This is a genomic window from Brucella sp. NBRC 12953 (assembly GCF_040369775.1).
GTDB classification, from domain to species: domain Bacteria; phylum Pseudomonadota; class Alphaproteobacteria; order Rhizobiales; family Rhizobiaceae; genus Brucella; species Brucella pseudogrignonensis.
Map to the genome: position 1 here is coordinate 286,390 of NZ_BAABSV010000005.1, position 115,343 is coordinate 401,732.

Below are 115,343 nucleotides of genomic sequence, written 5' to 3' on the forward strand. Positions count from 1 at the left end.
CACATTGAATAGGCTGTCGGCTCTAACATTTCTAACAATGAATAAGCCGCAAACAAGGCATTGGTGGCAGGAGGGCGATCACCGCCCTTCTGCCGGTTAAACCAACTCAATCACGACTTAGCGCGAATTGATGGTCCAGAAATCCTGCCAATCCTGAAGCTTTGAATAGTCGCTTTCAGCGGTCTCGGAATGTGGCACATAGAGCTGATCGATGACTTTCACGATGCCAGACACTTCGCTTTCTGGAATCTTCGCGCCCTTGTTCGACGAAATTTTTCCGTCTGCCAACTGCGGAGCCATACCCTCTTCCGTCATCATGTAATGCACGAAGAGCTTCGATGCATTCGGGCTTTTCGTACCGGATGCGATAACGGCAACGCGTGGCGTCAGCTGTCCGGCCCAAGGCTTCATGCCTGCACAAATGCCCATCGTGTAGCCATTCTTCTTGGCATCACGGAAAATCGAGGTGCTGAGGAAGCCCATGAATGGCTTTTCCTGTCCCTTTGCACCAATGATCGGACCGACCTCCGTATCGCTCCGCGTAACGCTCGGGCGGTTCTTGGCGAAGCGCTTGACCCACTCAGCAGTCGCGCTTGCTTCATCGGTTTTCAGTGGCTCACCGAAGAACTCTTCATAGGCCTTGCGCATGGCTTCATCATCATGCTCGGCAATCTGATTGAACCAGAACATGGTTTCGTTGCGCAGGAGCGGATCAGGAATAGCAATGCGGCCCTTCCATTCTTCCGTGGTCAATGCCCAGATATTGTCGATTGGGCACTTATCTCCATGGACATCCGAGTTATATGCCCACACCCATGGGTTAAGGCTGGTAATGGCCGGGTTCTGATATTCCGCAGGCACCTGATCTTTGAGATCGACGGGAAGCCAGCTGAGACCTGCGCCCTGAACGATGATTTCCGATGTAACTGATGGCAGATTGCTCATGTTGAAGACATCAGTGCGAACATTGTTCGCAGCCGCTTCACGCAGAATGACCTGTTCCTGGTTCTGGCCGTTCATTTTCACGCCTGTAGCCTTCACACCGTATTTTGCGGTGAAGGCTTCAGCCATGGTGACGATCTTGCCAGTTGCGTCCACAACGGTAATGCCCGGCTCTTTCTTGGCCGCTTCAATCAGCGCTTCGAGCGAGTAATCCGCATCCTTGATGCCGATTTCAGCAACAGGCTCTGCGAAGGCAGCCGTGCTTGCCAGAAGTGTGGCACTCAATGAAAGGGCCGCATATTTGCGAAGGGTTGAACTCATTATTTCCTCCAAAGTTGATAATTATTGTTTGAAAGCGAAAGCATCGACGCGCATTTGATGCGCCGCTTTTCAGTCGCTGATGCGCTTGCCTTCTCTGTCGAACACATGGACGTGACTGCGTTCGACATGGAACCAGATTTCATCGCCAGCCTTCTGGGCTGGAGCATCTGCAGCGATTGCAAAAAACTGCTCGCCATGAACTGACATTTCGACGATCCAGCTACCGCCGGTGGGCACGATATCGACCACTTTGGCCACACACCCCTGCTCAACAGGCGTATCGCTGAGACGCACGGATTCCGGCCGGATACCGACGGATCCGACATTGCTTGCCGCGATGCTCTGCGCCTTGAGGTAATCGCGTGCCCATGTCGCCAACGCGCCGTTATTGCTGTCATTAAGCTCGATGATATTGATCGGCAGATTGCCGATGAATTCAGCCACAAAGCGATTGGCCGGCCGCTCGTAAATGTCGTCAGGCGTGCCAAGCTGCTGCAACTCGCCTTCGCTCATCACCGCAATCGTGGTTGCCAATGTCATGGCCTCCCACTGGTCGTGGGTTACGAATACGACCGTCGACCCCATTTCCTGATGAATACGCTTGAGTTCCGCGCGCATTTCGAGACGCAGTTTCGCATCGAGATTGGAAAGTGGTTCATCGAGCAGAATAATATCGGGCTTAAGCGCCAGCATACGCGCAAGCGCTACGCGCTGCTGCTGACCGCCAGACATCTGTGCTGGCAAACGGTCGCGATAACGCTCGATGCCAAGCTTCTGCAGAACGTCATCTATAATACGCTGACGCTCAGCCTTGGCGACCTTATGCAACTTCAAGCCGAACTCGACATTCTGTTCGACCGTCATATGTGGCCAAAGGGCATAGTTCTGGAACACCAGCCCCATGCCACGCTTTTCTGGTGGTACATAAATGCCGTCATCAACCGACACGATCTTCTGACCATCGACGAGGATCTGACCTTCGGTTGGATATTCAAGACCCGCAATCATGCGGAGCGTCGTCGTCTTGCCGCAGCCCGAAGGTCCAAGCAGGCAGAGAAACTCCGACTTTGGAATTTCGAGTGAAAGCTTTTCAACTGCGGCGCGGGCGGCTTTGCCGTAGCTCTTTCTGACATCGCGAATAGTAATGCTCGACATTATTTGCCTCCCAATCCGTCAGACAATTTGCTGTTGGTGAGTTTTTGAACAATGACCGTGCCGCCAAAGGCGATGACGCAGATCATCAAAACGACTGCATTTGCGGCCTGGCTATAGCTGTAATCGACGAGGCGCAATGCATAGGTGGTGAGAACATCCATGCCCGGCACAGCCAGCACGACGACGAGGCTCAAGCCTTTGATGCCAGAGATAAACGGCAGCAGAATACCTGAAACCAGAGAGCCTTTCTGGATCGGCGCGACAATCGAAACCAGACGACGCCAGAAACCGGCACCGACGATTTGGGCCGCTTCTTCAGGCGCTTTGCCAAGTTGCATCATTGCAGAGATACCCGCGCGCGATGCGAACGGCATCTGATCAGCAAGGATCGCGAGAACCAGCAGGATCGGCGTTCCGTAAAGGGCCGGAAGCGGACCACGCTGCACTGCAAACATCGTGAGATAGGCCGCAGCAAAGGCAATGCCCGGAACCAGATAAGGCAGGAATGTCACCTGACGCAGAAACGTGCCAACAAGCGAAACAGGCGTACGAGCCACGACATAGCCGACCAGAAGACCAAGCAGACCTGCACCCAATGCAGCCGAGCCGACGATCCACAACGTGTTCCAGGTCGCTTTCCAGAACTCGCCTGTCAGGAGGATGCCATTGCTCATTGCAGTGGTGTTAAGATCGGTGCCGATCCAGAAATCCAGCGTGAAATTATCCAGCGTGAAAACGCCCGGCACGCGCATAACCGTCGTCAGCAGAAGCGCCATCAGCGGAATGAACGCGCTGACAACGAACATGAGTGCGGCGAAGCTGAATGCAGGCACACGGAAACGACCGAGGTCTGTCTCGCGGTTCATAGAACCCTTATTGCCAATAGTGACGAAACGGCGCGCTTCCTTGAGCAGATACATATCGAGGAAGATTGATATGCTACCAAGCACGACAATGGTCGCCGCAAGAACGGCACTCATGCCTGCCTGGCTGGTCGAAATCGCGCGGAAAAGAGACGTCGCCAGAACGTCAAAACCAACCGGCACGCCAAGAATATAGGCGACACCAAAGTCGCCGAGGCATTTGGCGAAGATCAGCGTTGAAGCCGACACAAGCGAGGGCAGCATCAATGGAAGAATGATACGGCGCGCGATCAGCAATTTGCCTGCGCCCATGACACGGGCTGAATCTTCAAGCGTGGAATCAAACTGCCGCAACGCATTGCCGAAAAGCAGTATCACGAATGGCGTATAGTGCATGGCCAGAATGAGCGTGATTGGCAACATGCCGTAAGCAAGCCAATCAGGTGGCGAGAAGCCCAAAGCTTCCATCCAGCTTGGCTGACCACCGGTGGTGCGGTTTTTAAACAGGGTCAGCCAAGCCAGTGCGAAGGTCCACGAAGGCAGCATGTAAGGAACGATCAATGCTGTCGAGAACCACTTCTTGCCCGGCAAATTTGTGCGGCTTAAAAGCCATGCCAGCGGAATGCCCGTGACAAGCGCAAAGGCAATCGAACCAAGTGCGATGATTGCTGTGTTCCAAAGCGGACGCCAGAACACATCTGTCGAAATCGCCGAGAAGAACGCACGGTTGAGATAATAAAAGGTCAATTCTCCAATCTGCTGGCCCGAGCGTGCCCGATCAGCAAATTGGACAATCACTGCATCTGACAAAAGCAGCACGATTGGCGCTGCAATCAGATAGGCAAAGACGATTGCCAGCATAACCCCGATCAGTGTCGTGGGGTCTGCATTATAGACCTTATATTTGTAGGTTAGTTGCTTGTAAAAACTCATTATTTTATCCACTTTGAGCCGAAGAGACTCCGACCGAAACCCAATCGGGTTGCAGTTGACTGTGTTCTGGCTTGCTGCGGGAGCTGGCACTCAGAGAAATGCCATGCGAATTGATCGCTTGCTATGAAGCGAATTATGGAGGCGGTGCGCCAGCCTTCTCGCTCACCTCGCGCACCACGGACCACGCGGCTGCGTAATCTATGGGAATGAAGTGATCGTCGCCCTGAAACTCGGCTCTCATTTCAGGCGTGAATGTGAAATTGAAGAAGCAGCGCTTCATCTCCGCCACGAGCGACGGCGCAAGATTGTGAGCATAAGCAAATGAAGAGGTCGGAAACAGATCGCTCTGATAGATCAGACGAACGGCATCACGCTTCACAAGCCCCCGCTCAATCATGCGTTCAAGCACATCGGAGGCAACCGCCGCCATATCGTAATCACCGGCGACAACACCGAGGATCGATTTATCGTGTCCGCCCGACATGATAGGCGCATAGTCCTGCCCCGGCGTGAGGCCTTCTTTTGGAAAGAGAGCGCGTGGCGCGACATTGCCAGAATTTGAGAACAATGACGCATGGGCGACGCGATGCCCTTTAAGATCACCCAATTTTTCATAGGGCGATTCCGCGCGCACGACCGCCACCAGCCGATAGCCGCGCATCTGATCGCCAGTGCCTTTGGCGGCAAAAGGAACAGCACCTGCGCGATTGACCGCCTCAATTGTCGGCCCTGTCGAGAAGCCCGCAAAATGCAGACGTCCTGAACGCATCGCCTCAACTTCATCGGCACTGGACTGAATCGGATAATAAACGATCTGCCGTCCAAGGCAGGCCTCAAGATGCTGGGTGAACGGCTTGAAAAGCCGCGCATAAACCGCCGGATCTTCGATGGGCGAATAAGCCCATACGAGTGTTTGCGGATCACGCCACTGGGAAGCGTCTTTGGGAGTATCTGCGACAAGGTCGCGGTTCTCGTCGCAATAACGCTCATCCAGCGCACCGCGATAAGCGCAAGCCGCATCAGCGGCATTCGCATAAGCGATGCACAGCTGAAGCCCAAACAAGGTCATGCCGATACGACATGCCAACCCGCGCCAGAACATTTTTTCCTCCCTGGACACTTGCTATGATACAAGCGCCGCAGCCTCATCCAGTATTGTCCCAGATACTAGCAATTCTAACTGTCAGAATCCTGTCGTCCCGAAAACCTTGAGTAGAATCGTCGAACACAACATGCGTATCCTTCTTGTAGAAGACACAATCGATATTGCGTTTGCTATTGCTTCAAAGCTTGAAAAGGAAGGCCACTCTGTCACGACTGTCTATGATGGCGTGCAGGGGGAAGATCTGGCTGTAAATGGCTCCTTTGATCTGGTCGTACTCGACATCAACCTTCCGGGACGTGACGGTTTTGCCATCCTGCGCAGTATGCGCGAACAATCCTTGTCGTGTCCGGTATTGGTAATCACCGCTCGCAATCAGATTGCCGACAAGATCGACCTTCTCGAGCTTGGCGCTGATGACTATCTAGTCAAACCCTTCGATCTCAGGGAGCTTGTTGCCCGTATCAGAGCTGTCGCAAGACGGCATATGGGCGTGGCGCAGCCGGTTTTGCGGATCGGCGAACTATCGATCAACCTGACACAAAGATCAGTGATGCAGGGTGACGAGCCACTGGATTTCGGGCGGCGCGAATTCGACGTTCTGGAAATGCTTGCCACCCGTTTCAATGTCACGGTCCCAAAAGATATGCTGGTTCTGAAACTGTTTGGGCATGAAGATACCGGCACACCCAATGCTATCGAACTGCTGGTTTCACGCGTGCGGAAGAAGCTCGAGAACAGCACAGTTGAGATCGTTACACAACGCGGCGTGGGCTATCTGCTCAGGCTTAAAGCGCCGCAACTCTGATGGTCAAAGGAGCCGCAAACAGGGAATATTCAATCCAGCGCCGCATTCTGGTGGGCAGTGGATTGACGCTGCTTGCTGTCACCGTTCTGCTCTTCTTTCTTGGCCGCTGGTATGCGCATCGTGCAGCTGATGAAGCGTTTGATCGTGTTCTTGGTGCTGCCGCCCTATCCATCGCAGACACGATAACTCTGCAGGATGGATCGCTCAGCGTCGATCTCCCACACTCGGCCTTTTCCATTCTGGGCACCTCACGGCTCAATCGCATTTTCTATCGTGTCGTCGCACCTGATGGCAGCCTCCTGACTGGTTCGCCCATTCTCGGGCTAGAAATTCCGCATGGCAATAATAGCCGTGTTCGCCTCAGCGACAGCATTTATCGTGGGGAAAAAGTACGAATTGCTGCTGTCGCACGCTATCACAGCGACGCAAAAGGCGGCGGCTGGGTCGATGTCCTGGTTGGGGAAACGCGCGAAGCACGGAGACAGCTGACCTTGCAACTAAGCCTCAACACTCTCTTGCCTGCGCTTGGAGTGGCTTTGCTCGCACTGGTGCTTATCTGGGTCGCAATCAGATTTGCATTCAGACCGCTGCGGACGGTTGAATCTGATCTGCGCCAGCGTTCCTCATCCGATCTCAATCCGCTGGCCGGTCCAATCCCTAAGGAAGTCAGCGCGCTTGTCGCAGCACTCAATGACTTCATGGGACGTCTGAACAATGTGCTTGCCGGATTGAAGCTGGTCACTGCCGATGCAGCGCATCAGATGCGCACGCCACTCACGGCCTTGCGTGCGCTGACCGAACTGTCGCTCGAAGAAACTGATCCAAACCGGCAAAAGGAAATCCTTGCCCGTGTCCATGCCAATTCCATAAGCGCAAGCCTTCTCGCAAATCAGCTTCTGTCTGAAGCGACGACACTGCACAGTATTCAGTCGCGAAAGCTCGAAACGCTCGATCTGCGGCAGATTACACAGGAAGCAGTCCGGAGACTGCGCGCTGAAGGCAGTTATTCTGATCTACAACAAACCATCAGCTTTGATGTGCCTGATGAGCCGCTCTATGTGAGTGGCGAAACCATCAGCCTCAGAGAAATGATCCGCAATATCGTCGAAAACGCACTCGTTCATGCACCCGGCCCTGTTACAATCAGCCTTAGCCAGAATGGAGCTACGATCACGCTTGGCGTTCATGACAGAGGCGCTGGGCTTGCGACCGACATGAAAGACCGTGTTTTCGAGCGCTTTGTCCGAGTGGACCAGTCAAAGCCCGGTTCCGGCCTTGGTTTGTCGATAGCAAAAATGGTTGCGGAGGCATTAGGCGGCCAGATCGAACTGCGTGACCGCGAAGGTGGTGGAACAAGCGTGCTGGTGAAATTGCCCGCAACGACACCAGAGCAGCGCACATGAAACGCATCATCCTGCAATTCTGTGCCGTTCTGATATTGATTGTTCCTTCATGGCATAACACGCATGCGCAAGATGACCCGGCATCAAAGCCCGAGTTTCAGATTGTCGGTGACATCGCACCCGAAACCATAGCCCCCGTACAAGCTGGTCTGTCCCGTCAGTTGCCTAGCGTCAATATCGCTTATCGACAGATCAGACCGGGCGAATGGACCTCGCGGCTTCTAGCTGGTGCCGAAGAAGCGAGTGCCGCCGATCTCGTTATCCTCTCGACACCCGATCTTGCAGTACTCATAGCCAACGAAGGCGGCGCGCAGCCAAGAAATGGAATTGTCCGCAATGCCGGATTAGCACCACAAGCTCACTGGCGCAGCGAATTGTTCAGCATCGGTTTCGATCCAGCGGTGAGTGTTGTCAAACGCCGTGCGCTCGACAATGAACTACCAACGACACGCATCGAACTCGCACGATTGCTGGAGCAAAACGCAACGCGGTTTCAACGGCGTGTCGGGGTCGTCAATATTGGCATTGATAATGTCAGTTACACACTGGCGGCTCAGGATTCGATCCGATCGCCGCTGTTCTGGCGTATCGTCCGCGCTTTCGGCGCGTCACAAGCGCGTATTTTTGATACAAGTGAGGAGCTGTTACAGGCGTTATCGGCTGGCAAAATCGATCTTGCTTATAACGTGCCGTTGTCAGACGTAAGCAAATGGCAATATGACGCCCGGGATTTTGCAGTCATCGTACCACAGGATTACGTTGTCGCCCTGCCCTGGACCGCACTCATCCCGGATCGAAGCAAACACGCAAACATCGCCGAGCAGGCGATCACATTTCTTCTGTCTTCTAACGGTCAGGCGATCCTTCAAGAAACTGGTCTTGTATCAGAAACGAGTCCCTCGGACGTTGCATCACTGCAACCTGTCGAGCTTGGACCGGAGCTTCTGGTTTATCTCGACGGATTAAAACGCAGTCGTTTTCTCGACACCTGGTTCCAGCTTATCGTGCATGAATGATATTTCATATCACGATATGCGATCACCTAATTTGGTGAATGTGCTGGGCGATTTCTCGCCCAGCATCACAGTTTTCGGAGTATGTTTAAAGGTATCGCGCAGCTGGCTTTGAATTGCCAAACAACGTGGAGAGTTCACCGCGCGCAGCTTCAAAACCTGTCCATTTCTCAACATCATGCAGCCCTGGAATGGTAACGCGCTCACCATTTTTGAGACCAGCAAGTGCGGCATCGACCATATCATCCGTTGACATCACAATGCTTTGCGGCAGCTCTTCCACTGGTTTACCAGCAATGCTCCAGAAGTCGGTGGCCGTCGCGCCCGGTAGAACTGCTTGAACACGAATACCCTTGTCTGCCAGCTCATGGTTGAGGGAGTGGCTGAAGCTCAGAACATACGATTTCGAGCTACCATAGACGCCATTCAATAGCTCTGGTGCTATCGCAACAACTGACGCGATGTTGATGATTGTCCCACGCCCCCGCGCGATAAACCCAGGTACGGCGGCATAAGTCAGCCGTGTCAGTGCGGTGATATTGAGCGTAATCATCTTCTCCATATCGTCCACATCGCTATCGAGCAGCGGCTTCACGCCACCCGCGCCAGCATTGTTGATCAAAAGACTGATATTCTCGTCAGATTTAAGTACATCTTCCACGGCGCGGACATCATGAGCGTTCGTCAGATCCGCTGGAAGCGCTTCAACTGATCGCCCTGTCGCAGCGATGAGTTTATTCGAAAGAGCTTCGAGTTTATCCGCACTTCGCGCCACGAGGATGAGGTCGTAGCCTTGTTTGGCAAGACGATCGGCATAGACAGCACCGATGCCAGTTGAGGCACCAGTTATGAGGGCTTTACCTAATGAATTCGCAGACATTCTAGTTCTCCAGATGGTCGGAACGACCCGATATCTGAAAAATAAGCCAGATGCCTCACGTCTCAAATGACGTATATATTACGTAATTAGGACATCTTCTGTTCTGCAAAGAGTGCGACTAGATCGCCCCTTGCCGCGCATTACGACGGATGACCTGAGGTGGCTGGCCGAAGCCACGAAGAAAAGCTTCACGCATCCGCCGCCGGTCAAGGAAACCGGTTTGCCCGGCGATCTCATCAATGCTGTGTCGGCTTTGCTCCATCATAAGACGCGCGGCTTCAAGGCGAAGATTTTCAACTGCCTTCGCGGGAGAATGTCCGGTTTCCGCTTTGAAGGCGCGGCTGAACTGACGCGGACTAAGCCTTGCAACCTCAGCCAAATCTTCAACCGTTAAAGCCCGCGAGAGATTTGCGCGTGCATATGTAAGGGCTGTTTGGATACGATCCGACTTTGCGCCCATATCAAGCAGAGCAGAATGCTGCGACTGACCGCCAGCACGCCTGTGGTACATCACAAGAGCCTGCGCAACGCGGCGGGCAACATCTGGGCCATGATCTTCCTCTACCATTGCAAGTGCCAGATCGATGCCGGCAGTCATACCCGCTGATGTCCAGACTTTGTCGTCTTTCACAAAGATGCGGTCTTCATCCAGAATGACGGTTGGGAAACGTTCTTTCAGGCTGCGCGCACAAGCCCAATGGGTCGTCACCTTTCGGCCATCTAAAAGTCCTGCCTGTGCCAGAACAAAAGCGCCAGTGCAGATGGAAGCGACACGACGCGACGATTCAAAACTGCTGCGCACAAAGCGGATCAGCCCTTCGGAAGCGTCCTCAAAAGCCGTCGTACCACCAGCGATGATCACCGTATCAAACTTATTGTCTTCCAAAGGAGCGGTCATGATCGAAAGACCACCAGACGAGCTGACAAGGCCGCCATGCTCTGAGAAGACAGCCGCGTGATACTTTTCCTCACCCAAAATCGAGTTGGCTGCCTCGAAAACCGGCTGCGCGGCCAGAGCCATTGATGAAAATCCGTCGAAGACCACAAAAGCTATTGTTTGCATTCAGTATGCCTCAATGAGATGAAATGTCTCTTTTATGTAATATAGGCTTATTATAGGACACATTAAACTATCCCGATAAAAGTGGGAACAGGTGTCGCTTTAAACATACGCAGACAGACAGCTAGAGCCGCCAAATGTTAGTCGCAGCCGCTTATCGAGCCGCGATTGGAAAGCAATATGGGGTTTCATAGAGCGGGTGTGGCACGACCAGCGCCTCAATCCCAAACACGTCCTTCACCAGTTTCGGTGTCAAAAGCTGCGCTGGTGAACCCGAAGCATAAACGCGGCCCTCGCTGATCGCGATCAGATGATGCGCATATAGAGCGGCGTGATTAAGATCGTGCACAACCATGACGATGGTACGTCCACGCTCCTGATTAAGCTTTTTTAAAAGCTCAAGAACTTCAAGCTGGTGAGCAATATCAAGATAGGTCGTCGGCTCATCCAGCAACAGTAGTGGCGTTTCCTGAACCAACGCCATGGCAATCCATGCTCGCTGCCGCTGACCGCCTGAAAGCTGATCAAGCTGGCGCTCCGCAAAATCGATCAATCCCGTTGCTGCCAGTGCCTGCTCAACCAGCTTGTCATCGTCTTTCGTGAGAGGCGATAGAAAGCCTTTATGCGGATGGCGCCCAAACCGGCACAGTTGCCGCACGGTCAAGCCATCAGGCGAAACAGGGTTTTGTGGCAGAAAAGCGAGTTGTTGTGCTACAGATTTGCTCGTCATCGACGCAATAGGTTTTCCACCTAGATGAATGGTACCTTCTGTCGGCTGAATAAGGCGCGCGAGTGCACGTAATAAGGTGGATTTTCCGCAACCATTAGCACCGACAACAGCCGTGATCTGGCCGTTAGGAATAGTTACATCAACATCCTTCAGAACTTCGGCTTGTGCATAGCCAACCGTGATGTTGCGGGCATATAGGCGAGAAGGATGGATATCAGCCATTTCAACCTGCTTCCTTGAAAAGGAGAAAAACGAGATACGGCCCGCCGACAACTGCAGCAATGATGCCTGCGGGTATCTCATTGGGTAGTGCAATCACGCGCCCGATCAAATCCGCAAGACAAAGCGCCAAGGCTCCCACCAAAGCGCTTGCCGGAACCAAATAGCGACTGCGAGAACCAACCATCAAGCGGCTAATATGCGGCGCCAACAGACCGAGAAATCCCATACTGCCGACAGCCGCAACCGCACCGGCGGAAAGCAATACGGATGTGAGAACGAGCCCGCCCCGTAAAATGGCAGGCGGCAATCCGATGCTGTTCAACGTGTCGTCGCCAAAGCCGCTGGCGTCAAGCTTGCTCGAAGCAAGGACCACCAATGGCAGGCAGGCAAAAAGCCAGACCGCCAGGATGACGACATCATTCAGCGTTCGTCCATAGACACTACCTGCAAGCCAGATCATGGACTGATCAGCGCGTGTCGGAAACAAGACCATCATATATTGCATTAATGCGTGCGCCATCATGCCTGCCGCAACACCTGTCAGAACCAGTGCTGTAATGCTTCCACCGAACTGTCGTGCAATCAGAAACAGTGTCGCGGCACCCAGCAAGGCACCTAAAACAACACCGAGCGGAATGGCCCAAACACTCCAGGCAGCTGGCGCCAACATCGCAGCACAAAATGCGCCAAGACCGGCCCATTTCGTAATGCCAACGACATCGGGCGAAGCGAGTGGATTACGCAATGCACCCTGCAGGAAAGCCCCTGCCAATCCGAATGCACCTCCGGCCAATATACTGACGCCGAGGCGCGGCAGGCGGTATTGCATGACGATGAAAGCGTTTTTGCCGCCGCTGATTGCGGTTATGATGTCGGACAGGCTCAAACGCACCGCGCCAACCATGATACTAAGAATGGAAATCGCGACAAGCAGCGCAAAAATAAAGCTGCATGCTACAAATGCGCTTCGGTTAGCCTGATGTTCGGCAGACGTCTTCATTTAAGCCGCCTGCCATAAAGAATGAACAGAAAAGCAGGGGCGCCAATCAGTGCCGTCACAATACCAACCGGCACTTCGGCTGGAAAAGCGAGAACACGCCCTAGCAAATCAGAAGCATTCAACAACAACGGTCCAGCAATGGCTGAAAGGGCAATGACACTCGTCTGATCTGCGCCGACCAAACGCCGCATAGCATGAGGTACAAGCAATCCGACGAAACCGATTGGTCCACTGACGGCCACTGCGGAACCGGCCAGAATGACGATAAGTAGCGCAGCAACACCACCTACACGCTGAGCATTTTGCCCAAGTGAAGCACCCGTATTCTGATCGAGCGCCAGAATGGCAAAATGCCGTGAACCAAGAAGCGCAATGCATCCGCCCAATAGCGAGAATGGCAGAATAATCCAAACCTTTGCCCATTGGGCCGCGTTGAGCGAACCGGCAAGCCAATAGATGATGTCCTGCGCGGAGTTGTTGGCAATCAAAATCGCCTGAACCAGCGCAGAGAGGACGAGCTGGATCGAAATACCGGCAAGAGCCAGTTTTATATCGCTCATGCGTCCGGAGATCGCCAGCATCCACATCGCAAAACCGACGATTGCCGCGCCAAAAAAAGCAGGCCAGACAGTTCCAACACCACGAAATGACGGAAAAGCGATAAGGCAGATCACGATTGCAAGTGATGCGCCGGCATTGATGCCGAATGTTTGTGGTGAGGCCAGCGGATTACGGGTCAGCGTCTGGATCAGCACACCCGCAACCGCGAGGTTAGCGCCGACCAGCGTTGCGAGCACGGCACGCGGCAAACGTATATCCCACACAAGCGCGCTTTGTGCCGAGCCATCTGGTTGAAACAGGAGTTGTAACGCACGACCGATAGAAAGATCAGACACGCCAAAGGCAATGCTTGCCAGAAGCACCACACAAAAGACAGCCAGCAGGATCGCGCCCAAAAGAACAGGGTTGATCAAACCTGACGTCTGCTTATGCCCGGCCTCCACTGTCACAGCTACTTACTTTCCGCCATAGACTTTTGAAAGCACTTCCTGAGCGAGCAATTCTGCGATTTTCAGCCCGCGGAAACGTACAAACTGCGTACGGTCTATTTCAAACGCCATATGGTTTTGAACGGCAGGAATATTGTTCCATGCAGTGTTATCTTTCCACTGATCGACAATCGTGCCGCCGGAATCGACACCAATGAGTAGAATCTCTGTGCTTACGGCAATCAGGCGCTCAAGATTTGCACCACTCTCTACAGGCTTACCCGACTGTATGGCAGGCGTTAGTCCCATCGCTTTGAAAACGGAACCCGTGAACGAAGAAGATGTGTGTAGACTAAGCGAATCCGGTGTCGCCACTGCAAGCAGGATACGTCGCTGTTCAGTGGCCGGAATCCGAGCAATAATTTTCGACATAACTTCTGAATGTCGTGCAATAGCTTCATCACCTTTCGCGCGCTCACCGAGCGCTTCGGCAATTGTAATAACCGAAGACTTGATGGTGTCGTAGTCACCTTCCCAACTATTGAGTACAATGGTCGGCGCAATGGAACTCAACTGCTGATAAACGGCAGAATGTCTAGTCACATCGGCGATGATCAAATCGGGCGAGAGCGTGCTGATCAGCTCAAGATTGGGCTCCAGACGTGTACCGACAGACGCATAATCAATCTTCTTGCCAAGCAGTTGCTCGACGCGTGCTGATTGATTGTCGTCCGATATACCAACCGGAACAACGCCCAATACATCAAGGGTCTGCAAAAACGAAAATTCAAGCGCAACGACACGCGTTGGCTTGCCCGTAATCTCAGTTGTTCCAAGTTCATGTTTTATTGAGCGAATGTCGTCACTTGCCAATGCCGGTACAGACGCCGCACAGGCCTGCGCTACGATCATGCTCATGAACGCTAAATTGAATTCGCGTCGGTTGATGCCTGCCATGTACTCATCCGAAGTTTTGAGCCATTACCCGGCGCGCCCGAGAAAAGCTCTCACAGTAGCTGGCTACGCCGGGGGAAATCCCAGCGTAGCAATGTATGCTCTTAAAACGTGACCGATGCATTCACAAAGAACGTCCGTGGCTGGCCAACAAATTTGCCGCCATTGTTATCGGTCGCTCTCGTGAAATACTCTTTGTCAAACAGGTTTTTAACACCGAAGGCAAATTTAGGGGCGTACTTCATGTCTTCAGGCTGATAAGCAACCCGAAGATTAACGAGCCCATAACCGGGAATGTCACCCAGACGGCCGGTCGCGTCCTCTTCTGTCACATAGGTCGCGCCATCGGTGGCATTACCCGGCGAACGCTGCTTGGACTGTGCTGTAACATCGGCATTGAACAACCAATCAGCATAACGATAGCTCGCACCGATCATTCCCGTGTGGCGTGAGTAGAACGGCAAATCCTTCCCCTTGAACGCTCCAGCGCTGTAGGTCGCCTGCGTATAGGTATAATTGCCATAGATGGACAAGCCTTCCAGCGCTTGTGATACCCCACCAAGATCGTACCGAGCGGCCGCTTTCAATGCCCTTATGTTCAGTTGCGCCGAGATTGGTCCAGATGCCTTCACCGACAATCGTGCGCCCCAGATAAAGCTCCTTGTCGAAATCGATATAGAAAGCCGTGAACTCAGCACTCAGGCTGTCGCCCTCATAGTGCGTGCCAACTTCATAGGTCTTCGCTTTCTCAGGCTGAAGACCTTCGGTCGTCGAAGCGAGGTGGCTATATTGTTGCGGGCCAAACGATACACCCGCATTGGCAAAAACACTCCAGACATCATTGACCTGATAAGCAACAGAAATGGTCGGCAGGGCTTCTTTTGCATCCAGTTCCGGTGATTTCTGCCCAGTCACTGCACCATTACTGAAATCGGTTACTGTGTTGTTGGTGTTGATTATTTCATAACGAACACCCGGTGTAATCGTCCAGTTTCCATACTGAATCTTGTCATCGATATAGACGGCATGAGCAGTCGTTCCGCCATCGCTCGTCTGATAGGTGTTCATCGGAAGCGCATAAGGATTAACGCCCGAGGCACGGTTATAGAATGCCGTTCTCGCCGCAACCTCCGAACTTTCTTCCGAAAGATACCGATAGCCTACAGTGACTTCATGGGTGGTTTGTCCCATCTCAATCACACGCGAATAGCGCGGCTCGATACCGTAATAGGAATAATCACGCGGTGCCGATGTCAGACGATAGCGTCCTGCATTCGCCCCGGTGCCCTGCTGTTCGACATGGCTGCCTCGGAATGAGCTGACGTAATAGCCAAGAATTTCCAGATTGTTGACACCGTCATTGTGCTGATAACGCAGCGAAATATCGTTACGTCGCCCAGTGAATTCGTCGTAGCGGCGCGTGGACTGGAACGGATCCTCTGCAAATTCAGCGGTTGTAAGCCCACCCGGCATTTTACCTTTGCCGGTATAGTGATGGTACTGAACGCTTAATGTATCCGTATCCGAGAGTTCGTACTTGCCCTTCAGGATAAGGTCATCAATATCAGTCCGATCATTGCTGTCGCGATAACCAGTGCCATGAATGCCTGAATACAGAAGCGCTGCGCCAAAACCGTCAGCATTCGTGCCACCGATAAGCGCACTAGGCGTTGCTTTGGTGCCGCCATTCATTTCAACACCCGCCGAGAAACGTGCTGTGAAATCTTCAGGAATTGGGTGGGTAGCAAAATTGATGATGCCGCCCACATTTTGCGGACCATACCGCACCGACCCTGCGCCACGAACCACGTCGATGGTTTCCACATTGCCTAAAGTCAGCGGAAACAGAGACAACTGCGGCTGCCCGTAGGGTGCGTAAGACAGAGGAATACCGTCCATCAGTACCGTCGAACGTGGCGACAGGCGGGATGTCAGACCGCGAACACCGAGGTTCAAAGAAACATCGCTGCCGCCGGTGCCATTGCTTTCCTGCACTTGTACGCCTGGAATTTGATTAAGCGCGTCGCGAATATCCTGCGCGCCGCGTTCCTCGAACTCCTTGCGATCCACGATTGTTCGTGCGCCGGGATGCTTGAGCATCTTTTCCTTATTGGGCGCATCAAGCCAGTTGCCCACAACGGTAATCGCGTCCAGGACAATTCCACGATCAGCATCAATTTTCTGGCTGCTCTCAGCATCCTGAGCGAAAGCATGAAAAGGCAGGATGGCGACGGAAGCCAGCAGAGCGGACGTGGCGATAATGCGATGGCGAACCATGGAAGTTCCTCAGGGCGGAAAAAAGTTGCACTGAGCCGCTGCGAAAATGTCATTTCGCATTTTGGCATTGTGCTCGGAAAGGAAGACAGAAAGCGGTGCAGGTCAGATGAAGGCGACCCTGCCGTCATGACCTATTGTCAGAACAATATCTCAGGAATGGATTTCATCTGCTGCGCCTCAAAAACAGAAATTGGGTCACCGCCGATTGCGGCAATGTTGTGACTACTACATTACTGAAGTGAGAATTTCAATAAACATTACCATAACCCTCATCTTTTTTCGATCAGGATCGAATTTCTATTTTTGAAGAAAGAGATACGGAGAGCATGGCCATTATAATTATATGATACTAAAAGGTTTTTTAGTCATCAAGCACAACGAGTCCGATCAACTACGCTAGGCGGTTTCTGAAATCAGCGAGCTTCTTTTTTGTATCGAGGGCGCGTTGCTGATTTTTTGTTGCGATGCTGTAAGCCAGAGTCTCAGAAACGACAATGGCACCGACCGTCCAGCTGGCAAGTCCTGTCGCAGAGCCGACACAGCACAAAACTACCGCCACTTTATCCTGATAGGCATCCCTAAGCTGCGCGCCGCATACGAGTATAACGTGGCAGCCAATGGCCGCAAACTGATCAAGAATGAGTTTAAATTCTTTGGTCTCGCGCGCTGCATGAAAAAGCACAATGACATCGCCCGAGCGCAGATCAATGAGCTCGTTGGCGAGCGAAAAACCAGCTTCACCGCTAAACCTTGTTCGCAGCCCGACGCGGCTCAACGCGATGGAACAGTGTTTCGCTTCAACTTCGGAGCGGCCAATGCCGATGCACCAAATGGTGTCAGCCTGTTCGAGCACTTGCATAGCTTGCGCAAGGGCATCCGCTTCGAGCTTTTCTTCAGTGGAGGTTACAATTTCGCGGGCTGTTTCAAAAACCCGCTTTTTGACGACCGAGAGGTCATCGCCAGTTGCGCGAAACCGTTGGGAAAGCCTTTCAGTCGTTGGCTGTGCCTTTGCTATGGGACGGCTGCAAAGCCGCTTGAGCTCCGGCAGACCGCTGAAACCCAGCCGACGTGCCGCACGAATTACCGTCGCGTCACTGGTTCCGCTCTTTGCAGCTATGTCCTCAGCATTCTGAAAGATCATTTCTTCAACGGGCATCGACAAAAGATACTCGATGACCGCGAGCTCGGAGCGTGTCAGCTCCGAACGGTGCTTTTCAAAGCGCTGTCTCAATACCGAATCTTGAGAAGATGTGGTTAGCATTTCGGTCTCCAGTGATGCCCGTCGATACATCAAACTTTCACAACCGAAAAGCATTCCTCTTTAAATATCAACTCGAAAGCAGATCAGAGATCGCAACACTCAACCAGGTTGTACTGCCCGTGCTCGTGCCGTGCTCTTCTCCCAGGCAACCAAAACAAGGCTCGAACAAACAATCAGCACAGCACCGAAAGCGACATTTGAAGCCGGGATTTCCGCCCATATCGCGTAACCATAGAGGAACGCCCAAATGAGGCCAGTAAATTCTGTCGGCGCGAGCGCAGAGGCGGGTGCGTGACGAAAACCTTCATAAAGAAGATATTGTCCAATCGTTGCAACAAGGCCAAGGCCAATCATCAATACCCATGCCGATGCGTCAGGCGTCTTCCACACCCAAGGGAAGGACACAGCGCAGGCAATACCAAAAAGAAGGCTTGTGGCCCACATCTGGGTCAAAGTCGTTTCGGTCCGACTAACGAGGCGGATCAAAATCGTGCTCAGAGCCCAGCAAAAGCCTGCAATCACGCACATAATAGCGGGTATCAGGTTTGGAGTATGGGTTGGGTTGGCCGCAATCAACACACCGACGAAGCCGCCCATACACGCGACCCAGCGCCCTGCCCCGATCTTCTCCTTGAGAATAAAGATCGACAGAAACATCACCATGATCGGCGCTGAGAAGTAAAGTGTTGTGAGCTCGGCAAGGCCAAGATGGCGGGCGGCATTATAGAACAGAAGCCAAGCCAAGAGCATCAGACCAGCGCGCAGTACGAGTGTGCCGCGATACTTGCTCTTGAAAATTGAGGGATGGCGAAGCCGCCACGCAAGCCCACCGGTAATGACTACAATCACGAGGCTTCGCATGAATAGAATTTGCGGAACCGCATAATCTGCAACCAGCCATTTAACAATGGCATCTTGCAAGGCGAAGCAGGCATAACCTGCAGAGGCAAGCGCGATCCCGAAAATCGGTTTCGACTCAGCGTTTCCAGAATCCATGATGACCTCACAGTGAAGCGAAGCCGCTATAGCTCAGGACGAGTGACTTGAGAAGGCTTGTTCTGATGTACGTAGGCCACCGAGCATCTTGCAAAGGCATGAAGCGAGGAGTAAGCAGATTCTATTCAAACATGCAGCGAGATTATCCGGCAAACTTCAGCAATGGATTTGCGCACGAGAACGCGTTGAACCAGTGGTCGGGGCACCCAGAAATTATGAATAAGAAAGCGGCACTTGCCGTGGGCGGCAACGCTGTATTGGCCGGCATCCTTCTGATGCTGCTTGGCGATTTCATGTTCGCGTTAAACGACGCCATGGGCAAATGGCTTGTAGCCAGTTTCTCAGTTGGTCAAGTTTTGTTGATCCGCTCGTTTGGTGCCTTCTTTGTGCTCGGCCCGATGTTATCGCGCCAGCCGGCAAGCGCCCTATTTCAGGTTGAAAAGCCTTCGCTTCAATTGGCGCGCGTGGTTCTGGCAACTGCAGATACAGGCCTTTTCTATGCGGCGGTTACTTTCCTTCCGCTAGCAGACGTGATGACCTTCTACATGGCAGGCCCAATCTACGTCGCAGCTCTCTCGCACTTCCTGCTTGGTGAACGCATCGGCTGGCGGCGCTGGCTTGCTGTCTTCATTGGTTTTATCGGCGTTATCATCGCGCTGCGTCCATCTTCTGCGATGCTGTCATGGCCTTCCGTTTTCGGCCTTCTGGGCAGTGTTTCCTTCGCGATGACACTGGTACTAGGACGTGTTCTGCGCTCCACACCAGACGCGACGCTCGTAACCTGGCAGACGTTGGGCTGTCTTGTTGTTGGTGGTGTTCTGAGTATCGGACATTGGACGCCGTTTACCACAGGCGAATTGCTGGCTTTGCTTCTGCTTGGTATCGTTGCCTGCCTTGCACATCTGCTGATTACCCGGGCACTCAAGCTCGCACCGGCATCGGTATTGGCGCCACTACAATATACGCTATTGCTGTGGGCGATCGTGTTCGGTTGGATGTTCTTCAACGATCTACCGGATCGCCAAACCCTCTTTGGGGCTGCAATCATTGTTCTGGCTGGTCTGTTCATCTTCCACCGTGACAAGGTGAAAAAGACAGAGCCCCTCGTTCCGAATGATGCCAGCCATGGTTGATCTTTAAAGCCCGCTAATTCGCAGCCGTATCAACCCGAACCACAACAGACATGCCGGGTGCAAGCAAATCAGCATCCGGCTGCCCCTCATCGATGGCGATGCGGACTGATAAACGTTGTGTGATCTTGGTGAAGTTGCCAGTTGCATTATCGGATTTGATAACACTGAACTCAGAACCCGCAGCTGGTGAAAACGCCTCGATATGGCCTTTCAACTCAGCGTGGCGAAGTGCATCAACAGTGAACGTCACCGGCTGACCAACCTTCATGCCGTAAAGCTGGGTTTCCTTGAAATTCGCAACAACCCATTTGGTGTTGGGAACAAGCGAGACAAGCTGAGTGCCTGCCGTCACATATTGCCCGAGCCGCACGCCAACCTCGCCGAGTTTGCCATCACGCGGAGCCAAGATCCTGGTGTTTTGTAAGTCGATCTTTGCCAGTTCTACTGTTGCCTCCGCATTGGCTATATCCGCATTCAAGCTGTCTCGATTGACGATAATGGATTGGAGATCCTGCTTTGCAACCGCAAGAGCTGCCTGCGCCTCTTCAACGGAAGCCTGCGCCTGCAACAACGTACCATGCGCTGTGTCAGCCGAGCTTTGCGTTGTAACACCGCGCGGCAGCAAAGCCTCTACGCGCTTCGCATTGGCCTGCGCCACTTCCAGCGCTGCATTAGCACCTGAAATCTGTGCCTGCCGCGACTGGATCGTTGCTTCCGCAGAACGCTGGCTCTGCTCGGAATTGGCCAGTGCTGCCTTTTTGCTGGCAAGCGAAGCCTCTGCCTGATCCAGCTTCTGTTGATAGCTGCGACTATCGATTTCAAACAGAAGCTGTCCCTGTTTGACCGTTTGATAGTCGGTTACATCGACCTTGGTAACATAGCCCGCAACCTGCGGGCTTATGACCGTGACCTGCCCCCGGACATAAGCATTGTCGGTCGTCTCGATGCTGTGCTTGAAGGGCGGCAATTGCCACGCCCAGAGAACCATCAGAACGCCTGCAAGGCCGATGATAAGGGCTAAGCCGCCGCGAATATATTGCTTTCCAACAGACATTTTCAAACACTCATTGATTAACGAACAGTCGTCACTTGTGGATGACGACGGATTTGCATACTTTCATAAATGCGATAGGCGATCAGACAGCCAAGCGAGACGACAGCGATTACCGAGATTGCCAGAAAGGCATCATTGTAAGCCATCACTGTTGCCTCACGCGTAACCTGTTGCCCGAGCAGAGCCAGCCCTTCAGCCTTGGTTAGCCCCTGATCGGCCAGCACCTTCGAGTAAGTACCCGAAAGCGCCTGAACGCGTTGTGCTACCAACGGATTGGACATCACGAGCTGTTCGACCAGATGAGCCGAATGATATTTCTCGCGGATCGCAATGAAGGTGCTGAACACTGCCGAGCCGATCAGCCCACCAATATTCTGCGTAAACAGGAAGATGACGATGAAGCTCGTCATATAGGTCGGCCCCTGTTTGAGCGCCTTCGTGATGCCCGTCAACATGGCAGGTGGCAGGAACAACGCGCCACCAAAGGCAATCAGCGCCTGACTAAGATAAGCATTGTGCGGACGCGTGAGATTGGTGGCGTGACTATCCATATAGGCACCCATCGCGATGAAAATCAGCGCCAGTCCGAAGATGGTCGAGACGCGTTCGAGGCTCATCCACATGCCACAAACAAGGCCACCCGCCAATGATGCGGCGAGGATGATGAGATATAGCCCCTGACTTTGCCCATCCTGCAAACCGAAGGCCTGAAACAACCCCACAGCACCTGTTGTTTGTTCGGCAAGCACGATGCGGAATACAAAGAGGATCAGTGTGAAACGCAGGATTTCCGGCGAAAACAGCCAATGCAAATTCATCAGCGGTTGTTCGCGGTTTAGTTCTATCGCTGCAGCGCACGCCAAAGCCGCGATTGATATCGCAAGGCACACGCCAATCCATGGCGCTTCAAACCACCAATAGTTTTTACCCTGAACCAGAATGACAGCCAGAAGACCAAAGCCGATAGCGATCAGCCCATAGGCCACAAAATCGAGCCAATGCAGAACTTTGGCACGCGGAACCTGTGTCATTGGCAGTACATAAACAACGGCAAAAGCCGCCAGCGACAGGCCAATCTCGACCATATAGAGCTGCTGCCATTGTCCGATATCAAACAACATTGGCGAGATCACACGCGCAAATGGACCAGCGGCCGCAGAACAGGTGAGCGCGAGGCTAAGCCCCCAGGTCATCTTCTTTGCTGGCGGAAAAGCTTCCAGCATATAGAGAAAGCCGATGGTCGAAACAGGCGCGGCGGCGGCACCGGCGATGAAGCGGATGGGGATCGCTGACCAGATGTCATAGACCAACAGATGCAGCAGCGAAGAAACCAGAAAGATTGCAATCGCGATTTCTGCAAAGCGGCGTAGACCAAACTGCGTTCGGATTTTGACCAGAAGAATGGTGAGGCTCGCATAGGGCGCCATGTAGGCGGCAATCACCCATGAGGTTTCGGTCAAGGTCGCGCCGAGCGAGCCTTGAATCTGCTGCGTGTTTGCCGAGATGAAATACATGCTGAGGCCGCGCGTCGACCACATGAGAACAGACGCTGCTATGTAGATTGCAGACATGTAAACCGGCATATGCGGAGCGGCAGGCGTTGCAACCTGTGTCGGAGCGGCAGGCTCTTTTTCTGCTATCGGTTTATCATCGCCTCTCTCGGACATAGCGCATCACCTGTCTTTATCAGCCAGCGTTGCTTCAACGGTCTGATTGATTTCCTGAAGGACGGTAAGCGCTGTTTCGAGTGACTTCTGATCAATCTTTTGCAGAAGCTCCGCGCGGATGGCTTGTGTGATTTCCTGAAGTTGCTTGACCTGAGCCTGTGCCTCTTCAGTCAGTTCAATGCGCTTGGCACGACGGTCGCCCTCCACAGCCGCGCGATAGATAAGCTGCTGCTTTTCAAGACCATCAAGGAGACGCACAACAGACGGATGCTCAATCTCAAGAGCATCGGCAAGTTCGCGCTGGTTCCAGTCTCGCTGCTCGGCAAGCAGCAGCAATACGCGAGCACGCGCAAGCGTTAGCCCGCGTTCGCGAACACGAGAGTCAAAAAGATTGCGCATTTTTCGAGCGGCGGTTGAAAGGCCCATCGTGAATGCGGCTTCTAATTCTAGTTTGGACTGAGACATTGTATAGCTATCTATAATATGAGTAGCTACATATATAGTGCACAATCGGGCAGCAATCAATAATGTTCTAATGTTGTGCCAGCTAATGAAAACGTTACCCAGTCAAATGAATATTTTTTCCGAACTGCGGGAATAAAATGAGTGTCGCGATTGTCTTACGTCATATCGCATGTCGCGATTGGAACCCATGTGAGGCAAACCATGAGAACCGCAACGTTTATGTCTGTTTTGGCTATTGCAGCAGTATCGGTAACTTCAGTGCTCGCAGCGCCCATGGTCAAAACGATGGAAACATCCAAAGGTCAGGTTTTGGCTGGTGCCAAAGATATGACGCTCTACACTTTTGACAAGGATAGCAAAGGCATGTCCAATTGCTATGATACTTGTGCCACGAACTGGCCGCCTTTTATGGCAGCAAAGGGTGACAAGGCTTCTGGCGCCTATACACTGGTAAAGCGCAAGGATGGCAGCGAGCAATGGGCAAAAGACGGAATGCCGCTTTATTACTGGATGAAGGACAAAAAAGCCGGCGACGTGACTGGAGACGGCGTTAATGGAGTCTGGCACGTCGCAAAGCCATGAGGCCGATGTGAGCCGTCCTGCTCCCGACAGTTTCGAGGGCCAGCTTCTGGCCCTTCTGCCGATCATGCGGCGCTATTCGCGCAGTCTTGCAAAATCCGATGCCGAAGGCGAAGATCTTTTGCAGGATTGCGTGACCAAAGCGCTGTCCCGCCGCGGCCAGTGGCGAGGCCTCAATCTGCGTGGGTGGATACTCACGATGATGACCAACCTTTATCGCAACAGCTATAAAAGCAAAATACGCACCCGGCACGAAACGCTGGATGCTGCTGAAAACATCAGCTCTCCTTCAACGGAAAGCGATCCTTTTCAGTTGCAACAGCTTGAAGAAGCCATCAACAGTCTGCCGGAAGATAATCGCTCGGTCCTGATGCTGATCGTCGTTGAAGGATATAGTTATGGCGAAGCGGCAACCATGCTTGATATTCCCGTAGGGACTGTAATGTCGCGCCTCTCACGCGCGCGGCAACGGCTCGCAGACCACATGAACGGCTCAAATATCGTAATGCTTCGGAGAAACCCATGACAAAACGCAATTCTCCGATAACAGAAGCGGAACTGCATGGCTTTGTGGACGGTCAACTTTCCAGTGAGGAAAACGCGCGCATTGCAGCGATCCTCGAAAATGACCCTGAACAGGCAGCAATCGTCGATGAATGGCGCAAGCAGAATGAGGGCATCAGACAGCTCTTCTCCGGCTATGCGATTGAGAAGAATAGCGATGCGAGCCTGATCCGTGCGAGAACCAGACAACATGAACGCCGCTATCGCTGGGCTGTTGCGGCGTCCATTCTCGCCGCACTGGCGATTGGCGGCATCGGCGGCTTTGCCGGTTCCCGCATTTATGACCAGCCTCAGCAGATAGCCAGCATCGAAGCATTACCTCAGCAGGCACAGGCGGCCTATCTGGTCTATGCAAGCGAAGTGCGCCACCCGGTTGAAGTCTTCTCGGAAGAAGAAGCTCATTTGGCGACGTGGCTTGGAAAGCGGCTTAATATACCTGACCTTAAAATCCCCGACCTAAGCACGTTTGGCTTTCAGTTGGTTGGTGGTCGTCTGTTGCCAGTCGACAGCAAACCGGGTGCCTTTTTCATGTATGAAGATGCAGCTGGAAAGCGTCTTTCAGTCATAGTCTGTCGGAACCCTGAAAACCGGGACACAAGCTTCCGCTTCGCCTCAAATGACGGCGTTGAAACCTTCTACTGGATCGATGGCGAGCTTGGCTACGCGGTAAGTGGCGAGATATCCCGAGACCAGCTACGGCAGATAGCTGAAGAATGCTATCGACAGTTTCCGAGCTGATGAAATCAGCGTACATAAAAAAGCAACCAAGATTTCGATAAATTCTGCGCACTTCTATAATACATACAAGTAACTATAATAGACGTTCTCTAAAGACAGACCTGTAAAAAAGGCTGTATGCGTTTGCACTAAAAGATTGCACGCAAAAAAACTATGGGGAACCCGTGCTTAAATTCCAGAACACTGTTCTTGAGCTGATTGCAAGAGGCAAGCCTTTGGAGCAGACACTTGTGCAACTCTGTCTTGAGATGGAGGAGCTGATCGCTGACGCAAGCGTGATGGTCTGCTCTGTCGATAGTGCAGGCATGATGCACCTGCTTGCAGCACCGGGCATCCCTGAAAGCTATGGCAAAATACTGGACGGAACAGTGGTCGGCCCGGAAGTCGGCTCCTGCGGAAGCGCGATCTATCACAACGCCGCTGTAAGCGTTGCCGATATAGAAAATGATCCGAAGTGGGCAACCTACAAGAAATGCGTGCTGCCCTTTGGTCTGCTGGCCTGTAGTTCTGTACCTATACGAAACGAGGCTGGTGAGGTCGTCGGCGCGTTGGCTGTCTATTTCAGCAAAAAGCACACCCCGTCGGCACAAGAGCAGCAAGTGATCAATACGGGTGCAACGCTCTGCAATCTTGCGATGGCGCGTGAAATGCGCATTCTCAACTATGAGCGCAGAGCGACAGTTGACGAACAGACAGGACTTCCCAATCGTGCCGCATTTGATGACGCTCTTTCACAATTGCGCTGCGAACTGGCTGGCAGCTGGGCCTTGTTCGTCATCGATATCGACAATCTCAAAGTTACCAACGATACATTCGGCCATGAGGTCGGAGATTTTCTGATCCACACTATCGCAACCAGCATTTCGGCAACAATGGCACCGGACATAACTTTCCGGACGGGCGGCGATGAATTTACCGTCATCATCCAAAGCCACAGCGCACTTTACGATCTCGACCACACGGCGGAGTTGATCTTTAAATCACTTTCCTCGCATGTCGAATTTGACGGTCAGACAATCCTGCCACGTGTGACTATTGGCGGCGCTGTTCTGGCCGCGCAAGATACACAGCCGCAAATTGTGCGCCGCAACGCAGACTTTGCGCTTTACCACGCCAAGGAAAATGCGCGCGGCAGCTTTGTACGCTATCAACCGAACGTTGATACGCGCATTGTCCATCGACGCAATTCGATCCGAGAAGTGCGCGAAGCACTCGATCAAAAGCGTATTACCGCGCATTATCAGCCCGTAATGCGGCTCGATACCAGGGAAGTCATCGGTTTTGAGGCTCTAAGCCGCATGACCACAACGTCGGGCGATATTCTACCAGCGTCGGTATTTCAGGAATCCTTTTCGGATGTGCATATCGCATCCGAAATCACGCAGTATATGCTCACCATCGTTGCTCAGGACATTAGGCGCTGGCTCGATCTCGGCCTGCCTGTGCAGCATATTGGCGTGAACGTGACGGCTGCCGACTTTTATGTCGGCGATCTTGCGGCTTTTGTGTCTAAAACTTTCGCCAAATATGACGTACCACTCCGACATCTCATTATCGAAGTGACGGAAAACGCCTATATCGGTCAACGCGATGACGTGGTGGCGTCTGGCATTCGAAACCTCCGAATGCTCGGCGTTCGCATTGCTCTTGATGACTTTGGAACGGGGTTCGCTGCCCTTGCGCATCTCCTCACGGTCCCCGTCGATATTATCAAAATCGACAAGTCGTTCGTATGCAGGTTGGCACCGGGCGACCCAAGTGTCGCAATCGTCAAAGGTATCGTACAAATTGCCGGAGACCTGAAAATCAAACTCGTTGCCGAGGGGGTCGAGACTATGGCCCTTGCTGAAAAGCTGCAGCAGATGGGATGCCAGCTCGGCCAGGGCTATGCCTTCTCCAAGGCCGTCAATTACAAAAAGGCAACTGTCTTATTGCGGGATCTCGGTCAATACGCAGATCAGGCACCGACGGTCAGAGCGAAATCGTTGAAAGCAAAAAACTGAAGCCTTTTACCCCGGCCTGTGATCCAGTTTCATCTAGCCTTCGTATGAGGCTTCATGAATACAAACGTTTCCTTTGGCTCACAGACATGGCACAAGAAAGTAGAGCGCAATTTGCTGCTTCTGGCTTCGCCACATCTGAGCGTACGGGATTCAATACGGATGAATGAACGGACTGCTTCTGAAAATCAGCCCTCATTGGAGGAATTGATGCTGGCGGTCAGTTCCCGACGCGACGTGGACGCATTCGAGGCGATTTTTAAGCATTTCGCACCCCGGGTGAAGGCCTATATGGCCAAACTGTCTGCCGATACGCAAACAGCGGAAGAATTAATGCAAGAGACCATGATTACGGTCTGGAACAAGGCGGATCAGTTTGATTTTTCCAAAGGAGCCTTGTCGACCTGGATTTTCACCATCGCACGCAACCAGCGCATTGATGCAGTGCGACGCGCCCGCCGCCCGGAATTTGACCCAACCGATCCGGCCTTTGTACCCGATGAGGAGCAGCCAGCCGACTTGAGGATTGCCGAGCGGCAATCTGCCAGCCAGTTACGCGCCGCAATGGCCGACTTACCGAAGGAACAATGCACCCTGCTTGAACTCGCTTATTTCGAGGAAAGCACGCATAGCGCCATAGCAAAGAAGCTTAACCTCCCGCTTGGCACCGTCAAATCCCGGCTTCGACTTGCATTCAACAAATTGCGCGCAGCGCTCGATAATTCGGGAGCGCACTGATGGATATCAAGCATCATCTAAGCGACGAACTCCTTTCAAGCTATGCCGCTGGCACACTGGCAGAAGGCTGGAGCATCGCCGTCGCCACACATCTTGCACTCTGCCCTCAGTGTCGCTCTAGCTTGAACCATTTCGAGTGCATAGGCGGGCAGCTTCTTGAAACCGTCGAGCCGCAGAAACTCGAAGCATCCACATGGAACAATTTCAAAGAGAGGCTCCAGAAGCCACCGCAGTCCACAGCGCATTCGGCACCACACGCCGAGATAAAAATGCCTGCCGTGATACCGGAACCGCTGAGATCTTATGTCGGTGGTGACTTACCGGATTTGAAATGGAAATCGCTCGGTCGAGGCGCCTATCAGGTGCCAATCGAAACGCGCGATAGCGAAACACAGGTTCGCTTGTTGAAAATTCCAGCGGGGAAGCCAGTGCCCGAGCATGGGCATGGCGGTCGCGAATTGACATTGGTGCTAAGCGGCAGTTTCCATGACGAAACCGGGCTTTTCGCTCGTGGCGACATTGAGGAAGCGGACGGTGATCTTGTGCATCAGCCGATTGCCTCGCCCGATGGGGATTGCATCTGTCTGGCGGTAACTGACGCGCCGCTCAAATTCCAGAGCTGGCTTATGCGGCTGGTTCAGCCCTTGATTGGCATCTAAAGAAAAGGCGGCAAATATGCCGCCTTTTTTGTTAGTTCAACACGACAATTGCCGCGTTCAATGCGGTCGCCAGCGATAGCCATATGAGATAAGGCACAAATAGCAGCGCCGAGATACGATCTGGTTGCCATGCGCGAATGATAAACAGAAGTACGCAAAGCCAGACCCCGATGATTACGACAAGTCCCAGCACTGTCATATGAGCGCCAAAGAAAATAGGCGTCCAGATGAAGTTTAAAATCATCTGGCCAAACCATGGTCGGCGCCGCTGCCACCCACTATCACTTATCCATGTACGCCAGCCCGCAATGGCAATGAAGATATAAAGTATCGTCCAGATGGGGCCAAAGGCAGCGTTAGGCGGGGTAAACCACGGCTTTTGAAGCGATGCATACCATTCGCCCGGCGGGAAACCGATGCCGATTGCCATTCCGACAACAATAATGACGAAGGCGAAGACGGCCAGAAGACCCAATTTTTGCATATGATTACTCCAGTCTATCCGCTGATCCGCGACGTGACCCAATAGCCAATATAGGCCGACACTGCAGACAGAACAGTGCCCCAGATCAGGTCTGCAATCGTCAGGGTCCACGACCAGTTTTTCAAGGTGGCCTGATTGGTCAGATCATAAGTCGCATAGGCAACAAACCCCAGAAGTGCACCATGAACAAGCGTAACTGTGCCACTGCCAGCAACAAGTCCGGGCCTCACCGCGAAGAAAATCAGTCCGAACACAAAGATCACATAGAAAACGATAGCCGGTGCAAGACGAAAACTCGGCGCAAGCATATCGCCCATGACAGGGCGGTAAAACACATTCGCCATGTTGGATAGCCACACGGAGTCGATTGCCAAGAATGCAATCGCCGTCACCACATAGGCGATGAGATAGTCTTTCATCGATCGCTCACTCTCTTATTTGATGCGGGTCCAGCCCACATTGCGACACAGGAGGCCAGCCAGAACGCAGCCATTGGTCGTCATATTATCGCCGTCGACTTTCACGCTGATCTTGTAGGTCAGGTTGCGTTGCGGGTCGAAGGCAGTGCCTGAATATCGCCCGTCTGCAGTCTCGTTGATACTCATCACCAGCCGGTCGCCAACCTTCTCTTTGGGTGTTCCAGGCTTGATCCATGTGTTTGTGGCGCAGATATCCTTGCCGCATCCGGCAATTTTTACCCGCGCGTTCCCATCTCCGCGCGCCCAGTTGCCGTTGATCTCAGCCGCATGCGCCGAGAAGGGAAACAACACCGTCATCATGCTGATCGTCAGTATCCATTTCATCGACGCATCCTCCGTCAGTGGGTATGGAGCCTAAGCATGTTCAATCGTGTAAAGGCCGACATTGATCGCGCCTTCCTCAAACCCACCTTCGCAATAGCAAAGGTAGTATTCCCAAAGCCTCCGGAATTTATCGTCAAAGCCAAGCTTTTCGATTTCCGGCCAATTGGCGACGAAGCGCTGACGCCATTCGGCAAGTGTCAGTGCATAAGAATGACCGAAATGCTCGGTATCCGTTAACACCAGACCGGCCTTCACAAGATCGCGCTCAAGCACTTTGTCTGACGGCAGAAAGCCACCCGGAAAGATGAACTTCTGGATGAAATCGGCTTTGCGGCGATAGTTTTCGTAACGCGTTTCTTCTATCGAAATGACCTGCAAGACTGCTCGACCGCCGGGCTTGAGACATCGCTTCAAGGTTGCGAAATATTCCGGCCAATAGGCTTCGCCAACGGCCTCAAACATTTCGATCGATACGATGCGGTCAAACTGACCTTGCACATCACGGTAATCCTGCAGGCGAAGATCAACGGCGTCGCTTTTCCCAACCTCTTTAACCGCAGTTTGCGCCCAGGCGAGCTGCGATGGAGACAGGGTTATTCCCGTCACATGCGCGTCGCCATATTCTGCGAGATAGCGCGCCAAGGCGCCCCAGCCGCAACCGATTTCAAGTATCTTTTCGCCGCCCTCAAGCGCCAGTTTTTCAGCAATGCACTGCAACTTCTGCTCCTGCGCATTCTCAAGGCTATGCGTCGTCTCATTCCAGATCGCAGATGAATAAAGCATCGAAGGATCGAGCCACCGGGCATAGAAATCATTGCCTAGATCGTAATGCGCTTCGATGTTGCGGCGGCTGCCGCGCCGTGTATTGGCGTTGAGCAGATGGCCGATACGGTTTAGCGCCCGCATCCAACCCGACCCACGCAATGTGGAGAGCAGCGTATCGCGATTGCGCGCTGCAAAGCGGATGACTGAGGTTAGATCAGGCGATGTCCATTCGCCTTCGATATAGGCTTGCGCAAAGCCAATATCCCCACCCGTCAGCAACCGGCGCAGGCTATTCCATTTAACGATTGCGATCTTGGCTTCTGGTCCGGGTGATGGACCATTGACAGCAATAACCTCACCGCCGGGCAGCGAAAGCACCAATCGACCATGCTGGACCTGTTTCAACAACCGTTTCAACACAATAGCTGAAGGGCTGAAAGCGGGTCGTTCGATCCGGCTTGATGCGGATAGTGGATGATATTCGTCGAGCTGGCTCATGCGGCCTTGTTCCTCTGCTGGACGGTCTCGTTACGAACAGATGTAATGGGAGTGTCAGGCGCTGCGGGTCGTTTGCGTAAACCGATGCCCTTCAACCAGATTTTCAGCGCTTCCCAGTGAATGCCGCCCACCACTTTCAGCGTGAGAAAAGGAATTGCAAAGAAGGCACGCAGCAAAGCGGCGTCGCTTAATTCAACCCGGCGCGCCAGATGACGAGCCGTCAAAAGCAGGCCTTCATCGTCAAAACTGTTGATGCGGATAGAGAGCCTGTCTGTGGGGGGAATGACTTCAAACTCATATCGCAGCTTCATATCCATGAAGGGCGAAACGTAAAAAGCCTTGTCACAGCTTTGCACGATGCGTCCATTTGAGGCGTTTTCGACGGGGATCATATAACCGTGGCGCTGGCGGAAGGTGTTATCAACTTCCCAAAGGATCGCCACGAGTTCGCCGCCACGATTATAGCAGAAGAAAACGCTCAGCGGATTGAAAGCCCAGCCTGCAATGCGCGGCATGGTGAGCAGGCGGATCGCACCGCCATCAGGCGTTACTCCGGCTGCATCCATGGCACGTTCCACCTGTGCGCGCAGCGGCACAGTCGATCCATCGCCTCTGTCTTTTCTGTAGAAAGAAAACAGATTGAAATGGTCGAGAGAGAACAGCTTCAACTTACCATCAAGCGCTTCCAACTCGTCGAGATCAAGCATGAGCGAGTAGATTTTATAGGCCAGCTTGTGAACCTTGGGCCGCAAACGCGCATGGGTCACATGCCCGGGAAACAATGCCGACTGGAAGCGTTCGGTCATGCCAGCGCCCTTTCCCTGATCGGCAAAGGTTGGCGAACGATGCGCGCACTTTCCTGCTCGACCTGCCATGGGCGGCGCAGGCCGCCCAGATCTTCTGCCACGGCAAGACCTGCCTGAAGCCCGTCCTCATGAAAGCCCGAGCCGAAATGCGCGCCACAAAACCATGTCCGGCGCTGTCCCTGTAGTGACCAGATTTCCTTCTGCGCACGATCCGTTGCCATGTCGAAAATCGGATGCTCATAGATCTCGCGACGGATCACCAGTTCCTCACGCGGCGCCCGACACGGATTGAGTGTGACAAAAGTCTCGGGCGCCTGGCCCAGCGGTTGAAGGCGGTTCATCCAGTAAGTGATGGATGGCTGCGCCGGGCCAGTGGCTGCATTGGTAAGGTAATTCCAGCTCGACCACGCCGCGCGACGTTTGGGCATTAAAGACACATCGCTGTGCAGCACTGCTTCATTGCGTGAATATTGAAACGCACTGAGAATGCGGCTTTCGTCCGCGCTCGGATCGGCCAGCATCCGCAAGGCCTGATCGGCATGAGTGGCGATCACTATATCGTCGAAAACATGGGAAATGCCGCTTCCGTCAATCAACTCGACAGAGTTTTCAGAGCGTCGAACGGATTTGATCGGTGTCGAAAGCCTGACCCGGTCTGCATAGGGTTTGGTGATACGCTTCACATATTCCCTGCTGCCGCCGGATACCGTACGCCAGATAGGCCTGTCACGAAGAGCCAGAAGACCATGATTGCAGCAAAAGCGAACGAAGCTTGCTGCCGGATATCGCCCGACTTCCATCGCGGGTGTAGACCAGATCGCAGCAGCCATCGGATAAAGATGGTCTTCACGGAAAGCCCGGCCATAACCATTGCGTGCAAGATAATCATCGAGCGAAATTCCGCCCATAATGGCGAGGTCCTTTGGCGCATTGCGATAAAATCGCAAGAGATCGCGGATCATAGACCAGAAGCGCGGGCTAACCAGATTGGAGCGCTGGGCAAAGAGTCCGAGGCCCGTGCCGCCCGAATATTCATAAGCGCCATTTGCGACTGAAACGGCAAATGACATGTTCGATGCCGCGGTTGGAACTTCAAGTGTGCGAAACAATGCAGTCAGATTTGGATAGGTCACTTCATTATAGACGATGAACCCGGTATCGACCGCGACCGGACCGAAGCTGCTTTCAAACTCGACGGTATTGCTGTGGCCGCCGATGCGATCCGATGCTTCAAACACAGTCACATCATGGCGTTGCGAAAGCAGCCATGCAGCCGACAATCCGGAAATCCCGCTGCCGATAATCGCGACGCTGAGACGTTTAGAGCTGCCCGAGTGGTTCGTGATATCCATAGTCCCTCTCTTCACCGCATGCTTGGGCCGCGTGTTTGCTGCATTTTCATCGTCTTACGTTTTGAGAAGGGGTTTGGTTCAATCGGCTATCAAACTTTTTTCATTTTTTTGAGCTGCTTACGAAACCAAACGGCCGGACCGAACGTATTGGAAGAAGAAAAAGCGAACTCTCGGCTAAAGGTCCACCATGCAACCCGGTCTGCTTTTAATTGTTGCTATCAGCCTGTCTGCCATCATGGCTCTCGCGTGGGCGCTTGAAAGAAAGAGCGGCAAAAGCGGCTGGATCGATGCAATCTGGTCATTCTCTGTAGGTTTAGGTTCAGTCATAGCCGTGATGCTTGCGGATGCGACATGGCAACGGCGATCCGCGATACTGATCCTCATTCTGGCATGGTCGCTTCGCCTTGGCTTACACATAGCGCAGCGAAGCATGGGCCATGGTGAAGACCCACGTTATGCAAAGCTGATAAAAGAATGGGGAGAAAAGGCATCCTCACGCCTTTTCTGGTTTTTACAGATTCAGGCTCTCGCAGCCTTCATGCTGGTTCTGGCGGTCTATCTCGCTGCTGTTAGCCGCCCCGCTTTTTCATCTTTATGGGATATAATCGCGGTTGTAATCATCGCCATAGCGCTGATTGGTGAAGCCCTGTCTGACGCGCAGCTCGCGCAGTTTCGCAAAACGCCAGAAGCCAAGACCGAAATTTGCGAAACCGGCCTTTGGGCCTATTCCCGACATCCAAACTATTTCTTTGAATGGCTGTTCTGGTGTGCGTGGCCGCTGATGGCCATCACCGCATCGCCATGGAGCTGGCTGTCACTGATCGCCCCGATCCAGATGTACTGGCTGCTCGTGCATGTCTCCGGCATCCCACCGCTTGAAGAACATATGCTGAAATCGCGCGGTGAAAAATTCCGCGCCCTGCAACGCCGGGTTAATGCGTTTTTTCCCGGCCCCCGAAAAAGCCCCGCAAGATCAGGAGCCTCAACATGAATATGCTGGCATATGCAATCAATGCTGCAGAGCGCATTCCTCTGAGCGATACCATCACGCTTGCGGGTATCGATTATCTATGCGCCCGAACCAAGCGTCGACTGGCTGGAACATCTGAACAGATCGAGCTGGATTTCCTGAAAACCATGAAGGATTTCCCGGTCGCCACCCATACGGATGATGCCAACCGCCAGCATTACGAACTGCCGCCACAGTTTTTTGAGTTGGCACTGGGGCCGCAACGCAAATATTCCTGCTGTTTTTATCCGGATCAGAACACCACGCTTGAGGAGGCAGAAACCTATGCGCTCAGTGAAACTGTGCGCCATGCCGATATCAGCGATGGAATGGACATTCTGGAGCTTGGTTGTGGCTGGGGCTCATTGTCGCTTTATATGGCTGAAAAATTTCCCAACGCGCGGATCGTCTCCGTTTCAAACTCCGCCTCACAGCGCGCCTATATCGAAGCACAGGCAGCAACGCGTGGTCTTAAGAACCTCACCGTTATTACAGCCGACATGAACGATTTTTCCATCGACCAGCGCTTTGATCGTGTGGTTTCGGTGGAAATGTTTGAACATATGTCGAACTGGCAATCCTTGTTTGAACGCGTACGCGGATGGCTTCATGCAGATGGACGATTGTTCATTCATGTCTTCACGCATCGCGATCGTTCCTATCGCTTCAACCATGAAAACCCCGCCGACTGGATCGCACATCATTTCTTCACTGGCGGCATCATGCCTGCCTTCGACCTCCCGCATCGCTTCGACGATATTTTCACCGTCGAGCAGGATTGGCGCTGGTCTGGACGCCATTATCAGCAAACAGCTTTGGATTGGCTGAACAATTTCGACAATTCGATTGATCAGATCAGGCCAATTCTGCAACAGGTCTATGGGCAGGATTCCAGTCTTTGGGAACGCCGCTGGCGACTGTTCTTTCTGGCGACTGCCGGACTGTTCGGCCACGAAAATGGTGATGTCTGGGGCGTCGGACACTACCTCTTAAAGCCCGTCAAATAAGGATCATTCAATGACTGCGAATGCGCTTGTCTGGTTGCGTAACGATCTGCGTCTTGCCGACAATCCTGCCCTTCAAGCCGCCGTTAAGTTGGGTGGCAAGATCACAGCGCTTTATGTGCATGAAACCAATCCGCAATTGCGCATACCCGGAGGTGCCGGGCTCTGGTGGCTGGAACAGAGCCTCAATTCACTCGAAAAAAGCCTCAACGACCGTAATGTCGAGCTGCTGGTGGCGCGCGGTGATGCACTCGATATCATTGAGAGCCTGATTGAAGAAAATGGCTTCGATACGGTGTTCTGGAACCGGCGTTATGCGCCGCAGGAGCGTGATGTCGATGCAGTCGTCAAATCCACATTGAAAGACAAGGGGCTGAATGTGGAGTCCTTTGCAGGCAATCTTCTGGCTGAACCCTGGGAGATCAAAACCGGCAGCGGCGGCCCTTATCAGGTCTTTACACCCTATGCCAAAACGCTGCGTCAGCAGGGTGTAAACCGACCGCTCTCCTCCTCTGACTGGAAGGCAGAACCATCGAGCCTCAAGCACAAGCCTGCAAGGGAAGCTTACAAGCAGCCTTTCTGGTCAAAAAAGATGAATGGCCTGTGGGAGATAGGCGAAGCGGCTGCCATTGATCAGTTATATCATTTCTTCGATGAGACCATCCGCAATTATGCCGGCGACCGTGATCGTCCGGATGTCGAAGGCACATCGAAACTTTCGCCGCATCTGCGCTTTGGTGAAATCAGCCCAAGACAGGCATGGTATGCTACGCTTTCGCTGATGGATGAGCATCCGAACACACAGACCGGCGGTGAAAAATTTCTCTCCGAACTGATCTGGCGCGATTTTCATTATCACCAGCTCTATTATCGTCCAGACATCGCTGAAAATGATATGCGCGATACGCTGGCTGACGTTCAGTGGCAAAGCAATCCACAAGCGTTCGAAGCCTGGAAAAAGGGTAATACCGGCGTTCCGATGATTGATGCCGGGATGCGCCAGCTCTGGGCTACTGGCTGGATGCATAACCGCGTGCGGATGCTGGTGGCATCAGTCCTAAGCAAAAACATGCAGGTCGATTGGCGCGACGGCGAAAAATGGTTCTGGGATACGCTGGTGGATGCAGATATCGCAAGCAATCCAGGGAGCTGGCAATGGGTTGCAGGTTGCGGCATGGACGCGGCACCCTATTTCCGTGTGTTCAATCCTGTATTGCAAGGCGATAAATTCGATACAGGCGGCGGATATGTGCGCGAATGGGTGCCGGAAATCGCCGCATTGCCGGATCGTTGGATCCATAAACCCTATGCTGCACCGGAAGACGTGTTGCAGAAAGCGGGCATTGTTCTTGGCAAAACTTACCCGCTTCCCGTTTTCAAGGCACCCAAAGCGGGTAAATAAACCCGCTTACTGCGTCTAAAGTTAAGACAGGATACTTGGAACCACTATATCCGACGCAAAGCCGCTTCGCACTTTTGCTGGAAATACTTTAAAACCTCTGCATCAACCGACGCGCGGCAAGCTCGCTGCGCTTCAGATTTTTGTAGATATCGCGTTTCGCAGCATGGAACTCGCTGACCAAGCCTTTCTGCGGCGCAATCGTTTCAGCGATTGCGCTCATGCTGGCAGCAATCTGAGCGAGATCCGTTTTCTCAAAGGCGCTTGCGCCCGCGATGCCTGAGCCAAGAAGAACCGGCTCGGCAGAAGACGGCAGGGATACTTCCAGCCCTGTCGCATCAGCCAATATCCGACGCATGAGCGGGCTGCGCGCAGCACCGCCACTCACGATTATTGTACGGATTGGAATAGCTTTGGCAGTCAGTGCATCAAGAATATCTGCCGTGCCATAGGCCAGACCACAAAGACCCGCAACGAACAGGCGAACCAGATTTTCCCGCGATGCATCAAGCTTGATGCCCGTTATCGTACCGGTCGCATCAGGATCGGCGTCTGGCGCGCGATTGCCCAGAAACTCCGGCACAACGTGAAGCCCCTTTGCCAGCAGCGCTGTCTTTGAAAGCTCACCTGTCGCATCAATGGCCAGCTGCTCAAGGTAGTCGAGAAGTGACAGGCCTTTGGCTGCCGCTTCCTTCTCAGCCTCAGCCTTATAGGGATGCATACCAACCAGATAATCAGTCGCAGCACCAAATGCCGACTGCCCACCTTCATTAAGCCAAAGGCCGGGCATCATGGCGCCCCAATAAGGCCCCCAGACACCATCCACAAATGCAGGTTTCTCGGTAACACTCATCGTGCAGGCAGAAGTGCCGATAATCAGTGCCAGTCTTGACCGCATATCGACGGCGCTGTTCTCATCCGCACTTCCCGCGATTGTGCCGACGCCGCCGGCATGTGCATCGATGAGCGACGCACCGACCGCCGTACCGGGCACAAGACCCAGCTCTTTTGCGGCCTGCTCAGTTAACCCCTGACCCAACGGAGTGGCGATATCGACAATGTCGGTTCCAATACGGGCAAAACCTTCATCGGCCAGCACACCGAGGCCAATGGTGCGGAAGTAATCCTCATCCCATCGCTTTTCGTGGCCAAGATACGTCCATTTGCAAACCACCGTGCAGAGCGAGCGCGAGTGGCTTCCGGTTGCACGATAGGTCAGATAATCCGGCAAGTCGAAGAAGAGACCGGCGGCGTTGAACGTATCAGGGTTGTTTTCCTTCAACCAAAGCAGCTTCGGTGTTTCCATTTCTGGGGAAATGCGCCCCCCGACATATCGCAAAACGGGATGGCCCGTCGCATTGATACGTTCAGCTTGTTCGCGGGCGCGATGATCCATCCACACGATGATGTTTCGCTCTGCGTCACCGGCACGGCTCGCAGGCAATGGATTGCCGTTTTTGTCGAGAATGACCAGCGAACACGTCGCATCAAAGCCGATGCCTTTGACGGATTCCGGGGCGACATTCGCCAGCTCTAATGCTGCTGCCACTGAGCTGCAAACGGCCTGCCAGATATCTTCCGAGGATTGCTCGACAATATCCGAACCTTGCTTCCACATGCGGATATTTTGCTTGGCACTCGCCAGCAACTCTCCATCGCGTGTAAACAGCCCTGCCCGCGCGCTGCCCGTACCGACATCAACACCCAGAAATACGTCCACCTTATGCCTCCCATGCAGGCAAGTTGCGCCAAATCGGCGCTCCGTGCAGCGTCTTGGCTACAACATCGGTTAGAAAATCGGAACCGGTTTTTTCTGCTCTATTGCAATGGCGCACCATTGGCGCGCGTCCCGCAAAGATGAACTTCAATGCCCAGCTGGTGTGCGAGACTTGCCTTGGCCAGCATTGCATCGTCTGCCGCAGAAACATCATGCGAATAGACAACCTGTATATGGTTGGCCTTATGACGTGCCATCATCTGATCGCGGCTGACGCCATAGAGTACACCGTGCATCATCGGCCATTCTCGATTGGTGAGAGTCCAGCGTCTTTCAGTTTCCTGAGGAGAAAGCGCCACCGCCTTTCCACGGCCGATATCCATTTTAAGCCGCCCATCTTCCACATAGATGCGCGACCAGACCAGCTCACCGGGCTTGGCTATACCACGAAGGGTGCCGCCACCTTTACCAAAAAACATCGGAGGCTGCCGCACAGAATCCGATCCTCGATAGCCACCCTCATGATGAGCAGGCGGCGCTGCACCTGAAATCTCAAACACCCAGACATATTCATCTGTCGTCCCGCCTCGATCCACATCACCCCAACGCAGATCATGAAGTGTGGTCTCGACCGGCTCACCAAGCGCACGATGCAGGCGATTGATCATCAAAGCATCAAGACCCGCACATTCATCCACTTCATTGAAATGAACTACGGCCTTACCTTCACGGATGATCTCTCCTTCTGCGTTGCGCACAGGCGGACGATCCTCGTTATTAAGAAGTCCTTCAACGAGGTCGGAGGCTGGAAGCAGATCTTTCAAGCCTTGCTGATACTGGATACCAATCGTCTCGCATCCAAACTGCTCTGCCATACGTACAGCAGCGATATAAATCTGGCACTGACCAAGCACCTGTGCTTCCGTCAATTCCTGCGCTTCATCTTTGCCAAGATGAAACGTCATTCCAGCATCAAGCAACCATTGATAGGCTTGCCGAGCGTCCTCCTGAGAAACATTGATCGCAGCATGATAGAGCGCTGACTGCGAGAGGCGTTCTTTGAAAACACCTAACGGAAACAATAGTTCATCGGGAATGATCGCATTATACATTCCCATGCACCCCTCATCGAAAATGCCCATGATGGATCTGTTCTCGACAAGGTCTTTTGCAATGTGCGAAGCTTGCTCAACAAGATGCACCGGCACAGTCGCATGGTTAAACAACTTCACATGGGATGTATCATGTGAAGCAATCTTACCTGTTTTCAGCCACTCATCGAGCTTGTTCAGAAACCACTGATCGGTGAAATCTTCACTCCAAAGCGACGCATATTCAACATCTGCCTTTGTCAGTGAGCCGTTAAGATTGAGCAGGCCAACCAGGCCGGGATAGGTTCCAGACCAGTTGGCGACTGTCAGGATCGGGCCACGATGAGCGATGAGGCCTGCAAGAATATTCTGGGAATATTGCCAGACCGCTTCCGCAACAATCAGAGGTGCATCGCGATTGATCTTCGAGAAAACCTCAATGCCCTGCTTTTGCGTTGCAATGAAACCGTGGCCGGTTTTTGGATCGATGCCGTGTCCGCGTACCGCTTTCCTGCCAAGTTTCTCGATTGCCGCAATGAGACGGCTTTCCATATTGGCCTGTTCAGGCCAGCATTGAATATTCGCGCTTTCACGCAAGTCGCCATTGGCGACGAGAATGATATCCTGCATGTGATCGTCTCCTCCAGAACCGATGCTTGTCCTTTACAAGCAGTTCAACTGCTCGTCAGACAGGCCCGGTTGACCCCAAAGGCCAGACACTCTGCAACTTCTCACCAGACAAGATACGTTCGCGGCATTGGATTTCACCATCACCATTGGCATCTGCATCATCGGCGATAACGGCAACCAGTTCTTCAGGAATGACCACTACACCCGAAATATCAGCGAAAATCACATCGCCAGGACGCACACGAACACCATTGATGTTCAACTCGACCTGCGACTTGGTCGGCTCCATACGTCCAGAAACCCCGACCGGGCTAACGCCACGCGCAAAAAGCGGGTAATCGAGCTTTTTCACTTCGGCAATATCGCGCACCGTACCATTCACGATTGTTGCAGCAGCACCGGCAGTTTTCGCACCAGTCGACATCAGCTCGCCAGTGCCAGAACCTTCAGCACAGGATGCGTCCACCAGCAGAATGCCTCCCTCGACGACATTGTCGATTGTGCCGTGATAGACATCCTGCGGCTGGCCGGTTCGCGTGCTTTTTTCATAGAGAACAGTATGAACTGGACCGCAGATCACCTGCCCCGGGTTCAGTTCGCTTTGCAGGCTCAGTCCCTGCAAAAAGCCATAAAAGCCATGCTTGTCCATGACATCTTGAATATCGCCCGAATACCAGCGCGACAGGCGTTTGATGGCATCCCAGTTGACGCGCGAATAATCATAGCTGCTCATTGTTTTGTTCTTCCGTTTTAGCCCGTTTCAGGCCTGTTTCTGGATTGTCTGATCGCCTGTTCGAGATAAGCCGTACTGTTGGTGATGTGCTCGCGCATCGCTTCGCGCGCATCGCTGGCCTTACCTGCTGCAATCAGCCCGTAAATATTCTCATGCTCGGCCAGCCCCGCGCTCAGTTTTTTGCTCGGAACCCGGCTCGATACTTTGATGACCTCTGAGATGAGCGAATGAAGATTGCCGTGCAGTGACGTTAAAATCTCATTGCCCAAAGATTGCACCAAAGCCCGATGGAAAGCCGCGTCGCCTTCGGCGAAACGGGAGAAGTCATTGTCATCGGCAGATTTCCGCATGACATCAAGTGCTGCGGTCACTCCATCACGCAGCTCTCCCTCGCCATAAGCGAGGCGCCCCGCAACATCCACTTCGATCAGGCGACGCACATCCATGGCCTGAACGAGATAGGACGAGTCTCGCGCAAAAAGTGATCCAACTGACGATACCAGTGAGTCCATGAACTCGCTGACATCATCCCGGACAACTTCAGCTCTTTCACCGTGGCGACGCCGCACCAGCCCTTTAGTTTCAAGAACCTGCATGGCTTCGCGCACAGATCGCGTGCTGACACCGAATGTCCTGCCAATCTCGGCCTCAGAAGGCAGACGTTCTCCCACCTGAAGCTCACCAGACAGAATGCGTGCCTCTATCGCGGCAACAATATGCATATGCAACTTGCCGCGATCGACATGAGGGGAAACTGAACCAATCACCATTTTACCGCTCCGAAGCCGCGATTATCGCGTTTTATTTACATTAGAGTTATGACATATGTCATATGTAAATTCGCAGTTCATGTCAAGGTTTTGACATAATCAGGTTCTGGTTTCAGCCTCCTCCCACTCGGTATTATCGAGCTTTACCAAGCAGTAAAGCCGCCATCCACAACGACATTCGAACCCGTCATGTAAGACGAAGCGTCGGATGCGAGGAAGCGGATGATACCGTTATATTCATTGATTTCAGCCTGGCGGCGCATTGGTACGCGATCAAGGAACGCATCGATAAATTCTTTATCGAAGCTCGCAGTCTTCACACCACCGAATGAAATCAGGTTCACACGAACGTTCTTCTCACCCCAATAGGTACCGAGATAGCGCGTAAGATTGATAAGTCCCGACTTGGAAGCGGCATAGGAAATTGCTTTGATGAACGGCTTGCCATCGCGTTTTTCACGATAGGAATAGAGCGCCTGATTTGGCGAAACGAGACCGTAGATCGAACCGACATTAATGATTGAACCGCGACCTTCGGATGCCATGTGGCTACCGATAACCTGACTGGTCAGCATAACGCCGGTCAGATTGGTATCGATAATCTCATCCCAGAATTTCTGCGGATAGACTTCAAACGGCGCATTCTGCTCTGCCGAACCGTCTGGCTTTGAATCGATACCCGCATTGTTGACGAGTACATGCGGCACGCCCCAATCAGCGATCAGCTGTTTGGTTGCAGCTTCAAGGGCAGCCTTGTCTGTGACACTCGCCTCATAAACGCGGATACGATCTTCAAGTCCCGGAAACTTTTCAGCAATCTGCTGCTTCGTGAATGGGCGACGGCTGAAGATTGCCACCTTCGCACCTGCTTCGGCCAAAGACTTGGAAAACTGCGTTCCGAGCTGCCCAAGTCCGCCTGTCACAACCGCAACGCGGTCTTTGACACTAAAAATATCAGTCATTGTAGGTTCTCCTCGCAGATTTTACGCTTTGGCTGAGGCGTCGATTGCTTCGCGCGCGCGACGATTTCCTTCGTTGAGGAACATCACGTCATTGCCCATAATAATCATGTCCACGCCCTTCTTTTTGAGCGCGGTTACGCTCTCGGCGACCGGTGGAATGCACGGCGCCATGACCTTGATGTCGCGCGCGTGGCACTTTTCGATAAGCTCGCTCAGCTTCTCATCGACTTCCGGATGCGACATGGAATAATCGATCGAAATGCGGCGCGAGATCGAGTAGTCGGCTGGGCCGAAGTTGATGACATCAATGCCTTCGACATCGAGAATTTCATCGATATTGTCGAAGAACTCGAAGCTCTCAGCCATCGGGATCACGAGCTTGTTGGCATTCTCGCGTTCCATGTAGGATGACCACTGGAAGCCCGGCCCGGCAAAACCCGCGGCACGACATGAAGCGTCACCACCACGACGGCCGTAAGGCGGAAACTTTGCCGCGCGAACGATTGCACGAGCCTGCTCTGCGGTATTGACCTGCGGTACGATAATGCCGGTTGCGCCGATTTCCAGCGACTTGCGGATATCCCATTCATTCGTGCCGCGAACACGAACCAGCGGTGCGATGCCCGAAAGAAGCGCTGCCATCACCAGCTTTTCCATATGGGTATCGACGTTGACGGGCGTATGCTCGGCATCGATGAAGGCAAAATCCAAGCCCCAATTACCAGCAACCTCGATTGCTGTCGTCGAACCGGTGTAGAATGTTGTGCCGAACGTCGCTTCGCCATTGCGCAGCTTTTCAGCCAGTTTCAGATTTTCAACTACAGGCACTGCTCTCTCCTTGAGTCAGTAGTTATGTGGGGAATTGATGATTGCTGGTTCACTTCACATCCGAGGAAATAAACGCCTGCAATTCCGGCGTTTTCGGATTTGCGAAGAGTTCTTCGGAAAGCCCGGCCTCCCAGACTTTTCCCTGATGCATGAAGACGGTGTGGGTCGCCACACGACGGGCAAAACCCATCTCGTGCGTTACCAAAAGCATGGTCATGCCGGTCTTGGCGAGTTCAGCGATGGTCTTCAGAACTTCTCCAGTCAGTTCTGGATCAAGTGCGGAAGTCACTTCGTCAAACAGCATGACCTTAGGCTTCATTGCCAATGATCTGGCGATCGCCGCACGCTGCTGCTGGCCACCGGACATAGAGTCTGGATAGGCATTTTTCTTTTCCAGCAAGCCGACTTTCGACAGCACTTCATCGACCAACTTTTCCTGCTCTGCCTTGGACACATTCTTCACAAGACGCGGGGCCAGCTTGATGTTTTCGGCGACGGTGAGATGCGGAAACAGATTATAGCTCTGAAACACCATCCCAACTTCCTTGCGCAAATCGCGTAGACCCTTGTTGGTGCCATCAAGCCTATGCCCAACCACTTCGATTGAGCCGGAGTTGAATGGCTCAAGCCCGTTGATGCAGCGTAACATCGTGCTTTTGCCAGAACCTGACCGCCCGATAACGGCAACGGTTTCACCAGGCTCAACCGAGAGGTCCACACCTTTAAGAACAGGCAGAGAGCCGAAAGATTTTTGCAGGTTATCAATGCGCAGCGCTGGCATTTTTCTGCTCCTTTAATTTTTCGCTCCACCACGACAACGGGTAGCAAAGGGCGAAGTACATCACTGCGACCGTCAGGAAGACGTGGAAAGGCTGGAAGGTCATATTGTTGAGAAGCTGTCCGGCGCGGGTAAGCTCGACGAAGCCGATCAAAGCCGTCACCGACGTATTCTTGATTACCTGCACCATGAAGCCGACTGTTGGACCGAGTGCTATGCGAAAGGCTTGCGGCAGGATCACGTAGCGCAGCGTTTGCGTACCGCTAAGCGCAAGTGAATCCGATGCTTCCCACTGAGCGCGAGGGATCGATTCAATGCAACCGCGCCAGATATCTGCCAGAAATGCTGTCGTGTAGATCGTCAGCGAGATTGCTGCAGCTGCCAGCGGCGGAAAGTAAAAGCCAAGAAAGCTAAGACCGTAGAATGATAGGAACAGCAGGATCAGAAGTGGTGTTGCCTGCACGAGCTGAATGTAGCCCATGATGATCCAGCGCAGCCACCTTGGTCCGAGTGAGCGACCCAGTGCAAACAGCAATCCGAGAATGCCACCGCAGACGAAAGTGATAAGCGAGAGACCGACTGTCCACCAAAGGCCCTGGATCAGAAACTGAATGCTTGTCCATCCGAATGACTGGATCATGGCTTTTGCTCCTTAACATCGAGCATCAGTGCCCCAGTTTCATTGCCGACATCCACGCGGCGGCGGAACAGCCAGAGACCAAACAGCATGTAGATGAAGCGGAAGAAAAACGTGATGCAGATATAGATGGCGGCCACGATCAAGAAGGTTTCTAGGCTCCTGAACGTCTGTGACTCGATCGTGCCTGCTGCCATGGTCAGCTCCTTCGCCGAAACCGCCGACACAATCGAAGTGCCAAGCAAGGTCAGTGTCAGCTGGCCGGTCAATGCCGGATAGATGATGCGAAGCGCAGGAACCAAAACCACGTAGCGCATGACTTGAAACTGAGACAGGCCAAGTGCCAGACCAGCCTGAATCTGGGTCTTGGGAATGGCGATCAGACCTGCACGAAATATCTCTGCCGAATAGGCTCCAAGATTAAGTGATACAGCGAATATCGCCGCCTGATTGGCGTCCAGCTTGATCCCTGTGTAAGGCAAGCCGAAGTAGATCAGAAAGAGTTGCACCAGAAGCGGTGTATTGCGGAATGCTTCAACATAGACCGCGCCGATTTTCCTGCCCCAGCGTGGGCCATCGAAGCGCAGCAGAGCCACAGCAAGACCGATTGTAAGGCCGATGGCAATTGCCTCTGCTGACAGGATTATCGTGTTGATTGTTCCGGTTACAAGCTCGGGAGTTCGGGCTAGGACCGGAGCGAAGTCCATCTCATAGGCCATTGTGTTGATCTTTCAGAGTTAACAGCGGCGCAGAAGCGGGATTGCGAGGTGCCGTAACACTTTAACTTTTATGCATATTCTTTCATCGGGCGGGGCCTTGCACAAAGAACACGGCATGAAGGAACGGGCAGTCGCATACATTGCGGCATGCGTCGCCGATCAGACAGAAAAGGCTTAGAACGTCGGGAGTTTTCCACCCGGAATAGGTCCGCCGATCCACTTCTCGTGGAGTTCATTCAGGCGACCGGTCACTTCCTGATAATAGATGAAGTTGTTCAGCCACTGATGCAGCTCAGTCGAGCCTTTACGGGTAGCCATCGACCAATAGAGCGTAAAGATCGGAACGTCTTTCTTGATCTCCAGATTGGTGAGATTGCGCTTTTTTATAATGTCTTCTGCAACTGTTGCCACCGCCGCTGTCGCATCGACTTGGCCTGAAATCAGAGCTTGCATTGCAAGCGCATCGTCATCAAAACGGACAACCTCCAGACCTTCGATGCCATAGCCGCTAACAGCCACATCCTGAGTACTTCCCTTTGGCACCGAGATGCGCTTTCCAGCCAGATCCTGCAGAGTTTCGACCTTCATATCCTTGGCGGCAATGAAACGCATTTCATAAGCGCCATATGGATTGGTCATGAGAAATGTCTTTGCGCGTTCTGGCGTCGCAGTCATCTGCGCGATCAAAAAGTCGACACGACCGGACTCAAGTGCCGCCGAACGAGAAGCGTTATTGACCGGCACAACTTCGAGATTGACGCCAAGTGCCTTAGCCGCATCGCGTGCTACATCCACGAGAAACCCATCGGTCTTGCCGCTGGCATCAACCGTATCATAGGGCGGAATGCCCGTCAGCACACCGATCGTTACGGTGCCTTTTCCAGTGATATCCGACAGAGACTGCGCAATCGCCGATGATGCACCAAAGCACACAACAGACGCGAAAGATGCCGCAAGCGCAAACCGCCTGAACAGTTTCGTAAACATGATTTCCTCCAGCTTTTTTGTCCAAGCACGTTCCCTGTTGCGCTTCGACTTTTCCTCCCGCGGCGTCTTTTGAATACCCTGATCCTCATCGAGTAAACGCAGCCTCTGTCATATGACTTATGTCATAAGTTGAGTCAAGCAGCTTTTGTGCTTTCATTTCTATTGAGACAAAGCTTTTGAGCGCGTTATAACAGCTGCAAAACAACGATGCTGCGAGGGAACGACGTTCCCAGCAGCGCCGAAGCGACTGTTTTTCAAAGGGATACCCGAGTTAAGCTCTCAACTGGTAATCAGCGCAATGCTTCTAGTTCAGCGATACGGGCTGCACTGTCTTTTTCCAGAACGCGCGTCATTTCACGAATGATTGTTTCAGCCAGCACGAAAAGTGCCGCCGATGAGTCCCATGCAGACGGCACCGCAATGCGGCCTGCAAGAACATGACGCGATACTCGCGCGATCGGCGACAGCCACTGGTCGGTCACAAGGATCACTTCCACCCCTCGCCCGCGAGCCTTCTCCGCCAGCCTCAGAAGACTATCCTGATAACGGCGAATATCAAACACCACCAGCACATCACGCTTGCCCATATCAAGTAGACGATCCCGCCATACACTTTCCTGCCCGCCAAGATGAAAAACGTTAGGCCTGATAATGGTCATATGCGCTGCCATATATTGCGCGATAGGGTCGGTGAAACGTCCGCCGATCAGGTAAACATTGCCCTTGGAGTTACAAAGAGCAGCAACCGCCTGTTTAAGTTGCTTTTCGCCCAGATGTCGGAAGCTTTCGCGGATATTTTCAAGCGTATGCTCGACAGCAGGATAGGCCTTGTCCTGCTCTTTGTCCGGCCGCTCATTGCGATGATGCGGAGACTGCAATTGGGCAGCAAGCTCATCCTGCAAACGAGCCTGAAAATCAGGATAATTCTGAAAACCAAGGCGATTGACGAAGCGCAGGATTGTCGGCGAACTGACCCCGGCCTGTGCTGAAAATTCAGCGACCGTTTTCAAACCCAGCATGGGATAATTCGCGATCAGTGTCTGCGCAGCGCTTCGCTCGCCCGCGGGCATTGCATCAATCCGTTCATTGATCAGTTCAGCGACTGTGGCACTCGTCTGCACGCTGTTTCCATTCAAGTCTGCCCTTTTCAAATTTGGGCGAAATTGTGTTTGACAAATTATCATAGGCCGTATCAAATAATCCGCAATAGCGCATAATCTGAAAAAACGTAACATAAGTTACAGCGCGGGGAACAAACAGAATGACGGACGAGCGAGAAGATCGCACGGCTTCGTGCGCGCCTGTTATTGTCGTAAATGGGGACGGCAACAGCCCTTGGTTGTTTGTCTGCGAACATGCTTCAAATTTCATTCCGGAAAGCTTCAACAGTCTTGGTTTAGACGCTGAAGCACTGAAAGCGCATATCGCCTGGGATCCCGGCGCGGTTGAGGTTGCGCGTCGGCTGAGTGCAGGCTTGAACGCCCCACTGGTGGAGTCCGGGCTGTCCCGATTGCTGATTGATTGTAATCGCCCACTCCACGCCACTGACCTGATCCCGGAGATCAGCGAAACCACTATCATCCCCGGCAATCACGATTTGAGCGCGATTGAACGCACTGCACGGATCGACCTTTCGCACCGGCCATTTCACACCTGCGTCGAGGAAGTTATTGCGAAACGCGCCAAGCGTGGATTGCCGTCTTGGATCGTTACCATCCATTCTTTCACGCCGGTTTATCGCAGCATTTCCCGACCATGGCAGATCGGCATCATCCATGATGAAGATGATCGCATTGCAAAGCCGCTGATTGCAGCGCTTGCCCAAGACAAGAGCCTGACTGTCGGCATCAACGAGCCTTATTCGCCTGCCGACCGGGTCTATTACACGCTGGAACGCCATGCGCGCCCACGCAACACCCCTTGTGTGATGATCGAACTGCGCAACAACGAAATTGCGAGTGCAGAAACACAGGCGCAATGGGCCGAACGGCTGACTATCATTTTCGCGGCAATCGGAAACGATCTTGCCTCTCAAACTCAACTCAGCGGATCGAAAGCCTGAAGGAGCGGGAAATGCCCAAGCCAATCAGACTGTTCGTCAAATATGTTGATGCACTGAACTACTATGTCGGGCGTTTTGCGATGTATTTGTTCTTCGTGCTCGGCGCATGTCTTCTTTATTCGACCTTCTCGCGTGTTGTTTTGGGCATTCCGGTCAACTGGGTGCTCGAAATGTCCCAGTTTCTGCTTTCAGCCTATTACCTGCTGGGCGGCGCTTACGCGATGCAACAAGGCGCGCATGTGCGGATGGATCTGTTCTTTGATCGCCTTACCCCACGTAAGAAGGCGATCACCGATATGATCACCATCCTGTTCATCATCTTCTATCTCGGTGTGATGGTGATGGGTGGAATTTCATCAACCAATTACGCCATCGTCTATAGCCAGAAGAATTATACTGCCTGGGCACCTGTCCTGTGGCCTATCAAACTCATCATGACGCTAGGTATCTTCCTGCTGTTGCTGCAATGCATCTCGAATTTCTTCAAGGATTGGGCGTCGTTGCGCGGAAAGCCAATCAATACGATTGCAGGACCGGCGATTGAGGAAGGGCATCACATATGAGCTCGGAACTCATCACCCTTTTCATGTTTGCCACAATGATGCTGCTGCTGATGACCGGGCAGCGTGTCTTCGGCGTCATTGGTTTTGTCGGCGCTATTGCGGCCCTTCTGCTCTGGGGCAAGGGCTCTTTCGAGATGCCTTACAACGCCACCTTCGCGGTACTGAACTGGTATCCGCTGATCACGGTGCCGTTCTTCGTGTTCATGGGTTACATGCTTTCGGAATCCGGCATCGCCAGCAATCTTTATCGCATGTTCCATGTTTGGTTTGGCGGAATTCGCGGTGGTTTGGCTTTGGGAACCATCGGCCTGATGGTTATCATTTCCTGCATGAACGGTCTCAGCGTGGCGGGTATGGCCATTGGTGCGACGGTCGCTTTGCCTGAGCTTTTGAAGCGCGGCTATAATAAGGTCATGGTCACAGGCGTTATTCAGGCGGGCAGTTCACTCGGCATTCTGATCCCACCAAGTGTGGTTTTGGTGCTTTATGCGATGATCGCACGCCAGCCTGTTCTCCAGCTCTGGCTGGCAGGCATCGGTCCAGGCCTGCTGATGGCTACACTTTTCGCCATCTATATTTATATCCGTTGCCGCCTGAACCCAGAACTTGGACCAACTCTACCCAAGGAAGAACTTGAGCGAATTACATGGCGTGAACGCATCTCCTCGCTTCAAGTGGGCCTACTTCCACTCGTCATCTTTGGGACCATGATGGGGTTGTTTTTGACAGGCGTTACGAGCCTCGTTGAAAGCTCGGCAATCGGGGCTCTTCTGGCAACTCTGGCAGCATTGTTCACCAAGCGTCTGACAAAAGCAGTATGGGAAACCACAACCCGTAACACGCTGACCATTACCTGTATGTTCCTCTGGATCATCCTGGCTGCACTTTGCTTCTCATCGGTCTATGACGGCCTTGGTGCAGTGAAGGCAATCGAGCGGCTTTTGCTTGGAACCTTTGATTTGTCGCCTTGGACAATTCTAATTCTGATGCTTTTTTCCTTCATCATATTGGGAATGTTCCTCGATGACACCGCTATGCTGGTGATCGTGGCACCTCTCTATATCCCACTGGTGAAGAGCCTCGGTTTCAACCCTATATGGTTTGGCATTCTCTACACCATCACCTGCCAGATTGCGTATATCACGCCGCCATTCGGGTATAATCTCTTCATGATGCGAGCGTTAGCGCCCAAAGAGGTCACGCTAATGGATATCTATCGATCCATCGTGCCATTCTTCTTTCTCATGGTGCTGACGATTATCATTCTGATGATCTTTCCTGAGATCGCGATGTGGTTGCCGAACTGGTACATGGGCCGATGAAAACAATTACGGAGGAACACACATAAGAGTGGTCAAAAGAGCCGGAAAGCGGCCAGACCAGCAAGAGCGCATCCCGAAAAGTGTGAAGCGGTTTTCGGATAAAGATGCACGATAAGACAAAGGGAACATCAAACAACAGTTGGGAGAATGGGCATGAGCGAGAATAACAAGCTTAATAAACGTGACTTTCTCAAAAAAGCGGGACTGACGACTGTGGGGGCTTTAGGCGCCACCACACTGGCTACACCTTATGTGCGGGCACAAAGCCCCATTAAATGGCGACTGCAGACCTATGCTGGTCCAGCACTCGCAGAACACGTTATAAAGCCGTCGATCGATGCCTTTAATAAGGCTGCAAACGGCGAAATGGTTATCGAACTTTATACTGCCGATCAGCTTGTGCCGCAGGGCGAACTTTTCCGTGCGGTGCAGTCAGGTACAATTGATGCGGCACAGAGCGATGATGACTCTATGGCATCGCCTGTCGATGTAGCGGTTTTCGGGGCTTATTTCCCGTTTGCATCGCGCTACAGCCTCGATGTGCCAGCATTGTTTAACTGGTACGGCCTCAACGAAATCTGGGAAGAAGCTTACAAGGAAATTCCGGGCGTCACCTGGCTGAGCGCAGGTTCATGGGATCCGTGTAACTTTGTGACCACCAAACCGATCCGCAGCGTTGCCGACCTTCAGGGACTGCGCGTCTTTACCTTCCCGACCGGCGGACGCTTCCTCACCAAGTTTGGTGTCGTACCTGTGACGTTACCTTGGGAAGACATCGAAGTCGCCATCCAGACCGGCGAACTCGACGGCGTTGCATGGTGTGGCGCAACCGAGGCCTACACGGTCGGCTGGGCAGACATCAACAAATACTACCTTACCAACAACATCAATGGTGCATGGGCTGGCTCCTATTTCGCGAATACCGAAAAATGGGAGGCGGTGCCAGATCACCTCAAGACTCTTTTCAGGCTCGCGATGGATTCCTCGCACTATCATCGCCAGCATTGGTACTGGTGGGGTGAAGCGCATTATCGTACCACCGGCGGCAAACTCGAACTCACCACCATTCCAGAATCCGAATGGAAGCAGATTGAAGACGCCGCGCTTGAGTTCTGGGACGATGTTGCCAAGCAAAGCGAACGCAATGCCAAAGTGGTCGCAATCCTGAAGAAATATCAGGAAACGATGCGCAATGCGGGCGCGCCTTATCGCTACAGCTAACAATTTAGGGCGCCGCGCAACAATGCGCGGCGCCCATGATTTTATCCCGTGAGGAGCGAAGCATTAAATGGCCGAACAGTTGACTTTCGACACACTGAAAAAAGCCGTCGCAAATGACGAGATTGATACCGTGCTTGCATGTTTCGTGGACATGCAGGGGCGTCTGATTGGCAAACGCTTCTACGGACCATTCTTTGTGGAATCCGCCCATGATGAAACGCATGGCTGCAACTATCTTCTGGCTGACGATATCGATATGGAGCCGGTGCCCGGCTATGAGGCCGCAAGTTGGGACAAAGGCTATGGCGATTTCGTCATCAAGCCAGATCTCTCAACTCTGCGTCTGGCACCATGGCTGGAAAAGACAGCCATCGTTCTCTGCGATGTGCTTGACCATCACGATCATGAAGACCTTGCCCATTCACCGCGCGCTATCCTCAAGAAGCAGCTCGCGCGTCTACATGAGCGCGGTTATCGAGCCTACTTCGCGTCGGAACTCGAATTCTATCTCTTTGATGAGACATATAAAACCGCACGCGCAAAACGTTGGCAGGAGATGGAAACCGCCTCTCCTTATGTGCAGGATTATGTCATCCATCTGACCACCAAGGAAGAGCAGGTTCTGCGCGCCATGCGCAATCATCTGGGCGCAGCAGGTATCCCGGTTGAAAACTCAAAAGGCGAATGGGGGCCGGGACAGCAGGAACTCAATGTTCGCTATGCAGAAGCGCTGGAGATGGCCGACCGCCATGTCATCATGAAAAATGCCATGAAGGAAATTGCCGAGGCCCATGGCAAGTGCATCACCTTCATGGCGAAGTATGATTATTGCAGGGCGGGAAGCTCGAGCCATATCCACAACTCCATCTGGAGTGCCGACGGCAAAGAACCGCTGTTCTTCGATCCCAAAGCACCCAATACGATGACGCCGCTTATGCGCTCATGGGTGGCGGGCCAGCTCAAATATGCTGTTGATTACACCTATTTTCTGGCACCCTATATCAACTCCTACAAGCGCTTTCAGGCGGGCACATTCGCGCCCACAAAAATCATGTGGAGCCAGGACAACCGCACGGCGGGTTTCCGGCTCTGCGGCGAAGGCACCAAAGGCATTCGCATCGAGTGTCGCATCGGCGGTGCCGATCTCAACCCTTATCTGGCCTTTGCAGCTCTTATTGCAGCAGGGCTTAGGGGTATCGACGAAAATCTGGAGCTGGAAGATCCATTTGTGGGGGACGCCTATAGCGCAGTCAAACTCAAGGAAATTCCATACACGCTACGCGAAGCGGCAGAAGCCCTCAAGAACTCCGCATTCCTCAAAGAAGCGCTCGGTGAAAAAGTGGTCAATCACTATGTCCACACCGCGCACTGGGAGCAGATTGAATATGACCGCCGCGTCACAGACTGGGAACTGCATCGCGGTTTTGAACGCTATTAAATTATATAAAGCATAGAGGAATTGCCCAATGAGCGGCACGGCCAGAATTATCTCCCCTATCGATGGCTCGATTTATGCAGAACGCGCCTATGCCAGTGACACCGCGATCCAGGCGGCGGTCACGGCGGCACGCCAGGCGCAACCCGGCTGGGCAGCTACAAGCATCGCAGAACGCGCACATTATTGCCGTTTGGCACTTGATGCGCTTGCTGCAATGCAGGATGAGATCATCCCTGAAATCGCATGGCAAATGGGGCGGCCAACGCGCTATGGCGGTGAGAATGGCGGCGTTCAGGAACGCGGCCAATATATGATCGACATCGCAGAAGAAGCGCTGGAGCCTTATGTTCCGGCACAGAAAGATGGCTTTCGTCGTTACGTAAAGCATGTTCCGCTCGGCGTGGTCATGGTCATCGCGCCTTGGAACTATCCCTATCTCACCGCCGTCAACACGATCATTCCGGCATTGATGGCGGGCAATACGGTTTTTCTTAAACACGCCACACAAACACTGCTGACCGGCGAACGCTTTGCGCAAGCCTTCGACAGGGCTGGCATTCCAAAAGGCGTGTTCCAGAATATCGTTCTTGATCATACATCTACGGAAAAGCTGCTGGCGTCTGGCTCAATCGACCATGTCAATTTTACCGGCTCCGTCGGCGGAGGCCGGGCGATCGAAAAGGCAGCCTCCGGCACTTTCATGTCTCTGGGGCTTGAGCTTGGCGGAAAAGACCCGGCCTATGTGCTGCCCGACGTCAATCTCGACCATGCCGTCGCCAATCTGGTCGATGGTGCCTTTTTCAATTCCGGTCAATGCTGCTGCGGTATCGAACGTATTTATGTGCATGAGGCCGTCTATGACCGCTTCGTCGATGGCTTCATCGACCTCACAAAGCAGTATGTGGTCGGCAATCCGCTCGATAGCGCAACCACGCTGGGGCCGATGGCGCAGGCACGATTTGCCGATCTCATCCGCGAGCAGAAGACCGAAGCCTTGCGCAAGGGCGCTAAAGCGCATGTCAACATGAAGGTTGAGAGCGACATCGCCGGTTCGCCTTATATCGCGCCGGAAGTCCTCACCCATGTCGACCACCAGATGAGTGTCATGCGTGAAGAAAGCTTTGGCCCCATTGTTGGCATCATGAAAGTGCGCAATGATGAGGAAGCGCTCGCGCTGATGAATGACAGCATTTACGGCCTCACCGCTTCGCTATGGACAAGCGACACCGACCATGCAGCGAGCCTTGGCGACCGCATCGAAACCGGCACGGTCTTCATGAACCGCTGTGATTACCTCGACCCGGCACTGGTCTGGACGGGGGTGAAAGATACCGGCAAGGGGGCTGCCCTTTCGCCCATTGGTTACGGCAATCTCACGCGACCAAAATCCTTCCACCTGCGTGAAAAAATCTGAACAATTTGTCTGACGCATTATTCGGAAAGAATGACATGACCACTCTAACTTCCAAATGGAATTTCCCGACAACCGTGCTTTTCGGGCCGGGTCGCATCAAGGAACTGCCTGCAGTTCTCAAAGCAGCCGGTATCGAACGCCCATTGTTCGTTACCGATCCCGGTCTCGCAAAACTCCCTGTCGTCGCTTCCACACTCGCCATTCTTGATGGAGCTGGCGTCAAATATGCAGTCTTCTCCGATGTGAAGCCCAATCCAGTTGAAAGCAATCTTTATGCTGGTGTGCAGGTTTTCAAAGACGGCAAGCATGACGGCGTGATTGCTTTTGGTGGAGGCTCGGCGCTTGATCTGGGCAAGCTCATCGCTTTTCAGGCAGGCCAGACCCGCGATGTCTGGGATTTTGAAGACATTGGCGACTGGTGGACACGGGCCGACAGCAATGCGATTGCACCGATTATCGCCGTACCGACAACCGCTGGCACCGGCTCGGAAGTTGGCCGCGCAGGCGTGCTGACCAATGAATCGACTCATACCAAGAAAGTCATTTTCCATCCCAAAATGCTGCCTGTAACGGTCATTGCTGATCCAGAGCTTTCGACGGGTATGCCGCCCTTCATCACGGTTGGCACCGGCATGGATGCATTGGCACATTGTCTGGAAGCCTATTGCGCACCGGGCTTTCATCCGATGGCTGACGGCATTGCGGTCGAAGGCATCCGTCTTGTGTTTGAAAATCTGCCCAAAGCCTATGCCAATGGCGCAGATATTGAAGCGCGCGCCAATCTAATGGCCGCAGCTTCCATGGGAGCAACGGCATTCCAGAAAGGGCTTGGTGCCATCCATTCCCTCTCCCACCCAATCGGCGCGCTTTACGACACGCATCATGGCATGACCAATGCCGTCTTCATGCCCTATGTGCTCAAACACAACCGCGCAGCTATCGAAAAGCGCATAGAACGCCTTGCCGATTATCTTGGTATTGAAGGTGGTTTCGATGGTTTTGTTGATGCTATCTTGAAGCTGCGCAAAGACCTCGGCGTGCCGAATACATTGCCGGAATTTGTCAAAGGCTTGGAACTGGATACAGCCCGCAAAGACCTCATCGCCGAAATGGCCATCGTCGATCCAACGGCTGGCGGCAATCCAATCGAGCTCACAAAACAAGGCGCACTTGATTTGCTGAATGCAGCCATGACTGGAAAACTCTGACCGGAACCCGGTCAGAGCATTTTCAAATTTATAGCATTTCCAGCAAAAGTGCGAAGCGGCTCCAACGATTTAGTCTTACAGCGGTTCCAGTTAAGAATGAATCGTTAGAACCGCTGTAACTGTTTGTTTTTACGCATTATCCGACGCAAAACCGCTTCGCACTTTTGCTGGAAATGCTATAACTGGAACCGCTGTAAGCGTAGTTGCGAATTCGCGGCTACGCTTTTTGTTCGACCAGATCGCGTCGTTCTCTGGCCTCCGCATCAAGCTTTTGCGCTTTCTCAACAGAGAGCACGGATACCGTGGTGATCAGGCAATAAAGCGCAGTAATCACGGCAACTGGCCAAGCGGATTCGTACCAGCTTACCAAAGCTGTTGCGAGCAGCGGCAGTGGGCCAACAAAAAGCGCGCCCGTCACTTCTCGCGCAAAGGCAATCGCACTGTAGCGAACTTCCGTTGGGAAAATATCGCAGTAAAACGATGGCTGAACACCGAACGAAGAACGCGCACCAATCGCATGCCCGATGATAATCAGCACCACTGCAGTCCAAGGCGTACCGGCACCCAAAAGCTGGAAATAGACCAGCGAGTAGATTGCAGCAGCAGCGGAGCCCATAGCCATGATCGGCACGCGGCCAACACGGTCAGACAGAGCGCCAAATACCACGCACATAACCGCACCGAACGCACTTGAAAGCATCACTCCAATAAGGATGATTTCACGCGGGAAGCCGAGTTTCGACGTCGCATAGGCCAATGTGAATGTCTGAAACACATAGGACAGGTTTGGCGCGAAATTTGCACCCATTGCCGCCAGCATTGTTCTTGGGTGGTCCCGCAGAACTTCAAGCACCGGGAGCTTGGCGTCGCGACGCTCTTCCTTTACCTGCAAAAACTCAGGCGATTCTGGCACTTTCTGGCGAATATAGATGCCAAGAAACAGCACCAGACCGCTTAACAGGAACGGTACGCGCCAGCCCCAGCTCATGAAGGCTTCTTCCGGCAGAAGCGTGAAAAGCGCAAACACGCCTGCTGCAAGAATTGTCGCCACATCAACAGCTGCAGCGGGAAGACTTGCAAAGAAGCCGCGGCGATTGCCTGCGATTTCACCCGCCATGACCACAGCGCCCGCATATTCTGCACCAGCACCAAGCCCCTGAACCACGCGAAGAGCCAGCAACAGGATCGGTGCCCAGATACCGATTGAGTCATAAGTCGGCAGACAACCGATCAATGTGGTGCTGATACCCATCATAAGAAGGGTAAGCATCAGCACAGGCTTGCGCCCGATGCGGTCGCCCATCCAGCCAAAGACGATGCCGCCCAGCGGACGCACCAGGAAACCGACCGTATAGGTCGCAAAAGACGCAATGATACCGGTAGTCGGATCGAATTGCGGAAAGAACAGATGATTGAAGATCAGCGCTGCAGCCGTCGCGTAAAGAATGAAGTCATACCATTCAACGACGGTGCCAATGGTGCTGGCAAAAATAGTACTGCCAAGCGCCTTCTGCTTGCTCATAGTTTCGGTTGTCAAAATCCCTCTCCCTCGATTTGACGTATATAAAGCCCCCCGGCCTTTGTTAGCGCCGCTTGAAAACCGGCGCTCTTTTCTCCTTGAACGCCGCTCGCCCCTCCTCCGCATCAGCTGTTGCAAAGCAGATGGTTTGCAGGTCGCGCTCATATTCGATGGCTTTTTCAAGCGGCATCGAGACAGAAGCTTTGAGGTTGAGCTTCGCGGTTTCCGCAGCAATCGGTGCACGCGATGCAATCACGCTCGCAATTTCGCGCGCCCGCGTGAGCAGATCGGCCTGCGGCACGACTTCGCTCACCAGCCCCCAGCGCTCAGCCTTCTCGGCTGAAATCGGGTCGCCTGTCATAATCATCAGCGCTGCGTTGGATGCGCCTACGGAATGCGCCAGATGGGCCGCCATCCCGCCACCACCGATCCAGCCCAGCTTGATCTCGGGTGCCGCAAATTGCGCATTATCAGAAGCAATACGGATATCGCAGGACATCGCGGTTTCAAGTCCACCACCAAAGGCATAGCCATTGACGGCTGCAATCGACGGCTTGAGAAGCGCGCGGAATGCATCGCAGTAATCCGGCCGATTGCGGAACTGCCACGGCGTCTCATAGGTGTCGAGTTCGCGAATATCCGAGCCCGCACAGAATGCACGTTCTCCAGCGCCCGTCAGAATAACGCAACGGATCGTGTCGCTGTCGTTGCATTCGGTCACAGCTGCAACGATTGCATCAGCCATTTCCGGCGTCACGGCATTGAGTTTTTGCGGACGGTTTAATGTGATGACGGCAACCGCGCCGTCGATCTCGAATTTGATGTCTTCAGTCATGGAAAACTACCTTTCACCGCCATGCACGCGCGAAGCGGCGTAGAGAATTTGCAGCTCATTCAACACTGCAGATGCCGGGCGGCGTTCATCAAAGGCCGCTCCCAAAAGCGCCGAAGCCTTGCCCTGAAAGGCGATGTAGCCATCATAGCGCGGGCGCACATAAGCCTGCTCCAGAGTGTCCGCCGTGTTACGATAGAAATTGCCCCATCGCCGGTTCACCCGCTCATCGTGCCAGGCGTCGCGGCGCGATGGCTGGCCTTCATGATCGGGAATGAACCCGGATTGGGCTTCGCGGCTCATCAGCCACAAAAGATGAGTTTTGAGCGCCGAGGTGATATGAGCGCGGTGTGAAACACCAATGCCCGTGCCGCCCAATGTAGAGCCCGGACGACCGCCATTGGTTGCGCGGGGTGCATTGTGAAACGCGACAGGCTTTCCACTTTGCGGCGCAGCATAATTCACATAACCATAGACCAGCGGGCACAATGCAACATCGTCATGCTCCGCCATGTGGCCCAATATACCGATGGGATTCTTTTGCCGAACAGACGTTGGGCTGCGCGCCGCAAGTTCTGCCATCAGGTCATAGACCTGCCGCCCCACATTTTCTGAAACCAGTATGTTCGGGTCTTTTTCGGCAGGAGGCTCGCCAAAAGCTGCCGCGATGGACAGAAATGACAGGCAGGCATGTGGACCGGCAAGCGAAAGCGCGACCTTGCCGCTGTGCTGCGATAGACGAACTACCTCATCCCAAGTGACCGGCACACCATCTGAGAGATCGGGACGAAGAGCCATAACCTGCGTTGCAGCATCAAGCGGCAACGCCCAGTGCTTGCCCGCAAAGCGATAGCTCGTCAATGACGGACCGATACTGGCCTTGGCGAGCTCAGCAACCGTTTCAGCGCCAAACACGTCTTCAAGTGAAAGCAGACAATCGCCAGATATGGCCTCACCCACATGCGGATGATCGAGAACCACGAGATCATAGCGGGCGCAGAGATCAGCAATCGGGTGGGATTCAAAACCTTCTAGCGGCTGTTTATCCCAATGGATGTCCAGACCGGCAGCAATAACATCCGGCAATTTTGATGCCGCCGCCAATGCATTATAGCCTCGCGGATGATCCCAGGTGAGAGCTTTAATCACCTGCATTTCAGATGTTCCCCGACACGATAGCGCCAGATTTCTCAAGTGCTTCGATCTTGTCTGCCGCATATCCGGCTTCGGCCAGCACATCCCGCGTATCCTGCCCGGTTACTGGCGCGCCACGGTCCACGGTCGATGGCGTCTTGGAAAAGCGGATCGGGAAGCCCGGCGTTTTTACCTTGCCCTCTGTCGGATGCTCATACTCGACAAAGGTGCCGTTATGCTTGATCTGCTCGTCGTCCACGAGGTCGGCATAGCCATAGACAGGGCCGCACCAGATATCGGCTGCGCGAAGAAGCTCCAGCCATTCGGCAGAGGTTTTCGTTTTCAGCTTATCGCGTGTCTTGGCAAAGATTTCATCGCGGCGTGCCCAGGTATCAACCTCATCATTCATGGTGAGGAAACTGTCTTCGCCAATCACTTCACCCAGCGTTTTCAGCTTCGGAAAAGCGACGATGATAAAGCCGTCAGAGGTTGCAAAAGCACCGTAAGGCGCCCGGATATAGACATGGGCATGTGGCTCTGCCGAACGGGTTTGCGGCTTGCCACCGACGGTGAAAACCGAAAGTTCCTGCATCTGAATGGTGGTGATCGCATCGAGCATATTGACCTGCACCAACTGCCCCTCACCCGTGCGCTCGCGATGGAGAAGTGCTGCAAGCGCGCCTTCAAAAGCAGTATATGCGGTGATGGCATCCACCAGATATTGCCCGGCGGCGGTTGGCGGCTCGCCCTCACGGCCTGCCGAAAGCATAGCGCCCGACATCCCTTGCAAAACGAGATCCTGTCCCGGACGATGGACATAAGGACCGTCCTCGCCATAGCCAGAGATCGAAACATAGATCAGCTTTGGATTGATCTTGGAAAGCGACTCGTAATCGACGCCAAGACGCTTTGCGACGCCCGGACGATAATTTTGCAAAAACACGTCGGCGGTTTTCACAAGGTCAAGAAGCACCTGTTTTCCATCTGGTGATTTGAGATCGACCGCGAGCGAACGCTTGTTACGGTTGAGCGACAGGAAAGAGACATTAACGCGATTGCCTTCCGCACCGCCCGCCGCCACATGGCGCTGCCATTCGCCTGTCGTCGGCTCAACCTTCACCACATCGGCACCAAGATCGCCCAGCCGCTGCGCCGCAAATGGCCCCGCCATCGCAATTGAACAATCCAGCACACGATATCCTGATAAAACACCCATGGCAGCTCCACTCCCTGCTCAAATCCATTTGCGTCAGAACCTATCCAATATTTTCGCCTTGTCTAGAGTGAGCGCTAACATTTTTATATTCATATCCTCATGATTTATGAGATAGTGCCACAAGATGTTTTAGCGCTAACATTTTTCAATTGACGTGATGACGCATATGTGAATAAAGTTTTTACAAGTGAACGGGAGGTTCACGCTGGAGGAGAACACATGACCAGAATTCGCTCAGGCCTTGGTTTGAAGGCACTCACACTCGCCATTTTGTCGGCATCTGCGCTGAGCGCGAGTGCGCAAAATCAGGACCGCGCGGCACTACTCGGCACCCTGCCAACCGAAATTCAGGCACTTTATACCGATGTGGTTGAAGTTGGCCCTTCGGCTTATGGTGATTTCAAAGCGCCCGCCAAGCCATGGCGCTGGTGCCATTCGGAATCCTATATGGGAAATCCGTGGCGTGTGACGTTCAATGACGAACTCAAGCGCCTTGTGGATGGTGCTATCGCCGCAGGTGATGTGTCTGAATATGTTGTTTCAGACTCCAATGGCGATGCCACACAGCAGATTTCGCAAATTCGCGCCTTCATCGAGCAGGGCTGTAATGTCATCACCACTATTGCCGGTTCTTCCACCGCACTCAATGCAGTGATTGACGATGCCTATAAGGCTGGCATTCCGGTTATAACGTCCGCTGGTTCCGTAACGACCCCGAATGCGATCAATGTCATGCACAACCAGAACCTCTGGGGCTACCAGATGGGCAAAGGCATTGCGGAAGTTCTCAAAGATGGCGGCACCGTCCTTCAGGTTGAGGGCATCTCAGGTCATCCGCTTGTCCAGCAGGAAAATGCCGGACTTGAAAAAGCCGTTGAAGAGTCCGGCAATCTCAAGATTGCCCGTAAAGTGAGCGGCGAATGGACCGGCACGACAACGAAATCCGCAGTGCTTCAGGCACTTGCCACCACACCGCAGCAGATTGATGCAGTCTGGTCGACGGGCAGCGAAGCACGCTTTATTGCGGAAGCCTTCCAGCAGGCAGGCCGTCCGCTTCCCTTGATTGCCGCTTCCATTTCAGGCGATGCACTTGGCTACTGGAATGCCAATCAAGACACGTTCAAGTTCTATGGCGGTGAAGTATCACCGCATGTTGCAGCCCAGAACGCTTTCCGGGTCGCATTACGGGTTCTTGAAGGCCAGAAGCCGCTCGTCAATACGATCATCGCTCCGATGCCGCTTGTGACGCAGGCCGACCTTCCAAATTGGTACAAGGACTGCATGAAGCCGGATTCCGCGGCCATCTTCCCGATACCGCCGCAGGATCCATTCCCGGAAGAACTGCTTAATGGCTACTTCTCGAACGGAAGCGCCACCGCACTTTATGATTTCGCGAAAGTTCCAGCTTCCTGCTCCAAGTAAGGTTTGCAGGACGACGCGCTGAATAACGTCATTGCCAAGGTCAATTGGTCCAGATCACTTGGCCCAAACCATTGGCAATGACCTTCGCTTATCGCATGCAGAAAGTCATTTCATTATGCCAGACTCTGAGCATCCCCCGCTGGGCACATCCAGCATACACAGGCTGCTTGCCGAAGCGGGGCTGCCCAACATCACGCACGCTCCAGTCATGTCACTACAGGTCGAAAACCTTGAAAAACGTTATGGCGAAACAATTGCGCTCACAAATGCCAATGTGACTTTCAGCCATGGCGTTCATACGATCCTGGGGGAGAACGGATCGGGCAAGAGCACGATGCTGAAAATATTGTCTGGCGTGGTCGCACCCACGCATGGGCGTGTCGTTCTCAACGACAAAACCGTCTCTGCCAGATCGCCTGCAGATATGAAGGCATTGGGCCTTGCGACGGTTTTTCAGGAAGTTTTGATCGCTCCGCATCGTTCGGTGGTCGAGAATATCTTTCTTGGATTTGACGGGCTCATTACCCGTAAAGCCAGCAAATCAGTACGCGAAAAGGCAGCCCGCGCAGTTCTGTCAAAAATTGCACGCTTTCCGATCGACTTGTACGCAGCGGCTGGCAGCCTGTCACTAGCAGCACAGCAGCTCGTAGTGATTGCGCGCGCCTTCATCAGCCGTCCTTCGATCCTGCTTCTCGATGAAGCAACGGCAGCGCTCGACTATGCAGATCGTGATCTCGTCTTTGAAACAATCGAAGATTACGCTGCGTCGGGCAATATTGTGATCTTCATTTCGCACCGGCTGGAAGAGGTGAAACGCCTTTCCGATGAGGTCACGGTGCTGCGCAGCGGCCATGTTGTCGATACGCTCGACAGGCAGCAGATCAACAGCCAGATCCTTCTGGAACTCATGGCGCCGGAGGCTCATCTCCATGTTGAATGATCAAATCATTCTTACCTATGAAAATCTGGTGCTTGCGCCGGGGCGCAAAGCGCTGTCCGGCACCATCCTCGCCGGTGAGATAACCGGACTTGCAGGTCTTGAAGGCCATGGCCAGGAGCAGTTTCTGCTGGCGCTTGCGGGCTTCAATCAGCCTCGTCATTCAAAGGTCGAAATCGTCACCCGGTCCGGCGAGCTGAGTGCTTATAGCAATCATCACAATGCAGCCAGATGCGGCGTGGTTTACTTGCCGCGTGACCGGCGCGCGACCGGTATTTTCCCGGTGCTTTCCGTACTCGATAATTTTGGCATGCCTTCCATGCCGCGTTTTTCATGGGGTGGCATTCTCAACCGCCGCAAACAGAAGGAAGAGCTGCAGCGCTATACCGAATTTCTGTCGATCCGCTATCCGGCAATGGATGCGCCGATCACCGCACTCAGCGGCGGCAATCAGCAAAAAGTGCTGCTCGCGCGGCTTCTGGCGCTCAAACCGCGTGTAATGCTGCTCAACGATCCGACACGCGGCGTTGATCTCAACACCCGCATGAAATTCTATGAAGCCTTCCGTAAACTCGCCCGTGAAGAAGGTATCGCGCTCGTCATTCTGTCGAGCGAAATCGAAGAAATCCTGCAAATCTGCGACAGCGTTTCAGTGTTCCGCGATTTTGAATGCTCAAAAACCATCAGCAAATCCGAAATGTCGATGTCGGGCGTCCTTGCAGCCATGTTCGGACAGGATGAGGTGGAGCTATGATCTTAACCGACAACAAAAGCGGCTTGCGGCGCATCTTCTGCGGCAGTCAGGAAACACGGCTCGCCGCAATACTGTTCATCATTCTGCTTGTCATCAATATTGTGCTTAACCCGGTACGCTTTGCACCGTCAAACTGGGGCTCGGTGTTGGGGCTTGCAGCGCCGCTGCTGCTGACTTCGCTCGCAATTACCATACCGTTTCTTGCCGGGCGCGGCTCGATTGACATTTCCGTTGGTCCGCTCGTGGGCTTGATCAATGTCATTCTCGTTCAGATACTGATCACAAAAGGCGGCATATCCTCGCCCTTCATCATCGTCCCGGCAGCAATTGCACTCGGCATTCTAGCTGGCGCATTAAATGGCCTTCTGGCGGCGATCATCCGTATTCAGCCAATTGTTGCAACGCTTGGAACCTACTTGATATTTGGCGGGCTGGCACTCACTATCCTGCCTTCCCCATCTGGTTCGGTGCCTGCATGGCTGTCATCTTTGGCGGGGCCATGGTCCATTCTGCCAGTAGGCGCTGCGGTTCTGATATGGATCGGTATCAAACGCCTGCCTTTTTATGAGACGCTTATGGCCGTCGGCAGCGAGGATCGAGCCGCCTACACCGCTGGTGTCAATGTTCCGCTCGTCCGCTTCATCGCTTATGTGCTGGCCGGATTATTCGCAGGACTGGCAGCATTGTCGCTCACAGCTCTCATTGGCTCGGGTGATCCGATCATCGGTCCCGGCTACACGCTGATTGCAATTGCTGCAGTCGCCCTTGGCGGCGTCAGCCTCGCCGGTGGCGTTGGCGGATTAACCGCAGCATTTCTGGGTGCAGCATGTATATTCCTGCTGCAAAGCATGTTGACGGCCTTCAACGTCTCAACCTTCGTGCTGCAAGCAGTCTATGGCGCAGTACTTGTTCTGGCTGTCTGCCTCAACTCCGAAAAACTAAAACTCTATTTCCGACGTAAGGTGGCGCAGTCATGATTAAGGCACTGGCTACAAATCGCGCTCTGGTCGCCTTCATCGGGGTCTTGTTGGTGTTCCTCTTGGGAGCAGCTCTCATTCCGGGCTTTGCCAGCCTGTTCTCAATCCGCGCCATGCTGGTTCTGGCTGCACTGCTTGCTATTGCAGCACTCGGTCAGACGCTGGTGATGATCCTTAGTGGTATCGACCTTTCCATTCCGTTTGTGATCGGCTTTGCCAATGTTGTCTTCGCCAGCCTCTATGGCGATGGAATGTCACCGCTTTTGGCCGGTATTCTCGTGCTGGCGTCAGCGGGGCTGATCGGTGCGTTTTCCGGCGCATTATCGGCAGCGCTTTCCATCCACCCACTCATCGTCACGCTTGGTGTCGGAACGATGGTTCAAGCGGGCGTACAAATCTGGACACGCGGCTTGCCGACAGGTTCAGCACCCGCTTTCATCAATGATTTCGTGTCACTGGGTGGCAGCATCGGGCCTTTGCCATTCCCTTGGCTAATCCCGTTTACAATTTTGCTGACCCTTGGCACGGTCTTTGTGTTGCGCGGTACGATTTATGGCCGCAAGCTTTATGCGCTGGGTTCAAATATCAAAGCCGCCGAACTGGCACTGATCAGACCGGTTGCAATCTGGGCAATCACCTTTGGCCTCAGTGCCATGTTTGCTGCACTTGCTGGCATTCTTCTGCTCGGCTTTACCGGCTCATCAAGTGCGACAGTGGGCACGCCCTATCTTTTCCAAACGGTCTCTGCGGTCGTTATCGGCGGAACCGCACTGATCGGCGGGCGCGGCGGATTTGTCGGAACGGTGGCTGGCGCTATCATGCTGATGGAACTTCGCACGTTTCTCATCGGCATGGGGTTTTCGGATGCCATGGTACAGTCGTCACTCGGTGTCCTCATCCTGCTCCTTGTCGCAGCCTATGGCCGTGATCGCCATATCCGTAATCTTATCTGAAGGAGAACCCGTTGGACGAGCGGCTTGCACGGACAATTGACGCCATCAAAGCATCCGGTGCCGATTGGGGCATTTTCACCAGCCCCGATGGCATCGCCTACGCTTCAGGTCATATCGTTTCCATTGAAGCGGGGCCATCACCCTTTGCGGGTGGACCTGCCATCGCACTGGTTGGCAAAAACGGCGAATGTGGACTTGTTGTAACCAATCTCGAAGCAGATACGCCAAGCTGGGCACAGATCGTTCTCACATATGAAGGTTTTTCATATAAAGAGCCGACAGACATTTTTACGAACTATCTAAATGCCGCGCAGGATCTCTTTACCAAGTTTGGTGTCGGCGGAGCAATTGCCATAGAGCAGGACAGCTTCCCATTGTCCTTGCTCCCACTCATCGAAACATGCCGTCGTGTGTCGATTGACGATGCTTTCAAGCGCCAGCGCATGGTGAAAACAGCAACTGAGATCGCGCTATTGCGTGAAGCAGCGCTAACCGCTTCCGCCGGGCAACGCGCGTTTATTGAGCACAGCAAGGCTGGCCGCAGCGAGCTGGAAATATTTGCCGACATCAGGCTCGCCATGGAAAGCAGAGCCTCTGAACGCCTGCCAATTACCGGCGATTTCATATCCGGCAAAACCCGCACATCAGCATTCATGGGCTGGCCAACAAACCGCATCGTTGCCACCGGCGACCCGCTCATCTGCGATCTCGCACCGCGCGTCAAAGGCTATTGGGGAGACAGCTGCGCATCGGCAATGCTGGGTAAAACAACTGACGAGTTTGAGAAGCAGTTCAAGGCCGTAAAATCGGCGCTTGATCTAGCAATCGAAATCATCCGCCCAGGCCTTGGCATCGGTGAACTGGATCAAAAATTGCAGGCCCATATCGCAGCACATGGCTATGGCTATGCCCATCATTCCGGACATTCTATCGGCACATCTGTCCATGAATGGCCACGGCTTGTCAGCTATGAAACAGAGCGTTTCCGCAAAGACATGGTTTTCATGGTGGAACCCACCGCCTTCGATCCGGACACTGGCGGCGTGCGGCTCGAATTCATGCTGCATGTGACAGAAAATGGCTGCGAAGTGCTAACCGACTTCGAGCATCAGATGATTATTAGCCACTAGCCCTGATCTTGAGTTCGAAACCGACATCGACAATTGTGTTTGCCGATGTTTCACCACGCATGGCTTCAAGCAAAAGCTCACCTGCCTGCCGTCCAATTTCCGCGGAAGGTACTGCAACCGTCGTCAATGGCGGCAGCAGATGACGCGAAAGTTCAAAGTCGCCAAAGCCTGTAATCGCGAGGCGTTGTGGCACCTTGATACCAATGCGCTGCGTCTCCAGTAGCGCGCCGGAAGCTAGAATATCACTTGAAAACATGACAGCATCGGCTTCCGGATATTGAGCCAGCGCCCGTCTCAGAAGATCGACACCCGAAGCCATGGCAATCGGCATTTCAGTTGCCACCGTGATGCGTGGCTTCTCATCCGGGAACTGTTGCTCCATTGCCGCTTTGAATGCGGCACGGCGTTCGGCAGCACGGCTGTCGCCTTTCCGAACCACACCGGCAAACACAATATAGCGCCGACCCGTATTGATCAGATGACTGACCATCTCAGTGATGGCTGCCGTATTGGAAAATCCAACCAGCCGGTCAATCGGTTTATCGGTAAAATCCCAGCCCTCAACGACTGGAATTTCGGCACGTTTGAGCAATGCAACACTGCGCTTGCTATGGTGTGTGCCGATCAGAAAAACGCCATCCGGACGCCGCCCGAGGAGGCTGCGAATGATTTCTTCCTCGCGCTCCATTCGGTAATCAGTATTGCCTAAAAATATCTGATAACCGGACTGATGCAGTACATCGGAAAAATGCTGGATCGTGTCAGCAAAAACAGATGCGGACAGTGTGGGTATAATCGCCGCAACCGTATTGCTTTTATGCGATGCAAGGTGACTTGCCGCGAGATTATGAACGTAATGCGTCTTCTCGATTGCATCCTGAATAAGCTTTCGCTTTTCAGGCATCACGGAATCTGGAAAACGCAACGCGCGCGAAACGGTCTGCATGGAAACGCCTGCAGCCGCAGCCACATCCGCCATGGTCACACCAGAACCTTTGCGGCGCTGCTTTCGCGGTGTTGAGGCAACGCTCACAGATAGAACGGCCTGACACAGACGGGGGTGCCAATTTCGATGCGTTTGCCCGTATCGGTCAAATTTCCCGTCTCCTTATCGATTGCGAAGATCGCAACGCAATCTCCATTCTGGTTAGCGACCAGAAGCCAGTTGCCATCCGGTGTCAGCGTAAAATTACGCGGTGTTGCGCCACCCGTAAAGCTGTGACCGATCTCAACCAGGCTGCCATTCTCCTGATCCACACGAAATATAGTGATCGAGTCATGACCACGGTTGGAACAATAAAGAAAACGACCATCGGGTGAGAGGTGAATATCAGCGCCATGCGACTCAACACTCGCTGGCACTGTCGGCAAGGTCTGAACAAGGCGCATCTCATCGCCGTCGCGCTCAATGAGCGAAACCGTGGAATTCAGTTCGTTGGAGACATAGACAAACCGGCTATTAGGATGCTGTGCGATATGGCGAGGACCAGTACCGGGTAGCGTCGCGACACTGCTCACCCGCTTGAAACTACCATCACTATCAAGACGATAGGCAATGACTTCATCAAGGCCAAGGTCGGCAGACAGGAACATGCTGCCTTCCGGTGTTTCAACCACGCAATGCGGGTGGCTGCGTTCCTGCCGGTCGACAATAGGCCCAAGCTTGCCCTCGTGACGAACGCTATGTGCAACCGGCCCGAGGCTGCCGTCAGGCAACACTGGCAACGCAACAAGCGATTGATCAGGCCCGCCTGATCCCATTGCATAATTGGCGACAAGCACAAACTTTCCGTCCACCGTCACGGTATTGTGCGCTGTTATACTGCCCTTGGCACTTTGCTTGTTGAGATAAACAAGTTCACCCTTTTCAGCATCGAAACGATAGGCACTGACCGTTCCCTCGTACCAGCTGAACACTTCGGAATTTGCATAGATCACGCCTGTATCCGGCGCGACACTCAGGAATGTTGGATTATCGACGGAAGATGTCGCGCATATATGCGACGCATCTCCTGTCGCCGTATCGAATGTGTAGATGGAAAGCCCCTCGCCACGCGCACCCTGAAAATAAGGGGCTTCGCGATTAAGCGACCCAACCGCCAGATAAAGCTTCCTCACGCATTCCTCCAATGCAAACTCTTTCCTTAATGCATCACCCATCCGCCATCGACATTCAAGGTCTGCCCGGTGATAAATCCTGCTTCATCAGAGGCAAGAAACATCAAAGCCGAGGCAATATCCCGCGACGATCCGCGACGCTTAACAGCCTGATGCTCAAGCACGAATTTCGTATAGCCTTCCGGGTCGGGATGGATTTTCTCGGCATCTGTTGGAAAAGCACCCGGCGAAATTGCATTGACGGTAATGCCATAAGCGCCGAACTCGCGTGCCCAGGCACGCGAAAGCCCAATGAGCGCGCCCTTTGATTGCACATAAGGCGAAAGGAGTGCCCAGCCGCCATAGGCAGTCACGCTGGCGATATTGATAATACGACCCCACCCCTTTTCACGCATATGCGGCAGCGCCACTTGGACACAGACAATGCCCGCATCGACATTGATGTGCTGCACTTTTTGCATTTCCTCAAGTGTATAGTCTTCAAATGGCTTGGACGGATAAATCGCAGCATTGTTGATCACGACATCAAAGCCACCGGCCTCACGACTAATCGCTTCCAATGCGGGGCGGAGTGCCTGCAAATCCGACAGATCGAGCGCGTGGATCGAAAGCCCGGCAAGCCCCTCGGCCTCTGCCTTGCCTTTCAACTCTTCGATCTTTTTCGGATCATGATCGATAGCCACAACCCGTGCGCCAGCACGTAGAAAATTGAGCGTGGTTTCAAGACCGAGGCCACCGGCAGCACCCGTGTAGAGAATGGTTTTGCCTGTAACGGAAAACGGCGACGGTGCGGTCATGAGCGGCCTCCAATAGCAACGTGATTGCCCGATGGCACCGGATATTCCTCAATTGGCTGCTTCGCGATTGCGGCAATGCGTGTTTCTGTTTCCGCGATGCTCGCCGCATCACCAAGAATACGGAACGTGCTATCATAACGGCGCTCTTCACCGTGTTCGAGCCAGATCAGCTCGGCGCGGTCGCGGGCAGCACCATGTCCCAGAACGTGATTGGTCGCGGGTTCAATGCCGAGCGCATATTGCCCGGCCTGCAGATTCTGCCACTCATACATGCAGGGGAACTGATCCTTGCGGGTAACGACTTCAAAACCGATGCCCAGCTTATCATTGACCAGCGCAACCGGCACTTCGCCATTGGCATCGGCACCCATTTCATGCTGCCAGACCTGCTCATGAAACTGCATCTGCGGCGCAGGCAGCGTACGATATCCGACGCTCTGCTTTTTGTAGTATTCTCCGGCATGAGCCGCCCAGACCACATCCCTGACAGGTGCCAGATAACGTGAGCCTTCGGCCAAAACGGGGTGCCCGACATTAATGTGATAACAATACATATGCGGCGTGCGATAAAAACCGCGATTGGTCACGCGATCCGTCAGCTTGATATCGTTTGTACCGGCTTTGATTTCGATGCGGCGTGTCAGTTCAAGATGCTCACCGAACACGGTTCCCTGTGTGACGATACCCTCGCACCAGAGATAACATTCGTCGCCTTCCCAGCGCTCACCATAGCCGGTCAGCTTTGCAGGAATAGTACCAACACGGCCATGAATGGAGTGCTTGATCGTCTGACGCGGCTTGTAATTATAATGGTCAGCCGCCTCATCATACATGAAGAGGATATGGTCCAGACCGCATGTCACCATCAGGCCGGAGAAAGAACGCATCCAGCCAAGACCGCCCTCGCCCTCATATTCATGCAGTCCCGGATGGCGGAAACCGGACGGGGAATGCCAGCCGATAGCCATGCCACGATAGTCACAATCGGCAATATCGAGCGCGCGATCAACCAGAACGGTAAAGCGCAAACCGGTGCCTGAACGAAACTCCAGCATTCTAATGCCGCGTTCCAATCCGTCTTCAAGCACCATCAGGCGAACGCCTGCAAATTGCGCAAAAGAGCCGCTGCTCGCGGCGATGTCGCGACGCGACCTCACCTCTCCATAAAGCTTCACCATTCTGGTACCTTAAATGCTGCGGCGTACAGCCATTTCAGTCAAAGGCGGCCGGTGTTCAAACGCTTGTTCATAGCACCGGCCGCCCCACCCCGCCCAAGGTGGTACTAAAGTCCCTGCGCGCGCAGCTTTCCATCGAGGAACTTCTTCGCACGTGGCACATCGGCCTCATCGAGATGTTCGATAATCATCGGAATATTCGGATGCTTTTGTGCAAGGCGCTTGAGATAGAGGTCATAGTTCAGCGAACCGAGACCCGGAGCCGGCAGTTCGATCTCACCAACGCCGCGGAAAGTATGGCTTTCAAGGGCATCAGCATCACCGATATCAGCATGCTTCTCCGACTTGTCGTCGCCTGAGCGCTTGACGTCCTTGGCATGACCGATCTTGATCTTATCGCTCAACGTATCGAACACCTGGTTGAGAATTTCATCCATCCGGTCGATATTGTGCGTCTCAAAATAATTGGTCGGGTCCATCAGCAGGCCAAGGCCCGGATGATCGACCTGCGCAAACATTTTCACCGTTTCCTCGACGGAACCGACGACGTTGTTCACATAGGTTTCGAGCAGGAACACCGCACCGTGGTCATAAGCAAATTGCGACAGATCAGCGATGACCTTGCGGCATTCTTCAAAACCTTCTTCGGTCTTGTTCTTCGGGTGATGAACCCAGTCGGATTCAGTATTGTAAGTCCCGGTTTCCGAAATCACATAAGGCGTGCCGAGATATTGCGCATGGCGGATAATCTCTTTGAGATAGCCCACGCGGCGCTCGCGCTCTGCCTTGTCCGGATGAATGATGTTCGTATAGCCGGAAATGCATGAAATCGGCAGATTATGATCGCGGAATGTCTCGCGAATTTTTACGCATTTGTCCTTGGTGATCTGCCCCGCACTCAGATCGATATCCTTGAAATGCATATCCAGCTGGACTGTATTGAAGTCGAGTGCACGGATTTTTTTAGCTGTTTCCTCAAGCGAATAAGGGAAATAGCCGCTGAAAATACCCACCTGCATCATGATCGAAACCCTCCCGTTAAGATTATTTGTTAATGTGCATCTTTCCCAAAAGCCGCTTTGCGCTTTTCGGGATGTGCTCGTTTAATTGATTGATATCTCGGACAATTTGACAGTACGGCCTTCATCAATCGACTTGTAACCAGCCTCAATGAGTGCGACCGTCTTCACATTGTCCGCCACAGAAAGCGCTGGCGGCTCGCCAGACTGAATGGCGTATTGCAGCTGCTCCATCACACCGATAAAGGCGTGCGGGAACCACATAGTTTCCCATTTTGGGCTTACCCATTTGCCGTCTGTCGTCTTTTTGGAGGCATAAGTCAGCGTTGACGGCGAACCATCCGGCCAGCCAATCGTGCCCTGCGCCACACCATCCGTACCCTCGACCCGCCATTTGATGTAAATATCGCTGTCAAAGCCCTCTTCGCGCGGCCCGGACCAGACGTCTTCCATCGAAACAGCCATCACACCGCTCGGGAACATCAGCGTCGAAACGGTGATACCGTCCTTGTGTTCAAACTGGGTACGTGGGTCAGTGCGTGTCAGCGTAGTGATGGTGTCAGGCTCACCAAACAGAAAGCGCAGCACATCGAGATGATGCACGCTCATGTTAGACAGTGTCAGGCGGTCATAATCTTCCAGAAACCCCTGCCAATGCGGGATGGCACGCATCTCGATTGTCGCCATGACAGGCGCGCCCAGCTCATCCTTATCGAGAATTTGCTTTAACACGCGCATCGACTGGTCGTAGCGCATGTTCTGATTGACCGAGAGGATTTTGCCAGCTTTTGCCGCCTCGTCGCGAAGCGCAATGGCCTCTTCAAGCGTCAGAGCCAACGGCTTTTGTGCGAGAATGCCCTTGATATGTGACTGTGCGAGCGCTTTTCGAATGAGTGCAGGCTGCTGATCCGGCGGATAAGCAATATCGATGATTTCGATATCTTCGTCGCCAATCAGAGCTTCTGGCGTGTCGTGCACGGTGGCGATACCCCAGCGTGCGGCGACCTCTTCGGCCTTTGCCTTGGTACGCGAGGCGATTGCCGCGACCGTAAAGGCCGCTTTCTTATAGGCAGCAAGATGGCACTCGGCCATAATCATGCCTGCGCCGATACAGCCGATTTTGAAATCCCAAGCCCGCACCTGCGGATCAGGAACAAAGCCCCGCGCTTCGCTCATTGCATCCTCCCATTATATTTCCAAGCCCACATATCATCGAAAAATCGAAAAAAAGGCCCGTCCTCATTCGAGGAAAATGCCAACCTCCATTGGCAGTTTGAGGATTAATGAAGATTCAATGCGGCAGTGTCAACATCATATAAAATCATTTTACATCATTTAACATCGTGTCCGATCAATTTTCGGATCATTCTTTTGAATTTCGACGTTCATATATAAATCCATGATGCTTTTTGATGGATTTGTATAACATCAAAGCCGATTTCATGAGGAAAACAGATGGCCAAGACACAACAAGCCTTGCATCTTGCTCAAATCGAAATACATCATTTTCCATCATTTTGATGAGGGGTGTGATTTGCGTTCCACGGTGAGTGACATTGCCAGAACAGCGGGCGTTTCCAGCGCCACGGTCGATCGCGTATTGAACAACCGCGAAGGCGTGAAAGAGCGCACGCGTGAAATCGTCCTCGAAGCCGCGCGCAATCTTGGCTATCTCCCCGGCAGTGCGCCGCTCAACGCAAACACCACCGACCGCATCAAACTGGCTTTCGTTCTGCCAGCGGGCACCAACACCTTCATTGCAAATCTGCGCGACCAGATCGCGAGGCAAGCAGCCTTGAGGCCCGAAATCGAGCTTACAATCCATAGTGTCGAAGGCTTCAACCCTGACACGCTTGCGCGCGCCCTTGAAGACCTCAAGGGGCAGGCACAGGGCGTTGGCGTGATTGCACTGGATCACCCAACCGTGCGTGAAGCCATGCGCGCCCTCGCCGAATCCGGCACCCATATCGTCACCATCGCGTCCGACATTCTGCATGTGCCGCGCGTGGGCTATATCGGCATCGATAACCGTGCAGCTGGTCGCCTCGGCGGCTATATTCTCGGTCGCTTTCTGGGCCAACAGCCCAAAAACAAAATCGCGCTTTTTGCCGGATCACTTTCCTATCGCGGCCACGAAGAGCGCGAAATGGGCTTTCGTCGTGTCATTGCAGAAGAGTTTTCGCACTTGAATATCGTTGAACTCAACGAGATCGAAGACAGTCGTGAAAAAGCCTACTCAGAATCCATAGCTTTGCTTAAACGCCACCCCGACCTTGCAGGCATCTATAATCTCGGCGCAGGCAATCAGGGCATCGGACAGGCGCTGATGGATTCGGGAAAATCGGATTCCGTTATTTTCATCGGCCATGAACTGACCGAAAGCACCAAGCGACTTCTGTTGAATGGCACGATGGATGCCGTCATTGACCAGAATCCGCGCGTTGAAGCACGCGAAGCACTGGCCACCTTGATGAGCAGCATCAAGGGCGAGCCATTCGACCAGCAGCCACCTCGCGTTCAGGTGATTTTCAGAGAGAACATTCCTGAAAATTAAAGCGCATCCCGAAAAGTGGAAACCGGTTTTCGGACAAGATGCGCGTAAATACAAACAGAGCGCCTCTCGAAAAAGGCTATTTCGTATAAAGCGCGCGCGAACGCTCCAGGTGATTGAGCATTGCCGCTTCTGCACCATCCGCATCTTTTACGGCCAGCTTGTCTACAATCTCTTCATGCTCGACCAGCGTGTATTTTTCTTTACCCGTCCAGATCAGCATATGCGTGTGATATTCACGCAGCCAGGCAAGCATGGATTCGCTCACCGCGACAAAGATAGGATTGCCTGAAATCTTCGCGATACGGATATGAAACTCCATATCGGCTGAAATGAATGCATCGGCATCACCCAGCGAATCCCGCTGGCGCTCGACGATGGCGCGAAGCTCCGCAACATCCTTGTCACTTGCCTTGAGTGCCGCTTCGCGTGCGATGCCGCGTTCAAAAAAGATACGTGCGCTTTTAAGATGCTCCAGCGTATCCATCGATTGCGCCAGCATGATTTTGGCTGTCGGATCGACCTGCTGCAAAATTGAACGCGCGGTCAGTTTGAGAACTTTAGCACGTTCACCATGTGAAATGCTGACGAGCCCCATTTTGGCAAGCGACTGCATCGCCTCGCGGATCGCCGGGCGACCAACGCCAAAGCGCTCCATCAACACGCGCTCAGATGGCATTTCATCGCCGGGCGTCAGTTCGCCAGACGTAATCATGTTTTCGAGCCGGTCGAAAACTTCGTCGGATAGCTTACGGCGAACGATAGGTTCCATGGGCTTGTTCATTGCATCTCACTGTTCATGAGCTTTCTCCCCTTATGCATCTTCAAGCGATCAGATGAAAGCCGTTACCCACGATCTCGTGAATGGGCTAACAATTTTCCGCTTGCAGATATTGGAATACTCATTATACCAGTTCGCACTCAGAGCCAAGCGCTTCAGTCGCATCCCGGAAAGTGAGGAGATACTTTCAGGCAAATGCGCGGAATAAGCTGTCAGAGTATCTCTGGCATGGGTGGAACACGAGCAGCGAGCGACAAACAATCCGATGAATATCTGTCTGACCTATCGCATTGAGACAACCGGCAGCATCGAAAAGATGGCCGCCAAGATCGCCAGCGATCAGTCGACCGGCACTTTTGTCGCCCTCCCCGGTGAAACAGAAGAGCTCAAGGCCCGCGTTGCAGCGCGTGTTCTGGAAATCCGTCCGCTTGAAGATGCAACAGTTCCAGCCTGGCCAGAACTTGAACAAGGTCACGGCCCAATCAAGCGCGCCGATGTCGACATCGCCTTTCCACTCGACGCAATCGGTACTGATCTTGCAGCACTGATGACGATTGCCGTTGGCGGTGTTTACTCGATCAAGGGCATGACCGGCATCCGCGTGGTCGATATGAAGCTGCCGGAAGCCTTCAAAAGCGCGCATCCCGGCCCGCAGTTCGGCATTGCTGGCAGCCGTCGTCTGACGGGCGTTGAAAAGCGACCGATTATCGGCACCATCGTTAAGCCCGCGCTCGGCCTACGTCCGCATGAAACAGCAGAACTCGTTGGCGAATTGATCGAATCCGGCGTCGATTTCATCAAAGATGATGAAAAGCTGATGAGCCCGGCCTATTCGCCGCTCAAAGAGCGCATCGCCGCTATCATGCCGCTTATTCTCAATCACGAGCAGAAGACCGGCAAGAAGGTTATGTACGCCTTCGGCATTTCGCACGCCGATCCTGACGAGATGATGCGCAACCATGACATGGTGCTGGAGGCTGGCGGCAATTGCGCCGTGGTCAACATCAATTCGGTGGGCTTTGGCGGGATGAGCTTCCTGCGCAAGCGCTCCGGCCTTGTTCTGCACGCGCATCGCAATGGCTGGGATATTCTGACCCGTAATCCGGGCGCAGGCATGGATTTCCGTGTTTATCAGCAGTTCTGGCGCCTTCTCGGCGTCGATCAGTTCCAGATCAACGGCATCCGCGTGAAATATTGGGAGCCGGATGAAAGCTTCGTCAGTTCGTTCAAGGCTGTCAGCACGCCGCTGTTCGACCCATCAGATTGCCCGCTTCCTGTTGCTGGTTCCGGCCAGTGGGGCGGACAGGCACCTGAAACCTATGAGCGCACAGGTCGCACGACGGATCTGCTTTATCTATGCGGCGGCGGCATTGTCAGCCACCCGGGCGGCCCGGCAGCTGGTGTTCGCGCCGTACAGCAGGCATGGGAAGCAGCAGTCGCTGGCATCCCACTTGAAACCTATGCTGTTGAGCATCCTGAGCTTGCAGCTTCGCTCGCAAAATTCGGCTCCGTTAATTCAAATGGAGGAGGCGAATAATGACCAAGGCTTCCAACGAATTGCTGCTGTCTTACTACGGTGACGACCTCACCGGCTCGACCGATGTTATGGAAGCCATGGCTTCCAACGGCGTCGACACCGTGCTGTTCATGAATGTGCCGGACGAAGAGCTTCTTTCGCGCTTTTCACACTGTAAGGCTATCGGCCTTGCAGGCACCAGCCGCAGCGAAACGCCGGAATGGATGCAGGAAAATCTCACGCCTGCATTCAATTGGCTCAAAAGCCTAAATGCTGCGATTGCCCATTATAAGGTCTGCTCGACATTCGATTCTGCGCCTCATGTCGGCAATATCGGCAAGGCGGTAGAAATTGGCAAAGCGATCTTCAATCAAGCCTATGTACCGTTGATTGTCGGCGCACCGCAGCTCAAACGTTATACCGCTTTCGGCAATCTCTTTGCCGCCTATCAGGGCGAAATCTATCGTATTGACCGCCATCCGGTCATGAGCCGCCATCCCGTCACGCCAATGCATGAAGCGGACCTGCGCGAGCATCTGGCTAAGCAGACAGCACTGAAAACCGTGCTTGCTGATCTCGTAGCGCTTTCAGCCGCCGACGCCGATGAACGTGTAAACGCGATTGTCAAAGATGCTGACGGCATGGTGTTGCTTGACGTCGACAGCCACGAAAGCCAGCTGCAGTCAGGTGAACAGCTCTGGCGTCTGCGCCCTGATATGGGCTGGTTCGTTGCTGGCTCGTCCGGCGTTGAATATGCGCTTCTGGCCGCCTGGGCCAAGGTCGGACTGATCGGTGCGAAAAAAGAGTTTCCGCTTCCAGGCAAAGCTGAGCGCATCGCGGTCGTTTCGGGTAGCGTGTCGCCAACCACCGAACGCCAGATCCGCCACGCGACCGCATCGGGCTTTACCGGCATTGATCTTAATCCGCTCGATCTTCTCGGCGAAAACGGCAATCAGGCAATCGAAGCTGCCATTGCTGACGGCCAGAAGGCGCTCCAGCAGGGCAACAGCGTGATCCTCAACACCGCCCTTGGCCCGTCGGCTGATCGCGGCACAGAAATCGATAAGATCGCAGGCAGCCGCCACAAGCTGGCCCGCAGCCTCGGTTTTATCCTCCGCAGCCTTGTCGAGCGCGAACAGCTTACCCGCGCAGTGATTGCAGGCGGCGACACTTCCAGCCACGCATTGCGTGAATTGCATGTTGATGCACTCACCACGCTTTTGCCGCTTCCACAAACACCGGGGTCGCCGCTTTGCACGGCGCACGGCGCGCATGCCGCCACCAACGGCCTCCAGATTGCTCTCAAGGGCGGTCAGGTCGGTTCTGACGGGTACTTCAGCCAGATTCGTGATGGCTTGACCTCTTGAATCTGGAATACTCATTGACTGGTTATACCAGTTAAGCTACCAAAACTACGGGAAGGAAATACAATCATGACAGCTATTGCTCTGTTCGGCGCAGGCGGCAAGATGGGTTACCGTCTGGCCAAGAACCTCAAGGGTTCGCGCTTTGACGTACGCCACATCGAAGTCAGCGACGCAGGCAAGGCACGCCTGAAGAACGAACTCGACATCGACACCATCGATGCAGACGCAGGTCTCGAAGGCGCTGAAGTCGTCATTCTGGCTGTGCCGGACACCATCATTGGTAAAGTTGCTGCTGGCATCGTTGACAAGCTGAAGCCAGGCACGATGGTTATTGCGCTCGACGCAGCTGCACCATTTGCTGGCCATCTGCCAGAACGCGCAGACCTCACCTATTTCGTAACCCATCCTTGCCATCCGCCGATCTTCAACGACGAAACGGACATGCAGGCAAAGAAGGACCACTTCGGCGGTCTGTTTGCAAAGCAGCACATCGTTTCGGCTCTGATGCAGGGTCCGGAAGAATCCTATGCTCTTGGTGAAGAAATCGCCAAGGTCATCTGGGCACCAGTCATGCGTTCGCACCGCGTAACCGTTGAACAGCTCGCAATCCTCGAGCCAGGTCTTTCGGAAACCGTTTGCGCGTCGCTTCTTGTTGTCATGAAGCAGGCCATGGACGAATGCGTCCGTCGCGGCGTTCCTGAAGAAGCAGCACGCGACTTCCTGCTCGGCCACATGAATGTTCTCGGCGCCGTCATCTTTGGTGAAGTCCAGGGCGTATTCTCCGATGCCTGCAACAAGGCAATCGAATTCGGTATTCCTGCGCTGATGCGCGACGATTGGAAGAACGTTTTCGAACCGGAAGAAATCGCAGAAAGCATCCGTCGCATTACGTGACGTCAGTTGGGAGGGCGTAATCCGCCCTCCTTTTTTACCGCCCTTTTGGGAAACGGGGCTTATTGGGAGGTCTACATGAAGTTTACACGCAGGAAAATTGCGCGCGGTTTTGCGATTGCAGCCGTCTCGGCAACATTGGCAGGCAGCGTAGTCATGCCAGCATGGGCTGCTGATCTGATCGCGATCATCACGCCATCGCACGACAATCCATTCTACAAGGCTGAAGCCGTCGGCGCTGAAGCCAAAGCCAAGGAACTTGGCTACGATACGCTGATCCTTCAGCATGACGACGACGCGACCAAGCAGTCACAGCTCGTCGATACAGCCATCGGCCGTGGCGCAAAGGCTATCATCCTCGACAATGCCGGCTCGGAAGCATCGATTGCTGCCGTTCAGAAGGCAAAAGACGCGAAGATTCCTTCATTCCTGATCGACCGTGAAATCAACGCTTCGGGTGTTGCTGTTTCGCAGATCGTGTCCAACAACTATCAGGGCGCTCAGCTCGGTGCTGAAGAATTCGTCAAGCTGATGGGCGAAGCCGGCAATTATGTCGAGCTGCTCGGTCGTGAATCCGATCTCAATGCTGGCACCCGCTCCAAGGGCTATCACGACGTTATCGACGAATATCCGGACATGAAGATGGTTGCGCAGCAGTCTGCCAACTGGAGCCAGACTGAAGCCTTCACGAAAATGCAGAGCATTTTGCAGGCAAATCCTGACATCAAGGGCGTGATTTCCGGAAACGACACCATGGCCATGGGCGCATGGGCAGCGCTTGAAGCTGCGGGTCGCAAGGACGTCATCGTCGTCGGCTTTGACGGCTCAAATGATGTTCGTGACTCGATCAAGGCAGGCGGCATCAAGGCAACTGTTCTTCAGCCAGCCTATGCTCAGGCACAGATGGCCGTCGTTCAGGCTGACGAATATATCAAAACCGGCAAGGGACCTGCTGAAGAAAAGCAGCTGATGGACTGCGTCCTCATCAATCCTGACAATGCAGACAAGCTCGAAACCTTCGCTTTGAAGGACTAACTCCCAAGGCTTGCGACTTCGGGAGCGCCAACAAATGTTAGCGCTCCCGATATGTTCCTAATACCGAGGATAAAATCATGTCAGTGCTGAAGTCAGCTTCCATTATCCTGCTGGCCTGCGGTGTCGCGCTTTCGGGCTGCAAAATCATCAAGACTCCGACAGCAGAAGAAGCCGCAGAAGCACGCGGCGATAATTTCAATCCCGATCGTTCGGTTGCCGACATCTGGGATTCAAAAGTTAAGCTGTTTTTTGCCGAAAAAACTGCAACGCTCGATGAAGTGATGCAGGCAGCAAACGCAGATGCGGATGCCGCTGGAGCAAAATACGGTCATCGCGAAAAGCAGGGCAATGCCCCCTGGACCTTTGCAGCCAAGCTCGAAGGCACTGTGGTCGCCGCTGAAACAAAATCCCGCGCAGCCTATGTTGATGTCGACAGCAATGGCGATGGCAAGGCCGATGCACGCGTGCAGATCGGGCCGACCGTCCGCGGCAGCGCAATCCGCGACAGCCTCTCCTTTGTGAACTTCAACGAGTTTCGCAATCAGATCGACTGGGCTCAATTTGGCAAGGCGTTCAATACCCGCGTCAATGACGATGTTCTGTCAAAGCTCCCGCGCGAAGATCTGGTTGGCATGAAGGTGAAAGCCGAAGGCGCTTTCCCGTTGCCATCGAAGGGCCAGCTTCCGCTCGTCACGCCTGTTTCCATCTCTTTGGAGAAATAAGCGATGGAGACGGAATTGAACCCAAAGGACGATATCGTCCTCAAGCTTGAGGATGTTTCCAAGGTCTATTCGGGCATTGTCGCGGTCAAGCGCGCCAATCTTGAATTGCGCCGTGGTTCGGTCAATGTGCTTGTCGGCGAAAACGGTGCTGGCAAGTCAACGCTGATGAAAATCATCGCGGGCGTTGAGCGTCCGACCATGGGGAAGATCATTCTCGATGGCGAGGAAGTGTCATTCGACAGCCCCGCCGACGCGCAGAAGCGCGGCATTGCGATGATCTTTCAGGAACTCAACCTGTTTTCAAACATGACGGTGGCAGAGAATATCTTTGCCACGCGCGAAATTACACGCGGTTTGCGCGGCATTGATCACAAAGCACAGGTCGTCAAGGCCAATGAATATCTCGACCGCCTTGATGCAGGCATCAGTGCAAGTACGCTCGTCGCTGATCTGCCAATCGGTCAGCAGCAGCTTGTCGAAATCGCCAAGGCTATTTCGCTCGATGCACGCATTGTCATCATGGATGAACCGACATCGGCCCTTTCTGCAGCCGAAGTCGACATTTTGTTCAAGGTGATCGCCGAGCTGAAAAAGAAGGGCGTGGCAATCGTCTATATCTCGCATCGTCTCGAAGAACTGATGCGGATTGGCGATTACATCACGGTTCTGCGCGACGGAAAAATCACCGGCCAGGAAGAGATCAAAAATATCGATACGCAATGGATCGTGCGTTCGATGATCGGTTCCGATGCCAAGGATTTTGCCAAGCCTGTGACCCACAAGATCGGTACAGAGCGGTTTCGCGCTGAAAACATCACCCTGCCGCGTGCAACCGGCGGGCTTGCAGTTGATGACGTCTCCCTGACTGTGCGCGCAGGCGAAGTTCTGGGCATTTACGGCCTTATGGGCGCAGGACGTTCCGAGTTTTTCGAATGTGTGATGGGCCAGCATGGGCATTCCACCGGCCATATCTATATCGATGGCGAGGAAGTGAAAGAGCGCGATACGACCCGTCGCATCCGGCGTGGCCTTGCCCTGATACCGGAAGATCGCCAGCGCGAAGGTCTGGTGCAGATTTTGTCGATTGCCAGCAATCTGACACTGGCAAGTCTCGACCGTCTGGCCCGCTTCTTCCACATCACGCCAAAGCGTGAAAAGCAGGCCATTCAACAGGCAATCAAAGACCTTTCGATCAAGGCACCGAACCCCGAATTCGAAGTCACCTCGATGTCAGGTGGCAATCAGCAAAAGGTTGTCATCGGCAAGGCGCTGATGACCAATCCGAAAGTTCTTCTGATGGACGAGCCATCGCGCGGCATTGACGTGGGTGCAAAGGCCGATGTCTTTCGCACCATGCGCAGGCTTGCTGCCGAAGGTCTCTCCATTCTCTTTTCAACCTCTGATCTGGAAGAAGTCATGGCGCTCTCCGATCGCATCGCTGTGCTCAGCAATGGGAAGCTGATTGCCATATTCGACCGCGATAAAGCGACGGAAGCCGACATTGTTGCCGCATCGGCCAAGGGCCACGGGCACACACATGACAACGACCACAACAAACAAACAAGGGAACTCGCGTCATGACAGCCAACACGACGACGGCCGCCACTGACTCAACCTTTAACAGCGGCTCGGCCCTGCTGACACTGATGAAACTGAGAACTTTCATCGCGCTTTTCGCGGTGTTCATCTTCTTCTCGTTTGCAGCACCGAACTTCCTTTCAGCTGCCAACCTGATCCTGATGTCGAAGCACGTTGCGCTTAACGCATTTCTTGCAATGGGCATGACTTTCGTCATCATCACAGGCGGCATCGACCTTTCCGTCGGCTCCATTGTCGGGCTTTGCGGCATGGTTGCCGGCGGTCTTCTGATCTACGGGATCGATCTTGGCATCGGCTATACGATCTATTTCAACATCATCGAAATCTCGCTGATCACACTGGCTGTTGGTGTCGCAGTCGGCTTCATAAACGGGCTATTGATAACCAAACTGAATGTTGCGCCCTTCATTGCGACACTCGGCACGCTTTATGTAGCGCGTGGCCTGGCACTTCTGTCCTCAGACGGCCAGACCTTCCCGAACCTTGTAGGCCGCGAAGATCTGGGAACAACCGGCTTCGCCTTCCTCGGATCAGGCAGCATTCTCGGTCTTCCGGTCTCGATCTGGATTCTGATCGTCGTCGCATTGGCCGCAGCCTATATCGCGCGATACACGCCGCTTGGTCGCCAGATTTTCGCAGTCGGCGGCAATGAACGTGCGGCACGCATGTCGGGTATCCGCGTCGACCGCGTAAAGATGTTCGTTTACATGTTTTCGGGCTTCTGTGCTGCAATCGCTGGGCTTATCATCTCGTCCGAACTGATGTCTTCGCATCCGGCAACCGGCAACTCGTTCGAGTTGAACGCCATTGCCGCAGCCGTTCTTGGCGGGACTTCGATGTCGGGCGGACGCGGCACCATTGGCGGCACAATCATCGGTGCATTCGTCATCGGTATTCTCTCCGACGGTCTGGTCATGATGGGCGTATCGTCCTTCTGGCAGATGGTCATCAAGGGCCTTGTCATCATCATTGCCGTGGTGGTTGATCAGGCACAGCGCCGCCTCCAGCAGCGCGTTACACTCATGCAAATGGCAAAAGCAGGATAAAGGCTCAGTAAATGGCAGAATTGAATGGCGCTCTGATCGGCTGCGGTTTCTTCGCAATCAACCAGATGCACGCATGGAATGACGTTTCGGGTGCCCAAATCGTGGCAATCTGCGACCGCGATCCTGAGCGGTTGAAGATTGTCGGCGACCAGTTTGGCATCGAACGCCGCTACACGGATGCGCAAGCGCTGTTTGCAGATGGCGGCATCGACTTTGTCGATATCGCCACCACGGTTTCAAGCCATCGTGCTCTGGTGGAACTTGCTGCCGCCCACAAGATGCCAGCAATCTGCCAGAAGCCCTTTGCCAAAACGCTTGATGATGCCAAGGCCATGGTGAAGGTTTGCGATGAAGCAGGCATTCCGCTCATGGTGCATGAAAACTTCCGCTGGCAGACGCCTATTCAGGCGGTGCGCAAGGCACTCGACAGTGGCGTCATCGGCACGCCGTTCTGGGGACGTTTCTCCTTCCGCTCGGGCTTCGACGTGTTTTCCGGCCAGCCATATCTTGCAGAAGGCGAACGCTTCATCATCGAAGATTTAGGCATTCATACGCTTGATATTGCACGCTTCATTCTGGGCGATGTGACCAGCCTTGTTGCACGCACAAAGCGTGTGAACCCGAAGATCAAGGGTGAAGATGTAGCAACCATCCTCATGGACCATGAAAATGGTGCTACTTCCATTGTTGACGTAAGCTATGCCACCAAGCTCGAAACCGACCCTTTTCCGGAAACGCTCATTGAAATTGACGGCACCGAAGGTTCGATCCGGCTTTATCAGGGTTATCGCCTTGAAGTGATTACGCCGAACGGCACCACGGTTTCCGACGTTTCGCCAAAACTGCTCTCATGGGCCTCACGTCCTTGGCACAATATTCAGGAAAGCGTTTTTGCCATTCAGCAGCATTGGGTGGACAAGCTGGAAACTCGCGAAGAAACCTCGACATCGGGTGCGGATAATCTCAAGACTTTCGCGCTTGTCGAAGCCTCCTATGACAGTGCCGCAAGCGGCAACCGCGTCGACATCACGGCGCTGCTCAAATGAGCAACGTCGATCCTTTCCTGCTCTATGGAACGCGAGAAGCCGAAGCTCAGCCGACGCACCTAAAAGCGGGCTTGCTTGGCCTGGATTTAAGCGACGGCAATCTTCGCACCATCACTTATGACGGTGTCGAAGTTTTGCGCGCGGTCTCCTATCTCGTGCGGGATCGAGACTGGGGAACCTACAACCCAGAAATCCATGATCTGAATGTCGAGCAAAACGACAGCGGTTTCATCGTCACCTATCAGGCACGTTGCGAAGGCCCGGATGCGACCCAACTCACCATTGATGTCCGCATTCAGGCAGAGAGTGGCGGTACGCTCACTTTCGACGCCGTAGCGAATACCGCGACAGGCTTTGAAACCAACCGGTGCGGCTTTTGCATCCTGCATCCAATCGTCGGCGTGGCAGGCGCACCTGTGAGCGTCGAGCATGTAGACGGTACACTCAACAACACCCGCCTGCCCGATCTGATCGAGCCATGGCAGCCTTTCAAAAACATGCGTGCGATCACCCATGAAGCCATGCCCGGTGTTACGGCCGAATGCCGCATGGAAGGCGATACGTTTGAGATGGAAGATCAGCGCAACTGGTCCGATGCATCCTTCAAGACCTATGTACGTCCGCTGGCCTTGCCATGGCCTTACCAGATCGAAGCCACCAAACCCCAGCATCAGCGCATCGTGCTCAACATTTCCGACACGCGCGCGACGATACCAAATAACACCCGTTATGCGGAGCCGGTGAGCATCACGCTTGGTGACACAAGCGGCAGAATGCCGAATATCGGCATTATCATCACACCGGAAGAAGCCAAAGCAAGCCTCGCCGCAATTGATCTGTTGCAGGAGATTGGTCCGCAGGATCTGTTATTTCATTACGATCCACTGGCAGGGCACAAAGGTTCGACTTTTGCGGATTTTGCAGCCCTGGCTGCGAAGCATAGCGGGCGCGTTTCGCTCGAAATTGCATTGCCTTGCGCGAAATCGCTCATCGAAGAGACGACTGCAATCGCTTCTGACATGAAAGCGGCTGGCTTTACCCCAGATGCGGTCATAGTTTCACCGGCTATAGATCGGCAGTCGACACCGCCCGGCAGCGAATGGCCACCCTGCCCGCCACTTGAAGATGTTTATGCAGCAGCAAGAGCAGCCTTCCCGAATGTGCGGCTTGGCGGCGGAATGCTGAGCTATTTCACCGAACTTAATCGCAAGCGCATTCCGGGCGAGCTTGTTGATTTCGTCACCCATTGCACCAATCCAATTGTTCATGCCGCTGATGATCTGAGCGTTATGCAAACACTGGAGGCGCTGCCTTTCATTACCCGTTCGGTGCGCGCAATCTACGGCGACAAGCCCTATCGCATCGGGCCATCGACCATCCCCATGCGCCAGAACCCTTATGGCAGCAGGACGATGGAAAACCCGAATGGCAAGCGCATTGCGATGGCCAATCGTGATCCGCGCCATAATGGGAAGTTCGCGGAAAGCTTCGCACTGGCCTATGCCATATCGGTGCTGAATGCTGGTCTCGACAGCCTTACGCTTTCAGCTCTCACCGGGCCTTTCGGGCTCATCGCGGACGAGAATGAACCGGTCGCTATTGGTAACAAGCGCCCTTTATTCCACGCTGTAAAAGCGCTTGCACAGCTTGCCGGGAAAAACTTCAGGCTGTGCCAGTCTTCGCGTCCATCGGACATTCTGGCAATGACGGTGGAAGAGGAGGTCTGGCTGGTCAATATTACACCACATGAACAGGATGTGGTGGTTGCAGGTAGCAAGACTATAACTTTGCCACCCTATGGCGTGCAGTTGAGCATGATCTGAAAAACGGGCCAATGGCCCGTTTTTCATTTAGACACTCGGATACTGAGCGTCCGTCACATGCTCCATCCAGTCAACGACTTTACCGTCGAGCTGCTCCTGCATGGCAATATGGGTCATCGCATTTTTTGGTGACGCACCATGCCAATGCTTTTCATTTGGCTCAAACCAGACGACGTCGCCGGGACGGATTTCTTCAATCGGTCCGCCCTCACGCTGCACCAACCCCAAGCCAGCGGTAACAATCAGTGTCTGGCCCAGTGGATGGGTGTGCCAAGCGGTCCGCGCACCCGGTTCAAATGTCACGGTAGCTGCTGCAGCGCGCCGCGCGTCGTTGGGCGAAAACAACGGATCGATGCGAACTTTGCCCGTGAACCAGTCTGCAGGACCCACACCTGATGGCGCAGATCCATTTCTTTTGATTTCCATAGCGTTCTCCTGTCCGTGCATAAGATAGCGTCATGACATGGCAAAGAAATAGCAAAACGCCGATCTCATGACCGGCGTTTATCAAATAGATTTGAATCAATTAGCGGCGTTTTGCAGGAAACTCACCAAGCGTCATGCCATGGCGTTTTGCAAGCTCGGCAATAACAAGCTCAAGCTCCTGCTCCTTCCTCACGGCATCCCAACCAAATTCAACACTGAGAATGTCGGCGATTGCCGCAAGATTGGCATTCGACAGCGCGCCGTCAATTGCCAGTGTCGTGCGTCGCAGAACAACGTCCGAGAGATGCACCACCAGCTCATTACGCGCAATCCACGCAATTTCCGCACGGCTGATGCTGTCCGTATCGGGCAAAAGTGTAACGCCAACTTTGGCTTCGTCCTGAATGATCGGCAGAGCGGTCGTGCCATAACGCTGCAAAAGTGCTTCAACACGTTCGACTGCAAGCCCGGTTTCCTTGGCGTGTTTCGCCACCCATGCGGCGCGTGCACGGTCATCAGCAGGGTAATCCTTGCCGCCGCCGATCGTCAAAGCGCGGGTTGATTTGAGACGCTCGCGACCAAACCGCTTGAGTACCGTATCTGCCACTTCTTCAGCGAAACCGCGGAACGTCGTCCACTTACCACCAACCAGCGAAATGATCGCGAAAGGACGGCCTGCATCCGGCTCAATAACCGGTGCGGAGTGGTCCCGGCTGATAAGCCCCGGTTCCGATGCATTGGAGGCAGGAAGCGGGCGAATGCCGCTATAGGTATAAACGATCTGGCTGCGATCGAACTTCAGCTTCGGCAGCAGCGACCGCAGGCTCTCGATGAAGTAATCGATTTCCTTGTCTTCCGCGAAAACCTCATCCGGATTGTTTGCCGGAATATCCGTCGAACCGACCAGCGCAAGACCATGATAATCATAGACAAGACAGATACGGCCATCATCCGCCTCGAAATAGATCATCCGGCCCTTCAGGCTCTTCACCAGCTCGGGGTGATCTACAAGGATATGCGAACCCTTGGTGCCACCAATCATCTTGGTTTCTTTGCCAAGTGCCGCGTTTACATGATCGATCCATGGACCAGCGGCATTGATGACGATCTTTGGCTTGATCGTGAAAGCAGCACCATCCGGCCCTTCAAAGCTCACCGCACCGTCGCGGGCTGCAACAATGGAGCTGAAATTGGCTGCTGCGCTCTTTGGATTGGCTTTCACGCCGTCGCTGACAAGCTCATATACCAGACGTTCCGGCTTGCTGACCCATGCATCATAATAAATGCCACCCGCCACGATAGACGGCGTCATATAAGGCATTTCCTTCAAAGCACTCTTTTTGAAGAGAAAATTATGCTTTGGCATGACGCGCTCACGCGCACCAAAATAATCGTAAAGACCAAGACCAATCTTGATGAGAACTGCTCCACGGCTGCGCGGTGCTGTGGTTGAGCCGAACAGGGTACGAAGTGCTGCGGCAATACCCTTGGTCCAGGAGAAAACTGGAATAAATGTCGGCAGCGGACGGACATTATGCGGCGCGTTTTTGAGCAGGATATTACGCTCAACAGTTGATTGCGCCACGAGGCCAAACTCACCGGTTTCGAGATATTTGAGACCACCATGAATGAGACGTGACGGGGCAGCACTCGTGCCGGAACCAAAGTCACCCTTATCGACGATGAAACAGCTCACGCCCTGTTCACTCAGATCGCGATAGAGACCCGCACCATTGATACCCGCACCCAGAATGAGCACATCAACACCGCCAGCTTCGAGTTGACTGATGCGGTTCTTCATTTGGGCGCTGTTTACGAAATCGTTCATTTCACTGTCTTTACATATTCGGTGCGCTTAGAGGCGCATTGGATTTCAATCCTTCAGAGCATCGATCTTAGGCCAGATCGGTCCAAGTGCAGATGCGATTTCCTTGAATAGCGCATAGCGCTTTTCATACTGCTCGCTGCGCGCTGCATCCGGTGTGTAGGTCCGGCCAATTGCATCAAGATCGCGGGGATCGCTATAAACATCAGCGAAAACGCCAGCGCCCTTGCCTGCACAAAGTGCGGCACCCCAAGCTGCCGCTTCATCCGTATCGGTGACTGTGACCGGCATACCCAGCACATTGGCAAACATCTGCGCAAAAGATGGACTGCGCGACACGCCGCCGGTCAGACGCGCTGCGGAAATTTCAAAACCGCTTTTCAGATGGTCGACATGGATACGGTGGTTAAAGGCAATGCCTTCCCAGACCGCACGCAGCATATCGCCACGTTCCTGCCAGCCGCGCAAACCAAAGAACGCGCCACTAGCCATCGCACCGTAAGGCGAGCCGAACAGATAAGGATGAAACAGAGCGGTTGAAGGCTTAGCCAGTGCGGCGTCAATTTCCGGGCGCAGCATATCGTGGATCGAGCGGCCGGTTTTCTCAGCTTCAAGACGTTCCGCGGGGCAGAGCTTGTCGAGGAACCAATCGTAATTCGCAGTGGAAGCAGGCGAGATGGACATATTGTTCCACTCTCCCGGCGCGATCCCATTGCGGCAGAACCAGCTCTTATCGACATTAGGCTTCGACGACAGCGTTTCATTGATCGAGTACGTCCCGGCGACAACTGCAACTGTACCAATCTTGAGACCGCCAACACCCAGCGCAGAAGCGGTCACATCATGCAGGCCGCCAACGACTGGCGTTCCCGCAACAAGCCCGGTACGGTTTGCACATTCTTGCGAAACACCGCCAATGATCTCATCCGAGCGCGACATCGGCGGCAGCGCATCCCAAAGTGCCTCGAGGCCGAAAAGTTTGAGCGCGTCTTTGGAATAGTCTTGCGTTTTATAATCAGTAAAAGACGTCGATGCCTCGGTACGATCAGTGCCGACTTCGTCCGTCAGGCAGAAACGCAGCCAATCCTTACACGCAATCACATGCCCGATGCGCCCATAGCGTTCAGGCTCATTTTCCTTAACCCAGGCCAGAATGGCGGACGGTGCAGAGGCGTGCGGCAGCTGACCGGTGATCGCAATCGACTGTTCTGCGACAGGGCTGTTCACCCAGCGCTCAGCCACATCAACGGCACGGCTATCCAGCGACAGAATGCCTTTACCAAGGGGGCGGCGATCCTTATCGAGCATGTAGATGCCGTCACCATGGGCAGTGGTGGCGATGGCTAGAATATCAGATGCAGGGCGTCCACTTTTTGCAAGTGCCTCAGCAATTGCATCCGCAGTCGCATTCCAGAATTCATCCATGTCGCGCTCGACATGGCGGGGGCGTGGGAAGGATTGCGCGACGCGGCGGCGGGCAACGGCAAGCGTCGAGCCATCAACGTCAAATATTACGGCCTTGGTGACGGTCAGTCCGCTATCAATTCCCAACAGAGACGGCATGGATCGTATTTCCTGATATGTATGCGATTAAGTACTGCGGCTTATTCTCTTGTTCCGCCAGAACTGGCGATAACCACATTGATGTTCTGCGACTGCATGCGTTCGACATGTTCATGCGGAGTCTTGTCATCGACAATGACGACATCAAAATCACTCAGCGCACCAAAATTATGCAGCGCCCGACGCTCAAACTTTGTGTGATCGGTCAACAGCACGCGCTTTGCAGCGCTTTCCAGCATGGCACGCTTGGTTTCAACCATTTCGGGCGACTGGTGAAACAGCAGATCGTCCATAATCGCCGAGATCGAAATGAAAGCCACATCGGCACGCAGACGACGGATTTCATGGATCGTCATGCCGCCGACAAAGGCGTTGCACCAGTTATAAAGCTGACCACCGAGACCGAGCAGCGTGACATCTTTCATGTCGCGCACTTCATTCATCAGGATCAGCGAATTGGTAATGACCGTCAGCGGTCCCTTATCGGCAAGATAGGGAACCATGTGAAGGACAGTTGTTGAGTCATCGAAGAAAATGGCCTGACCCGGCTCTACGAATTGCATCGCGGCTTCAGCGATCAGTTTCTTTTCTTCGGATTGACGCGCAACGCGATAGAGATCGCTTGCTTCGATAAGGCTAGTGGGGGCTGCGGAAACAATACCGCGAGATTTGCGAAACAGGCCGCGGCTTACCAGCTCATCCACGTCGCGATGCGCGGTCATGAGGCTGATTGCGAAACGTTCGGTCAGATCTTCGATCCGCACCGACCCTTCCGACATAATCATTTCAGCAATTTGCTGGCGGCGAACCAGCTGACGTGCGTGCCGACTATCGTTCGGCACCTGCTCTGTCATCAGGTTGTCTATGCTTGCTTTGTTGCTTGTGACCATGCTTACCACTCGTCCCCAGCCCGCTCAATTATTGACCGGTCCCGATTCATAGCATCGGTACGAAAAATAGAGAGAGGAGCGCGAGGTTAAGCCCGCGCTCCATCTTTTCAGGTCTTACTGTTCGAGAACGAACGGAGCAGTGTACTTGTCGACATTGTCCTTGGTGATCAGGAAGCAATCGAAAAGCTGCTTTTCCTGGTCAACGCCGGTCTTACCGGTCTTGATGAACGTGTCGGCCTGCTTGACTGCAGCTTCCGAGAAAATCGCAACTGGCTGCAGAACGGTGTACTGCAGTTCACCAGCCTTGATCGCAGCGACTGCGTCTGGCGAACCGTCGAAACCACCAACCTTGACCTTGTCGAGCTTGCCAGCCTTCTTCAGAGCAGCAATCGCGCCAAGAGCCATTTCGTCGTTACCCGAGATAACGCCGATGATGTCTGGGTTTGCCTGAAGCAGAGCCTGCATCTTGTCGTGGCCCTGGGTACGGTTCCAGTTAGCAACATCCTGACCAGCCTTTACGAGGTCCGGATACTGCGAAAGAACAGTTTCATAGCCATTCGAACGGGTGGCCGCATTGTTGTCCGACGGCGAACCGAACAGCTCAACATACTTGCCTTCTTCACCAACGCTCTCAACCCACTGCGTTGCACCGAGTGCTGCGCCCTGTGCGTTGTTGGAAACGAGCTGTGCCTTTGCGAGGCCTTCCTGGTTGATTTCAGCGTTTACGAGGAACACTGGAATGCCAGCTGCGACAGCGCGCTTGACTGCACCGACCGAACCGTCAGCATTTGCCGGGTCGAGAATGATCGCGACCGACTTGTTGGTGATCGCGGTGTCGATCAGGTTGCTTTCGGTGTTGGTGTCGCCCTTGTGACCGCCAACAACAGCCGAATAGCCGAGGCCTTCAGCGGTCTTCTTGGCGATTTCACCTTCGGTGTACCAATATGGGTTCGAAGGATCGTTGACCACGATCGAGATCAGACCTTCAGCCCATGCGGTGCTGGCGATAAGCGGCAATGCTGCAGCAGCAGCAAACAGAACGCGCATACCCTTCTTAAACATGTCTCACTCCCGTAAAATTATCGTTGAGTTGTGCCGGTTTCCCGGCGTTACCATTTCCAGTGGGCGAGACTTTTAAGCTTGGTCGCCGTCTTGGAAAGTTTTCGCTACCCCCGAAGAACCGGCCCCACCCGGAACGGTGAATGGGGCCGTAATTATCAACGTCGGGAATATTGAATGCTGTTGAGCAGAACTGCGAGCACGATCACTGCACCCGTAAAGACAGTCTGCCAGTAGGATGATACGCCGATGATCACGAGGCCATCGGAAAGGAAACCGATAACAAAAGCGCCGAGAAGCGTGCCGAGAATTGTACCACGGCCACCCGTAAGCGCTGCGCCGCCGATCACGACTGCTGCGATTGCCGTCAACTCGTAAGTGGTGCCTGCGGTTGGACCAGCCGAAGTCAGCTGCGATGACAGAACCAGACCAGCGATTGCAGCACAGATGCCCGAAATCACATAGACAGAGATCTGCACGCGCTTCACTGGAACGCCCGACAGTTCAGCTGCACGTTCGTTACCACCCGAAGCATAAAGCCAGCGGCCAAATGCGGTGCGGTTAAGTACGACTGCTACGATGATGGCAAGGACAGCAAGTACCAGCACGCCAATCGGCACACCAAAAAGCGTGTTGAAACCGAGCCAGTCAAAGCCGGTATTGCCGAGCTCAGGACGACCGCCAAGATTGTTGTAGGTCAGACCATTGGTCATCAGAAGCGCTACACCGCGTGCGCAATAAAGTACGCCGAGTGTCGCCACGAAGGCCGGAACGCGCAGATAAGCGATCAGAACACCGTTCACCGCACCAACAAATGCGCCCAGGGCACAGGTGATGATGACAACCGCCCAAACCGGGAAATAAAGGATAACACCCAGTTCCGGAATATTGACGCCCTGCATGAGGAAGCCCGCGACAACGCCCGCAAGCCCCAGTGTAGAACCGACCGAAAGATCAATACCGCCGTTGAGGATAACCAGCAGCATACCAATCGCCAGCAAGCCGAAAATGGCCACATGCGAGGACATGATGAGGAAGTTATTGACGGTAAAGTAATAAGGCGAAAGGAACGAGAAGGCTGCGATGATCGCAATCAACGCAAAGAACGCACGGCCTTCGAGCAGCAAATGCACGATGCTGGTTTTGCGCTTTGTCCCGGTGGACGCCGCCTTTTTGTCGTTGGTGCTCGTGACTGACATTCTATCAGTGCTCCATAACTATTTTAGTGACCGACCATGGACTCGCCCGAGGCGGCCATGATCTTTTCCTTGGAGACATCGGAGCCGAATTCGGCCGAGATGCGTCCACGGTGCATAACGATGATACGATGAGCGATGCTGAGGCATTCGCCGACTTCAGATGTCGTATAGACGACTGCAAGCCCGTCTTTGGCCTTTTCGGCCAGCAGCTTGAACACTTCTGCCTTGGCACCAATATCGATACCGCGGCTTGGCTCATCCAGAAGGATAACCTTTGGTTCAGTCGCCAGCATTTTGCCAATAACGACCTTCTGCTGGTTGCCGCCAGACAGCGAACCGATTGCGGCTTCGCCACCATCCGTCTTGATGTGAACATTCTTGATCGACTGATCAACGATGTTCTTTTCACGCTTCGTCGAGGTGAAAAGGCCCTTCGTCATTTCGCCAATGCTTGCCAGCGAAAGATTGCGGCCAACCGTCATCGTCTGCACAAGACCATCACGCTGGCGATCTTCCGGTACCAGAACCAGACCCTGATCAATTCGCTGGGCAATCGTGAGGCCCGCCACATCCCTGCCTTCAAGCAGAATGCTGCCCGAATTGGCCTTGAGGCGACCTGCAACGGTTTCAAGAAGTTCGGTACGTCCCGCACCCATCAGACCATAAATACAAACGATCTCACCGGCTCGCACATTCAGCGACATGTTATCGACAAGCGCAAAGTCACCGGACTTGTCCTGAACCGTCAGACCTTCCACGGAAAGCGCGACATCGCCCCATTCGTAACCGGTTGGAGGCGAACCAAGATCGAAGTTTTCGCCCACCATGTTGCGAACGATCCATTCGAGATCAATATCGGCGCGTGGTGCATAAGCCGTCATGGTGCCATCGCGCAAAACCACAGCATGATCGGTGATCTGCAGTGCTTCTTCCAGATGGTGAGAGATATAGACAATCGCCACGCCGCGCGCGGTAAGATCGCGAATGACCTTGAACAGCACTTCCACTTCCGAAGCACTGAGCGCTGAAGTCGGCTCATCCATGATCAGAATGCGGGAATTGACCGAAAGCGCACGCGCGATTTCGACAACCTGCTGCTGACCGAGACGAAGCTCTTCAACAGGCGTCAGCGGATCGATGTCTTCTTCAAGTTCTGCAAGAAGTTCGCGGGTCAGGCGTTCTTCTTCTGCGAAATTGACGCCCGTTGCACCGCGAATTTCGCGTCCCATGAAGATGTTGTCGCGCACATTCATATTGGGCGCGAGGCTCAACTCCTGATGGATAATCGAAATACCGCGATCGCGTGCTTCGGTTGAAGAATTGAACACCACCGGCTCGCCATCAAGAATGATCGTGCCCGAAGTTGGCTGAATGACACCCGAGAGAACCTTCATCAGCGTCGACTTGCCAGCACCGTTTTCGCCAAAAAGCGTTGTGACCTGACCGCGGCGGATTTCAAAGTTCACGCCTTTGAGCGCATTGATACGCCCATAAGCCTTGGCAACATCATGTGCGGAAAGAACGACTTCGCCGTGCTTGCCTTCAACTTTGGTTTGAACGGTCATTTTACTTCAAACCCCACCGGCGTAACCAGCCAGTTCTTCGGGTTGACCAGCTTGAAAACGCCCGTGACCGAAACCGTCTTGCCGACGAGATTATCGACATCGACGCCTTCGAGAACCTGCTTCTTCATCTCATTGTTGAGAGCGGAACCGGCATTCTGGAATTCGATCTGGTTCTTGAACTGACCGAATTCGATTGTGCCGGTTGCATCACGCAGATCGGTGCCGTTTACAGCAGGACCCGTCTGAACACGAATTGCCATGCCTTCAGGGAAACCATCGACCTTGATGACATTATAGTTCGACTTGCGTTCTTCGACAGTGCCAGTGAACTTGACCGGGATAACCGGGTTCACGCTGCCAACGCCATATTTCTTACCGGCTGCATCCTTGTCAGCAGCAAGTGCGGTGCCGACTTCAACGGCATCCGCGGCGCGTTCTTCGACGCTTGCCTTGACCTTTGGAAACTCTGATGCGCCATAGGCGTCAGGCGAGAAAACCTGCTGACGCACATCAGCGTCCGAGCCGATCTTCACGACTTTCGTGTCAAATCCAATCGCACCGACAACCACGACCGCAGCGACCACACTCCAGAGGACTGCGCGGTTCAGCTTGGCGGGCTTCTGTGAAACTTGATTAGCTTGTGTACTCATAATCAAACGCCTTCAGCAAATTCTGCCGGATTGTCGTTGTAAAAACGGATTATGCGGCTGAATTCATACCGCTTGTAGACTTCACTCGCGATAAAGCACCCGACCAGCAGCAGCTAAACGGAAGCTTGAACAGGTGGATATGGGAGTGACAAATTTATGCATGACGATCCTCCACATAATTCCCTGGCCCCGCCCCTCCGCGCAGCATGGAAACAGATGCGCCGCGACCATATGCTATGGTAGCGACATGTTATCAACTTCAATAATGATGTTATAAACACCTATAACTGTCAATCGGATGTTTTTGTAACGCGCCGCGTTTCGCACGGTTTCGGGCTAAAAACTGACCATTCTGCCGTCAATTTCACCGCTTCGAATGATACGCGGAGACTTGGTTTTAAAAGCTGTCACTGGCAATACATGCCCTTGCCAAAAACATTAGCTTTATTTTTTATTATTTAAAAACAGATATATAGATACGCCATTCACTTCTTTTCTTCCAGCAGAAGAGGCTAATCCATCCGCAAAAAGGCTGGGACTCGAACTACAATTTCCACCACAATCACCTTTTGGTGAAAAAAAATGCTTACCCACGAAAATTTTACAGACAGGCCGTTATCGTTATGTTATCTCGATCATAAGCGAAGGCCCATTCTCATTAAAAACATGGGTAGCGAGCGACAAATTTCGTCGCGGGAGGAATCCAAATGTCCGCCAAGGACCTCATTGGGAAAGCATAATTCAGTCATGCGTGGTCAAGGTGATATAATCATCGGCATCGACGCGGGCACATCCGTCGTCAAGGCTGTGGCATTCGACCTTAGCGGTCGGCAACTCGATTCGGCAGCTGTCCGGAACAAATATGAAACCGGCGAACATGGCGCTGTTACACAGTCGCTTTCCCAAACATGGGAAGATTGCGCCAGCGCATTGCGTGGCCTTGCCGAGAAAATTCCAAACTTAAGCCAGCGCACTGCCGCTGTTTCCGTCACCGGCCAGGGTGACGGTACATGGCTGGTCGGACGAGACAACAAGCCTGTTGGCGATGCCTGGATCTGGCTCGACGCCCGCGCGGCCAATACAGTTACCAAACTTGCAGCAGGACCGATGAACCGCGCGCGCTTTGAAGCGACCGGCACCGGCCTCAATACCTGCCAGCAAGGCACCCAGATGGCGCATATGGACAGTTTCGTACCGGAACTGCTCGACAATGCGGAAGTCGCCCTTCATTGCAAGGACTGGCTTTACCTCAACCTCACCGGCGTCCGCGCCACGGACCCTTCAGAGGCGAGTTTCACATTCGGCAATTTCCGCAACCGTCAATATGACGAAGTGGTTATTGAAGCCCTCGGCCTTAAAAAGCGCCGTGGTTTGCTGCCCGAAATCGTGGACGGCACTCTGAACCAGCATCCGCTAACCCCCGAAGCGGCTGCGGCGACAGGTCTTTTGGCCGGTACGCCGGTGAGTCTCGGCTATGTTGATATGGTAATGACTGCACTCGGCGCGGGCGTCTATTGCGGCACCGCTGATGCAGGTTGCTCGACCATCGGATCGACCGGCGTGCATATGCGTGCAAAGCAGGTTTCCGACATTCATCTGAATGCGGAAGGCACGGGTTACGTCATTGCTCTGCCAGTTCCGGGCATCGTCACGCAGGTTCAGACCAACATGGGCGCGACGATCAATATCGACTGGATTCTGCAGATCGCTGCCGACCTCATGTCGACGGCAGACAAAAAAGTCTCGCTGAACGATCTGATCCCGCGCCTTGATGAATGGTTTAACGCAAGCCGCCCCGGCGCGCTTCTTTACCATCCTTATATTTCGGAAGCCGGAGAACGCGGACCTTTCGTCAACGCTTTTGCCCGCGCGGGCTTTATCGGTCTTTCAAGCCGTGATCGTTTTCCCGAACTGGTTCGTTCGGTGGTCGAAGGTCTCGGCATGGCGACACGCGATTGCTATGCGGCCATGGGTGATATGCCCGCCGAATTGCGCCTGACAGGCGGCGCCGCTCGCTCGCGCGCACTGCGCAGCACCTTGTCTGCAGCGGTCAACGCACCTGTGCGCGTTTCATCGCGTGAAGAAGCTGGTGCTGCAGGTGCAGCCATGATGGCTGCGGTTGCGATCGGCGCTTATAAGACGATGGATGACTGTATATCCGAATGGGTGGCCCCGCTGCTTGGAGCCACTGAAGCGCCTGATGAAGTGCAGGCGAAACGCTATGAAGAACTCTTCACGGCCTACAAGGACGCAAGACTGGCTTTAGAGCCTATCTGGGACAAGCTCGCAGCTGATAGATAGTTAGACAATCGGCTGAAATTACATATTATTTTGCCGGAATGCCGGCATCCGAAGGAGCATGAAATGGCTGAACCGGAAATCTACGATCTGTTTGTGATTGGTGGTGGGATCAACGGCGCGGGCGTGGCTCGCGATGCAGCCGGGCGCGGCCTCAAGGTTGTGCTGGCGGAAAAAGACGACCTCGCCGAAGGCACCTCGTCCCGCTCAGGCAAGCTTGTGCATGGTGGCCTGCGTTATCTCGAATATTACGAATTTCGCCTTGTCCGCGAAGCGTTGATCGAGCGCGAAGTTCTGCTTAATGCGGCACCGCATATCATCTGGCCGATGCGCTTTGTTCTGCCGCACAGCCCGCAGGATCGTCCGGCTTGGCTCGTCCGCCTCGGCCTGTTCCTTTACGACCATCTTGGCGGTCGCAAGAAGCTGCCCGGAACCCGCACGCTTGATTTGAAGCGCGACCCGGAAGGCACACCGATTCTCGATCAATATACCAAGGGCTTCGAGTATTCCGATTGCTGGGTGGATGACGCCCGCCTCGTCGTTCTCAATGCTGTGGGCGCCGCTGAAAAAGGCGCGACCATTCTGACCCGTACGCCTGTTACCTCCGCACGTCGCGAAAAAGGCGGCTGGGTCGTTGAAACCAAAAACCGCGATACTGGCGAAGTGCGCAGCTTCCGCGCGCGCTGCATCGTCAATTGCGCAGGCCCGTGGGTTACAGACGTTATCACCAATGTGGCTGGCTCAAATTCTTCGCGCAATGTGCGTCTGGTCAAGGGCAGCCACATCATTGTGCCAAAGTTCTGGTCGGGTGCGAATGCCTATCTGGTTCAGAACCACGACAAGCGTGTGATCTTCATCAATCCATATGAAGGCGACAAGGCACTCATCGGCACCACCGATATCGCTTATGAAGGCCGCGCCGAAGACGTCAGCGCAGACGAAAAAGAAATCGATTACCTGCTCACCGCAGTAAACCGCTATTTCAAGGAAAAGCTGCGCCGCGAAGACGTGCTTCACAGCTTCTCCGGTGTGCGTCCGCTGTTCGATGACGGCAAGGGCAACCCATCAGCCGTCACCCGGGACTATGTTTTCGATCTGGATGAGACCAACGACGCACCACTGCTGAACGTGTTTGGTGGCAAGATCACCACATTCCGCGAGCTCGCAGAGCGCGGTATGCATCGCTTGAAGCACATCTTCCCGAATATGGGCGGAGACTGGACTCATGGTGCACCGCTTCCAGGCGGTGAAATCCCGAATGCGGATTACGAAACCTTCGCAAATAGCCTCCGCGACAGCTATCCATGGATGCCGCGCAAGCTCGTCCATCACTACGGACGTCTCTATGGTGCCCGCACCAAGGACATCGTTGCAGGTGCATCCGATCTTAACGGACTTGGACAGCATTTCGGCGGCAATCTCTATGAGGCTGAAGTTCGCTATCTCGTGTCGAAAGAATGGGCGAAGACGGCGAACGACATTCTCTACCGCCGCACCAAGCACTATCTGCATCTAACCGAAGCCGAACGTACTGCTTTCATTGCATGGTTCGACAACGCCAAACTTGCTGCATAAAGCGCGACAACCGAGGACACCATGGCCCTTACGCTTTCGCTGAACACCAATCCGCTTGTGAACCGCTTTGCAGAGCCGGATGATCTGATCGAAACCGTTGCGCGCGACCTGCGCCTGCGCGATCTGCAGCTCACGCACGAGTTCATCAATCCGAGCTGGCAGGCTTCGACCATTCGTCGCCTGACGCGCGACATGGACAAGGCATTAGAGCGCACCGGTGTCCGTGTAACGTCGGGCATGACGGGCCCCTATGGCCGCCTCAACCATTTCGGCCATCCCGATGCCGAAGTGCGCCGCTATTACATCGACTGGTTCAAGACATTTGCCGATATTATCGGCGATCTCGGCGGCAAGTCGGTCGGAACACAGTTTGCGATTTTCACCTACAAGGATTTTGACAATCCTGAACGCCGCGAAGAGCTGATTAAGATTGCGATCGACTGCTGGGCGGAAGTTGCCGAACATGCGAGCCGTGCCGGTCTCGACTATGTCTTCTGGGAACCAATGAGCATTGGTCGTGAATTTGGAGACACAATCGCTGAAAGCATCAAGCTTCAGGATCGGCTGACCGCCGCCAATATGGCAATTCCAATGTGGATGATGGCCGACATCGATCATGGCGATGTCACCTCAGCTAACCCGGACGATTTCGACCCCTATGCTTGGGCGCGCGCCGTGCCCAAGGTCTCACCGATCATTCACATCAAGCAGAGCCTTATGGATAAGGGCGGCCATCGTCCTTTCACCGCTGCTTTCAATGCCAAGGGCCGTATCCAGCCTGAGCCTTTGCTCAAGGCTTTTGCCGAAGGCAGCGCAGTGGACAATGAAATCTGCCTTGAACTCTCATTCAAGGAACGTGAGCCTAACGACCGTGAAGTTATTCCGCAGATTGCGGAAAGTGTGGCCTTCTGGGCGCCGCACATTGACACGGGCGCAGGCGATTTGAAAATATAACTACAAGAAAAGAATAAAGAATCGGGAGCAAGCAGCACGAAAATGGCAGATTCAGACGATTCCTTGGCCCTTCGTGCAGCCTGGCTCCATTTTATTGCTGGCATGACCCAGTCAGCCGTCGCAAAGCGCCTTGGCTTACCATCTGTGAAGGCACACCGATTGATCGCCAAAGCTGTTGCTGATGGCGCGGTCAAAGTGACAATCGACGGCGATATCACCGAATGTATCGACCTCGAAAACCGGCTCGCAGAGCAATATAATCTTGAATATTGCGAAGTTGCGCCCGACCTCGGCGAAGATGCCTTGCCTCTCTTGTCTCTCGGAAGTGCGGGTGCGGAATTTCTCCGCCGCGAAATCGAGCATGGCGATCATGAAGTGATCGGCCTCGGCCATGGCCGCACACTTTCAGCAGCGGTCAATCACATGCCGCGCGTGGCGGCCAAGGATTTGCAATTTGTGTCGCTGCTCGGTGGTCTGACGCGAAATTTTGCGGCCAATCCGCATGATGTCATGCATCGCATTGCAGAAAAGACCGGCAGACCTGCTTATGTGATGCCGGTGCCTTTCTTTGCCAATACGGCAGAAGATCGCGAAGTGCTGCTGGCCCAGAAGGGTGTTACCAGCGTCTTTGAAATGGGGTGTCAGGCCGAACTCAAGATTGTCGGTATCGGTACTGTCGACGCCCATGCGCAGCTCGTCACATCAGGGGTGATTGATCTGTCGGAGATGGAAGAGATCGCAGAGCGTGGCGCTGTCGGTGAAATGCTGGGGCATTTCTTCGACATCAACGGAACGCGGCTTGAAACAGGGCTGACGGCACGCACCATTGCCGCTTCGGTGGAAAATGCCGATATGAGCCGCATTATCGGCCTCGCTGGCGGGCTCTCCAAAGCAGACGCCATCCGTTCGGTGCTTAGGAGCGGTCGGCTTTATGGGCTGATTACCGACGAGCGTACGGCCAAAGCACTTCTGCAATAGCCACAACGTCGATCAACAAAATATCACAAAATCACATTTTATATGGATTGTTTTGTGATTTTGTGATTTAAGTTTGAGGGATAAACAAACACGCTCTGAGATCGGAAATTCCGTGAAACGCGACGAAAGAAGACAGGCGATCATCAATCTGCTGATTGAAAATCATGCAGTCGATCTCGATGATCTTTCCGAGCGCTTTGCTGTCTCCAAGATGACCATCCATCGCGATCTGGATTCGCTTGAAGAATCCGGCGTGCTGCGTAAAGTACGCGGCGGCGCGACCATGGATGCTGGCTCTCAGTTTGAAAGCGATTTCCGTTTTCGCGTCCAGCAGGATAACGAAGCCAAGATCGAGATGGGCCGCGCGGCCCTTGACCTGATCGAACCCGGCATGACCGTGATGATTAATGACGGTTCCACCGCCGCAGTTCTCGGAAGCATGTTAATTGAGAAGCGCCCGCTGACGGTGATTACCAACAATGCGGTCATCATCGAAAACCTCAAAGGCGAAGGCGGCATCAATCTGATCGCGCTCGGCGGGGTATTTTCGGCAAAGTTCAATGCGTTCTTTGGCCTGCTGACCGAGGAAGCCCTTTCAAAACTCAGCGCAGATATTGCCTTCATTTCCGCGCCTGCGGTCAATGGACGTCTCGTCTACCATATGGATGAAAACGTCGTCCGCACCAAGCGCGCCATGACTGCGTCGGCAACCCGCACATGCCTGCTGGTCAATCATCAGCGTTTCCGCCGCACGGCCCTGCATGTGATGGCTGATCTTGGCGATTTCGATGCGATCATCACGGATAAATCACCGGGCGATGCACTTGTGGCCGAACTTGAGCCGGCAGGCATCAAACTGACAATTGCAGAATAACACACGAGAAGAAAGACCATTCAAGCATGTCCAAATTCTGGGTAGGTACGAGCTGGAAAATGAACAAGACGCTTGCGGAAGCACGCGTTTTCGCGGACGCACTGAAAGACGCCGATGCTGACCGCTCGGCAGACATTCAGCGCTTCGTCATTCCGCCGTTTACTTATGTTCGTGAAGTGAAGGAAATTCTGTCGGAAACCTCCGTCAAGGTTGGCGCGCAGAACATGCACTGGGCTGATCAGGGTGCATGGACCGGCGAAATTTCACCGTTGATGCTGAAAGATTGCAACCTCGACATCGTTGAACTCGGCCATTCCGAACGCCGCGCAAACTTTGGTGAAACCAACGAAACGGTTGGCCTCAAGGTTGAAGCAGCCGTTCGTCACGGCCTGATCCCGCTTATCTGCATTGGCGAAACGCTCGAAGACCGCGAAAGCGGACGTGCTGCGGAAGTGCTTGCTGAAGAAGTGCGCGGCGCACTTTCCAAGCTTTCAGATGAGCAGAAAAAAGCCGAAATCCTGTTTGCCTATGAGCCTGTCTGGGCGATTGGTGAAAATGGCATTCCAGCCTCGGCAGATTACGCCGATGCCCGCCAGGCCGAAATTATTACGGTTGCTGAAGGCATCCTTGGCCGTCGCGTGCCTTGCCTCTATGGCGGCTCAGTCAATCCCGGCAACTGCGAAGAACTCATTGCCTGCCCGCATATCGACGGCCTGTTCATTGGCCGTTCGGCATGGAACGTGGAAGGCTATCTCGATATTCTGGCGAAATGCGCCAGAACCATCAAAGCTAATTAAGGAGCAATATCATGAAAGTAGCAGTAGCAGGCGATAGCGCCGGTGAAGGTCTGGCCAAGGTTCTCGCAGATTATCTGAAGGATCGTTTTGAAGTGTCCGAAATCTCCCGCACGGACGCTGGCGCAGACACATTCTACGCAAACCTCTCGGACCGCGTTGCATCCGCCGTTCTCGACGGCACCTATGATCGCGCAATTCTGGTTTGCGGCACCGGTATCGGTGTTTGCATTGCAGCCAACAAGGTTCCTGGCATCCGCGCAGCGCTGACCCACGACACCTATTCGGCAGAACGTGCAGCACTCTCCAACAACGCGCAGATCATCACCATGGGCGCACGCGTTATCGGTTCGGAAGTTGCAAAGACTATTGCTGACGCGTTCCTTGCCCAGACCTTTGACGAAAATGGCCGTTCGGCTGGCAATGTTGACGCGATCAACGAAGTCGACGCCAAGTACAACAAGTGCTGATTGTCTAAAGCAACATCCCAAAACACAAAAAGCGGCGGGTTTTCCCGCCGCTTTTTTATATTGAAGCTAGACCATTTTAGCTGAACTTCGGATCCAGCGAACCATCGCGATAACGCTTTGCCATATCCGACAGCGGGATCGGACGAATTGACTGAGCATGGCCAGCGGTGCCGAACTGCTCGAAGCGATCCTTGCAAAGCTTGGTCATCGCAGCCATTGCAGGCTTGAGATACTTACGTGGATCGAACTCGCTTGGGTCTTCCTGCAACACGCGGCGGATCTGGCCCGTCAGCGCCATGCGGTTATCGGTGTCGATGTTGATCTTGCGCACGCCATGCTTGATACCGCGCTGGATTTCTTCAACAGGCACACCCCAGGTTGGCTTCATTTTGCCGCCATACTTGTTGATGATTTCCTGCAAATCTTCCGGCACCGAAGACGATCCATGCATGACAAGGTGCGTGTTTGGAAGCTTACGGTGAATCTCCTCGATCACGTTCATTGCAAGCACGGAACCATCAGGCTTGCGGCTGAACTTGTAAGCGCCATGCGAGGTGCCCATAGCGATTGCCAGTGCATCAACCTTGGTTTCACGCACGAATTTCACGGCTTCATCCGGGTCTGTCAGAAGCTGGTCATGCGAAAGCTGACCTTCCGCACCGTGACCGTCTTCTGCTTCACCCATGCCGGTTTCGAGCGAACCAAGAACACCAAGCTCACCTTCAACCGAAATGCCGCCCAGATGAGACATTTCACTGACCTGACGCGTAACGGAGACGTTGTAGTCCCAGTCGGCAGGGGTCTTGCCATCAGCCTTGAGCGAGCCGTCCATCATGACGGAGGTAAAGCCTGCCTGAATTGCAGTCATGCAAGTGGCAGCTTCGTTGCCGTGATCGAGATGCACGCAAACTGGAATATGCGGATAGATTTCCGTGACCGCATCCATCATGTGGCGCAACATGATATCATTTGCATAGGAACGCGCACCGCGCGAAGCCTGCAGGATCACCGGCGCATTGGTCGCATCCGCCGCTTCCATGATGGCGAGCGCCTGCTCCATGTTGTTGATGTTGAAAGCCGGAACGCCATAGCTGTGTTCAGCAGCGTGGTCGAGCAATTGACGCAGCGTAATACGTGCCATCTGAGTTTCCTCTTAGTTAATTGCGCGGACGCGCGTAATATTCGCCGAGAACATCGACTTCTTCCGCAACACCGAACACCAGCGCGCTGCGCTCGTGGTAGGTTTCGGGAACGATATCGAGGATCGGTGTGGAACCGTTGGTCGCCTTGCCACCAGCCTGCTGGCTGAGGAAAGCAATCGGATTGGCTTCATAAACGAGGCGCAGACGGCCTTTTTCATAACCCGGACGCGCATCGTCTACGTAGAAGAAGATGCCGCCGCGCTGCATGATGCGATGCATGTCGCCGACAGCTGCACCCAACCAGCGCATATTGAAATTGCGTCCGCGCGGACCGTCCTTGCCGTTGTAGCAATCATCGACATAGGCCTTCATGCCAGCCGAGAGATGACGATAAACGGATGCGTTATAGGCGAGATCGGACGTGCGCTCTGGAAGCGTCACATTCTTGCGGGTGATCTGGAAAATGCCGCTGACCGGATCAAGCGTCGCGAAAAGAACGCCTTCGCCGACTGAGAAGGCGAGATCAATCGAATTGCCGAACGAGACATAACCTGCTGCCAGCTGGCGATTACCGGGCTGAAGGAATGGCTCTGCCGTATCCGCAGGGAAGATCGAGAAAATGGTACCGAGCGGCGCGCCGAGGCCCACATTACCGGAGCCATCGAGCGGGTCGATTGCAACCGCAACCAGACCATCCGATTTACCCTTAACGGGAAGATCCGCTTCTTCGGACAGAACTGATGCAGCGCCCGCCGCAATCAGCAGTTCAATGAAGAGATTGTGTGAGCCGACATCGATGCTCTTCTGCTGATCAGAATCGCTATTGACGCCAACCAGCTTACCCGGATCACCCGGAAGCGTGCCGCGCGCGATGCGACCAGCGAGACGGCCTGAACCTGCGAGAATGGCCTTGATGACGTTGCTCGTTGCAAGACGCAGGCCATCCTGACCTGCCCAAGTGTCCAGATACTCGCCAGCAGCCTGCGCATCCACACGGTCATTGTCGCCTGCGAGAACCAGTGGTGCGAAATTACCTACCATCGTCATTGGCCCTGCTCCTTAAAAAGAGGCAGTTGCAGCACGTTGGAAGCGGGGGAAACGGAATTCATTTACTGGCAATCTCCATGCGTATGTCTTCAAGACACGCCCGATAGTGGGCCGAGACACGGAGGACGTAACACCGTTCTGATATCATCACAATCATGTGGATAACATTATAACGATTTAAATGTGATAATATGTTTTAAAATGATGTTAATTAGAGATACGCAGCGTCATTTCCTCACATGAAACACATGAGGAAGGCCTGAATCCGGGTCGATTCCCCGCTCTCTTTTCAAATATTGAAGCGAATTTTTGGTGTCGCAGCGAATTTCGCTTTGGCGGGCTTAAAAGCTAAGAGCCCTGTTAATCCTGCTTTTTCTTGTCAGGATCAAATGTCACAAAGAAGCGGTAGGCCGACCAGAGGCCAAGCGCTCCAAACAGCATGGCCCAACCGACTGCGCCCATCGAAATCTCAAATGCAGCCCATGCCAGACAACTTCCTGAGATCAATACCCGTATCCACAAAGGTCGAAATCGCGGGTCATCAAACTCAAACATCGTCCAGCCTTGTTACGGTTTCGCATTTCCTCGCCATGCAGGCGGGGAATACACCTTATTTAGCTAGTTTTCGATCATTCCGTAAGTGCTGGCGCTCCGTTTGGCTGATATTTTGTGTTTTTGATCACATCGGATGCGGGAACTAAAAATCTGCCACCTTACCCCATGCGCTTTTATTCAAGCGTTCGGGCTTATATGAGCTCGGCTCGACAATCGGCTTGCGCCCCAAAATGACATCGGCAATCATATGCCCGGCACCAGGGCCAATGCCAAAACCATGACCACTGAAGCCTGCCGCCAGAATGAAACCCGGAACAGTTTCAATTTCTCCTATTGCCGGTACGCCGTCAGGCGTGCTGTCGATATAACCAGCCCAGCGATTTGCAATTGGCACTCCAGCTAGCGCTGGTAATAGTTCCTGCGCCCTTTGATACGTTAAACCAATCTGCCCTTCGTCAGGCTTGGGGTTGAGAATGCGATTGCGCTCCATCGGCGTCACTTCATCCAACCGCCACTTGGTCAATGTTTCATGCCCAGAACACCAGCCTTGAACCCCGCCGGGAGCAAGGCTGCGCCAGCGGCGCATGAACATCGGTACAAACTCACGGCTGAAACGCAATTGCTGCGGCGTCACGTCAACGCGCGCGCGACCGCTGATCGCAAGTGTATAACCCCCATCCATACGGCGCGTCAGCGACACTTGAGCCGTATGCAATGCATCGGGCAAACCAACAACGCCAGATGCGACGGATAAAATGGAGGCACGAACTGCGGCCTGCGGAAAACGAATGCCAAGCTGGTTGCAGAAGGAGGATGCCCATGCACCACCCGCCATCACAACAGTCTTTGTGCGGATGGTACCCGACTCCGTGACAACACCGCTGACACGACCACCGCTTAATTCAAGTCCACGGGCGGCACAGTTCTGATGAACAGTTCCGCCGGCTGCCATGATACCTCGAGCCACCACAGGAACTGCGCGTGATGGATCAGCAATTCCGTCAGTTGGCGAGAAAACACCGCCTTTCCAGCTCTGCCCGGTTGCTTTGCCGCGCTCAGCGGCCTCACCGGTGCTAAGCATATGCGTGGTAACGCCCACTGTTTTTGCAAAATCCCGCCAGCGGGCCCAGCCCGCAATCTCCGCCTCATCCTGCGACAGATAAAGAAGGCCGCACCGGCGAAAACCGGGATCTTCTCCGGTTTCTTCTGCAATCTTGTCCCAAAGCTCGAGGCTTTTTGTAGCCATCGGAAGCTCACGGGCATCGCGGTTTTGTTGTCGACACCAGCCCCAGTTTCGGCTCGATTGCTCCGCAGCGATACGCCCCTTTTCAACAAGAGCCACTTTTACGCCGCTACGCGCTAGATAATAGGCTGTGAAAACGCCCACTACGCCACCACCAATCACAACGACATCCGCCTCACTTGGCAAGGTTGGACTGGTCTCGATGTGTAAAAGCGGTGCAGACATGCGCAGGACTCCGATGTTTCGCATATCCTAGTGCTGTACGTTCCGCTTGATGCGTTGGAGTTTGTCTTTACACAGAATTTCGTATGGTTTGGCGTCGTTTTGACAGGCGATTATTGCGCCCAAACAGCGTGCAGTGCGTGGCTCTACTGAATATCAGAAACAGAGTATGGCGCGATTGCAGCTTCCGGGGAAAAAGATAATAATCTCAACCGAAAGTACCGAATAACTGGTTTTGCTATGAAGCTCGATAAAATCGACATCAAAATTCTATCCGAAATGCAGAAGAATGGGCGGATAACCAATGTCGAGCTTGCAGAACTCGTCAACCTTTCACCCAGTCCCTGCCTCATGCGGGTGAAAAAGCTGCAATCTGAAGGTTATATCACCGGCTATTCCGCGCAGATCAATGTTTCGAAGCTCGGACAGACATTGACGGTTTTCACTGAGATTACGCTCAAAAACCATCGTCAGATCGATTTTGCGCGATTTCTTGCCACCGTCGAGAAGATCGATTCCGTTATTGAGTGTCATCTGGTTTCCGGCGGCTACGATTATCTGATGAAGTTCGTCACCGCCGGAATTGTCGAGTATCAGACGATCATGGAACGCCTGATCGATATGGATATCGGCATAGATAAATATTTTAGCTTCGTTGTCCTCAAATCACCGATCGTCAAAGCGCATCTGCCGCTTGATGTGATGTTCACAGAGTAGCGGATCAGGCGGCCTCAGAACGCGGCGCCATTGCGCCTGTCATCAAGGCCACTGCATCCGACATCGAATATTCCTTCGGATCGACTACCGTCAGTCGCTTACCAAGACGATGAATATGGATGCGATCAGCCACTTCAAAAACATGCGGCATGTTGTGCGAGATCAGCACAATCGGCATTCCTCGTGCCTTCACATCCTGAATAAGCTCCAGAACGCGGCGGGATTCCTTTACGCCAAGTGCCGCCGTCGGCTCATCCATGATGACGACCTTTGAACCGAAGGCCGCAGCGCGTGCAACCGCGACACCTTGCCGTTGACCGCCGGAAAGGGTTTCCACCGCCTGACCAATGTTCTGGATGGTCATCAGGCCGAGTTCAGACAGCTTTTCACGCGCGATCTTTTCCATCGCTCCACGATCAAGCATCCTGAGTAATGAACCAAGCGGTCCCTTGCGGCGGATTTCGCGTCCAAGAAACAAATTGTCCGCAATGGAAAGCGCAGGAGAAAGAGCAAGATTCTGATAAACCGTCTCAATACCTGCATGGCGCGCTTCCATTGGCGAATGGAAACTGACTGGCTTGCCATCAAGCATTATCTCGCCTTCATCGGGGCGGATGGCCCCTGACAGCGCTTTAATAAGCGAAGATTTGCCAGCGCCGTTGTCGCCAATGACAGCAAGGATTTCTCCCGGATAGAGGTCAAAGTCGGCATGATCGAGTGCAGTGACGCGCCCGTAACGCTTGACGAGACCGCGTGCGGAAAGAACCGGTGTTGTAGAGGTTTTCATGCGGCAGCCTTTCTGATCCATTGGTCAATGGCAACGGCAGCAATAATAAGAACGCCAATCAGGAGATAGGTCCATTGCGGATCTGTACCCCACAAGCGTAAACCCAGCGAGAAAACACCAACAATCAGCGCGCCAAACATTGTGCCGAGGATGGACCCACGTCCGCCGAAGAGCGAAATCCCACCAATCACGACAGCCGTAATGGATTCAATGTTGGCAAACTGCCCAGCGGTTGGTGAAACAGAACCCAAGCGCCCGATCATAGCCCAGCCAGCAAGTGCGCAAATAAGACCTGCCAGAACATAAACCGACATGAGTATCGGCTTAACCGAAACGCCTGATAGTTTTGCAGCCTCCGGATCATCGCCGATGGCATAGACATGGCGCCCCCAGGCTGTGTGATTTAGCACGAACCAGAGTAACAAAACCAAAAGTACCATCGCGATAACGCCATAGGTGAAGACTGCCCCCCCTACGCGAATGCTTTCCCCAAAAAACTGCAGGATAGGCGCCTCTGCCGTAATCTCCTGTGCACGAATGGTTTCATTCGAGGAATAAAGAAAGTTCGTCGCCAGGATCACCTGCCACATGCCGAGCGTGACAATAAATGGTGGCAATCGCACATAAGCGATCAAGAACCCGTTGATGAAGCCGCAAAGCGCACCGGTAGCAAAGCCGAACAGGATGGAAAGCTCTGCAGGCAAGCCATAGCGGAATGTGAACTGCCCCATAACCACGGAAGATAAGACCATGATAGCGCCGACCGAGAGATCGATACCGGCAGTAAGGATCACCAAAGTCTGCGCCGCAGCCACGATGCCTGTAATCGCGACTTGCTGTAGAATAAGTGTCAGCGCGAAAGCGGAGAAAAACTTTCCACCAAGCGTTATCCCGAAGACCAGCAATGACATGACCAGCACAATCAGCGGTACAGCCGCGGGATTGTGATGCAGAAAATGCCGGAGGCGATAGAGCAAAGACTGATCGCCCGCATCAAAAGATGCGACATCGCTTGCGCTTTGGGAGAGCGATTTTTCATATTCCTGCATTGATGCTTTTACAGGGGTAGTCGTCGCCTGCGGCTCACTCATGTCTATCTCCTGCTTTAGAGCGCATCCCGAAAAGTGTGAAACGGTTTTCGGATAAAGATGCGCGTTAAAACAAACTTTTAGAGCGCCGATCTGATCCAATCAGATCGAACCGCGCTCTAAGGCGCAAGAGCATCCGGCAAAAGCTGCCGGATGCGAGTTATCACTAGAGCGCATCTCGAAACGAGCGAAGCGGTTTTCGGAACAAGAAGCGCGTAAAAACAAATGGATAGAGCATTTCCAATGACTCAATCAAAACCGGAAATGCTCTAAGCTTTTAGCCCCAGCACTTGCCGAGCGCAGTTTTGGTGTCGATTGACTCCACACCCTCGACTGGCTTGTCAGTGACCAGCGCCACGCCCGTATCGACGAAGGTCTTGCCTTCTGTCGGCTTTGGCTTTTCGCCACTATCCGCGAATTTTTTGATAGCTTCGATGCCAAGCGCTGCCATCTGCAGCGGGTATTGCTGCGACGTTGCACCAATTACACCAGCTTCGACGTTTTTAACGCCTGGGCAACCACCATCGATCGAAACGATAAGCACGTCTTTTTCACGGCCTACGGCCTTGAGTGCTTCATAAGCACCAGCTGCAGCAGGTTCGTTGATCGTATGCACGACATTGATGGTCGGATCTTTCTGGAGAAGGTTTTCCATCGCGCGACGGCCACCTTCTTCATTACCATCAGTCAAATCACGCCCCACAATACGTGGATCATCTTCATCACCAAGCTTGGTCTTGTCTTTCGGGTCGATGCCAAAGCCAACAGCAAAACCCTGATCGCGCAGAACGTCAACGCTTGGCTGCGACGCGGTGAGGTTAAGGAAAGCCACGCGCGCATCCTTGGCCTTATCGCCAAGCGTTGCCGCAGCCCATTTGCCGACCAGTTCGCCCGCAAGGAAGTTGTCTGTCGCGAAAGTGGCATCTGCTGCATCCGCTGGTTCTAGCGGCGTATCAAGCGCAATGATCAACGCACCCGCGTCACGAGCTTTTTGCAGCGACGGTACGATGCCCTTTGTGTCAGAAGCGGTAATCAGAATGCCCTTGGCACCATCCGCAATACAGGTTTCGATTGCCGCTACCTGACTTTCGGAATCGCCGTCGATCTTGCCTGCATAAGTCTTGAGATTGACGCCTAGCTCCTTGGCTTTTGCAATCGCGCCTTCCTTCATCTTGACGAAGAAGGGATTGGTGTCGGTCTTGGTAATCAGGCAAGCACCAACATCCGCCGCATTGGCTGGGCCTGCAACCGAAGCGGCCACACCAAGCGTAAAGGCAGCAACCGCTGCCGAGAGAACTGTCTTCTTCATGAACTCCTCCCAGAGTGAAACCGGTTCCTCTTCCCCCGGCGTGATGAAAACAAAACACGGCTTCGCAAGAGAGTCAATTAATAAATCCACTTGATTTATTAATTTGCTGTGCCACTCTCTGGCTGGGAGATTGAGGCTGGCTTGTTTGCTTAAAGTACGATTCCGGCGCTTAAGTTGATGTTTTTATTTAACATGTTCGACAAATGAGGGCTTTTTCTGCTTCATCGAATGGAGTAGGCCAATCGACGATAAAGCGTGCTTGGATCTGATTGAACCAGATCGACGCGCTAAGCTTATGTTTATTCGCGCATCTTGTTCCGAAGATCGTTTCACACATTTCCGGGCGCGACTTCAACATGCGGGACCTTGGGAGAGGATATGGTCAGGCACACTTCAGAAAGCGGTTCTGAGCAGCGCGGCGAACCCGCAGCAGCTGGATCCGCTTTGCCACAATTCGCCGAAACCGGGGCGAGTATTAATCGTGGGTCCAATCAGATTGGCGTTCGCGCCTATAATGAACGCCTTGTACTGGCGCTGGTGCGCCGACATGGTGCAATGGCGCGCGCTGATATTGCGAGGAAGACCGGGCTTTCCGCACAAACCATTTCTGTGATCATTCGCGAACTCGAAAAAGATGGCCTCATTACACAAGGCGAACGCGTGCGCGGGCGTGTGGGGCAACCATCCATGCCCATGCGGCTTGCTGCCGACGGCGTATTCTCATTTGGCCTCAAGATTGGACGGCGCAGTGCAGAGATCATCCTGATGGATTTTCTCGGTCACATTCGGCAGCGCCGCCACGTCACATATTCCTGGCCCGTTCCCGATAAAATTCGCCAATTTGCTTTCGACAGCATCAATGAGTTTACTGCGGCACTTGATGCAGATAAACGCACCCGTATTGCGGGCCTCGGTATTGCGCTTCCGTTCGAACTCTGGAACTGGGTCGAGGAAGTTGGTGCACCTGCCGCCGATATGAATGCTTGGCTTGATGCTGATCTGATCCATGATTTCGGGTCAGCTTTGCCATTTCCTGTTTTTCTGCAAAATGACGGAACTGCCGCCTGCGGCGCCGAGCTGACATTTGGGCGCGGGCCTGAATTTACCGATTTTGTCTATTTCTCAATCGGGTCATTTATCGGTGGCGGTGTGGTTCTAAACAACACACTCTATCCCGGTCGCACCGGCAACGCTGGAGCGCTTGGCTCCATGCCTATGCGTATGCGCGGAACAGACGATGCTCGCGAAACAATTCAGTTGATCGATACTGCCTCGCTCTTCGTGCTTGAACGCATATTGCGTGAGCACGGTATCTCGTCGGAAGAGCTGTGGCTTTCCCCGGAACGCTGGCCGGATTTCGGTCAATTACTAGACGAGTGGGTTGCATTGGCGGCGCGCGGCCTGGCCCATGCGGCAGTTGCAGCCGCATCTGTGATTGATTTCCCTGCAGCGATTATTGACGGCTGGTTGCCAGAAAATGTCCGCCACAGCATCGTCGAAGCAACTAAGCTTGAGCTAACGCGCATCGACCTGCAAGGTCTTTCGGCACCCGAAATCATTGAAGGGAAAGTCGGTGTTCATGGAAAAGCGATGGGCGCTGCAAGCCTACCGCTCTCCCATCGCTATCTTTTCGACCAGAGCGTCCTCTTCAAAGACAGCGTCTGATGGTTAGCCGCTGGCGCTGCCTGCATACAGACAGCGCCAGTTCTCTTTGACCACTTAGAATGAACGCTGGAAGCGGACTTTCAAACCGAATGCGTCTTCACCATCAAGCGCAATACGCTTGTTATTCCACTGAACATAGGTGAGTTCCGGGGTGATGTTGAAGCCCGGCACCAGTGCATAGCTCACATTGCCGGTCGCCATCAGCGTTTCGCTGGCATCATAACCAACCTGCAGGTTGAGCTTTGCCTTTTCTGTTGCCTGATAGGCAAGACCGCCCCACAAAGCCCAATCGCCACCCCATGTACCGTAGAAGCTGTCCACCATACGATAGACTTCGCCATTGGCATTGGCTTTGTAATGGTCATCATTGGATTTATAGGCGAACTGCGACCAGACCGAGAACTTGTCGTTCAATTTGAGGTCGACCTTGACCTTACCTGCCCATTCTTCGTTGCGCGCGTCATAGGCCGCTACACCTGCAATGCTACCCCATGACTGTGCATATTTCAGACCACCCACCACATGCGGCATGTAATCATCGATGGTAACATCGACGTCCGCATCTGTGTTTCCACCCTGTTCAAGTGACAAGGTAGCCGAGAAGCCCTCCTTGTTTTTGTAGGTATAGCTGATGAGGTTCGTGCGATAACCACCGGCAAGAATGACGTCATCATTGAGCACATTGCCCAAATAGTCCGTGAATGTCACAAAGGCCGATTGATCGAGACCGACGCGCAAACCACCCAGCTCGATAAAGCCGAGACGCAGGGAGCCTGACGATGAAGAATCTGCACCATTGTACCACTGAAAACGAACTTCAGTGACTGTCTTGAGTGTACCAAGTTCGGTTTCGGTTCCAGTAAAAGAGCGGAAAGTGAAACGGGTCAGCTGCGCATAAGTATCCATATCCCGGGTGCTCGGTACGCGCGCATAAGCATTATCGCCACCACTGACATCATAACGCACATAACCAGCAAAACGCAGGCAGGTTTCGGTTCCGGGAATATAGAAATAACCCTTGCCATAGGCATCGCAAACGCGAACATATTCAACAGCTTCAGGCTCGGGTGCAACAATGGTATCGGCAGCCGATGCAACTTGCGACATTGCCAGAACAGCGACCGATGCAGCTAGAATTTTCTTCATTTGAGTAGGTGTCCCCTTTGATTTTAGACAATAGGAGTTTTTCGGCGGAAAGAGACTTTCCGTCGTGCTGAGAACAGACTGCCGGAACTCGCTAAAACCGGCTGCCTGCTATGACTGTGAATGCTGGATTACGTGCCTGATATCGACAAAGCGCCCCGCCCCGTCGTCAACTCAAATCCCCCATCTGGATTTTTATTGCAACTTCCTTAAACCCGGAACAGTTCAAGGTTAAATTATTCAGCAATTACAAGGTTTTATAGAGAGCTACACACGCCAAAACAGGCACATGGCACTCTAAAGCTTGCAGTGACGCGCCATCATTTCGGCAACGTCTTCCCGCCCCTCTTCACGCAGTTTTTTGATCGCAGCACTCATATCTGCCGACCGTTCGTCCTGCCCGAGCTTGAACTTGATTTCCATCTTCTCAATCGTCATTTCGTAGCCGACGATATTGGGCAGACGCCGCTCCAGACCACCGGGACCGAGTTCCTTCATCTGCCAGGGCTTGTCACGACCCTTTTCCATGTGCTTGACGAGCTCGTGGAGATGTTTGGCGGTCGCAGCTTCCGACAGGATTTTGGGCGCACCATGGATATGAGCAACCATGAAGCTCCAGGTCGGCGCGCTGTCCCTTTCCGGATAACCCGGATACCATGACGACGATACATAATGACCAGCATCCATCAGGATTGCGATTGATGGCAGGCCGCGTTTCAAAAACTCAACATGATCGTTGGATGCAGCAACATGCGAGACCAGCGTGCCGTTTTCGCCGCGTGTCCGATCCATCATGAAGACGGGGTGCGATATAGCAACGCCTTCCTCATGGCTGGTGATCAAAGTACCAAGCACCGTTCTATCAACGAGATCGAAAACCTCGGTCGTATCGGACGGCTGGAAATAGGGCTTTGTATAGAGCATCGCTTGTCTCTTGATTTCAGGCGTGAATAGCGGGCAGTCGATCAGACCATGGGCACATGGCTTCCAACTGACCTGCAAGTTCGAATAGCAGATTTTCGGCCCCATAAGGAGCAATGAACTGGCTGCCGATTGGCAAACCATCAGACGTTTTGTGAAGTGGGACACTCATCGCAGGCAAGCCAGCAGCGTTGACCGGATGGGTGAAGGTTGTCAGCTCGAGAAACTGTCGGCCAAACCCCTTCCAGTCGGGTGATCGCACGTCGAGCATCCCAAGCGGAAATGATCCAACCGGCATGACCGGGCTTAACACCACAT

At 53.6% G+C, this 115,343-nt stretch carries 105 protein-coding genes and 1 pseudogene (1 of these 106 running past the window's edge); 45 read left to right on the plus strand and 61 right to left on the minus strand.

Features of this window, described 5'->3' with window-relative positions:
* Window positions 1–117: 117 nt before the first annotated feature.
* From ABWV94_RS14330 to phnD, 4 genes are all read right to left on the minus strand, one after another.
* A complete protein-coding gene (locus tag ABWV94_RS14330) occupies window positions 118–1,263 on the minus strand; it encodes an ABC transporter substrate-binding protein (protein ID WP_064321554.1) in 1,146 nt (381 codons plus the stop codon).
* Between the two features lie 69 nt (window positions 1,264–1,332).
* Window positions 1,333–2,418 carry an ABC transporter ATP-binding protein gene (locus ABWV94_RS14335; protein ID WP_200637679.1) on the minus strand — a complete coding sequence of 362 codons (1,086 nt, stop codon included), beginning with the start codon at window positions 2,416–2,418 and terminating at the stop codon, window positions 1,333–1,335.
* Complete coding sequence (locus ABWV94_RS14340; RefSeq protein ID WP_353413984.1) at window positions 2,418–4,214, minus strand: ABC transporter permease; 1,797 nt, start codon at window positions 4,212–4,214, stop codon at window positions 2,418–2,420. Before ABWV94_RS14340 ends, ABWV94_RS14335 begins: the two co-directional genes overlap by 1 nt.
* Window positions 4,215–4,347: 133 nt before the next feature.
* Window positions 4,348–5,316, minus strand: coding sequence for a phosphate/phosphite/phosphonate ABC transporter substrate-binding protein (gene phnD, locus ABWV94_RS14345; RefSeq protein ID WP_200637677.1), 969 nt, complete (start codon window positions 5,314–5,316; stop codon window positions 4,348–4,350).
* 130 nt (window positions 5,317–5,446) lie between these two features.
* Between phnD and ABWV94_RS14350 the strand changes: the two genes are divergently transcribed.
* The 3 genes from ABWV94_RS14350 to ABWV94_RS14360 are packed head-to-tail and all read left to right on the plus strand — an operon-like array spanning window position 5,447 to window position 8,543.
* Window positions 5,447–6,124 carry a response regulator transcription factor gene (locus ABWV94_RS14350; protein ID WP_112806089.1) on the plus strand — a complete coding sequence of 226 codons (678 nt, stop codon included), beginning with the start codon at window positions 5,447–5,449 and terminating at the stop codon, window positions 6,122–6,124.
* On the plus strand, window positions 6,124–7,527 hold the full coding sequence (locus ABWV94_RS14355; protein WP_353413987.1) for a sensor histidine kinase: 1,404 nt from the start codon (window positions 6,124–6,126) through the stop codon (window positions 7,525–7,527). The genes ABWV94_RS14350 and ABWV94_RS14355 overlap by 1 nt, the downstream gene beginning before the upstream one ends.
* The gene (locus tag ABWV94_RS14360; RefSeq protein ID WP_353413989.1) at window positions 7,524–8,543 is read left to right on the plus strand and encodes an ABC transporter substrate-binding protein; all 1,020 of its coding nucleotides are present in this window, start codon (window positions 7,524–7,526) and stop codon (window positions 8,541–8,543) included. The genes ABWV94_RS14355 and ABWV94_RS14360 overlap by 4 nt, the downstream gene beginning before the upstream one ends.
* An 85-nt stretch (window positions 8,544–8,628) precedes the next feature.
* Here ABWV94_RS14360 and ABWV94_RS14365 read toward each other — a convergent pair whose 3' ends face one another.
* The 9 genes and pseudogenes from ABWV94_RS14365 to ABWV94_RS14405 form a co-directional block, all read right to left on the minus strand.
* Window positions 8,629–9,420, minus strand: coding sequence for an SDR family NAD(P)-dependent oxidoreductase (locus tag ABWV94_RS14365; RefSeq protein ID WP_112812930.1), 792 nt, complete (start codon window positions 9,418–9,420; stop codon window positions 8,629–8,631).
* 118 nt (window positions 9,421–9,538) lie between these two features.
* Window positions 9,539–10,483 (minus strand): GlxA family transcriptional regulator, encoded by a 945-nt coding sequence (locus ABWV94_RS14370; protein WP_113499067.1) that lies wholly within the window; start codon window positions 10,481–10,483, stop codon window positions 9,539–9,541.
* Window positions 10,484–10,634: 151 nt separating this feature from the next.
* Complete coding sequence (locus ABWV94_RS14375) at window positions 10,635–11,432, minus strand: ABC transporter ATP-binding protein (protein WP_007878449.1); 798 nt, start codon at window positions 11,430–11,432, stop codon at window positions 10,635–10,637.
* Between the two features lies 1 nt (window position 11,433).
* Entirely contained in the window at window positions 11,434–12,432 is a 999-nt protein-coding gene (locus ABWV94_RS14380; protein WP_353413992.1) for a FecCD family ABC transporter permease, read from the minus strand.
* The gene (locus tag ABWV94_RS14385) at window positions 12,429–13,406 is read right to left on the minus strand and encodes a FecCD family ABC transporter permease (protein WP_353413994.1); all 978 of its coding nucleotides are present in this window, start codon (window positions 13,404–13,406) and stop codon (window positions 12,429–12,431) included. The genes ABWV94_RS14380 and ABWV94_RS14385 overlap by 4 nt, the downstream gene beginning before the upstream one ends.
* Before the next feature lie 42 nt (window positions 13,407–13,448).
* The gene (locus tag ABWV94_RS14390; RefSeq protein ID WP_113499063.1) at window positions 13,449–14,378 is read right to left on the minus strand and encodes an ABC transporter substrate-binding protein; all 930 of its coding nucleotides are present in this window, start codon (window positions 14,376–14,378) and stop codon (window positions 13,449–13,451) included.
* A 101-nt stretch (window positions 14,379–14,479) separates the two neighbouring features.
* Window positions 14,480–16,652 (minus strand): annotated as a pseudogene (locus ABWV94_RS14395) (TonB-dependent receptor family protein).
* Between the two features lie 391 nt (window positions 16,653–17,043).
* Window positions 17,044–17,913 (minus strand): MurR/RpiR family transcriptional regulator, encoded by an 870-nt coding sequence (locus ABWV94_RS14400; protein WP_113499274.1) that lies wholly within the window; start codon window positions 17,911–17,913, stop codon window positions 17,044–17,046.
* 99 nt (window positions 17,914–18,012) lie between these two features.
* Window positions 18,013–18,909 (minus strand): DMT family transporter, encoded by an 897-nt coding sequence (locus tag ABWV94_RS14405; RefSeq protein ID WP_064321542.1) that lies wholly within the window; start codon window positions 18,907–18,909, stop codon window positions 18,013–18,015.
* Between the two features lie 215 nt (window positions 18,910–19,124).
* On the opposite strand from ABWV94_RS14405, the gene ABWV94_RS14410 reads away from it, so the two are divergent.
* Window positions 19,125–20,042 (plus strand): DMT family transporter, encoded by a 918-nt coding sequence (locus ABWV94_RS14410; RefSeq protein ID WP_113499272.1) that lies wholly within the window; start codon window positions 19,125–19,127, stop codon window positions 20,040–20,042.
* Between the two features lie 13 nt (window positions 20,043–20,055).
* Here the strand turns inward: ABWV94_RS14410 and ABWV94_RS14415 are convergent, their stop codons facing one another.
* The 3 genes from ABWV94_RS14415 to ABWV94_RS14425 are packed head-to-tail and all read right to left on the minus strand — an operon-like array spanning window position 20,056 to window position 23,228.
* Window positions 20,056–21,096, minus strand: a complete 1,041-nt coding sequence (locus ABWV94_RS14415; RefSeq protein WP_007878425.1) for an HlyD family secretion protein — start codon at window positions 21,094–21,096, stop codon at window positions 20,056–20,058.
* Between the two features lie 17 nt (window positions 21,097–21,113).
* Complete coding sequence (locus ABWV94_RS14420; protein WP_502905175.1) at window positions 21,114–22,763, minus strand: MFS transporter; 1,650 nt, start codon at window positions 22,761–22,763, stop codon at window positions 21,114–21,116.
* Between the two features lie 6 nt (window positions 22,764–22,769).
* Window positions 22,770–23,228, minus strand: a complete 459-nt coding sequence (locus ABWV94_RS14425) for a MarR family winged helix-turn-helix transcriptional regulator (protein WP_113499061.1) — start codon at window positions 23,226–23,228, stop codon at window positions 22,770–22,772.
* A gap of 201 nt (window positions 23,229–23,429) precedes the next feature.
* Between ABWV94_RS14425 and ABWV94_RS14430 the strand changes: the two genes are divergently transcribed.
* From ABWV94_RS14430 to ABWV94_RS14455, 6 genes are all read left to right on the plus strand, one after another.
* On the plus strand, window positions 23,430–23,810 hold the full coding sequence (locus tag ABWV94_RS14430) for a COG4315 family predicted lipoprotein (protein ID WP_113499059.1): 381 nt from the start codon (window positions 23,430–23,432) through the stop codon (window positions 23,808–23,810).
* Entirely contained in the window at window positions 23,782–24,333 is a 552-nt protein-coding gene (locus ABWV94_RS14435; protein ID WP_113499057.1) for an RNA polymerase sigma factor, read from the plus strand. Before ABWV94_RS14430 ends, ABWV94_RS14435 begins: the two co-directional genes overlap by 29 nt.
* Window positions 24,330–25,109, plus strand: coding sequence for an anti-sigma factor family protein (locus ABWV94_RS14440; RefSeq protein ID WP_353413999.1), 780 nt, complete (start codon window positions 24,330–24,332; stop codon window positions 25,107–25,109). Before ABWV94_RS14435 ends, ABWV94_RS14440 begins: the two co-directional genes overlap by 4 nt.
* Before the next feature lie 164 nt (window positions 25,110–25,273).
* Window positions 25,274–27,112, plus strand: a complete 1,839-nt coding sequence (locus tag ABWV94_RS14445) for a sensor domain-containing phosphodiesterase (protein ID WP_353414001.1) — start codon at window positions 25,274–25,276, stop codon at window positions 27,110–27,112.
* Window positions 27,113–27,271: 159 nt separating this feature from the next.
* On the plus strand, window positions 27,272–27,847 hold the full coding sequence (locus tag ABWV94_RS14450) for a sigma-70 family RNA polymerase sigma factor (protein ID WP_192798040.1): 576 nt from the start codon (window positions 27,272–27,274) through the stop codon (window positions 27,845–27,847).
* A complete protein-coding gene (locus tag ABWV94_RS14455; protein ID WP_113499051.1) occupies window positions 27,847–28,506 on the plus strand; it encodes a ChrR family anti-sigma-E factor in 660 nt (219 codons plus the stop codon). Before ABWV94_RS14450 ends, ABWV94_RS14455 begins: the two co-directional genes overlap by 1 nt.
* Before the next feature lie 31 nt (window positions 28,507–28,537).
* Here ABWV94_RS14455 and ABWV94_RS14460 read toward each other — a convergent pair whose 3' ends face one another.
* Genes ABWV94_RS14460 through ABWV94_RS14485 form a run of 6 tightly spaced genes read right to left on the minus strand, consistent with a single transcriptional unit; the run spans window position 28,538 to window position 33,214 of the window.
* Window positions 28,538–28,990 carry a TspO/MBR family protein gene (locus ABWV94_RS14460; RefSeq protein WP_079213071.1) on the minus strand — a complete coding sequence of 151 codons (453 nt, stop codon included), beginning with the start codon at window positions 28,988–28,990 and terminating at the stop codon, window positions 28,538–28,540.
* Between the two features lie 14 nt (window positions 28,991–29,004).
* Window positions 29,005–29,409: a DUF2177 family protein gene (locus tag ABWV94_RS14465; protein WP_064321534.1), complete on the minus strand. Its 405-nt coding sequence runs from the start codon at window positions 29,407–29,409 to the stop codon at window positions 29,005–29,007.
* 15 nt (window positions 29,410–29,424) lie between these two features.
* Window positions 29,425–29,793 carry a DUF2147 domain-containing protein gene (locus ABWV94_RS14470; RefSeq protein WP_113499049.1) on the minus strand — a complete coding sequence of 123 codons (369 nt, stop codon included), beginning with the start codon at window positions 29,791–29,793 and terminating at the stop codon, window positions 29,425–29,427.
* A 30-nt stretch (window positions 29,794–29,823) separates the two neighbouring features.
* Window positions 29,824–31,056 carry a class I SAM-dependent methyltransferase gene (locus tag ABWV94_RS14475; RefSeq protein WP_113499047.1) on the minus strand — a complete coding sequence of 411 codons (1,233 nt, stop codon included), beginning with the start codon at window positions 31,054–31,056 and terminating at the stop codon, window positions 29,824–29,826.
* Window positions 31,053–31,862, minus strand: coding sequence for a DUF1365 domain-containing protein (locus ABWV94_RS14480; RefSeq protein ID WP_353414005.1), 810 nt, complete (start codon window positions 31,860–31,862; stop codon window positions 31,053–31,055). Before ABWV94_RS14480 ends, ABWV94_RS14475 begins: the two co-directional genes overlap by 4 nt.
* The gene (locus ABWV94_RS14485) at window positions 31,859–33,214 is read right to left on the minus strand and encodes an NAD(P)/FAD-dependent oxidoreductase (RefSeq protein ID WP_113499043.1); all 1,356 of its coding nucleotides are present in this window, start codon (window positions 33,212–33,214) and stop codon (window positions 31,859–31,861) included. The genes ABWV94_RS14480 and ABWV94_RS14485 overlap by 4 nt, the downstream gene beginning before the upstream one ends.
* 187 nt (window positions 33,215–33,401) lie before the next feature.
* On the opposite strand from ABWV94_RS14485, the gene ABWV94_RS14490 reads away from it, so the two are divergent.
* From ABWV94_RS14490 to ABWV94_RS14500, 3 genes are read left to right on the plus strand one after another with little or no spacing between them, the layout of a single operon-like run.
* Window positions 33,402–34,205 carry a DUF1295 domain-containing protein gene (locus ABWV94_RS14490; protein WP_113499040.1) on the plus strand — a complete coding sequence of 268 codons (804 nt, stop codon included), beginning with the start codon at window positions 33,402–33,404 and terminating at the stop codon, window positions 34,203–34,205.
* Window positions 34,202–35,230 carry an SAM-dependent methyltransferase gene (locus ABWV94_RS14495; RefSeq protein WP_353414008.1) on the plus strand — a complete coding sequence of 343 codons (1,029 nt, stop codon included), beginning with the start codon at window positions 34,202–34,204 and terminating at the stop codon, window positions 35,228–35,230. The genes ABWV94_RS14490 and ABWV94_RS14495 overlap by 4 nt, the downstream gene beginning before the upstream one ends.
* Before the next feature lie 10 nt (window positions 35,231–35,240).
* Entirely contained in the window at window positions 35,241–36,629 is a 1,389-nt protein-coding gene (locus ABWV94_RS14500; protein WP_113499036.1) for a cryptochrome/photolyase family protein, read from the plus strand.
* Window positions 36,630–36,717: 88 nt separating this feature from the next.
* Here ABWV94_RS14500 and ABWV94_RS14505 read toward each other — a convergent pair whose 3' ends face one another.
* The 11 genes from ABWV94_RS14505 to ABWV94_RS14555 all read right to left on the minus strand — a co-directional run bounded on the left by ABWV94_RS14505 (window position 36,718) and on the right by ABWV94_RS14555 (window position 47,713).
* Window positions 36,718–38,346 (minus strand): FGGY-family carbohydrate kinase, encoded by a 1,629-nt coding sequence (locus tag ABWV94_RS14505; RefSeq protein WP_353414010.1) that lies wholly within the window; start codon window positions 38,344–38,346, stop codon window positions 36,718–36,720.
* Between the two features lie 98 nt (window positions 38,347–38,444).
* Window positions 38,445–40,064: a fucose isomerase gene (locus ABWV94_RS14510; RefSeq protein WP_113499032.1), complete on the minus strand. Its 1,620-nt coding sequence runs from the start codon at window positions 40,062–40,064 to the stop codon at window positions 38,445–38,447.
* Window positions 40,065–40,119: 55 nt separating this feature from the next.
* Complete coding sequence (locus tag ABWV94_RS14515; RefSeq protein ID WP_113499030.1) at window positions 40,120–40,797, minus strand: RraA family protein; 678 nt, start codon at window positions 40,795–40,797, stop codon at window positions 40,120–40,122.
* A gap of 17 nt (window positions 40,798–40,814) precedes the next feature.
* Complete coding sequence (locus ABWV94_RS14520) at window positions 40,815–41,567, minus strand: FadR/GntR family transcriptional regulator (RefSeq protein WP_113499027.1); 753 nt, start codon at window positions 41,565–41,567, stop codon at window positions 40,815–40,817.
* A 143-nt stretch (window positions 41,568–41,710) separates the two neighbouring features.
* Window positions 41,711–42,529 (minus strand): SDR family oxidoreductase, encoded by an 819-nt coding sequence (locus ABWV94_RS14525; protein ID WP_112806123.1) that lies wholly within the window; start codon window positions 42,527–42,529, stop codon window positions 41,711–41,713.
* Window positions 42,530–42,550: 21 nt separating this feature from the next.
* Window positions 42,551–43,357 (minus strand): HpcH/HpaI aldolase family protein, encoded by an 807-nt coding sequence (locus tag ABWV94_RS14530; protein WP_007878391.1) that lies wholly within the window; start codon window positions 43,355–43,357, stop codon window positions 42,551–42,553.
* A gap of 49 nt (window positions 43,358–43,406) precedes the next feature.
* Window positions 43,407–44,138 (minus strand): amino acid ABC transporter ATP-binding protein, encoded by a 732-nt coding sequence (locus ABWV94_RS14535; RefSeq protein ID WP_064321521.1) that lies wholly within the window; start codon window positions 44,136–44,138, stop codon window positions 43,407–43,409.
* A complete protein-coding gene (locus tag ABWV94_RS14540) occupies window positions 44,119–44,775 on the minus strand; it encodes an amino acid ABC transporter permease (protein WP_021585820.1) in 657 nt (218 codons plus the stop codon). The genes ABWV94_RS14535 and ABWV94_RS14540 overlap by 20 nt, the downstream gene beginning before the upstream one ends.
* The gene (locus ABWV94_RS14545) at window positions 44,772–45,491 is read right to left on the minus strand and encodes an amino acid ABC transporter permease (protein ID WP_079213086.1); all 720 of its coding nucleotides are present in this window, start codon (window positions 45,489–45,491) and stop codon (window positions 44,772–44,774) included. The genes ABWV94_RS14540 and ABWV94_RS14545 overlap by 4 nt, the downstream gene beginning before the upstream one ends.
* A 174-nt stretch (window positions 45,492–45,665) precedes the next feature.
* Entirely contained in the window at window positions 45,666–46,478 is an 813-nt protein-coding gene (locus tag ABWV94_RS14550) for a transporter substrate-binding domain-containing protein (protein WP_064321519.1), read from the minus strand.
* Window positions 46,479–46,768: 290 nt separating this feature from the next.
* A complete protein-coding gene (locus ABWV94_RS14555) occupies window positions 46,769–47,713 on the minus strand; it encodes a MurR/RpiR family transcriptional regulator (protein WP_268903038.1) in 945 nt (314 codons plus the stop codon).
* 26 nt (window positions 47,714–47,739) lie between these two features.
* Here ABWV94_RS14555 and ABWV94_RS14560 point away from each other — a divergent pair, with 26 nt between their 5' ends.
* The 7 genes from ABWV94_RS14560 (at window position 47,740) to ABWV94_RS14590 (ending at window position 55,706) form a co-directional block, all read left to right on the plus strand.
* On the plus strand, window positions 47,740–48,540 hold the full coding sequence (locus ABWV94_RS14560; RefSeq protein ID WP_113499025.1) for an N-formylglutamate amidohydrolase: 801 nt from the start codon (window positions 47,740–47,742) through the stop codon (window positions 48,538–48,540).
* Between the two features lie 11 nt (window positions 48,541–48,551).
* On the plus strand, window positions 48,552–49,103 hold the full coding sequence (locus tag ABWV94_RS14565) for a TRAP transporter small permease subunit (protein ID WP_113499023.1): 552 nt from the start codon (window positions 48,552–48,554) through the stop codon (window positions 49,101–49,103).
* Complete coding sequence (locus tag ABWV94_RS14570) at window positions 49,100–50,425, plus strand: TRAP transporter large permease (protein WP_064321516.1); 1,326 nt, start codon at window positions 49,100–49,102, stop codon at window positions 50,423–50,425. Before ABWV94_RS14565 ends, ABWV94_RS14570 begins: the two co-directional genes overlap by 4 nt.
* Window positions 50,426–50,578: 153 nt before the next feature.
* Window positions 50,579–51,646, plus strand: a complete 1,068-nt coding sequence (locus ABWV94_RS14575; RefSeq protein ID WP_064321515.1) for a TRAP transporter substrate-binding protein — start codon at window positions 50,579–50,581, stop codon at window positions 51,644–51,646.
* 67 nt (window positions 51,647–51,713) lie between these two features.
* Window positions 51,714–53,084: a glutamine synthetase family protein gene (locus ABWV94_RS14580; RefSeq protein ID WP_079213091.1), complete on the plus strand. Its 1,371-nt coding sequence runs from the start codon at window positions 51,714–51,716 to the stop codon at window positions 53,082–53,084.
* A 28-nt stretch (window positions 53,085–53,112) separates the two neighbouring features.
* Window positions 53,113–54,498 (plus strand): aldehyde dehydrogenase family protein, encoded by a 1,386-nt coding sequence (locus ABWV94_RS14585; protein ID WP_113499021.1) that lies wholly within the window; start codon window positions 53,113–53,115, stop codon window positions 54,496–54,498.
* Window positions 54,499–54,533: 35 nt separating this feature from the next.
* Window positions 54,534–55,706 (plus strand): iron-containing alcohol dehydrogenase, encoded by a 1,173-nt coding sequence (locus ABWV94_RS14590; protein ID WP_007878376.1) that lies wholly within the window; start codon window positions 54,534–54,536, stop codon window positions 55,704–55,706.
* A gap of 217 nt (window positions 55,707–55,923) precedes the next feature.
* Here ABWV94_RS14590 and ABWV94_RS14595 read toward each other — a convergent pair whose 3' ends face one another.
* From ABWV94_RS14595 to ABWV94_RS14610, 4 genes are read right to left on the minus strand one after another with little or no spacing between them, the layout of a single operon-like run.
* Window positions 55,924–57,243, minus strand: coding sequence for an MFS transporter (locus ABWV94_RS14595; RefSeq protein ID WP_161492465.1), 1,320 nt, complete (start codon window positions 57,241–57,243; stop codon window positions 55,924–55,926).
* Window positions 57,244–57,289: 46 nt separating this feature from the next.
* Complete coding sequence (locus ABWV94_RS14600) at window positions 57,290–58,060, minus strand: enoyl-CoA hydratase/isomerase family protein (RefSeq protein ID WP_353414018.1); 771 nt, start codon at window positions 58,058–58,060, stop codon at window positions 57,290–57,292.
* 6 nt (window positions 58,061–58,066) lie between these two features.
* Entirely contained in the window at window positions 58,067–59,212 is a 1,146-nt protein-coding gene (locus ABWV94_RS14605) for a carbohydrate ABC transporter substrate-binding protein (RefSeq protein WP_113499017.1), read from the minus strand.
* Window position 59,213: 1 nt separating this feature from the next.
* Window positions 59,214–60,407, minus strand: a complete 1,194-nt coding sequence (locus ABWV94_RS14610) for a CaiB/BaiF CoA transferase family protein (protein WP_064321508.1) — start codon at window positions 60,405–60,407, stop codon at window positions 59,214–59,216.
* Between the two features lie 219 nt (window positions 60,408–60,626).
* On the opposite strand from ABWV94_RS14610, the gene ABWV94_RS14615 reads away from it, so the two are divergent.
* The 6 genes from ABWV94_RS14615 (at window position 60,627) to ABWV94_RS14640 (ending at window position 66,580) form a co-directional block, all read left to right on the plus strand.
* Entirely contained in the window at window positions 60,627–61,829 is a 1,203-nt protein-coding gene (locus tag ABWV94_RS14615; protein WP_007878357.1) for a substrate-binding domain-containing protein, read from the plus strand.
* A gap of 115 nt (window positions 61,830–61,944) precedes the next feature.
* Window positions 61,945–62,769 carry an ATP-binding cassette domain-containing protein gene (locus ABWV94_RS14620; RefSeq protein WP_112806196.1) on the plus strand — a complete coding sequence of 275 codons (825 nt, stop codon included), beginning with the start codon at window positions 61,945–61,947 and terminating at the stop codon, window positions 62,767–62,769.
* A complete protein-coding gene (locus tag ABWV94_RS14625) occupies window positions 62,759–63,520 on the plus strand; it encodes an ATP-binding cassette domain-containing protein (protein WP_113499015.1) in 762 nt (253 codons plus the stop codon). Before ABWV94_RS14620 ends, ABWV94_RS14625 begins: the two co-directional genes overlap by 11 nt.
* The gene (locus ABWV94_RS14630) at window positions 63,517–64,497 is read left to right on the plus strand and encodes an ABC transporter permease (protein WP_007878353.1); all 981 of its coding nucleotides are present in this window, start codon (window positions 63,517–63,519) and stop codon (window positions 64,495–64,497) included. Before ABWV94_RS14625 ends, ABWV94_RS14630 begins: the two co-directional genes overlap by 4 nt.
* Window positions 64,494–65,450, plus strand: a complete 957-nt coding sequence (locus ABWV94_RS14635; RefSeq protein WP_113499013.1) for an ABC transporter permease — start codon at window positions 64,494–64,496, stop codon at window positions 65,448–65,450. The genes ABWV94_RS14630 and ABWV94_RS14635 overlap by 4 nt, the downstream gene beginning before the upstream one ends.
* Before the next feature lie 11 nt (window positions 65,451–65,461).
* Window positions 65,462–66,580 carry a M24 family metallopeptidase gene (locus ABWV94_RS14640; RefSeq protein WP_113499011.1) on the plus strand — a complete coding sequence of 373 codons (1,119 nt, stop codon included), beginning with the start codon at window positions 65,462–65,464 and terminating at the stop codon, window positions 66,578–66,580.
* On the opposite strand, the gene ABWV94_RS14645 is transcribed toward ABWV94_RS14640, so the two are convergent.
* From ABWV94_RS14645 to ABWV94_RS14670, 6 genes are all read right to left on the minus strand, one after another.
* Complete coding sequence (locus ABWV94_RS14645) at window positions 66,570–67,613, minus strand: LacI family DNA-binding transcriptional regulator (protein ID WP_353414023.1); 1,044 nt, start codon at window positions 67,611–67,613, stop codon at window positions 66,570–66,572. The two genes, ABWV94_RS14640 and ABWV94_RS14645, sit on opposite strands and share 11 nt — an antisense overlap.
* On the minus strand, window positions 67,610–68,698 hold the full coding sequence (locus tag ABWV94_RS14650) for a lactonase family protein (protein WP_113499009.1): 1,089 nt from the start codon (window positions 68,696–68,698) through the stop codon (window positions 67,610–67,612). Before ABWV94_RS14650 ends, ABWV94_RS14645 begins: the two co-directional genes overlap by 4 nt.
* A 26-nt stretch (window positions 68,699–68,724) precedes the next feature.
* Entirely contained in the window at window positions 68,725–69,495 is a 771-nt protein-coding gene (locus ABWV94_RS14655; RefSeq protein ID WP_113499007.1) for an SDR family NAD(P)-dependent oxidoreductase, read from the minus strand.
* Window positions 69,492–70,673: an aldose 1-epimerase family protein gene (locus ABWV94_RS14660; RefSeq protein WP_113499005.1), complete on the minus strand. Its 1,182-nt coding sequence runs from the start codon at window positions 70,671–70,673 to the stop codon at window positions 69,492–69,494. Before ABWV94_RS14660 ends, ABWV94_RS14655 begins: the two co-directional genes overlap by 4 nt.
* A 104-nt stretch (window positions 70,674–70,777) precedes the next feature.
* A complete protein-coding gene (locus ABWV94_RS14665) occupies window positions 70,778–71,692 on the minus strand; it encodes a sugar phosphate isomerase/epimerase family protein (protein WP_113499003.1) in 915 nt (304 codons plus the stop codon).
* Window positions 71,693–71,773: 81 nt separating this feature from the next.
* Window positions 71,774–72,865 (minus strand): Gfo/Idh/MocA family protein, encoded by a 1,092-nt coding sequence (locus ABWV94_RS14670; protein ID WP_353414026.1) that lies wholly within the window; start codon window positions 72,863–72,865, stop codon window positions 71,774–71,776.
* 358 nt (window positions 72,866–73,223) lie between these two features.
* Between ABWV94_RS14670 and ABWV94_RS14675 the strand changes: the two genes are divergently transcribed.
* Window positions 73,224–74,243, plus strand: a complete 1,020-nt coding sequence (locus ABWV94_RS14675) for a LacI family DNA-binding transcriptional regulator (RefSeq protein ID WP_113499265.1) — start codon at window positions 73,224–73,226, stop codon at window positions 74,241–74,243.
* 76 nt (window positions 74,244–74,319) lie between these two features.
* On the opposite strand, the gene ABWV94_RS14680 is transcribed toward ABWV94_RS14675, so the two are convergent.
* A complete protein-coding gene (locus ABWV94_RS14680; RefSeq protein ID WP_007878330.1) occupies window positions 74,320–75,024 on the minus strand; it encodes a transcriptional regulator NanR in 705 nt (234 codons plus the stop codon).
* A 262-nt stretch (window positions 75,025–75,286) separates the two neighbouring features.
* Between ABWV94_RS14680 and oiaX the strand changes: the two genes are divergently transcribed.
* The 9 genes from oiaX to apnL all read left to right on the plus strand — a co-directional run bounded on the left by oiaX (window position 75,287) and on the right by apnL (window position 86,066).
* A complete protein-coding gene (oiaX, locus tag ABWV94_RS14685; RefSeq protein ID WP_353414029.1) occupies window positions 75,287–76,558 on the plus strand; it encodes a 3-oxo-isoapionate-4-phosphate decarboxylase OiaX in 1,272 nt (423 codons plus the stop codon).
* Window positions 76,558–77,904: a four-carbon acid sugar kinase family protein gene (locus ABWV94_RS14690; RefSeq protein WP_353414031.1), complete on the plus strand. Its 1,347-nt coding sequence runs from the start codon at window positions 76,558–76,560 to the stop codon at window positions 77,902–77,904. The genes oiaX and ABWV94_RS14690 overlap by 1 nt, the downstream gene beginning before the upstream one ends.
* Before the next feature lie 66 nt (window positions 77,905–77,970).
* The gene (locus ABWV94_RS14695; protein ID WP_064321494.1) at window positions 77,971–78,798 is read left to right on the plus strand and encodes a phosphogluconate dehydrogenase C-terminal domain-containing protein; all 828 of its coding nucleotides are present in this window, start codon (window positions 77,971–77,973) and stop codon (window positions 78,796–78,798) included.
* Between the two features lie 75 nt (window positions 78,799–78,873).
* The gene (locus ABWV94_RS14700; RefSeq protein WP_007878322.1) at window positions 78,874–79,830 is read left to right on the plus strand and encodes a D-ribose ABC transporter substrate-binding protein; all 957 of its coding nucleotides are present in this window, start codon (window positions 78,874–78,876) and stop codon (window positions 79,828–79,830) included.
* Between the two features lie 77 nt (window positions 79,831–79,907).
* Window positions 79,908–80,552 carry a DUF2291 family protein gene (locus ABWV94_RS14705; protein ID WP_353414034.1) on the plus strand — a complete coding sequence of 215 codons (645 nt, stop codon included), beginning with the start codon at window positions 79,908–79,910 and terminating at the stop codon, window positions 80,550–80,552.
* 3 nt (window positions 80,553–80,555) lie between these two features.
* Window positions 80,556–82,133 (plus strand): sugar ABC transporter ATP-binding protein, encoded by a 1,578-nt coding sequence (locus tag ABWV94_RS14710; RefSeq protein WP_113158435.1) that lies wholly within the window; start codon window positions 80,556–80,558, stop codon window positions 82,131–82,133.
* Entirely contained in the window at window positions 82,130–83,197 is a 1,068-nt protein-coding gene (locus ABWV94_RS14715) for an ABC transporter permease (protein WP_010661025.1), read from the plus strand. Before ABWV94_RS14710 ends, ABWV94_RS14715 begins: the two co-directional genes overlap by 4 nt.
* 11 nt (window positions 83,198–83,208) lie before the next feature.
* A complete protein-coding gene (locus ABWV94_RS14720; protein WP_113498992.1) occupies window positions 83,209–84,243 on the plus strand; it encodes a Gfo/Idh/MocA family protein in 1,035 nt (344 codons plus the stop codon).
* Window positions 84,240–86,066 (plus strand): D-apionate lactonase, encoded by a 1,827-nt coding sequence (gene apnL, locus ABWV94_RS14725; RefSeq protein WP_113498988.1) that lies wholly within the window; start codon window positions 84,240–84,242, stop codon window positions 86,064–86,066. Before ABWV94_RS14720 ends, apnL begins: the two co-directional genes overlap by 4 nt.
* A gap of 27 nt (window positions 86,067–86,093) precedes the next feature.
* Here apnL and ABWV94_RS14730 read toward each other — a convergent pair whose 3' ends face one another.
* The 8 genes from ABWV94_RS14730 to ABWV94_RS14765 form a co-directional block, all read right to left on the minus strand.
* A complete protein-coding gene (locus ABWV94_RS14730) occupies window positions 86,094–86,492 on the minus strand; it encodes a (R)-mandelonitrile lyase (protein ID WP_007878316.1) in 399 nt (132 codons plus the stop codon).
* A 100-nt stretch (window positions 86,493–86,592) separates the two neighbouring features.
* Window positions 86,593–88,320: a glycerol-3-phosphate dehydrogenase/oxidase gene (locus tag ABWV94_RS14735; protein ID WP_113498985.1), complete on the minus strand. Its 1,728-nt coding sequence runs from the start codon at window positions 88,318–88,320 to the stop codon at window positions 86,593–86,595.
* 45 nt (window positions 88,321–88,365) lie between these two features.
* On the minus strand, window positions 88,366–89,880 hold the full coding sequence (locus ABWV94_RS14740; protein ID WP_113498983.1) for an FGGY-family carbohydrate kinase: 1,515 nt from the start codon (window positions 89,878–89,880) through the stop codon (window positions 88,366–88,368).
* 41 nt (window positions 89,881–89,921) lie between these two features.
* Window positions 89,922–90,770: a DeoR/GlpR family DNA-binding transcription regulator gene (locus ABWV94_RS14745; RefSeq protein WP_113498981.1), complete on the minus strand. Its 849-nt coding sequence runs from the start codon at window positions 90,768–90,770 to the stop codon at window positions 89,922–89,924.
* 114 nt (window positions 90,771–90,884) lie between these two features.
* Window positions 90,885–91,832, minus strand: a complete 948-nt coding sequence (locus tag ABWV94_RS14750) for a D-ribose ABC transporter substrate-binding protein (RefSeq protein WP_007878309.1) — start codon at window positions 91,830–91,832, stop codon at window positions 90,885–90,887.
* A 155-nt stretch (window positions 91,833–91,987) separates the two neighbouring features.
* Window positions 91,988–93,028, minus strand: coding sequence for an ABC transporter permease (locus ABWV94_RS14755; RefSeq protein WP_007878307.1), 1,041 nt, complete (start codon window positions 93,026–93,028; stop codon window positions 91,988–91,990).
* A gap of 23 nt (window positions 93,029–93,051) precedes the next feature.
* Window positions 93,052–94,593, minus strand: a complete 1,542-nt coding sequence (locus ABWV94_RS14760; RefSeq protein WP_007878305.1) for a sugar ABC transporter ATP-binding protein — start codon at window positions 94,591–94,593, stop codon at window positions 93,052–93,054.
* Window positions 94,590–95,243: a DUF2291 family protein gene (locus ABWV94_RS14765; protein ID WP_007878304.1), complete on the minus strand. Its 654-nt coding sequence runs from the start codon at window positions 95,241–95,243 to the stop codon at window positions 94,590–94,592. Before ABWV94_RS14765 ends, ABWV94_RS14760 begins: the two co-directional genes overlap by 4 nt.
* 747 nt (window positions 95,244–95,990) lie before the next feature.
* Here ABWV94_RS14765 and ABWV94_RS14770 point away from each other — a divergent pair.
* From ABWV94_RS14770 to derI, 7 genes are all read left to right on the plus strand, one after another.
* Complete coding sequence (locus ABWV94_RS14770) at window positions 95,991–97,544, plus strand: FGGY-family carbohydrate kinase (RefSeq protein WP_064321486.1); 1,554 nt, start codon at window positions 95,991–95,993, stop codon at window positions 97,542–97,544.
* A gap of 63 nt (window positions 97,545–97,607) precedes the next feature.
* Window positions 97,608–99,116 carry a glycerol-3-phosphate dehydrogenase gene (locus ABWV94_RS14775; RefSeq protein ID WP_079213119.1) on the plus strand — a complete coding sequence of 503 codons (1,509 nt, stop codon included), beginning with the start codon at window positions 97,608–97,610 and terminating at the stop codon, window positions 99,114–99,116.
* A gap of 21 nt (window positions 99,117–99,137) precedes the next feature.
* Window positions 99,138–100,070, plus strand: coding sequence for a TIM barrel protein (locus tag ABWV94_RS14780; protein ID WP_113498973.1), 933 nt, complete (start codon window positions 99,138–99,140; stop codon window positions 100,068–100,070).
* 42 nt (window positions 100,071–100,112) lie between these two features.
* Complete coding sequence (locus ABWV94_RS14785; protein WP_007878295.1) at window positions 100,113–101,048, plus strand: sugar-binding transcriptional regulator; 936 nt, start codon at window positions 100,113–100,115, stop codon at window positions 101,046–101,048.
* Window positions 101,049–101,160: 112 nt separating this feature from the next.
* Complete coding sequence (locus tag ABWV94_RS14790; RefSeq protein ID WP_007878294.1) at window positions 101,161–101,922, plus strand: DeoR/GlpR family DNA-binding transcription regulator; 762 nt, start codon at window positions 101,161–101,163, stop codon at window positions 101,920–101,922.
* 26 nt (window positions 101,923–101,948) lie between these two features.
* Window positions 101,949–102,719, plus strand: a complete 771-nt coding sequence (locus ABWV94_RS14795; protein WP_113498969.1) for a triose-phosphate isomerase — start codon at window positions 101,949–101,951, stop codon at window positions 102,717–102,719.
* Window positions 102,720–102,730: 11 nt separating this feature from the next.
* The gene (gene derI, locus ABWV94_RS14800) at window positions 102,731–103,186 is read left to right on the plus strand and encodes a D-erythrulose-4-phosphate isomerase (protein ID WP_007878291.1); all 456 of its coding nucleotides are present in this window, start codon (window positions 102,731–102,733) and stop codon (window positions 103,184–103,186) included.
* Window positions 103,187–103,262: 76 nt separating this feature from the next.
* Here the strand turns inward: derI and fba are convergent, their stop codons facing one another.
* The 3 genes from fba to ABWV94_RS14815 form a co-directional block, all read right to left on the minus strand.
* Window positions 103,263–104,327 (minus strand): class II fructose-bisphosphate aldolase, encoded by a 1,065-nt coding sequence (fba, locus tag ABWV94_RS14805; RefSeq protein WP_064321482.1) that lies wholly within the window; start codon window positions 104,325–104,327, stop codon window positions 103,263–103,265.
* Between the two features lie 16 nt (window positions 104,328–104,343).
* Window positions 104,344–105,375, minus strand: a complete 1,032-nt coding sequence (locus ABWV94_RS14810; RefSeq protein ID WP_113498966.1) for a class 1 fructose-bisphosphatase — start codon at window positions 105,373–105,375, stop codon at window positions 104,344–104,346.
* Window positions 105,376–106,072: 697 nt separating this feature from the next.
* On the minus strand, window positions 106,073–107,398 hold the full coding sequence (locus ABWV94_RS14815; RefSeq protein ID WP_113498964.1) for an NAD(P)/FAD-dependent oxidoreductase: 1,326 nt from the start codon (window positions 107,396–107,398) through the stop codon (window positions 106,073–106,075).
* A gap of 237 nt (window positions 107,399–107,635) precedes the next feature.
* On the opposite strand from ABWV94_RS14815, the gene ABWV94_RS14820 reads away from it, so the two are divergent.
* Window positions 107,636–108,112: an Lrp/AsnC family transcriptional regulator gene (locus ABWV94_RS14820; RefSeq protein WP_007878283.1), complete on the plus strand. Its 477-nt coding sequence runs from the start codon at window positions 107,636–107,638 to the stop codon at window positions 108,110–108,112.
* A 4-nt stretch (window positions 108,113–108,116) separates the two neighbouring features.
* Here ABWV94_RS14820 and ABWV94_RS14825 read toward each other — a convergent pair whose 3' ends face one another.
* From ABWV94_RS14825 to ABWV94_RS14835, 3 genes are all read right to left on the minus strand, one after another.
* The gene (locus ABWV94_RS14825; RefSeq protein ID WP_064321481.1) at window positions 108,117–108,899 is read right to left on the minus strand and encodes an ATP-binding cassette domain-containing protein; all 783 of its coding nucleotides are present in this window, start codon (window positions 108,897–108,899) and stop codon (window positions 108,117–108,119) included.
* Entirely contained in the window at window positions 108,896–109,990 is a 1,095-nt protein-coding gene (locus ABWV94_RS14830) for an ABC transporter permease (protein WP_007878280.1), read from the minus strand. The genes ABWV94_RS14825 and ABWV94_RS14830 overlap by 4 nt, the downstream gene beginning before the upstream one ends.
* Window positions 109,991–110,264: 274 nt before the next feature.
* Window positions 110,265–111,296 carry a sugar ABC transporter substrate-binding protein gene (locus tag ABWV94_RS14835; RefSeq protein WP_113158446.1) on the minus strand — a complete coding sequence of 344 codons (1,032 nt, stop codon included), beginning with the start codon at window positions 111,294–111,296 and terminating at the stop codon, window positions 110,265–110,267.
* A 378-nt stretch (window positions 111,297–111,674) separates the two neighbouring features.
* On the opposite strand from ABWV94_RS14835, the gene ABWV94_RS14840 reads away from it, so the two are divergent.
* The gene (locus tag ABWV94_RS14840; protein WP_353414042.1) at window positions 111,675–112,961 is read left to right on the plus strand and encodes an ROK family transcriptional regulator; all 1,287 of its coding nucleotides are present in this window, start codon (window positions 111,675–111,677) and stop codon (window positions 112,959–112,961) included.
* Window positions 112,962–113,015: 54 nt separating this feature from the next.
* Here ABWV94_RS14840 and ABWV94_RS14845 read toward each other — a convergent pair whose 3' ends face one another.
* From ABWV94_RS14845 to ABWV94_RS14855, 3 genes are all read right to left on the minus strand, one after another.
* Window positions 113,016–114,107 carry a porin gene (locus tag ABWV94_RS14845; protein WP_353414044.1) on the minus strand — a complete coding sequence of 364 codons (1,092 nt, stop codon included), beginning with the start codon at window positions 114,105–114,107 and terminating at the stop codon, window positions 113,016–113,018.
* Window positions 114,108–114,401: 294 nt separating this feature from the next.
* The gene (locus ABWV94_RS14850; protein WP_353414046.1) at window positions 114,402–115,028 is read right to left on the minus strand and encodes an FMN-binding negative transcriptional regulator; all 627 of its coding nucleotides are present in this window, start codon (window positions 115,026–115,028) and stop codon (window positions 114,402–114,404) included.
* Window positions 115,029–115,044: 16 nt separating this feature from the next.
* Window positions 115,045–115,343 carry the final stretch of an amidase gene (locus ABWV94_RS14855; RefSeq protein WP_353414048.1) on the minus strand. It continues 1,135 nt past the right edge of the window, so 299 of the gene's 1,434 nt are visible here — the last part of the coding sequence; its start codon lies beyond the right edge, outside the window — the gene reads right to left on this strand; it ends in the stop codon at window positions 115,045–115,047.

Excerpts from the sequence above, each read along its gene's own strand:
- ABWV94_RS14380 (WP_353413992.1), bottom strand. The coding sequence starts at position 12,432 with ATGAAGACGTCTGCCGAACATCAGGCTAACCGAAGCGCATTTGTAGCA.
- ABWV94_RS14570 (WP_064321516.1), top strand. The coding sequence starts at position 49,100 with ATGAGCTCGGAACTCATCACCCTTTTCATGTTTGCCACAATGATGCTG.
- ABWV94_RS14370 (WP_113499067.1), bottom strand. The coding sequence starts at position 10,483 with ATGCAAACAATAGCTTTTGTGGTCTTCGACGGATTTTCATCAATGGCT.
- ABWV94_RS14625 (WP_113499015.1), top strand. The coding sequence starts at position 62,759 with ATGTTGAATGATCAAATCATTCTTACCTATGAAAATCTGGTGCTTGCG.
- ABWV94_RS14780 (WP_113498973.1), top strand. The coding sequence starts at position 99,138 with ATGGCCCTTACGCTTTCGCTGAACACCAATCCGCTTGTGAACCGCTTT.
- fba (WP_064321482.1), bottom strand. The coding sequence starts at position 104,327 with ATGGCACGTATTACGCTGCGTCAATTGCTCGACCACGCTGCTGAACAC.
- ABWV94_RS14655 (WP_113499007.1), bottom strand. The coding sequence starts at position 69,495 with ATGACCGCACCGTCGCCGTTTTCCGTTACAGGCAAAACCATTCTCTAC.
- ABWV94_RS14545 (WP_079213086.1), bottom strand. The coding sequence starts at position 45,491 with ATGGCCTATGAGATGGACTTCGCTCCGGTCCTAGCCCGAACTCCCGAG.
- ABWV94_RS14735 (WP_113498985.1), bottom strand. The coding sequence starts at position 88,320 with ATGAACGATTTCGTAAACAGCGCCCAAATGAAGAACCGCATCAGTCAA.
- ABWV94_RS14465 (WP_064321534.1), bottom strand. The coding sequence starts at position 29,409 with ATGAAAGACTATCTCATCGCCTATGTGGTGACGGCGATTGCATTCTTG.
- ABWV94_RS14400 (WP_113499274.1), bottom strand. The coding sequence starts at position 17,913 with ATGCTAACCACATCTTCTCAAGATTCGGTATTGAGACAGCGCTTTGAA.
- ABWV94_RS14825 (WP_064321481.1), bottom strand. The coding sequence starts at position 108,899 with ATGAAAACCTCTACAACACCGGTTCTTTCCGCACGCGGTCTCGTCAAG.
- ABWV94_RS14355 (WP_353413987.1), top strand. The coding sequence starts at position 6,124 with ATGGTCAAAGGAGCCGCAAACAGGGAATATTCAATCCAGCGCCGCATT.
- ABWV94_RS14335 (WP_200637679.1), bottom strand. The coding sequence starts at position 2,418 with ATGTCGAGCATTACTATTCGCGATGTCAGAAAGAGCTACGGCAAAGCC.
- ABWV94_RS14375 (WP_007878449.1), bottom strand. The coding sequence starts at position 11,432 with ATGGCTGATATCCATCCTTCTCGCCTATATGCCCGCAACATCACGGTT.
- ABWV94_RS14515 (WP_113499030.1), bottom strand. The coding sequence starts at position 40,797 with ATGAGCAGCTATGATTATTCGCGCGTCAACTGGGATGCCATCAAACGC.
- ABWV94_RS14680 (WP_007878330.1), bottom strand. The coding sequence starts at position 75,024 with ATGAACAAGCCCATGGAACCTATCGTTCGCCGTAAGCTATCCGACGAA.
- ABWV94_RS14615 (WP_007878357.1), top strand. The coding sequence starts at position 60,627 with ATGACCAGAATTCGCTCAGGCCTTGGTTTGAAGGCACTCACACTCGCC.
- ABWV94_RS14415 (WP_007878425.1), bottom strand. The coding sequence starts at position 21,096 with ATGTCTGTTGGAAAGCAATATATTCGCGGCGGCTTAGCCCTTATCATC.
- ABWV94_RS14450 (WP_192798040.1), top strand. The coding sequence starts at position 27,272 with ATGAATGAACGGACTGCTTCTGAAAATCAGCCCTCATTGGAGGAATTG.
- ABWV94_RS14470 (WP_113499049.1), bottom strand. The coding sequence starts at position 29,793 with ATGAAATGGATACTGACGATCAGCATGATGACGGTGTTGTTTCCCTTC.
- ABWV94_RS14410 (WP_113499272.1), top strand. The coding sequence starts at position 19,125 with ATGAATAAGAAAGCGGCACTTGCCGTGGGCGGCAACGCTGTATTGGCC.
- ABWV94_RS14670 (WP_353414026.1), bottom strand. The coding sequence starts at position 72,865 with ATGAGCGAAGCGCGGGGCTTTGTTCCTGATCCGCAGGTGCGGGCTTGG.
- ABWV94_RS14720 (WP_113498992.1), top strand. The coding sequence starts at position 83,209 with ATGGCAGAATTGAATGGCGCTCTGATCGGCTGCGGTTTCTTCGCAATC.
- ABWV94_RS14765 (WP_007878304.1), bottom strand. The coding sequence starts at position 95,243 with ATGAGTACACAAGCTAATCAAGTTTCACAGAAGCCCGCCAAGCTGAAC.
- ABWV94_RS14440 (WP_353413999.1), top strand. The coding sequence starts at position 24,330 with ATGACAAAACGCAATTCTCCGATAACAGAAGCGGAACTGCATGGCTTT.
- ABWV94_RS14710 (WP_113158435.1), top strand. The coding sequence starts at position 80,556 with ATGGAGACGGAATTGAACCCAAAGGACGATATCGTCCTCAAGCTTGAG.
- ABWV94_RS14565 (WP_113499023.1), top strand. The coding sequence starts at position 48,552 with ATGCCCAAGCCAATCAGACTGTTCGTCAAATATGTTGATGCACTGAAC.
- ABWV94_RS14690 (WP_353414031.1), top strand. The coding sequence starts at position 76,558 with ATGACCAAGGCTTCCAACGAATTGCTGCTGTCTTACTACGGTGACGAC.
- ABWV94_RS14785 (WP_007878295.1), top strand. The coding sequence starts at position 100,113 with ATGGCAGATTCAGACGATTCCTTGGCCCTTCGTGCAGCCTGGCTCCAT.
- ABWV94_RS14610 (WP_064321508.1), bottom strand. The coding sequence starts at position 60,407 with ATGGGTGTTTTATCAGGATATCGTGTGCTGGATTGTTCAATTGCGATG.
- ABWV94_RS14585 (WP_113499021.1), top strand. The coding sequence starts at position 53,113 with ATGAGCGGCACGGCCAGAATTATCTCCCCTATCGATGGCTCGATTTAT.
- ABWV94_RS14810 (WP_113498966.1), bottom strand. The coding sequence starts at position 105,375 with ATGACGATGGTAGGTAATTTCGCACCACTGGTTCTCGCAGGCGACAAT.
- ABWV94_RS14480 (WP_353414005.1), bottom strand. The coding sequence starts at position 31,862 with ATGACCGAACGCTTCCAGTCGGCATTGTTTCCCGGGCATGTGACCCAT.
- ABWV94_RS14490 (WP_113499040.1), top strand. The coding sequence starts at position 33,402 with ATGCAACCCGGTCTGCTTTTAATTGTTGCTATCAGCCTGTCTGCCATC.
- ABWV94_RS14815 (WP_113498964.1), bottom strand. The coding sequence starts at position 107,398 with ATGTCTGCACCGCTTTTACACATCGAGACCAGTCCAACCTTGCCAAGT.
- ABWV94_RS14830 (WP_007878280.1), bottom strand. The coding sequence starts at position 109,990 with ATGAGTGAGCCGCAGGCGACGACTACCCCTGTAAAAGCATCAATGCAG.
- ABWV94_RS14600 (WP_353414018.1), bottom strand. The coding sequence starts at position 58,060 with ATGACTGAAGACATCAAATTCGAGATCGACGGCGCGGTTGCCGTCATC.
- ABWV94_RS14850 (WP_353414046.1), bottom strand. The coding sequence starts at position 115,028 with ATGCTCTATACAAAGCCCTATTTCCAGCCGTCCGATACGACCGAGGTT.
- ABWV94_RS14730 (WP_007878316.1), bottom strand. The coding sequence starts at position 86,492 with ATGGAAATCAAAAGAAATGGATCTGCGCCATCAGGTGTGGGTCCTGCA.
- ABWV94_RS14695 (WP_064321494.1), top strand. The coding sequence starts at position 77,971 with ATGACAGCTATTGCTCTGTTCGGCGCAGGCGGCAAGATGGGTTACCGT.
- ABWV94_RS14635 (WP_113499013.1), top strand. The coding sequence starts at position 64,494 with ATGATTAAGGCACTGGCTACAAATCGCGCTCTGGTCGCCTTCATCGGG.
- ABWV94_RS14605 (WP_113499017.1), bottom strand. The coding sequence starts at position 59,212 with ATGCAGGTGATTAAAGCTCTCACCTGGGATCATCCGCGAGGCTATAAT.
- ABWV94_RS14770 (WP_064321486.1), top strand. The coding sequence starts at position 95,991 with ATGCGTGGTCAAGGTGATATAATCATCGGCATCGACGCGGGCACATCC.
- ABWV94_RS14775 (WP_079213119.1), top strand. The coding sequence starts at position 97,608 with ATGGCTGAACCGGAAATCTACGATCTGTTTGTGATTGGTGGTGGGATC.
- ABWV94_RS14365 (WP_112812930.1), bottom strand. The coding sequence starts at position 9,420 with ATGTCTGCGAATTCATTAGGTAAAGCCCTCATAACTGGTGCCTCAACT.
- ABWV94_RS14455 (WP_113499051.1), top strand. The coding sequence starts at position 27,847 with ATGGATATCAAGCATCATCTAAGCGACGAACTCCTTTCAAGCTATGCC.
- ABWV94_RS14485 (WP_113499043.1), bottom strand. The coding sequence starts at position 33,214 with ATGGATATCACGAACCACTCGGGCAGCTCTAAACGTCTCAGCGTCGCG.
- phnD (WP_200637677.1), bottom strand. The coding sequence starts at position 5,316 with ATGTTCTGGCGCGGGTTGGCATGTCGTATCGGCATGACCTTGTTTGGG.
- ABWV94_RS14435 (WP_113499057.1), top strand. The coding sequence starts at position 23,782 with ATGGAGTCTGGCACGTCGCAAAGCCATGAGGCCGATGTGAGCCGTCCT.
- ABWV94_RS14520 (WP_113499027.1), bottom strand. The coding sequence starts at position 41,567 with ATGGTGATTGGTTCAGTTTCCCCTCATGTCGATCGCGGCAAGTTGCAT.
- ABWV94_RS14360 (WP_353413989.1), top strand. The coding sequence starts at position 7,524 with ATGAAACGCATCATCCTGCAATTCTGTGCCGTTCTGATATTGATTGTT.
- apnL (WP_113498988.1), top strand. The coding sequence starts at position 84,240 with ATGAGCAACGTCGATCCTTTCCTGCTCTATGGAACGCGAGAAGCCGAA.
- ABWV94_RS14550 (WP_064321519.1), bottom strand. The coding sequence starts at position 46,478 with ATGTTTACGAAACTGTTCAGGCGGTTTGCGCTTGCGGCATCTTTCGCG.
- ABWV94_RS14840 (WP_353414042.1), top strand. The coding sequence starts at position 111,675 with ATGGTCAGGCACACTTCAGAAAGCGGTTCTGAGCAGCGCGGCGAACCC.
- ABWV94_RS14795 (WP_113498969.1), top strand. The coding sequence starts at position 101,949 with ATGTCCAAATTCTGGGTAGGTACGAGCTGGAAAATGAACAAGACGCTT.
- ABWV94_RS14760 (WP_007878305.1), bottom strand. The coding sequence starts at position 94,593 with ATGACCGTTCAAACCAAAGTTGAAGGCAAGCACGGCGAAGTCGTTCTT.
- ABWV94_RS14665 (WP_113499003.1), bottom strand. The coding sequence starts at position 71,692 with ATGATGCAGGTGGGTATTTTCAGCGGCTATTTCCCTTATTCGCTTGAG.
- ABWV94_RS14700 (WP_007878322.1), top strand. The coding sequence starts at position 78,874 with ATGAAGTTTACACGCAGGAAAATTGCGCGCGGTTTTGCGATTGCAGCC.
- ABWV94_RS14475 (WP_113499047.1), bottom strand. The coding sequence starts at position 31,056 with ATGAGCCAGCTCGACGAATATCATCCACTATCCGCATCAAGCCGGATC.
- ABWV94_RS14835 (WP_113158446.1), bottom strand. The coding sequence starts at position 111,296 with ATGAAGAAGACAGTTCTCTCGGCAGCGGTTGCTGCCTTTACGCTTGGT.
- ABWV94_RS14580 (WP_079213091.1), top strand. The coding sequence starts at position 51,714 with ATGGCCGAACAGTTGACTTTCGACACACTGAAAAAAGCCGTCGCAAAT.
- ABWV94_RS14590 (WP_007878376.1), top strand. The coding sequence starts at position 54,534 with ATGACCACTCTAACTTCCAAATGGAATTTCCCGACAACCGTGCTTTTC.
- ABWV94_RS14845 (WP_353414044.1), bottom strand. The coding sequence starts at position 114,107 with ATGAAGAAAATTCTAGCTGCATCGGTCGCTGTTCTGGCAATGTCGCAA.
- ABWV94_RS14390 (WP_113499063.1), bottom strand. The coding sequence starts at position 14,378 with ATGGCAGGCATCAACCGACGCGAATTCAATTTAGCGTTCATGAGCATG.
- ABWV94_RS14555 (WP_268903038.1), bottom strand. The coding sequence starts at position 47,713 with ATGTTACGTTTTTTCAGATTATGCGCTATTGCGGATTATTTGATACGG.
- oiaX (WP_353414029.1), top strand. The coding sequence starts at position 75,287 with ATGAATATCTGTCTGACCTATCGCATTGAGACAACCGGCAGCATCGAA.
- ABWV94_RS14750 (WP_007878309.1), bottom strand. The coding sequence starts at position 91,832 with ATGTTTAAGAAGGGTATGCGCGTTCTGTTTGCTGCTGCTGCAGCATTG.
- ABWV94_RS14340 (WP_353413984.1), bottom strand. The coding sequence starts at position 4,214 with ATGAGTTTTTACAAGCAACTAACCTACAAATATAAGGTCTATAATGCA.
- ABWV94_RS14560 (WP_113499025.1), top strand. The coding sequence starts at position 47,740 with ATGACGGACGAGCGAGAAGATCGCACGGCTTCGTGCGCGCCTGTTATT.
- ABWV94_RS14420 (WP_502905175.1), bottom strand. The coding sequence starts at position 22,763 with ATGTCCGAGAGAGGCGATGATAAACCGATAGCAGAAAAAGAGCCTGCC.
- ABWV94_RS14430 (WP_113499059.1), top strand. The coding sequence starts at position 23,430 with ATGAGAACCGCAACGTTTATGTCTGTTTTGGCTATTGCAGCAGTATCG.
- ABWV94_RS14460 (WP_079213071.1), bottom strand. The coding sequence starts at position 28,990 with ATGCAAAAATTGGGTCTTCTGGCCGTCTTCGCCTTCGTCATTATTGTT.
- ABWV94_RS14620 (WP_112806196.1), top strand. The coding sequence starts at position 61,945 with ATGCCAGACTCTGAGCATCCCCCGCTGGGCACATCCAGCATACACAGG.
- ABWV94_RS14660 (WP_113499005.1), bottom strand. The coding sequence starts at position 70,673 with ATGGTGAAGCTTTATGGAGAGGTGAGGTCGCGTCGCGACATCGCCGCG.
- ABWV94_RS14540 (WP_021585820.1), bottom strand. The coding sequence starts at position 44,775 with ATGATCCAGTCATTCGGATGGACAAGCATTCAGTTTCTGATCCAGGGC.
- derI (WP_007878291.1), top strand. The coding sequence starts at position 102,731 with ATGAAAGTAGCAGTAGCAGGCGATAGCGCCGGTGAAGGTCTGGCCAAG.
- ABWV94_RS14525 (WP_112806123.1), bottom strand. The coding sequence starts at position 42,529 with ATGACTGATATTTTTAGTGTCAAAGACCGCGTTGCGGTTGTGACAGGC.
- ABWV94_RS14350 (WP_112806089.1), top strand. The coding sequence starts at position 5,447 with ATGCGTATCCTTCTTGTAGAAGACACAATCGATATTGCGTTTGCTATT.
- ABWV94_RS14495 (WP_353414008.1), top strand. The coding sequence starts at position 34,202 with ATGAATATGCTGGCATATGCAATCAATGCTGCAGAGCGCATTCCTCTG.
- ABWV94_RS14755 (WP_007878307.1), bottom strand. The coding sequence starts at position 93,028 with ATGTCAGTCACGAGCACCAACGACAAAAAGGCGGCGTCCACCGGGACA.
- ABWV94_RS14745 (WP_113498981.1), bottom strand. The coding sequence starts at position 90,770 with ATGGTCACAAGCAACAAAGCAAGCATAGACAACCTGATGACAGAGCAG.
- ABWV94_RS14425 (WP_113499061.1), bottom strand. The coding sequence starts at position 23,228 with ATGTCTCAGTCCAAACTAGAATTAGAAGCCGCATTCACGATGGGCCTT.
- ABWV94_RS14740 (WP_113498983.1), bottom strand. The coding sequence starts at position 89,880 with ATGCCGTCTCTGTTGGGAATTGATAGCGGACTGACCGTCACCAAGGCC.
- ABWV94_RS14575 (WP_064321515.1), top strand. The coding sequence starts at position 50,579 with ATGAGCGAGAATAACAAGCTTAATAAACGTGACTTTCTCAAAAAAGCG.
- ABWV94_RS14500 (WP_113499036.1), top strand. The coding sequence starts at position 35,241 with ATGACTGCGAATGCGCTTGTCTGGTTGCGTAACGATCTGCGTCTTGCC.
- ABWV94_RS14630 (WP_007878353.1), top strand. The coding sequence starts at position 63,517 with ATGATCTTAACCGACAACAAAAGCGGCTTGCGGCGCATCTTCTGCGGC.
- ABWV94_RS14715 (WP_010661025.1), top strand. The coding sequence starts at position 82,130 with ATGACAGCCAACACGACGACGGCCGCCACTGACTCAACCTTTAACAGC.
- ABWV94_RS14405 (WP_064321542.1), bottom strand. The coding sequence starts at position 18,909 with ATGGATTCTGGAAACGCTGAGTCGAAACCGATTTTCGGGATCGCGCTT.
- ABWV94_RS14535 (WP_064321521.1), bottom strand. The coding sequence starts at position 44,138 with ATGCCAGCGCTGCGCATTGATAACCTGCAAAAATCTTTCGGCTCTCTG.
- ABWV94_RS14330 (WP_064321554.1), bottom strand. The coding sequence starts at position 1,263 with ATGAGTTCAACCCTTCGCAAATATGCGGCCCTTTCATTGAGTGCCACA.
- ABWV94_RS14705 (WP_353414034.1), top strand. The coding sequence starts at position 79,908 with ATGTCAGTGCTGAAGTCAGCTTCCATTATCCTGCTGGCCTGCGGTGTC.
- ABWV94_RS14510 (WP_113499032.1), bottom strand. The coding sequence starts at position 40,064 with ATGCAGGATATCATTCTCGTCGCCAATGGCGACTTGCGTGAAAGCGCG.
- ABWV94_RS14820 (WP_007878283.1), top strand. The coding sequence starts at position 107,636 with ATGAAGCTCGATAAAATCGACATCAAAATTCTATCCGAAATGCAGAAG.